Raw genomic sequence first — 115,343 nt, forward strand, 5'->3', positions numbered from 1 at the left:
CATTGCTGAAAATTTATACCAATATTGCTCTCGCCAGCCTCGCGCAGGTCTGCACGAAGCCCTTTTATCAGCTCAATATCGCGTTCTTCACAGTCGGCTAAAAGTCGGAAAATTTCCCACTGAATATCCCATTCTTGCTCAACGGCCGGGTTCTCTTTGAGCTCTTCATCGGTCATTTCACGACCAGCCTGGGTCATTTCCAGCATCGCAACCGTCGTAACCGAAGCCTTACTAACCTCAATTGCATGTTCCAGCGTTTCACCGCTAAGACGCGAATGCATCAGTTCGCTTAATGCCACACAGGCATCAATCGCCGGATAAACGCCGTACAAATCGTAATCGTCTGCTGAAGGAATAGCCTCTTCAAATTTTTCCAACTGGCTATCGAAATTGATTTTCGCGTCTTTAACCGTCAGCGCTTCCCAAATCAAATCCAGAATTCGGCGGTAAATTTGTCCATCGCCAAATTCGGTTTGCTTACAGAACATGGCGTAGTTGGGGTACATGCGTTCGCACAGACAGGCCATAAACGTGACGTGCTGCCAGCTTTCCAGCTTCTCCAGACGCAGATGAATCGGATTTTGTAACATGATGAGTTCTCAAATACGGAAATTAGCGGCAGTTTACCCGATATGGGGCGTTTTTGCTGCAAGCCGCGTAAAAGCAGGGCGTTCAGATGCCACCGCATCTGCCCAGCGTGTTGGTTCCGGCAGACGATAGCCGTTCATACAGCGTTGTACCCACGCTAACGCGCTGTCCTGGTTCACGCGATGACCCGTAGAGATAAACAGCGGGTTACAGCGTGCTTTGCTGCGCCAAACCCATGCCAGCTGTTCGCCTTTATCCAACAACGGCGCTAACGCTCCAGGTTCGGCGGCGAGCGGCTCAAACTTGCCGCACAACCGTTTTTTCGCCACGCCAATCGTCGGGACATCCACCAGCAGGCCAAAATGGCTGGCCACGCCCAGACGGCGAGGGTGAGAGATCCCGTGACCGTCAACGAACAGCAGATCAGGCTTGTGCGAAAGCTGCTGCCAGGCGGCCATCAGCGCGGGTGTTTCGCGAAAGGAGAGAAAGCCAGGAATGTAGGGCATGGTGGTGGCGATTCGCGCCACCGTGTATTCAACCAGTTCCAGCGAGGGGTACTTCAGTAAGACCATCGCGGCTCGCGTCACTTCGCCCCCCTGCTCGAACCCAACGTCCGCCCCGCCGATCAGATCCGGTGGATCGTTCCTCAGGCGATCCTCGCGGATCACTGAAGAGGCCAGTTCAAGCTGCTGCGCGCGTAATGACGCAAGATCCATAATGACTCCTTAGCGGTGGTACTGTTCAGACAACCGATGTACCGCCTCCACAAAGACACCCGCATGCTCTGGCGGGACATCCTGATGAATGCCGTGGCCCAGGTTAAAGACATGGCCTTCACCCTGACCAAAACCGGCCAGAATCGTCGCCACCTCTTCTTCGATGCGGGCTGGCGGCGCATACAGCATGGACGGATCCATATTGCCCTGCAGTGCCACTTTATGACCTACACGACGACGCGCATCGGCAATGTCAGTGGTCCAGTCCAGACCTAACGCATCACAGCCGGTTTCCGCCATCGCTTCCAGCCACTGACCACCGCCTTTAGTGAACAGCGTCACCGGTACGCGACGACCTTCGTTCTCGCGCATCAGGCCGTCGACGATTTTGTGCATGTAATACAGGGAGAACTGCTGATAGTCGCGACCGGTCAGCACACCGCCCCAGGTGTCGAAAATCATTACCGACTGCGCGCCCGCTTTGATCTGCGCGTTCAGGTACAGAGTGACGCTCTTCGCCAGCTTATCAAGCAGCAGATGCAGCGCCTTTGGATCGGCGTACATCATCTTTTTAATCACGGTGAAGGCCTTACTACTGCCGCCTTCGACCATATAGGTCGCCAGTGTCCACGGGCTACCGGAGAAGCCGATCAGCGGCACTTCGCCTTTCAGTTCACGGCGGATAGTGCGCACCGCATTCATCACATACCCCAGCTCATCTTCCGGGTCCGGGATCGGCAGTTTGTCGACGTCAGCCTTGCTGGCGATCGGTGAGGTAAAGCGTGGGCCCTCTCCGGCTTCAAAATACAGCCCAAGTCCCATCGCATCGGGAATCGTCAGGATATCCGAAAAGAGGATCGCCGCATCAAGCTTATAGCGACGCAGCGGCTGCAGCGTGACTTCGCAGGCCAGCTCGGCATTTTTGCACAGCGCCATAAAATCGCCCGCTTCGGCACGCGTGGCTTTATATTCCGGTAGATAGCGGCCCGCCTGGCGCATCATCCATACCGGAGTGACATCAACGGGCTGGCGCAGCAGCGCACGCAGATAACGATCGTTCTTCAGTTCGGTCATTTTTCCATTCCTTGAGCTATTTCACGCCAGTGTAACATGTGTGTCACTCATACTCTGCCCGACAGAGGGCGACAGTATCTTCAATCAATCGACGCGCGACGGTGCCCGGCGGGGGCAGGAGCGGTAAATCGTCGTAGCGATACCAGTTCGCTTCCAGCAGTTCTTTCGGGTCAATAACAATTTCGCCGCTATCATACTCTGCCATAAATGCGGTCATCAAAGACTGTGGGAACGGCCACGGCTGAGAAGTGACGTAGCGCAGGTTTTTCACCTTAATGCCGCTCTCTTCCATGACTTCGCGTGCCACCGCCTGCTCGAGGGTCTCGCCCACTTCGACAAAACCCGCCAGCACGGTATGCACGCCGTTACGATGGCGAACATGTTGAGCAAGCAGAATAGCGTCGTCACGGCGAATAGCGACGATAATGCAGGGGGCAATTTGCGGGTAGTAGCGTTCTCGACAGTGGCTACACAGCATCGCCCATTCCGTTTTACTCGGGTGCATGGGATGACCGCAGTAACCGCAGAATTTATGTGAGCGGTAGAACTCGGCCAGTTGTACGCCGCGTCCGGCCAGTTGAAACAGGCCAACATCCTGGTCAATGACCTGGCGCACAGACCCCATATCGTGCCGACGCTGCTGCTGCACCAGCCAGACCGTCTCCCCTTCCCATTCGCCTATAGGAAGTGCACGCTGCCCGGTCAGATCAAAACTTGCTGCGTCGCCGTAAGGCAGTTCGCCACGAGGTAACCATAACTTTTGCTCATGACTGACAATCCACCAGCCGCTATCTAATTTTTCAATTATACGATCCATATCTCTTGCGCAACCTTTGCTTCACAGGCATGTTGTTTACATTATTTTTACATTTACGGGTGAGCCGTTCCTAAACACCATCTTGCGGAGTCAATCATGCTAAACCAGCTGGAAAGCCTGACGGAGCACGTCGGAGGAAGTAACAAACTGGTTGATCGCTGGCTACATGTACGTAAGCACCTGCTCGTGGCTTACTACAATCTGGTTGGCATTAAGCCTGGCAAAGAATCGTACATGCGGCTCAATGAAAAGGCGCTGGATGATTTTTGCCAGAGCCTGGTCGATTACCTTTCCACCGGACACTTCAGTATTTATGAACGTATTCTCCATAAATTGGAAGGGAACGGGCAGCTTTTAAAAGCCACAAAAATTTGGCCGCTCCTGGAAGCCAATACGCAACTGATCATGGACTACTATGATTCCAGTCTGGAGACCGCCATTGATCACGATAACTTCCTTGAATTTCAACAGGCCTTATCGGATATCGGCGAGGCGCTGGAAGCCCGGTTCGTGCTGGAAGATAAGCTGATCATGCTGGTTTTTGATGCGATGCACGAGAGTGGCATGATCAAACGTCCTGCTTGAGATTTGCGACATTAACGCGTAATTTACATTCATTACCTCTTTTTGAGGTTACTTCTTGTCGGAGTGCTTATTTTCCACAGCAGCATGAGTGGAAAAGGCTGAGACCGTTAATTCGGGATCCGCGGAACCTGATCAGGTTAAAACCTGCGAAGGGAACAAGAGTCAATCTACAACCGTATCGCCCTTTGGCGTTCGTCTCTCTTGCTTCATCCGTCGTCTGACAAGCCATATCCTTACTTTTATTTGGAATGAGCTATGTCTGCCACTACTAAACCATCACGCCGCGAACAGCGCGCCCAAGCCCAACACTTTATCGACACGCTGGAAGGTACCGCCTTTCCTAACTCAAAACGTATCTACATCACCGGTTCGCAGGCGGATATTCGCATCCCGATGCGCGAAATCCAGCTAAGTCCTACGCTGATTGGTGGTACGAAAGACAACCCGCAGTTTGAAGAGAACGAAGCCGTGCCGGTGTACGACACCTCCGGGCCGTACGGCGATCCTGATGTGGCGATTAACGTTCAGCAGGGTCTGGCGAAACTGCGCCAGCCGTGGATTGCGGCGCGTAATGATAGCGAAGAATTAGACGACCGTAGCTCCGCTTATACCAAAGAACGTCTGGCCGACGATGGCCTGGACGAGCTGCGTTTCAGCGGCCTGCTGACGCCAAAACGCGCCAAAGCCGGCAAGCGCGTTACCCAGTTGCACTATGCCCGTCAGGGGATGGTTACCCCGGAGATGGAATTTATCGCCATCCGTGAAAACATGGGCCGCGAGCGCATTCGTAGTGAAGTGCTGCGCCATCAGCATCCAGGGATGAACTTTGGCGCTCGCCTGCCGGAAAACATCACCCCGGAATTCGTGCGTGATGAAGTCGCTGCGGGCCGCGCGATTATTCCTGCCAACATCAACCACCCGGAATCCGAGCCGATGATCATCGGCCGCAACTTCCTGGTGAAGGTGAACGCCAACATCGGTAACTCGGCGGTGACCTCCTCCATTGAAGAAGAGGTGGAGAAGCTGGTGTGGTCGACCCGCTGGGGCGCAGATACGGTGATGGACCTCTCTACCGGCCGCTATATTCACGAAACCCGCGAGTGGATCCTGCGTAACAGCCCGGTGCCGATCGGTACCGTACCGATCTACCAGGCGCTGGAGAAGGTTAACGGGATCGCCGAAGATCTCACCTGGGAAGCCTTCCGCGACACGCTGCTCGAACAAGCCGAACAGGGCGTCGACTACTTCACCATTCACGCGGGCGTACTGCTGCGCTACGTGCCGATGACCGCCAAACGCCTGACAGGTATTGTCTCGCGCGGCGGTTCGATCATGGCGAAATGGTGTCTCTCTCATCACAAAGAGAACTTCCTGTTTGAACATTTCCGCGAGATTTGCGAAATCTGTGCCGCCTATGACGTTTCGCTCTCTCTCGGCGACGGCCTGCGTCCAGGCTCGATTCAGGATGCCAACGACGAGGCGCAGTTCTCCGAGCTGCATACGCTGGGCGAACTGACCAAAATCGCCTGGGAATACGACGTGCAGGTGATGATTGAAGGCCCGGGTCATGTGCCGATGCATATGATCCAGCGCAATATGACCGAAGAGCTGGAGCACTGCCATGAAGCGCCGTTCTACACCTTAGGGCCGTTGACGACAGATATCGCGCCGGGCTATGACCACTTCACCTCCGGCATTGGTGCGGCGATGATCGGTTGGTTTGGCTGTGCGATGCTGTGCTACGTCACGCCAAAAGAGCACCTTGGCCTGCCGAACAAAGAAGACGTGAAGCAAGGGCTGATTACCTACAAGATTGCCGCCCACGCCGCTGATTTAGCCAAAGGCCATCCGGGTGCGCAGATCCGCGATAACGCCATGTCGAAAGCGCGCTTCGAATTCCGCTGGGAAGACCAGTTTAACCTCGCACTCGACCCATTCACCGCCCGCGCCTATCACGATGAAACCCTGCCCCAGGAGTCCGGCAAGGTTGCCCACTTCTGCTCCATGTGCGGGCCGAAGTTCTGCTCGATGAAAATCAGCCAGGAGGTCCGCGACTACGCCGCCGCACAAACCATTGAAATCGGAATGGCGGATATGTCGGAGAACTTCCGCGCCAAAGGCGGCGAAATCTACCTCAAAAAAGAGGAGGCGTGATGTACCAGCCTGATTTCCCGACCGTGCCGTTCCGCCTCGGGCTTTACCCGGTGGTAGACAGCGTTGAATGGATTGAACGCTTGCTGCAGGCAGGTGTGCGCACGATCCAACTGCGCATTAAAGATAAACGTGATGAAGAGGTCGAAGCCGACGTCATTGCCGCCATAGAGTTGGGGCGTCGCTATGACGCTCGCCTGTTTATCAACGATTACTGGAGTCTGGCAATTAAGCACAACGCGTACGGCGTGCATTTGGGCCAGGAAGACCTCGAAACCACCGACCTGAAGGCGATTCAGGCGGCGGGGCTACGCCTGGGTGTTTCCACTCACGATGATATGGAGATAGACGTAGCGCTGGCTGCTAAGCCTTCTTATATCGCGCTGGGTCATGTCTTCCCGACGCAAACCAAGCAGATGCCGTCGGCCCCGCAGGGTCTCACGCAGCTGGCAAGCCATAGTAAACGACTGGCGGATTACCCCACTGTCGCTATCGGCGGCATCAGCCTTGAGCGCGCCCCAGCGGTGCTGGCGACCGGCGTTGGCAGTATTGCCGTGGTCAGCGCCATAACCCACGCCGCAGACTGGCAGGCAGCCACGGCGCAGCTACTGGACATTGCGGGAGCCGGCGATGAATGACCGCGATTTTATGCGCTACAGCCGCCAGATCCTGCTCGGCGACATTGCCATTGAGGGCCAACAAAAGCTGCTCGATAGCCATGTGCTGATCGTCGGCTTAGGTGGGCTCGGCTCGCCTGCGGCACTGTATCTGGCGGGAGCGGGCGTCGGCACGCTGACGTTGGCGGACGATGATGACGTTCATCTGAGCAACCTGCAGCGGCAAATATTGTTCACCACCGATGATATCGCCCGCTCGAAAGCGCAGGCGGCAAAGCGACATCTGGCACGCCTTAATCCGGACAGCGAGCTGGTCGTCCTTGAGCAGCGGCTGACCGGTGAGGCGCTCCGGCATGCGGTAGCGCGTGCCGACGTGGTGCTCGACTGTACCGACAACATGGCGACGCGCCAGGAAATTAACGCCGCCTGCGTGATGCTCAACACTCCGCTCATCACCGCCAGCGCTGTGGGCTTTGGCGGCCAGCTAATGGTACTGACGCCACCGTGGGAACAAGGCTGTTACCGTTGCCTGTGGCCGGATGATGTAGAGCCGGAACGCAACTGCCGCACCGCCGGCATCGTCGGCCCGGTTGTGGGCGTGATGGGCACCTTGCAGGCGCTGGAGGCGATTAAATTACTCAGCGGCATTGAAACTCCCAATGGAGAGCTACGCCTGTTCGACGGTAAAACCAGCCAGTGGCGCAGCCTCGCGCTGCGTCGTGCAAGCGGCTGCCCGGTCTGCGGAGGACAACATGCAGATTCAGTTCAATGATGAGCCGATGCAGTGCGCCGAGGGACAAACCGTCAGCGGGCTGCTCACTGCGCTAAATCAACTTAAACCGGGAGCGGCGCTGGCGCTCAATCAGCAGATCCTGCCGCGCGAGCAGTGGGAGCAGCAAATCGTGCAGGAAGGCGACCAGATCCTGCTTTTTCAGGTTATTGCAGGGGGTTGATATGTTACGTATTGCCGACAAAACGTTTGATTCACATCTGTTCACCGGCACCGGAAAATTTGCTTCGTCGCAGCTGATGGTCGAGGCGATTCGCGCCTCCGGCAGCCAGTTGGTGACGCTGGCGATGAAGCGCGTGGATTTGCGCCAGCACAACGATTCCATTCTGGCCCCACTTATCGACGCGGGGGTGACGCTACTGCCTAACACCTCTGGGGCGAAAACCGCGGAAGAGGCTATTTTCGCCGCCCAGCTGGCGCGTGAAGCGCTGGGCACAAACTGGCTAAAATTAGAAATCCACCCGGACGCCCGCTGGCTATTGCCGGATCCGATTGAAACGTTAAAAGCCGCGGAAGCATTGGTGAAACAGGGCTTTGTGGTGCTGCCCTACTGCGGCGCGGATCCGGTGCTGTGTAAGCGGCTGGAAGAGGTCGGCTGCGCGGCGGTAATGCCGCTCGGCGCGCCCATCGGTTCTAATCAGGGACTGGAAACGAAAGCGATGCTGGAGATTATTATCCAACAGGCAACCGTACCGGTGGTGGTTGATGCGGGTATCGGCGTCCCCAGCCACGCCACACAGGCGCTGGAAATGGGTGCCGACGCAGTGCTGGTCAACACGGCAATCGCCGTGGCCGACTGCCCGGTCACGATGGCTACCGCCTTCCGTCTGGCGGTTGAAGCGGGCCTTCTGGCGCGCCAGGCGGTACCAGGAAGCAAAAGTTCGCAGGCAAGCGCCACCAGCCCGTTAACCGGATTCCTGGAGGCCTTCGTATGAAAACGTTCAGCGACCGCTGGCGCCAGCTTGACTGGGATGACATCCGCCTGCGTATCAACGGTAAAACCGCCGCTGACGTGGAGCACGCCCTCAACGCTTCACAGCTTAGTCGCGACGATCTGATGGCGTTGCTCTCCCCTGCCGCCGCCGACTTTCTGGAGCCGTTGGCACAGCGAGCGCAGCGCCTGACCCGGCAGCGCTTCGGCAACACGGTCAGCTTTTATGTTCCGCTGTATCTCTCGAATCTTTGCGCCAACGACTGCACCTACTGCGGCTTTTCCATGAGCAACCGTATCAAACGCAAAACGCTGGACGAAGATGAGATAAAACGAGAGTGTACCGCTATCCGTGAGCTGGGTTTTGAGCATCTGTTGTTGGTCACCGGTGAACATCAGGCAAAAGTCGGAATGGATTACTTTCGTCGCCATTTGCCTACCATTCGCCGCCAGTTTGCCTCGTTGCAGATGGAAGTTCAGCCGCTGTCAGAGGCTGAATATGCGGAGCTGAAGACGCTGGGACTGGATGGCGTGATGGTGTATCAGGAGAGCTATCATGAGGCGATTTACGCTCGCCACCATCTGAAGGGGAAAAAGCAGGATTTCTTCTGGCGACTGGAAACGCCGGACAGGCTGGGCCGCGCAGGGATCGACAAAATCGGTCTTGGCGCGTTGATTGGTTTGTCCGACAGCTGGCGGGTCGATTGCTATATGGTGGCTGAACATCTGCTGTGGATGCAGCAGCATTACTGGCAGAGCCGCTACTCCATCTCCTTCCCTCGCCTGCGCCCATGCACCGGTGGCGTTGAACCCGCATCGATCATGGACGAGCGACAGTTGGTCCAAACCATTTGCGCGTTTCGTTTACTGGCGCCAGAAATTGAGCTGTCGCTCTCCACCCGCGAATCGCCATGGTTCCGTGATCATGTGATCCCGCTGGCGATCAACAACGTCAGCGCCTTCTCAAAAACACAGCCCGGCGGTTATGCCGATAACCATCCTGAACTGGAACAGTTCTCCCCACACGACGCCCGTCGCCCAGAAGCCGTTGCTGAAGCACTAATGGCGCAGGGGTTACAGCCCGTGTGGAAGGACTGGGACAGCTATCTGGGACGCGCTTCGCAGATGCCGTAAGTCCGGAGCAATCGCATAAAACGAAAAAACCCGCTTTCGCGGGTTTTTTCTTCACTGTCACTTAACTGCTCAGGCTCTGGCCTTCATCGCTATTGTAAGCATTAGTGAAATTATCGGCGATTACAGCGCGACAACGTTAACAGCAGACGGGCCTTTAGCGCCATTCTCCACAGAGAACTCCACTTTTTGACCTTCGTCTAATGTTTTAAAATCGTTACTCTGGATAGCAGAGAAATGCACAAACACGTCCTTGCTACCGTCCTGAGGAGTGATAAAGCCGAAGCCTTTCTCAGAGTTAAACCATTTTACTAAACCAGTCATTTTGTTAGACATAGATACTTCCTTTCATATTTTTGAGCCGCTTAAGCAGCGAAGATGGCCTGTTTTGCAGAAATTAACTTATGGGGCACTTAGGGAGGAGGCTCATGAAGAAGAGTATCTGAGGATAACGCTTGAACTGAGAACTGCTTTACTAAAACTGCTTTCATAAGGTCTGTGTATCAAACCGATGTCGCTATAGTAGACTTACTTCTAATCAATAAGCAAGCATTAATTTATTTAATAATCGATTAGCGCCGAAATGTTACACCATCGCGGTTGAGCATTTCAGGTAACAACTTGATCTAAAATGAACAAAAGCCCTGACCATTGCAGTCAGGGCTTTAAGTTACTACACACTTCAAATTTAACATTAATAAACTTAACGATTTAATACTGCTGATGGTACTACTTTAAAATGTACACGTTTACTACAGATAATATTGGATATTGATACTAACTAAAACCGTCCTCTATTTACCGTTAAACACATTCCACCCGCTTGATAATAGAACTCAAGGCTGGTGACCTAAACAAGTACACTTCCCCTCGCGACATATACTCTTTGATGCGTTGCCTTATTTCCCTTGCGATAACCAGAAAACAGAAACCGCAAACATTTACTATTAAATCATGGCGTTACATCGTCGCGCTTTACTAACTATTTGCGATTAGATATATCAACTACGTGGCCTGAAAACATTGTCGAGGTGAATAAATAGCGTTTTCAGCATCGACTATCCCATACAAAAATACTTCGTGGCCTTTATCGCAACCCCCAATCAAGCTCTACTAACACTTACTACGTTAACAGCAAACTACAATTTCTCCGCTGTTAAGTATTAACATACGGGTTTAAAAAACGCTGTCAATACTGTTTTTTATAACATGTCTTTATTAACAGTGATTATATATTCCTGCATATGATAAATGGGTCAACAATCGCCAAATCAGGGCCAGATCGTAGGGTTGAGCCTCTTTTTGTAACCGGTTTCAGAAAAAGTGACTTTCTTTGTGATGCCTTGCACACAATCGTTGCAAAGCAGTTGTTGCTGCGGCTGGCTCGCGATAATTATCAACCCACACATGTTGATCGAGACTGCTTATGAAAAACATCGTTTTATGCTGTGCCGCCGGAATGTCCACCAGCATGCTGGTGCAAAAGATGAAAGATGCCGCCCAGAAAAAAGGTGTCGACGTCACTATCAAAGCGGTCCCGGTGGCTGAGTTTGAAGAGAATATCGCCACTGCGGATATCGTATTGCTCGGCCCACAGGTTAAGTATGAACAGGCCAAGCTGCAGGCGCTCGCCGACCCGCTAGGAAAAAAAGTCGCCGTTATCGATATGATGGATTACGGCATGATGAAAGGCGATGCGGTACTGGACAAAGCGCTGAAACTACTGGAGTGATGGCATGGATGAGTTAGAAACGATCATCATGGAATTATTGGTAAACGCCGGAGCTGCGCGCAGTCAAGCCCTGACGGCGTTGCAACTGGCGCGTAAAGGTGATTTCGCCGGGGCAGAACACGCGATGATGGAATCTCGCGAGTATGTTAAACAAGCGCATAAAATCCAGACCCAACTGATCGGAATTGACGAAGGTACCGGCAAACTACCGGTTAATCTCATCACCGTCCATTCCCAGGACCACCTGATGAATGCCATGGTGATTCAGGATCTGGCAGGCGATATGATTGAACTGTATCGACGCTTGCCACCAGTAAACTGATCGGATGGCGTAAGCCGTAGGCCTCATAAGCCTGGCGTCATCATGCCGGATGGCAGCTGATGCCTTATCCGGCCAACATAATACATCTTAAATCCATCGACATAAAAAAACCCGCCGAAGCGGGTTTTTTATTAGCGTCAGCAACGATTAATCGTTGTCAGAACCGCCCAGGCCTGCGTTCAGCAGTTCTGCCAGGCTGGCAGACGCATCTTCAGCAGTCACCTGCGGAGCAGCTGGCAGTTCGCCCGCTGCGCGGCGGCGCATACGATCCTGGTGGTACGCATAACCGGTACCCGCCGGGATCAGACGACCCACGATAACGTTCTCTTTCAGACCGCGCAGTTCATCACGTTTACCTGCAACAGCGGCTTCGGTCAGGACACGCGTAGTTTCCTGGAACGATGCTGCAGAGATGAAGGACTCGGTTGCCAGAGACGCTTTGGTGATACCCAGCAGATCGCGGGAGAATGTTGCACCCACTTTGCCGTTCGCTTCCAGATCGCGGTTAGCAATCTTGACGCGAGAGTATTCAACCTGCTCGCCTTCCAGGAAGTCGGAGCTACCAGCGCTTTCGATGGTGGCTTTACGCAGCATCTGACGAACGATAACTTCGATGTGCTTATCGTTAATCTTAACGCCCTGCAGACGGTATACGTCCTGAACTTCGTTAACGATATAACGAGTTACAGCATGCACACCACGCAGACGCAGGATGTCGTGCGGCGCTTCCGGACCGTCGGAAACAACGTCACCACGTTCTACACGTTCACCTTCGAACACGTTGAGCTGACGCCATTTCGGAATCATCTCTTCGTACGGCTCGCTACCGTCTACCGGGGTGATAACCAGACGACGTTTACCTTTGGTTTCTTTACCGAAGGAAATGATGCCGCTGATCTCAGCCAGGATTGCCGGCTCTTTCGGACGACGTGCTTCGAACAGGTCCGCAACGCGCGGCAGACCACCGGTGATATCCTTGGTACCGCCGGATTCCTGCGGAACACGCGCCAGGGTGTCACCAGAACTGATCTGTACGCCATCTTCCAGCTGAACAATCGCTTTACCCGGCAGGAAGTACTGAGCAGGCATATCGGTGCCTGGGATCAGAACGTCGTTGCCCTGAGCATCAACAATTTTCAGTGCCGGACGCAGGTCTTTACCACCCGCAGTACGTTCTGCAGAATCCAGAACCACCAGAGAAGACAGACCGGTCAGCTCGTCGGTCTGACGAGTAATGGTCTGGCCGTCGATCATGTCAGTAAAGCGGACGAAACCACTCACTTCGGTGATAACCGGCATGGTGTGCGGATCCCAGTTCGCTACGGTTTCGCCGCCAGCAACCTGTTCGCCATCACCTTTCGCCATAACGGAGCCGTAAGGCACTTTATAGCTTTCTTTGGTACGGCCGAATTCGTCGATCAGTTTCAGTTCGGTGTTACGTGAGGTGATAACCAGTTTACCGCTGGAGTTAACAACCGACTTCGCATTGCTCAGACGGATGCTACCTTTGTTTTTCACCTGGATGCTGGATTCAGCAGCCGCACGAGATGCCGCACCACCGATGTGGAACGTACGCATCGTCAGCTGTGTACCCGGTTCACCGATGGACTGTGCCGCGATAACGCCGATTGCTTCACCTTTATTGATGATGTGGCCACGCGCCAGGTCACGACCGTAACAGTGCGCACATACACCAAAGTCGGTGTCACAGGATACAACGGAACGGACCTTGACGGAGTCAACGGAGTTCTCTTCCAGCAGGTCACACCACTGTTCGTGCAGCAGCGTGTTGCGTGGAACCAGAATATCCGCCGTGCCCGGCTTCAGAACGTCTTCAGCAGTCACACGACCCAGAACGCGATCGCGCAGCGGTTCTTTAACATCACCACCCTCGATAACCGGGGTCATGGTGATACCTTCCAGCGTGCCGCAATCGTCTTCAGTAACAACCAAGTCCTGCGCAACGTCAACCAGACGACGGGTCAGATAACCGGAGTTCGCTGTTTTCAGTGCGGTATCCGCCAGACCTTTACGAGCACCGTGAGTAGAGATGAAGTACTGGAGTACGTTCAGACCTTCACGGAAGTTCGCGGTGATTGGCGTTTCGATGATGGAGCCATCTGGCTTAGCCATCAGACCACGCATACCAGCCAGCTGACGAATCTGTGCTGCAGAACCACGCGCACCGGAGTCGGCCATCATGTAGATGCTGTTGAAGGAAACCTGCTGCTCTTCTACGCCGTCACGGTTAATCACGGTTTCGGTTTGCAGGTTATCCATCATCGCTTTGGATACACGATCGTTCGCCGCAGCCCAGATATCGATAACTTTGTTATAGCGTTCGCCCGCGGTTACCAGACCAGACTGGAACTGCTCCTGGATCTCAGCAACTTCAGCTTCCGCTTCAGAGATGATCTCGTGTTTCTTCTCTGGGATGACCATGTCATCAATACCAACAGATGCACCTGAACGCGCTGCATAAGCAAAGCCGGTGTACATTGTCTGGTCAGCGAAGATAACGGTCGGTTTCAGGCCCAGAATGCGGTAACAGGTGTTCAGCATTTTGGAGATTGCTTTCTTGCCCAACGCCTGGTTGACGATGGAGAAAGGCAGACCTTTCGGTACGATCATCCACAGAATGGCGCGACCAACGGTCGTGTCTTTCAGGCTGGTGTGCGCAACGAATTCGCCGTTTTCATCTTTTTCGTATTCAGTGATACGCACTTTAACGCGCGCATGCAGAGAGGCCAGACCTGCGCGATAGATACGCTCAGCTTCTTTCGGGCCAGTCAGCACCATGCCTTCGCCTTTGGCGTTAACACAGTCACGGGTCATGTAGTACAGACCCAATACAACGTCCTGAGACGGAACGATGATAGGTTCGCCGTTCGCCGGAGACAGGATGTTGTTGGTAGACATCATCAGCGCACGCGCTTCGAGCTGGGCTTCCAGCGTCAGCGGTACGTGAACAGCCATCTGGTCACCATCGAAGTCGGCGTTATATGCCGCACAAACCAGCGGGTGCAGCTGGATAGCTTTACCTTCGATCAGTACCGGTTCAAATGCCTGGATACCCAGACGGTGCAGGGTTGGTGCACGGTTCAGCAGTACCGGGTGTTCGCGGATAACTTCGTCCAGGATATCCCAAACGACAGCTTCTTCACGCTCAACCATTTTCTTAGCGGCTTTGATGGTGGTGGCCAGGCCACGCAGTTCCAGCTTGCCGTAAATGAACGGTTTGAACAGTTCCAGTGCCATTTTCTTCGGCAGACCGCACTGATGCAGACGCAGGTATGGACCTACGGTGATTACAGAACGACCGGAGTAGTCAACACGCTTACCGAGCAGGTTCTGACGGAAACGACCCTGTTTACCTTTGATCATATCGGCCAAAGATTTCAGAGGACGTTTGTTAGAACCGGTGATCGCACGACCACGACGACCGTTATCCAGCAGGGCGTCAACCGCTTCCTGCAGCATACGTTTTTCGTTACGTACGATAATGTCCGGCGCAGCCAGATCCAGCAGACGTTTCAGACGGTTGTTACGGTTGATCACGCGACGGTACAGATCGTTCAGATCTGATGTTGCGAAACGACCACCATCCAGCGGAACCAGCGGACGCAGATCTGGCGGCAGAACCGGCAGAACGGTCAGGATCATCCACTCTGGCTTGTTGCCAGACTGTACGAATGCTTCCAGCAGTTTGATACGTTTGGTCAGCTTCTTACGCTTGGTTTCGGAGTTGGTTTCGTTCAGCTCTTCGCGCAGAGTTTCGCACTCTTGCTCCAGATCCATGCTCTTCAGCAGGGCCTGGATTGCTTCCGCACCCATCTTCGCGTCGAATTCGTCACCGAACTCTTCCAGCGCGTCCAGATACTGCTCTTCAGTCAGGATCTGTTGACGTTCCAGGTTAGTCATACCGCCTTCGATAACCACATAAGATTCGAAGTACAGTACGCGTTCGATATCGCGCAGCGGCATATCGAGCAGCAGACCGATACGGGACGGCAGAGATTTCAGGAACCAGATGTGAGCGGTCGGAGACGCCAGCTCGATGTGGCCCATACGCTCACGGCGTACTTTAGTCTGGGTCACTTCAACGCCGCACTTCTCACAGATCACACCACGGTGTTTCAGGCGCTTGTACTTACCGCACAGGCACTCATAGTCTTTTACCGGCCCAAAGATACGGGCGCAGAAAAGGCCGTCACGTTCAGGTTTGAACGTACGGTAGTTGATGGTTTCCGGCTTCTTAACTTCACCGAAAGACCATGAACGGATCATGTCTGGCGAGGCCAGAGCAATTTTGATCGCATCAAACTCTTCGGTTTTAGTCTGCGCTTTCAGAAACTTTAATAAATCTTTCACGGATTTGCTCCCGTCGGAGTTAGCACAATCTGGCGCTGGCTGTTACGCCAGCACCAGTGACCTGTTTGATCGAGAGTTACTCGTCTTCCAGCTCGATGTTGATACCCAGCGAACGAATCTCTTTCAACAGTACGTTGAAGGATTCCGGCATGCCTGGTTCCATCTGATGGTTGCCGTCCACGATGTTTTTATACATCTTAGTACGACCGTTCACGTCATCAGACTTAACGGTGAGCATTTCCTGCAGGGTGTATGCCGCGCCGTATGCTTCAAGCGCCCACACTTCCATCTCCCCGAAGCGCTGACCACCGAACTGAGCCTTACCACCCAGCGGCTGCTGAGTAACCAGGCTGTAAGAACCGGTAGAACGCGCATGCATCTTGTCATCAACCAGGTGGTTCAGTTTCAGCATGTACATGTAGCCAACGGTAACCTGGCGCTCGAACTGCTCACCGGTACGACCGTCGAACAGTGTGATCTGACCGGAAGTCGGCAGGCCACCCAGCTGTAACAGTTCCTTGATTTCAGACTCTTTCGCACCGTCGAACACCGGCGTTGCGATCGGCATACCTTTTTTCAGGTTTTCAGCCAGACGCAGAACTTCTTCATCGCTGAAGGTATTCAGGTCAACTTTCTGACGAACATCTGAACCCAGATCGTAAGCACGCTGGATGAATTCGCGCAGTTTCGCGACTTCCTGCTGCTGTTTCAGCATGGCGTTGATCTTATCGCCGATACCTTTCGCAGCCATACCCAGGTGGGTTTCAAGGATCTGACCGATGTTCATACGCGATGGTACGCCCAGCGGGTTCAGCACGATATCTACCGGCGTACCGTTAGCATCGTGTGGCATATCTTCGATCGGGTTGATCTTAGAGATTACACCCTTGTTACCGTGACGACCTGCCATCTTATCACCAGGCTGGATCCGACGTTTAACCGCCAGATAAACCTTAACAATCTTCAGCACGCCCGGTGCCAGATCGTCGCCCTGAGTGATTTTACGGCGTTTCGCTTCGAGTTTTTTCTCGAACTCGTGTTTCAGTTCGTCGTACTGCTCAGCTAGTTGTTCCAGCTGATTTTGTTTCTCTTCGTCGGTCAGGCCGAGTTCTAACCAGCGATCGCGCGGCAGTTTGTCGAGCTTCTCAGCTTCAACACCACCGGAAACCAGCACAGCGTAGATACGGCTGAACAGGCCAGCTTCGAGGATTTGCAGTTCTTCAGACAGGTCTTTTTTCGCCTGCTTCAGCTGCATCTCTTCGATTTCCAGCGCACGTTTGTCTTTTTCTACGCCATCGCGAGTAAAGACCTGAACGTCGATAATTGTACCGGAAACACCGTTTGGCACGCGCAGAGAAGAGTCTTTAACGTCAGACGCTTTCTCACCGAAGATCGCACGCAGCAGCTTCTCTTCTGGCGTCAGCTGGGTTTCACCTTTCGGCGTTACCTTACCAACCAGAATGTCGCCACCGGTTACTTCCGCGCCGATATAAACGATACCGGATTCATCCAGTTTGGAGAGCGCAGCTTCACCCACGTTCGGGATGTCAGCGGTGATCTCTTCCGGCCCCAGCTTGGTGTCACGGGACACACATGCCAGTTCCTGAATGTGGATGGTGGTGAAACGGTCTTCCTGGACAACACGCTCAGATACGAGGATGGAGTCTTCGAAGTTGTAACCATTCCATGGCATGAATGCCACGCGCATGTTCTGACCGAGCGCCAGTTCACCGAGATCGGTGGACGGACCGTCTGCCAGCACATCACCACGTTCAACCGGCTCGCCCAGAGATACGCAAGGCATCTGGTTGATACAGGTGTTCTGGTTAGAACGGGTGTATTTGGTCAGGTTATAAATGTCGATACCTGCTTCGCCCGGGTACATCTCGTCTTCGTTAACTTTGATAACGATACGGGAAGCATCCACGTACTGGACGGTACCGCCACGTTTAGCAACTGCGGTAACACCGGAGTCGACGGCAACAGCACGTTCCATACCGGTACCAACCAGCGGCTTATCAGCACGCAGAGTCGGAACCGCCTGACGTTGCATGTTCGCACCCATCAATGCACGGTTGGCGTCATCGTGTTCCAGGAACGGGATCAGGGACGCACCGACGGATACCACCTGCTGGGTGGATACGTCCATGTAGTCAACCTGGTCACGGCTGAACAAGCTGGATTCGCCTTTGCTACGGCAGGTAACCAGATCTTCTACAAAGTGGCCTTCGTCATCCAGGTTGGAGTTCGCCTGAGCGATAACGTAGTTGCCTTCTTCGATAGCTGACAGGTAATGAATTTCGTCAGTTACAACACCGTCGGTCACTTTACGGTACGGAGTCTCGAGGAAGCCGTATTCGTTAGTCTGTGCGTACACAGACAAGGAGTTGATCAGACCGATGTTCGGACCTTCAGGCGTTTCGATTGGACATACGCGACCGTAGTGAGTCGGGTGTACGTCTCGAACTTCGAAGCCTGCGCGTTCACGGGTCAAACCGCCTGGGCCGAGTGCAGAGATACGACGTTTGTGCGTAATCTCAGACAGCGGGTTGTTCTGGTCCATAAACTGAGACAGCTGGCTGGAACCAAAGAACTCTTTCACTGCTGCAGAAATCGGCTTAGCGTTGATCATATCCTGAGGCATCAGGGTATCCAGATCGCCCAGAGACAGACGCTCTTTCACCGCACGCTCAACACGTACCAGGCCAACGCGGAACTGGTTTTCCGCCATTTCGCCTACGGAACGGATACGACGGTTACCGAGGTGGTCGATATCATCGACTTCGCCTTTACCGTTACGGATATCGATGAGCTTCTTCATCACTTCGATGATGTCATCTTTGCTCAGGATACCGGAACCTTCGATTTCGTCGCGCAGCAGAGAACGGTTGAACTTCATACGACCAACCGCAGACAGGTCATAGCGGTCTTCGGAGAAGAACAGGTTCTCGAACAGGCTTTCAGCAGCTTCACGCGTCGGCGGCTCACCAGGGCGCATCATGCGGTAGATTTCTACCAGCGCGCTCAGACGATCGTTGGTTGGGTCGACACGTACAGTTTCAGAAATGTACGGACCGTGGTCCAGATCGTTGGTGAACAGCGTTTCGATACGCTTGTGGCCAGACTGGCTCAGCTTAGCCAGCAGATCCAGACTCAGCTCCATGTTAGCTGCGCAGATCAGCTCGCCAGTAGATTCGTCAACGTAGTCTTTAGCCGCAACTTTACCAGCAATGTATTCAACCGGAACTTCGATATGTTTGATATCGTCTTTTTCCAGCTGGCGAATGTGGCGCGCAGTGATGCGACGGCCTTTTTCGACGTAGACTTTGCCGTTAGCTTCGATGTCAAAGGAGGCGGTTTCACCACGCAGGCGTTCCGGCACCAGTTCCATCTGCAGCTTGTTGTCACGAATTTCGAAAACAACTTTCTCAAAGAATAGGTCAAGGATCTGCTCAGTGGTGTAGTTCAGTGCACGCAGAATAATGGTCGCAGGCAGTTTACGGCGACGGTCAATACGTACGAACAGGTTGTCCTTCGGATCGAATTCGAAGTCCAGCCAGGAACCACGGTAAGGGATGATACGCGCGTTATACAGCACTTTACCCGAAGAGTGGGTTTTACCTTTGTCGGAGTCAAAGAAGACGCCAGGACTACGGTGCAGCTGAGAAACGATAACACGCTCAGTACCGTTGATAACAAAGGTACCGTTGTCTGTCATGAGCGGAATTTCGCCCATGTAGACTTCTTGTTCTTTAATGTCTTTTACGGTGCCTTCCGGCGCTTCGCGCTCGTAGATCACCAGGCGCAGTTTTACGCGCAACGGTGCGGAATAGGTCACGCCACGGATCTGACATTCCTGAACGTCAAACACCGGTTCGCCAAGGCGGTAGCTGACGTATTGCAGCTCGGAATTACCGCTGTAGCTCTGAATCGGGAAAACGGAACGGAAAGCTGCTTCCAGACCATACTGCCCTTCAGGATCTTGCTCGATGAACTTCTGAAACGAGTCAAGCTGGATAGAAAGGAGATAAGGTATGTCCAACACTTGCGGACGTTTACCAAAATCCTTACGAATACGTTTTTTCTCGGTATAGGAGTAAACCATTAGGGTTCCTCAGCTCGCTGACAAGTCGACCCATCTGTCCGACGAAGGGACAGTTTGTGCAACACTATTTTGTTGACCGGAAAATCGAATACTTTCCGCAATGCCTGTTGCTATCACGCTTAAACCATTTCATTGCGATTTACACAGAACTGACGTTCTGTCGCAGTATATTAAGACGTCGATAGAAACAAGCATTGAAAGGCACAGCAGTAGTCAAACAGTGTGAAATGCTACTGGCGCCTTACAGCGCAAAAAGGCTGGTGACTAAAAAGTCACCAGCCATCAGCCTAATTTCTTAGGCTGCAACCAGAAAAGTTGGCTTATTTAACTTCAACTTCAGCGCCAGCTTCTTCCAGAGATTTTTTCAGTGCTTCTGCGTCGTCTTTGCTCACGCCTTCTTTCAGCGCAGCCGGTGCAGATTCTACCAGGTCTTTAGCTTCTTTCAGACCCAGGCCAGTTGCGCCACGTACTGCTTTGATAACAGCAACTTTGTTAGCGCCAGCAGCTTTCAGAATTACGTCGAATTCAGTTTTTTCTTCAGCAGCTTCAGCCGGGCCAGCAGCTACAGCTACAGCAGCAGCAGCAGAAACACCGAATTTTTCTTCCATTGCAGAAATCAGTTCTACAACGTCCATTACGGACATAGCGGATACTGCTTCAATGATTTGATCTTTAGTGATAGACATTTAAATTGTTCCTGAAAATCAGAATAAGTTTATACGTAAGCAGATGCTTTACAAAGATAACTGCGATTAAGCAGCTTCTTTCGCATCGCGTACAGCAGCCAGAGTACGAACCAGTTTGCCAGCCGAAGCTTCTTTCATGGTTGCCATCAGGCGTGCAATTGCTTCTTCGTAGGTCGGCAGAGTTGCCAGGCGATCGATATTCGATGCCGTAATCAACTCACCTTCAAAGGCTGCGGCTTTGACCTCAAATTTTGCATTCGCTTTCGCGAACTCTTTGAACAGACGAGCAGCAGCGCCCGGGTGTTCCATAGAGTATGCAATCAGGGTCGGACCAACAAACGTGTCTTTCAGGCACTCGAACTGAGTACCTTCAACGACGCGGCGCAGCAGGGTGTTACGAACAACACGCATGTATACGCCAGCTTCACGACCTGCTTTACGCAGTTCAGTCATTTTATCTACAGTTACGCCACGGGAATCCGCAACTACTGCAGACAGCGCGCCTTTGGCTACTTCGCTGACTTCAGCAACAATCGCTTGTTTGTCTTGAAGATTTAAAGCCATTAGCTTTGCTCCTGGATGTTTGCCGGAACTCATGTTCCGGAACTCACTTCACTCCCCCCAACGGAGAGAGCGTCTAAATACGGTGAGCAGAAACAAGCCAGAGTATCAGAAATAATCTTAGCGTTCTGTCACCGTCTACGCAGGGCATTAAGTTTCTTACGAAACACCTGCGGTCTTCGACGGAGGCCTGGATTAGGCCAGGCTCCAACGAACAAATCTTTTCTATCTGTCGCTATTCAATCTGTAGTGGCGTTGACTGCCTTGCCACAGCCTGAATATCTCAGATATACGTCTGCAATTAGCAGAATACGTGGGGGTAAGATTGTAGACAAAATCACCGCCCACGTAAAGGCGAATATTAGTTCGCCACAGTCGCAGTCAGACCGGACTGATCAACGGCAACGCCAGCACCCATGGTGGTGGAGATGCTAACTTTCTTGATGTACACGCCTTTTGCCTGAGTCGGTTTTGCTTTTTTCAGCGCAACCAACAGAGCTTCCAGGTTTTCTTTCAGTTTGTCAGCGTCAAAATCCACTTTACCGATGGTGGTGTGAATGATGCCGTTTTTGTCGTTACGGTAACGAACCTGACCAGCTTTAGCATTCTTAACAGCTTCAGCAACGTTAGGAGTTACAGTACCAACTTTCGGGTTTGGCATCAGGCCGCGCGGACCCAGAACCTGACCCAGTTGGCCAACAACGCGCATTGCATCCGGGGAAGCAATAACAACGTCAAAGTTCATTTCGCCTTTCTTGATCTGTTCAGCCAGATCTTCCATACCTACCAGCTCAGCGCCTGCAGCTTTAGCAGCTTCAGCGTTTGCACCCTGGGTAAATACGGCTACGCGAACGGAACGGCCAGTACCGTGCGGCAGTACAGTTGCACCACGTACGTTCTGGTCAGATTTACGAGCATCGATGCCGAGGTTAACAGCAACGTCCACGCTTTCTACGAATTTAGCAGTGGCCAGCTCTTTCAGCAGAGCGATAGCTTCGTTGATGTCATACTGCTTAGTAGCATCAACTTTGTCACGGATCACGGACATGCGCTTGGTCAGTTTAGCCATTTCTTAGTCCTCCACTACCAGGCCCATGGAACGTGCAGTACCTTCAATGGAGCGAGTCATCGCTTCAATGTCGGAACCAGTCATGTCGGCAGCTTTGGTCTGCGCGATTTCCTGCAGCTGAGCGCGGGAAATTTTACCCACTTTGTCTTTGTTCGGCTTGCCGGAACCAGACTTGATACCAGCCGCTTTCTTCAGCAGAACTGCTGCCGGAGGCGTTTTGGTAACGAAAGTGAAAGAACGGTCAGCGTAAACGGTGATAACAACCGGGATTGGCAGACCTTTTTCCATGGAATCAGTTTTAGCGTTGAACGCTTTGCAGAATTCCATGATGTTCACGCCTTGTTGACCCAGTGCAGGACCTACCGGCGGACTCGGGTTAGCCATACCAGCTGCAACCTGCAGCTTGACATAGGCTTGGACTTTCTTAGCCATTCTAAATTCCTCTAGTTGGGTTATAACGCCTCAAGGAGGCTCCCCGTGATTAAATTCGTTTTACGGATAGGATCCATAAAAACAAAAGGCGCGAAATTGTATTCCAATCTCGCGCCTTGTGCAACGATTAAATCGTCGCTTTTTTGATCGGGGTGTTAGGCTTTTTCAACCTGAGCGAAGTCCAGTTCAACCGGAGTCGCACGACCGAAGATAGATACGGAAACTTTCAGACGAGACTTCTCGTAGTCCACTTCTTCAACCACGCCGTTAAAGTCAGCGAACGGACCGTCGCTAACGCGAACCATTTCACCTGGCTCAAACATCGTTTTCGGACGCGGCTTGTCGCCAACCTGCTGCAGACGGTTCATGATCGCATCAACTTCTTTGTCGCTGATCGGCGCCGGACGGTCAGAAGTACCGCCGATAAAGCCCATCACACGCGGCACGCTGCGCACCAGGTGCCAGCTTGCGTCATTCATCACCATCTGGACCAATACATAGCCCGGGAAGAATTTACGTTCGCTCTTGCGACGCTGGCCGCCACGGATTTCAACCACTTCTTCGGTCGGCACCATGACTTCGCCAAACAGCTCTTCCATATTTTGTAACTTGATATATTCGCGCAGCGATGTAGCTACGCGGCCTTCAAAACCGGAAAACGCCTGAACGACGTACCAGCGCTTTTTAGGGGCTTCAGACATCTTAGAACCTCAGGCCAGTGATAAAGGATACCAGGCGAACCAGAATACCATCCAGTCCCCACAGGATCAGTGACATTACTGCGGTAACCGCAGCCACAATTAATGTGGTGTGCAATGTTTCCTGGCGAGTTGGCCAAATGACCTTACGGACTTCGGTTCTCGCTTCACGGGCAAAAGCAACGGTCGCTTTACCTTTTGTTGTCAACAGCGCGACACCACCCGCTGCGGCAATCAGAATCACTACGGCCAGCGCACGCAGCGGCAGCATCATGTCACGATAGAGGTAGTTGCCAACGATAGCTACAAGCAGCAATACAGCGACAACAACCCACTTCATCGCTTCCAGGCCGCGCCCGCTTCCTTGAGCTTCGGTATTCGCACTCATAAACCAACCTGTCAGAAGTATTCTACAAACATTTTCACCCCGCGTAAGCGAGGCGATCCAAACCGAAATGCTCTGGTGCGTTTCGGACTAAACGCCCTCTTCAGAGCCTGTCTCAGCAATGATTATGACAAATAAAATCACTGATGAGCCAGGTTCTGGTGTGAAAGCGTGCAAAAAGGGCATCAAATGATGCCCTTTTATTGCGCATTGCGTCAAATGTTATTCGGCAATTAGCTCATTACTTTGGCAACAACGCCCGCACCAACAGTACGGCCGCCTTCACGGATTGCGAAACGCAGACCGTCGTCCATCGCGATTGGGTGGATCAGGGTAACAACCATTTTGATGTTGTCGCCCGGCATTACCATCTCAACGCCTTCCGGCAGTTCGATGGTACCAGTCACGTCAGTAGTACGGAAGTAGAACTGCGGACGGTAGCCTTTGAAGAACGGAGTATGACGGCCGCCTTCATCTTTGGACAGAATGTACACTTCAGATTCGAACTTGGTGTGCGGCTTGATAGAGCCCGGCTTAGCCAGTACCTGACCACGTTCGATTTCTTCACGTTTGATACCACGCAGCAGAACACCAACGTTCTCACCAGCACGGCCTTCGTCCAGCAGTTTGCGGAACATTTCAACGCCAGTACAGGTAGACTTAGCAGTCTCTTTGATACCAACGATTTCAACTTCTTCACCAACTTTGATGATACCGCGCTCTACACGACCGGTAACAACGGTACCACGACCGGAGATGGAGAATACGTCTTCGATAGGCAGCAGGAACGGCTTGTCAATCGCACGCTCTGGTTCTGGGATGTAAGAATCCAGGAAGCCAGCCAGTTCGATGATTTTCGCTTCCCACTCTGCTTCGCCTTCCAGCGCTTTCAGAGCAGAACCACGAACGATCGGAGTGTCGTCGCCCGGGAAATCGTACTGAGACAGAAGTTCACGAACTTCCATTTCTACCAGTTCCAGCAGCTCTTCGTCATCAACCATGTCGCATTTGTTCAGGAACACGATGATGTACGGAACGCCTACCTGACGACCCAGCAGGATGTGCTCACGAGTCTGCGGCATCGGGCCGTCAGTCGCAGCAACAACCAGGATCGCGCCGTCCATCTGCGCAGCACCGGTGATCATGTTTTTAACATAGTCGGCGTGGCCCGGGCAGTCTACGTGTGCGTAGTGGCGAGTCGGGGTGTCATATTCAACGTGAGAAGTGTTGATGGTGATACCACGAGCTTTTTCTTCCGGCGCGTTATCGATCTGGTCGAATGCACGAGCAGCACCGCCGTAGGTTTTAGCCAGTACGGTAGTGATTGCAGCGGTCAGCGTTGTTTTACCATGGTCAACGTGGCCGATAGTACCGACGTTAACGTGCGGTTTTGTACGTTCAAATTTTTCTTTAGACATCGATTGTCCCTCTAAGACACGGATAAATCGGTGATATCACCACATCAACCAGGCCATATGCCTGAGCTGTTGAATGCTTTTAAAAGTAAACAGAGAGAAACGGGAAGGAGAAGTGAAGTGGTGCTGATACCCAGAGTCGAACTGGGGACCTCACCCTTACCAAGGGTGCGCTCTACCAACTGAGCCATATCAGCACGTCTGGAGCGGGCAGCGGGAATCGAACCCGCATCATCAGCTTGGAAGGCTGAGGTAATAGCCATTATACGATGCCCGCATCCTGAAACTCGGCTACCCAGTTCTTTCTGTAATAAAAAAGAGATTTCTCTCTTTTTTATTCGAGCTGATTAATTTTTTAACCAACTCAGGCGGCGATAACGCTGCCAGAAAGTGGTGGTGGGGGAAGGATTCGAACCTTCGAAGTCTGTGACGGCAGATTTACAGTCTGCTCCCTTTGGCCGCTCGGGAACCCCACCGGACTTGATGGTGCCGACTACCGGAATCGAACTGGTGACCTACTGATTACAAGTCAGTTGCTCTACCTACTGAGCTAAGTCGGCATCAAGTAGCGCGCATTTTATGGAGACATGCGCACTCATGCAACTAAAAAATTGCATAAAATGTTCTATCGCTCACATTTTGCGCTATACGACCGATAAATAATCTATTTCTTCTTCGAATTGAACAAATTTCCAACGTCAGCCGCGCTCCCAGAAGGCATTTTGCTCCAGCATGCCGTTATCAATAGAGAGAAAGTGCATCTTTATACATCTGGAATAGCCGTCACATTGCGTTTCAGGGGACGATTTTTTCTTATTATTCCCTCCCATCTGGTGTTACCCTCCTGCCCATTGTCCAAATTAACTGAAATGTGCGTGCCATTGCGTACCGGGGATGATTTCGTTTTTTACCGCAGACCTGATATAGCAATGACAGCCAGACCATGCGTATGAGTATAAAAGAGCAAGCGTTAACGTCGCCTTACCTACAGTTTGATCGCAACCAGTGGGCTGCGCTTCGTGATTCCGTGCCGATGACTCTGACCGAGGAAGAGATTGCTCGTCTGAAAGGCATTAACGAAGACTTATCGCTGGAAGAAGTTGCTGAGATTTATTTGCCATTATCGCGTTTGCTAAATTTTTACATCAGTTCGAACCTGCGGCGTCAGGCTGTGCTGGAGCAATTTTTAGGCACCAACGGCGAGCGTATTCCTTATATTATTAGCATTGCTGGCAGCGTCGCCGTCGGCAAAAGTACGACTGCACGTGTGTTGCAAGCGTTGCTGAGTCGCTGGCCCGAGCATCGTAAGGTTGAGCTGATCACTACTGACGGTTTTCTTCATCCTAACCAGGTGTTGAAAGATCGTGGGCTCATGAAGAAGAAAGGCTTTCCTCAGTCCTATGATATGCACCGTCTGGTTAAATTCGTTTCCGATTTAAAGTCTGGCGTCCCCAACGTTACAGCACCGGTCTATTCTCATCTGATCTATGATGTGATCCCTGATGGCGACAAAACCGTTGCCCAGCCCGACATATTAATCCTCGAAGGGCTCAATGTATTACAAAGCGGGATGGACTATCCTCACGATCCACATCATGTATTTGTTTCTGACTTTGTCGACTTTTCTATTTATGTTGATGCGCCAGAAGAATTACTCCAGACGTGGTATATCAACCGCTTCCTGAAATTCCGCGAAGGGGCATTTACCAACCCAGACTCTTATTTCCATAACTATGCGAAATTGTCGGAAGACGAGGCAATCAACACGGCTACATCGCTATGGAAAGAAATCAACTGGTTGAATTTAAAACAGAATATTTTACCAACGCGTGAGCGAGCCAGCTTAATCATGACGAAAAGCGCCAATCATGCCGTTGAGCAAGTCAGATTACGAAAATAAAAAATAAAGGGGAGCCATAGCTCCCCTTCTTATTATTCAGCGCTTCTAAGCGATATTTCCCCACCCATCCAGGCTTTTATCACGCCATTTTGTTCGAGTAGTAATGCACCTTGCGCATCTATTCCACGAGATACGCCAAATATTTCTTTATCACCAATAATGAGTTTAACGGGACGGTCGATAAAGTTATCCAGCGCCCTCCAGCGGGACAAATACGGCGCCAGGCCCTCATGCTCAAACAGTACCAGGGCAGCGCGCAGCTCTCGGATCAGCCGGGCAGCCAGAGTATTGCGGTCAATGGTAATACCCGCTTCCTGCAGATTAATCCAGCCTTGATTAACCACATTCTCCTCAACCCGACGCATAGACATGTTTATACCCGCCCCAATAACAATCTGTGCGGCATCGCCCGTTTTTCCGGTGAGTTCAACCAGGATCCCTGCCAGTTTACGGTCGAGCAAATAGAGGTCGTTCGGCCATTTAACACGTACTTTATCCGCGCCCAGATCGCGTAAAACCTCAGCCATGACAATACCAATCACCAGGCTCAGGCCAATCGCGGCTGCCGGTCCTTGTTCCAGTCGCCAGAACATTGAAAGGTACAGATTGGCGCCAAAGGGAGAGAACCATTTACGTCCACGACGACCACGACCGGCCTGCTGATACTCAGCGACGCAGGCATCCCCTGACTCCAGTTGACCAATTCGATCCATAAGGTACTGATTGGTTGAGTCGATAACCGGCAGGACCGTTATATTCCCGCCATCCAGCTGAGAATAAATAAGTGATGAATCTAATAGCTGGATAGGTTCAGGTAAGCTGTATCCTTTACCAGGGACAGTAAATACATCAACACCCCAGTCACGTAGCGTCTGGACATGTTTATTGATTGCCGCACGGCTCATTCCCAGCTTTTCACCGAGTTGCTCACCAGAGTGAAATTCGCCATCGGCTAATAATGAAATAAGCGTCAGGGGGACGGTATTATCCTTCATGCAACGATCTCCACGGCATTCACTTCACCCAGTGGGCCAATAAACCGGACTTCCGGTTCAAGCCAGACATTGAATTTCTCACCGACTTTTTGGCGTACGTGATGCGCCAGTTGCACCACATCCTGACTCGTAGCATGGCCTGCATTGATCAGCACCAGTGCCTGCTGCTGATGTACCGCTGCGCCACCAATGCGCATGCCTTTTAGCTGACATTGATCGATAAGCCAGCCAGCAGCCAGTTTCACAGAGCCATCAGCCTGCGGGTAATGAGGTGCAGTCGGGAATTTCACCAGGAGCTCCTGCGCAATGTCCGCGGTGACAACCGGGTTTTTAAAGAAACTCCCCGCATTCCCGTTTACTTTTGGATCGGGCAGTTTTGTGGTGCGCATATGGCAAACAGAATCAAAAACCTGCCGAGGCGTTACCGTGGCAGGATCAAGACGCGTCAGGTCACCGTATGTGAGAACGGGTTGCCACTGTTTAGGTAAGCGCAGACCAACAGCTACAATCGCAAAACGATCCTGATACTCATGTTTGAAGATACTGTCACGGTAACCAAATCGGCATTCTGCGGCGCTGACGCGCAGATGTTTGCCGGTCGAAAGCTCTACGCAGTCCACGTATTCGCAGACGCGCCGCAGTTCTACGCCATAGGCACCAATATTCTGGATTGGCGATGAACCCACGCAGCCGGGGATCAGCGCCAGATTTTCCAGCCCGGGCATGCTTTGCTGCAGCGTATGCTCTACCAGATGATGCCAGTTTTCACCCGCGCCTACGTGCAAATGCCACGCATCAGGTTGTTCTGTAATCGCTATTCCCTTGATACGGTTGACGATCACCGTTCCATGGAAGGCATCAAGAAACAGGACGTTACTCCCTTCGCCCAGGATTAGCACTGGATGATGTGATGCATTGGCTGATTGCCAGGCATTTAGTAGTTGTTGCGCATTTTCAGCACAGACAAGCACATTAGCTTGTTGATCGATACCGAAGGTGTTCCAGGCTTTAAGGGAGTGATTCATAGACGCTTTCCTGATGCAAAATCGCGCTTAGTTTACCGTATATGCAGCGGGATGGCTTGTGTTATGGAAGCTTAGGATGTTGCTTTGCAACCGATGAGGCTGCAATCACAGGCAGAATAAGGTTTACAGGCGCTGTATCCGGTAATAACAGACGCTGGCCGGATAAGGCGGCACGCCGCATCCGGCAGTTCTCACTCCCTGCAGACGCAAAGAAGCCCATCCGGCAGGATGGGCTTCTTTACTTATTTGATGCCTGGCAGTTCCCTACTCTCGCATGGGGAGACCCCACACTACCATCGGCGCTACGGCGTTTCACTTCTGAGTTCGGCATGGGGTCAGGTGGGACCACCGCGCTACAGCCGCCAGGCAAATTCTGTCTATCAACACACCTCTCGGGTCTGTCGATGTAATCTGTAATCAAGCTGAATTTCGATGTCTCTTTCGCCAAAACACCTTCGGCGTTGTAAGGTTAAGCCTCACGGTTCATTAGTATCGGTTAGCTCAACGTATCGCTACGCTTACACACCCGACCTATCAACGTCATAGTCTTCAACGTTCCTTCAGGACCCTTAAAGGGTCAGGGAGAACTCATCTCGGGGCAAGTTTCGTGCTTAGATGCTTTCAGCACTTATCTCTTCCGCATTTAGCTACCGGGCAATGCCATTGGCATGACAACCCGAACACCAGTGATGCGTCCACTCCGGTCCTCTCGTACTAGGAGCAGCCCCCCTCAATTCTCCAGCGCCCACGGCAGATAGGGACCGAACTGTCTCACGACGTTCTAAACCCAGCTCGCGTACCACTTTAAATGGCGAACAGCCATACCCTTGGGACCTACTTCAGCCCCAGGATGTGATGAGCCGACATCGAGGTGCCAAACACCGCCGTCGATATGAACTCTTGGGCGGTATCAGCCTGTTATCCCCGGAGTACCTTTTATCCGTTGAGCGATGGCCCTTCCATTCAGAACCACCGGATCACTAAGACCTGCTTTCGCACCTGCTCGAGCCGTCACTCTCGCAGTCAAGCTAGCTTATGCCTTTGCACTAACCTCCTGATGTCCGACCAGGATTAGCTAACCTTCGTGCTCCTCCGTTACTCTTTAGGAGGAGACCGCCCCAGTCAAACTACCCACCAGACACTGTCCGCAACCCGGATTACGGGTCTACGTTAGAACACCAGCCATTAAAGGGTGGTATTTCAAGGTTGGCTCCATGCAGACTGGCGTCCACACTTCAAAGCCTCCCACCTATCCTACACATCAAGGACCAGTGTTCAGTGTCAAGCTATAGTAAAGGTTCACGGGGTCTTTCCGTCTTGCCGCGGGTACACTGCATCTTCACAGCGAGTTCAATTTCACTGAGTCTCGGGTGGAGACAGCCTGGCCATCATTACGCCATTCGTGCAGGTCGGAACTTACCCGACAAGGAATTTCGCTACCTTAGGACCGTTATAGTTACGGCCGCCGTTTACCGGGGCTTCGATCAAGAGCTTCTCCTTACGGATAACCCCATCAATTAACCTTCCGGCACCGGGCAGGCGTCACACCGTATACGTCCACTTTCGTGTTTGCACAGTGCTGTGTTTTTAATAAACAGTTGCAGCCAGCTGGTATCTTCGACTGATTTCAGCTCCATGAGTAAATCACTTCACCTACATATCAGCGTGCCTTCTCCCGAAGTTACGGCACCATTTTGCCTAGTTCCTTCACCCGAGTTCTCTCAAGCGCCTTGGTATTCTCTACCTGACCACCTGTGTCGGTTTGGGGTACGATTTTGTGTTACCTGATGCTTAGAGGCTTTTCCTGGAAGCAGGGCATTTGTTACTTCAGCACCGTAGTGCCTCGTCATCACACCTCAGCGTTAACAAGACTCCGGATTTACCTGGAATCTCCGCCTACATGCTTAAACCGGGACAACCGTCGCCCGGCTAACATAGCCTTCTCCGTCCCCCCTTCGCAGTAACACCAAGTACAGGAATATTAACCTGTTTCCCATCGACTACGCCTTTCGGCCTCGCCTTAGGGGTCGACTCACCCTGCCCCGATTAACGTTGGACAGGAACCCTTGGTCTTCCGGCGTGCGGGTTTTTCACCCGCATTATCGTTACTTATGTCAGCATTCGCACTTCTGATACCTCCAGCAACCCTCACAGGCCACCTTCAACGGCTTACAGAACGCTCCCCTACCCAACAACACATAGTGTCGCTGCCGCAGCTTCGGTGCATGGTTTAGCCCCGTTACATCTTCCGCGCAGGCCGACTCGACCAGTGAGCTATTACGCTTTCTTTAAATGATGGCTGCTTCTAAGCCAACATCCTGGCTGTCTGTGCCTTCCCACATCGTTTCCCACTTAACCATGACTTTGGGACCTTAGCTGGCGGTCTGGGTTGTTTCCCTCTTCACGACGGACGTTAGCACCCGCCGTGTGTCTCCCGTGATAACATTCTTCGGTATTCGCAGTTTGCATCGGGTTGGTAAGTCGGGATGACCCCCTAGCCGAAACAGTGCTCTACCCCCGAAGATGAATTCACGAGGCGCTACCTAAATAGCTTTCGGGGAGAACCAGCTATCTCCCGGTTTGATTGGCCTTTCACCCCCAGCCACAAGTCATCCGCTAATTTTTCAACATTAGTCGGTTCGGTCCTCCAGTTAGTGTTACCCAACCTTCAACCTGCCCATGGCTAGATCACCGGGTTTCGGGTCTATACCCTGCAACTTAACGCCCAGTTAAGACTCGGTTTCCCTTCGGCTCCCCTATTCGGTTAACCTTGCTACAGAATATAAGTCGCTGACCCATTATACAAAAGGTACGCAGTCACCCCATAAAGAGGCTCCCACTGCTTGTACGTACACGGTTTCAGGTTCTTTTTCACTCCCCTCGCCGGGGTTCTTTTCGCCTTTCCCTCACGGTACTGGTTCACTATCGGTCAGTCAGGAGTATTTAGCCTTGGAGGATGGTCCCCCCATATTCAGACAGGATACCACGTGTCCCGCCCTACTCTTCGAGTTCACAACACATGCACTTTTGTGTACGGGACTATCACCCTGTACCGTCGGACTTTCCAGACCGTTCCACTACCACACATGCTGATTCAGACTCTGGGCTGCTCCCCGTTCGCTCGCCGCTACTGGGGGAATCTCGGTTGATTTCTTTTCCTCGGGGTACTTAGATGTTTCAGTTCCCCCGGTTCGCTTCATTACGCTATGTATTCACGTAATGATAGTGTGACGAATCACACTGGGTTTCCCCATTCGGAAATCGCCGGTTATAACGGTTCATATCACCTTACCGACGCTTATCGCAGATTAGCACGTCCTTCATCGCCTCTGACTGCCAGGGCATCCACCGTGTACGCTTAGTCGCTTAACCTCACAACCCGAAGATGTTTCGTAAAACACTTCAGTGTTGCGAAAATTTGAGAGACTCGGACACACCGCTTTTCATTTCTTGTTTACGGAGAAATGAAACAGTGTGTCGTTTCAATTTTCAGCTTGATCCAGATTTTTAAAGAGCAAAACTTCGCAGTGAACCTTTTCAGGTACACTCTGAAGTTTTCTTGTGTTTTTGCAGTAAGGGATGGTGGAGCTATGCGGGATCGAACCGCAGACCTCCTGCGTGCAAGGCAGGCGCTCTCCCAGCTGAGCTATAACCCCATCGTAAATGCTAATCTCTGTACCCTAATTCGTTTCCGGGCAAGGCGCGGTGGTGCGAAGCATACTGAAGTATGCGAGCATCGCCGTAACACAGCACGGAGGCGAATTTGGTAGGCCTGAGTGGACTTGAACCACCGACCTCACCCTTATCAGGGGTGCGCTCTAACCACCTGAGCTACAAGCCTGCAGAGATTTTCTTACTGCTAATTTTCATCAGACAATCTGTGTGAGCACTACAAAGAACGTTTCTTTAAGGTAAGGAGGTGATCCAACCGCAGGTTCCCCTACGGTTACCTTGTTACGACTTCACCCCAGTCATGAATCACAAAGTGGTAAGCGCCCTCCCGAAGGTTAAGCTACCTACTTCTTTTGCAACCCACTCCCATGGTGTGACGGGCGGTGTGTACAAGGCCCGGGAACGTATTCACCGTGGCATTCTGATCCACGATTACTAGCGATTCCGACTTCATGGAGTCGAGTTGCAGACTCCAATCCGGACTACGACATACTTTATGAGGTCCGCTTGCTCTCGCGAGGTCGCTTCTCTTTGTATATGCCATTGTAGCACGTGTGTAGCCCTACTCGTAAGGGCCATGATGACTTGACGTCATCCCCACCTTCCTCCAGTTTATCACTGGCAGTCTCCTTTGAGTTCCCGACCGAATCGCTGGCAACAAAGGATAAGGGTTGCGCTCGTTGCGGGACTTAACCCAACATTTCACAACACGAGCTGACGACAGCCATGCAGCACCTGTCTCACGGTTCCCGAAGGCACCAAGGCATCTCTGCCAAGTTCCGTGGATGTCAAGAGTAGGTAAGGTTCTTCGCGTTGCATCGAATTAAACCACATGCTCCACCGCTTGTGCGGGCCCCCGTCAATTCATTTGAGTTTTAACCTTGCGGCCGTACTCCCCAGGCGGTCGACTTAACGCGTTAGCTCCGGAAGCCACGCCTCAAGGGCACAACCTCCAAGTCGACATCGTTTACGGCGTGGACTACCAGGGTATCTAATCCTGTTTGCTCCCCACGCTTTCGCACCTGAGCGTCAGTCTTTGTCCAGGGGGCCGCCTTCGCCACCGGTATTCCTCCAGATCTCTACGCATTTCACCGCTACACCTGGAATTCTACCCCCCTCTACAAGACTCTAGCCTGCCAGTTTCGGATGCAGTTCCCAGGTTGAGCCCGGGGATTTCACATCCGACTTGACAGACCGCCTGCGTGCGCTTTACGCCCAGTAATTCCGATTAACGCTTGCACCCTCCGTATTACCGCGGCTGCTGGCACGGAGTTAGCCGGTGCTTCTTCTGCGAGTAACGTCAATTGCTGCGGTTATTAACCACAACACCTTCCTCCTCGCTGAAAGTACTTTACAACCCGAAGGCCTTCTTCATACACGCGGCATGGCTGCATCAGGCTTGCGCCCATTGTGCAATATTCCCCACTGCTGCCTCCCGTAGGAGTCTGGACCGTGTCTCAGTTCCAGTGTGGCTGGTCATCCTCTCAGACCAGCTAGGGATCGTCGCCTAGGTGAGCCGTTACCCCACCTACTAGCTAATCCCATCTGGGCACATCCGATGGCAAGAGGCCCGAAGGTCCCCCTCTTTGGTCTTGCGACATTATGCGGTATTAGCTACCGTTTCCAGTAGTTATCCCCCTCCATCGGGCAGTTTCCCAGACATTACTCACCCGTCCGCCACTCGTCACCCAAGGAGCAAGCTCCTCTGTGCTACCGTTCGACTTGCATGTGTTAGGCCTGCCGCCAGCGTTCAATCTGAGCCATGATCAAACTCTTCAATTTAAGTTTGATGCTCGTGAATTAAACTTCGTAATGAATTACGTGTTCACTCAGAGACTTGGTATTCATTTTTCGTCTTGCGACGTTAAGAATCCGTATCTTCGAGTGCCCACACAGATTGTCTGATAAATTGTTAAAGAGCAGTTGCGACGCGCTTTAGCGCTCTGTCGCGAGGTCCCGTATATTACGTTTTCCTCATTCAGAGTCAAGCATTTATTTTTGCTTTTCTCTGCGAGATTCTCAGTGGAACCCCGCTGACCCGGCGGTTTGTAATCCGTTGTTCCGTGTCAGTGGAGGCGCATTATAGGGAGTTATTTCAGGCTGACAAGGGGAAATTTAAAATAATCTTCCGAGTGCCTACTTTTCCACCAAAACAGTCTAAACAGCCAGTTTTTCGAGCGTCTTAAAGCCATAACGCTGCAGCACGGGCAATAATTGTTCGGCTTCTGCCGTCATTGCCATGCAGAATGCGACATTCTCATCAGTTGATTTCGCGTCTGGCGCTTCATGTTCTAATAACCAGGCCGTACGACGCGCAATCGCGGCACCAGAATCTACTAGCCGCGTCCCCTCAGGCAGGACCTGTAAAAGTTCTTCCCGTAATAGAGGGAAATGGGTGCATCCGAGCACCACCGTGTCAGGTGGTTCCGACATCCGCAGCCAAGGGCGCAGGACACGACGCAGTTCTTCCAGAGAAACGGTTTCACCGTGCAGCTTCGCTTCCGCCAGTTCCACCAGTTCAGCGGAACCCAGCATCGCTATCTGACATTCGTTAGCAAACCGTGCAATCAACTCATGGGTATATGAACGCTTCACCGTTGCACGCGTAGCCAGCAGTCCCACCACACCATTCGCCGTGAGTCGCGCCGCCGGTTTAATAGCAGGCACCACGCCCACAACCGGAAAGGCAAATTTCTCACGTAATGCAGGGAGCGATACCGTGCTGGCTGTATTACACGCGATGACCGCAAGAGAGAGGGGATAGCGCTGCTGGACCGCAGTCACAATCTCAACAACACGTTCGACGATAAACTCCTCGCTCTTCTCTCCATAAGGAAAGGCGACGTTGTCGAAAGCGTATATATAGTGGAGATCCGGCAGAAGACGCCGGATCTCGTCATAGACCGACAACCCACCGACGCCGGAATCAAACACCAGCACAGTGGGGCGCGGATCAGAAAGTGTAGCTGCCAGACAAGGTGTATTCCCGTCCTGCAGTTGCGTAGCCATAAACTGTCTCGTAATCTTTATCGAACAGGTTGGCGATTTTACCACGAACTGTCAGCTGTGAGGTGATTGGATATGACACACCAAGATCCCACAGGCTAACCCCACCCATTTTTACATCTCTCTTATTGTCGTAGTCGTTATCGTAACGCTCGCCGAGGTACTGATACATTACATTCCAGCCGAGTTCAAAGATTTGCCCGGTCAGCTCATACTTTACCTGCTGCTTAGCACGGCGATAGAGAACCTTATTAGTTTCATCATCACGCGGATCGACATATTGCAGCGTCAGGTGGTGATCTACCGGACCAGTGGTGATATTTCCAGTCCACTCCAGACCTTTAATGGTGGCTGACTTCAGATTGACGTACTGGTTATCTTTATAATCGATCAGGTTTTGAACTTTATAATGATATGCAGAAAGACGCCAATCCAGCGGCCCGGTCAGTCCATCAATACCGGCCTCCCACTGCCTGGATTCTTCCGGCTTCAGATTTGGGTTGGCGGCAATGCCAGGCCCATAAGACGATGCAAAACGCGTCGCGCCATATTGCTGCCCAAGGGACGGCGCCAGGAAACCCGTGCCATAGGAGAGAGTCGCCCGATAGCCATCAACAAACTCCCAGCCCGCAGCGGTCTGCCATGTCCCATGCCAGCCGAACTGCTCATCATGATCTTCACGGCCAGAAGCTTCCAGCGTGACGCTATCGATTTGCTGCTGCCCGGTCAGGTAGAGTCCGGTGGTATCACGTTTGTAAGTATCGGCCTTCGTTGTACTGCTGGAGGTCAGCTTTTCCTGTTTCCAGTCAACCCCGCCGTTAACCGCCCCGTGCCCAACTTCAACACTATTACCCCACTGAATATAACGTTGCTCCATGTTATCCAGCGAGGCATCCCCCGCATACCGACCGAGCTCGTTGCTGTAGTTGTAATCTTTCAGGTGCTGATAATTGGCGATCAGCTGAGAAGAATAGATGCCAGAACTGTATTGCAGGCCAGTATCCCAGGATTGAGTGTAATTCTGAGCTTCATCATTGCCGCCAACATAGCCATATGAACCCTGATCGTAATCGCTATTCGCCGTATAGCCATAGCCGCGAAAGAACCCAGAGACGTTATCGTTAAACTTATGCTGTACGCCTCCCCAGAACAGCTTGTTGCGGTAGCCGTCCCGGTCACTGTCACCGCGATAGGGAGAGTCAGGCTGAATGTTAAAGCCCCTGGTCGTCTCATATGCCCCGGCAGCCGTTACGATCGTATCGCCAAACCTTTTATTTATGATGCCATCATAGGTCTGGTAACCATCCGTTCCCATACCGGCATTGATCTGCGATTTATCGTCATTGCTCATCGTAATGATATTGACGACGCCGCCAATCGCGCCGGAGCCGTACACCGCTGAACGCGGTCCGCGAATGTATTCAATGCGCTGCACCAACGATACCGGGAGCTGGCCAATATCAATAGCGTTACTAATGCCCGCCCGCGCCATCGGCACACCATCAATCAGTACCAGGACATGCCGCGCTTCGGTGCCGCGAACATACAGAGAGGAACTTTTTCCCATTCCGCCGCTCTGTGAGATATCTACCCCAGGAAGACGGCGCATCACGTCATTAAGATCTTTTGACTGCCAGCGCTGAATATCTTCGCGGGTAACAATATCCGTTGGCGCAAGCACGGTATTTACCGGTTGTTGAAAACGGTTAGCTGTAACGACAAGGGTATCCGGGCCTGAATCCTGCGCCCAACCAGAAAATGCCGTGACGGAGAGCGCCGTCAGCAGCGAAGCTTTTTTAATCATTGTAAAGCATCCACAATATAAGAAGGATGCCGCAGGTCCCACCGATAGTACGCGATGATGAAAGCCAGATGCGACGTTAGCCGGCAGGTCTTCGGGCTTGGAGGCAACTTAAAGAGATGATGACTTCCCACGGCAAGCCGCAGTGTCTGCACCAAGTGCGCTCATCTCCTACCTTCCTTACCGCTGCGCGTCAGCTCCAGATTCACACTGGATTCCCTTTTAACTCACAGGACCGGAAAACGGATGCTACAGTTTGTTACAACCTGGTGTCCAGACCGCGCATCACAATATCGGAAATCATCAATGACTGGACATCTGTTGAGCAATCCCTACAATCCCCGCGTACTTTTATTTTTCAGGACGCATCATGACCCCCGAACACCTTCCGACAGAACAGTACGACGCCCAGTTAGCTGAAAAAGTAGTGCGTCTGCAGAGCTTAATGACGCCATTTTATGCACAGGCTCCGGAAGTGTTTCGCTCGCCGGTCAGCCACTACCGTATGCGCGCGGAATTTCGTCTGTGGCATGACGGGGATGATCTGTACCACATCATGTTCGACAGCCAGACCAAAAGCCGTATCCGCGTCGACAGTTTCCCGGCGGCCAGCGAGCTTATCAACACGCTGATGACGGCAATGATCGACGGTGTTCGCAACAACCACGTCCTGCGCTACAAACTGTTCCAGATTGATTACCTCACTACCCTGAGCGATCAGGCGGTGGTATCGATGCTGTACCATAAAAAGCTGGATGATGAATGGCGTCAGGAAGCTGAAGCGCTGCGGGATGCGTTACGGGCGCAAAACCTGAACGTGCATCTGATTGGCCGGGCAACCAAAACCAAAATCGAGCTGGACCAGGATTACATTGACGAACGCTTGCCGGTTGCGGGTAAAGAGATTATCTACCGCCAGGTTGAGAACAGCTTCACCCAGCCGAATGCCGCCATGAATATTCAGATGCTGGAATGGGCGATTGATGTCACCAGGGGATCAAAAGGCGACCTGCTTGAGCTGTACTGCGGCAATGGCAATTTCTCGTTAGCCCTCGCACAAAACTTCAACCGCGTGCTGGCCACTGAAATCGCTAAACCGTCCGTGGCTGCTGCGCAATACAACATTGCGGCTAACCATATTGATAACGTACAAATTATCCGCATGGCGGCCGAAGAGTTTACTCAGGCGATGAACGGGGTTCGTGAGTTCAACCGTTTGCAGGGAATCGATCTGAAGAGTTACCAGTGTGAAACCATTTTCGTTGACCCACCGCGCAGCGGTCTGGACAGCGAAACAGAGAAAATGGTGCAGGCGTACCCGCGAATTCTGTACATCTCCTGTAACCCGGAGACATTGTGTAAGAACCTGGAAACGTTAAGCCAGACGCACAATGTTTCACGCCTGGCTCTGTTCGATCAGTTCCCGTATACGCACCATATGGAGTGCGGAGTATTACTGACCGCCAGGTAAATGATGTCCTGGCCGGGGGCGCTTCGCTTGCCCGGCCTACAAATATTACTCCACGATTTCCTGTCTACGGTTACGCACTTTAAAGCCGATCCAGAACACCAGAATCACAGACAGAACCGCTGGGAAGAAGTTTGAGCCAATATCCGGATATTCAGCGCGCACCACAGTGCTGTACAACAGAACGCCGAGAATAAAACAGGCGGCGGCCAGGCCCGGTAACCCCACAGGCATCGTACGATTTTGATAGCGTTGATGCAGACAATAAACCGTCAGCACCAGCGAAATAATTGGGAATACTGAGAATGGCACAATGGAGCTAAACAGCGCCGCAAATGTGCCATTGATCGATAAGCCAGCAACCAGCGCCAGCAGCAGCGTACCTTTATCTTGACCTGACTGTTTCATTGCTCGTCCTTCTCGTTACTCGGAGTGATGCGTCATCTTCTCTTGTTCACGGCGGTACCAATAAAATGCGCCCTTCGCGATCATGCGCAGTTGCAATACCAGCCGTTCTTCCAGCTGTCGACGCTGCTCGGCGCCAACATCCAGTGCTTCTGCCCCGGCGCTGAACACAATGGTGACCATGGCTTCGGCCTGCGCTTCAGTAAACGCACGAGGCATATGGTTTTCGAGTTCGAGATAGTCCGCAAGTTCCGCAATGAAGTGCTGAATTTCACGAGCGACCGCTGCGCGAAACGCTGCGGAGGTTCCCGAACGCTCGCGCAATAATAAACGGAAGGCGTTGGGATTGTTGCCGATGAACTCCATAAATGTTGAGACCGAGGTGCGGATCACACTCCCGCCCTTCGCGATACGCTGACGCGCCTGACGCATCAACTGACGCAGCATCAAACCACTCTCATCCACCATCGTCAGGCCGAGTTCATCCACATCGCGGAAATGGCGATAAAACGAGGTTGGCGCAATGCCCGCTTCACGAGCGACTTCGCGTAAACTGAGGCTGGCAAAACTACGCTCAGCGCTGAGTTGACTAAATGCGGCTTCTACCAGCGAACGCCGGGTTTTTTCTTTTTGTTGCGCTCTAACGCCCATCACGATGTCTGAATCCTTCCACATACCTTGCTGGCACTATACCAGAGATTAGGCGGTTGGCATGGCTTTGTGAATGATTGTTTACGCGCAGTTTGTGCTTCGAGTTCGCAAAAAAGCACAACGATAATTGGGTTATCCCGACAACGATGTTACTATTCTGTTGCTTTTATGTATAAGAACAGGTAAGCCTGACCATGTCACATTCCTACGATTACGATGCAATAGTAATAGGTTCCGGTCCCGGCGGCGAAGGCGCTGCAATGGGTCTGGTTAAGCAAGGAGCGCGCGTCGCGGTGATTGAGCGCTATCATAACGTCGGCGGAGGCTGTACCCACTGGGGGACCATCCCGTCGAAAGCCCTCCGCCACGCCGTCAGCCGTATTATTGAATTCAATCAGAACCCACTTTACAGCGACCACTCCCGACTCCTTCGTTCTTCTTTCGCCGATATTCTCAACCACGCTGATAACGTTATTAATCAGCAAACGCGTATGCGGCAAGGGTTTTACGAGCGCAACCACTGTGAAATTTTGCAGGGAAATGCCCGTTTTGTTGATGAACACACACTCGCCCTTGAATGCCACGACGGCACGGTGGAAACGCTGACCGCGGATAAGTTCATCATCGCCTGTGGTTCACGCCCCTATCATCCGGTAGATGTCGACTTTTCCCATCCCCGGGTTTATGACAGCGACTCTATCCTGAGCCTGCACCATGAACCCCGCCATGTTTTGATTTATGGCGCGGGAGTAATTGGCTGCGAATATGCGTCGATCTTCCGTGGAATGGACGTCAAAGTCGATTTAATCAACACTCGCGATCGCCTGCTTGCGTTCCTCGATCAAGAGATGTCCGACTCGCTCTCTTACCACTTCTGGAACAGCGGTGTGGTCATTCGCCACAACGAAGAGTACGAGAAGATTGAAGGTTGCGATGACGGCGTCATCATGCATCTGAAATCCGGTAAGAAACTGAAAGCCGACTGCCTGTTGTACGCCAATGGCCGTACCGGGAATACCGATTCGCTGGCGCTGGAAAATATTGGGCTGAAAACCGACAGCCGCGGACAGTTGAAGGTCAACAGCATGTACCAGACGGCGCTGCCGCACGTGTATGCCGTAGGAGATGTGATCGGCTATCCGAGTCTGGCATCGGCGGCCTACGATCAGGGACGCATTGCCGCCCAGGCATTGGTAAAAGGCGAAGCTACCGCGCATCTGATCGAAGATATCCCGACCGGAATTTATACCATTCCGGAAATCAGCTCCGTCGGGAAAAACGAGCAGCAGCTCACGGCCATGAAAGTTCCATACGAGGTTGGCCGCGCCCAGTTTAAACATCTGGCACGTGCGCAAATCGTGGGTATGAGTGTCGGAACGCTGAAGATCCTGTTCCATCGCGAAACGAAAGAGATTCTGGGGATCCACTGCTTTGGGGAACGCGCGGCCGAAATTATTCACATCGGTCAGGCGATAATGGAGCAAAAAGGTGGTGGTAACACCATCGAATACTTCGTTAACACCACCTTTAACTACCCAACCATGGCGGAAGCCTATCGGGTAGCAGCGCTAAATGGCTTAAACCGCCTGTTTTAACGCACTGTCGAAATGGCCATCCATTGACCCACGGATGGCCTCTGCCAGCTGTTCATAACGGCTGCGCAGCGGCGAACCTGGACGATACACCAGGCCAATCGTACGGCGCGGTTCAGGCTTGATGCAGGGCAGATAGACAACGCCATCACGCTTACGCTCCGGCGGCACGGCCAGCGCAGGCAGTAAGGTAATACCGCTGCCTGCCGCCACCATGTTACGCAGCGTTTCCAGACTGGTCGCCCGGAAATGGGTATCCTCATCAGCACCCGCTTCAAAGCAGAAGCCCATCGCCTGATCGCGCAGGCAGTGGCCATCCTCTAGCATCAGCAGTTTCTCACCCGCCAGATCGGACATCGGCACACAGTCGCGGTTTGCCCATGGGTGATCTTCATAGATCGCCAGCAGCATAGGCTCATCAAATAACGGTACTTCGATGAACGCCTCACTCTCTTTCACCAGCGCCAGAATGACGCAGTCGAGCTTACCGCTATCCAGTTGCGCCAACAGCTGATGCGTCTGCGCCTCATGGAGATACATTTCCAGTTTTGGGAAGGTCTGGTGCAACATAGGAATAATATGCGGCAGCAGGTATGGCCCCACCGTTGGGATCAAACCAATATGCAGCGGTCCAGACATTGTCTCGCCTTGTTGGCTTGCCATCTCCTTGAGCACTTTGACCTCGCGCAGCACGGTGCGCGCCTGATCCACCAGCAGTAAACCTGCCTGAGTGAACAGCACTTTGCGACTCGTACGCTCCAGCAGCATGACGCCAAGCTCATCTTCCAGCTTGCGGATCTGTCCGCTCAGCGTTGGCTGACTAACGTGACAGGAGTCTGCCGCTCGTCGGAAGTGACGATGTTCGGCTAGCGCCACCAGGTATTCAAGATCACGAATATTCATTATTCATCCTCCATCGCCACGATAGTTCGTAGCGATAGGTAGAATAGCAACGAACGATTATCCCTATCAAGCTTTCTGTTTAATAATGCACCACAGAAACGGAACGGTACCCCTTTAACCCTTGAAGCTACTGTCCGTTTTGAGAGTTTCTCTCATACTCGAAATAACTAAAGCCAACGTGAACTTTTGCGGACCTTGAGTCCGCATTTTTTTTGCGCCCGCGCGAATACATTCAAAAAAATATATACAAAATATAAATTAGATATTTCCATTCGATTATTTAAATTAAAATCATATTAAATTAAAATAATCAAAAACATTTTGTATCATTTATATATTTGACGCCCTATCAGGTTCATAAATAATAACCGCGCGATATTCAATATATACCGAATCAACTTGAAGATGCAGGCTTGAGAACCTGAAAATTATCATTAATTCGAGATGCCAAAGAGCCTGCGATCTCTGGAAGAGTCACAGTAAAAAATTGGTCTATTGCCGCCTTGAAGTCCCGTTTACTTTTGAAGTAAACGTTGTTCCTCGACTTCTCATTCATTACTTTCCAAAGCCGCTCTATTGGATTGAGGTTTGGGCTGTAAGGTGGAAGATAATGCAGCTCGATATTAAGGACAAATGCCGCATCTCTGACTAAGTCACTACGGTGATATCCCGCACCATCTAAAATGATATGAAGCTTATGAGCTAACGGATAACTCTCTCTTAACTTACAGAAAAAGCGAACTATCGTTTCACTGTTAATGCTCTCATAATCATCAATAATAGTAGCTCCGATATCTGACAGGTTCAGTGCGCCAAGAATGTTCAATCGACTGCGATTTCCCGTTGTTTCAATCACTTTATCTTGACCAGTTCGTATCCAGCCATGAGATATTTTTGTTGATAGGGTTGGGTGAACAGCATCGATAAAGACTATCGATTCATCCTCGTCACAACTTGCCTTTAGCGCTTCGTAAGCATCTATGAAAGCTTGTTGTTTTGCTTCATCAAACTTATGTGGAACGCCTTTCGGTTGCTTGTAGCTAAAACCGTTATGGTGAAGCCATTTGTTCATACCAGAGACAGTGTAATCAAGTCCAAAAGTCTCTTTAACGTAGGCGACAATTTGATGAGTATGAGGATAGGTTCTCTCAGTCAAATGCTCGATTAGGTGCATGGTTTGAGTTGCAGAAAGCTTGCTTTGACTTCCGCCATTTTCAGGCTTAAGTTTTTCAGAAAGAACGTAGTCGCTAAGGTGACGTGCAACGGTGGATTCATGAATCCGAAGAGCTTGTGAAATCATGGTCTGACTCCAGCCTTCAGAAGCCAGCAAAACAGCCTTAATACGGTCGCAAACTCGACTATCACGTTCAATATCGTGCATTTGTTCGAGTTGCAGTTTCTGTTGAGGAGTCAGTGTAATTTTCATGGTTCGTAGCATGATCCTGATTCTAAAAAAAATCAAGCATCTTCAATGATCACGGGTATATGGCAAATCGCAAGAACACTCGTTTCTTCGCCACTCTAATTATTTAGAGTACATTCACCCATATTTTTCTAATATTTATCGAATGGAATCTTTTATGAAACTCAATACTATTTCGCGATATTTTCTCGCGGCAGGTCTGATGTCGTGCGCCGCAAACGCATTCGCTCTGGAAGCCTGGAGCGGTCAGGCAGGTGGAAACACCATTGAAGTTATTTTTGACAGTAAAGTTTATAGTAACCGCTGGTATGTAAATGCCGATAATTGCCCACAGGGCGCGTCAGCTGAAAACTGGGATAATCCGTGGAGTTATGTGCGCGATGCCACAAAAGCGGAAATCGATCAATATGGCAACCCAACCACTTGTGAATCCGGGAGCGCCACGCCTGTTGCCCACGACGCATTCAGCGCAGAAAAAGATTATGCCAAAGATGATATTGTCGCTTATAAGGATGTGACATATGAAGCGTCCAGGCCCATTCCGGCTTATTCCTTCACCCCAGGTGCCGACAATCCGTGGAAACTCTATACGCCAGTATCCGACTGGCGTTCCAGCCAGGTTTACAACAAAGGGGATGAGGTCAAAGTTGACGGACAGTCTTATGAAGCACTGTACTATACCGTTGGCGATAACCCTTCTATTGCAGGTAACCAGAATCCGACCGGCACCAATGGCCGTCCGTGGAAACCATTAGGTCCAACGGTCGAATTCACCCAGGAACAATTTAATAATGCCCCACAGATCAACTCCATTGCGCTTTACGAACCTGGCAAACTGGCGGTGTATAAAGGAACGCCTTATGTCGCCCAGACGAAAGTCAAAGGCGTTATGCCGTATGATAAAAACCCATGGGCGATTTATACCAACTGGGCTGGCACCAAAGAACGCGTAGGGACGCCGAAGAATCCATGGCCTGCCCACGTTTATGCACCATACGTCGACTTTAGCCTGAACAGCATTCCGGATCTGGCGAAACTGGCGAAAGAGCAAAACATTACCCACTTCACCATGGCGTTTGTCGTCGCGAAAAGTGGCGAGCAGTGCATCCCAACCTGGGGTACGGCCTATAATCTGCAGGATTACTCACAGTACAGCAAAATAAAAGCGCTGCGTGAAGCCGGTGGCGATGTGATGGTTTCCATTGGCGGAGCGAATAACTCCCCGCTGGCGGCTGCCTGTAAGAATGTGAAAGATCTGCAAAAACTCTACTACGACATTGTTGATAACCTGAACCTGAACGTGCTGGATTTTGACATCGAAGGCACATGGGTGGCCGATCAGGATTCCATCGATCGCCGCAACCAGGCAGTAAAAGAGGTTCAGGCTCAGTGGAAAGAGGAAGGTCGCAAAGTCGGGATCTGGTACACCCTGCCAATTCTGCCGACCGGTCTGACGGCTGAAGGTCTGTATGTGCTGGAAAATGCGCGCCATGTCGGCGTTGAGCTGGCTGGTATTAACGTAATGACCATGGACTACGGTAATGCCATCTGCCAGTCAGACGGTACCGAAGGGCAGAACATCCACGGTAAATGCGCCACGTCCGCCATCGACAACATGTTCACCCAGTTGAAAAAAATCTGGCCAGAGAAATCTGACAAAGAGATCAACGCCATGATGGGCACCACCACGATGATCGGTTACAACGATGTACAGGGCGAAGTGTTCTATCTGTCCGATGCGAAACTGGTGATGGACGACGCGAAAAAACGCAACCTCGGCATGATTGGCGCGTGGTCAATTGCACGCGATCAGCCGGGCGTGGCGAAGCAGGTCAGCCCGGAGCACAGCGGTATGACCGCACAGCAGGCACCGATGTACGCATACAGCCAGGTATTTGCGCCGTTTACTCACGCAGATGAAAAAGAGGTCGTCACCGGTGTTTATAAATCACGGAAAAACAACCTCTGCCTGGATGTCAAAAACGGTCAAATCCGGAATGGCGATCGTTTGTTCACCTATGCTTGCTCCGGCTCCAACAACCAGACCTTTAAATTTGATGCCCGTGAACGTCTGGTAATTGGCAATAGCCAGAGCTGCCTGGATATTCAAAACGGTTATAATGTTGAAGGCAGAAATATTATTTCTTACACCTGCCACACCCCGACTGATACCAACAAAAATCAGACATGGACCTGGCAAAACAACAAGTTCGTCTCACAGAAGGAAGGCACGCAACGTTGTATGACGGTGGGTAACGACGGTTATGTCACCTTAAGTACCTGCACCGACAATAACGTCGCCCAGGAATTTGAGATTTATCGTCCGTAAACTGCTATCCAGGATAGAAACATAACAAGGCCATCCTTCGGGATGGCCTCTTTTATTACCGACGTTAAATCAGACGCGCCTTCGCGTAGTCGATCGCCTGCGCCACCTGCTGTGGCGACACGCCGCCTTTCGCCGCACGTTTATCCAGGCACGATTGCAACGAGAGGATCGGATAAACGTCATCGCCAATCACCTGACTGAACTTTTGTAAGTCAGCAAGCGACAGCGCTTCCAGCGGTTTGCCCTGACGAATCGCCTCGACCACCGTCTCACCCACAATATGGTGTGCTTCGCGGAACGGGACGCCTTTTGCTACCAGATAATCCGCCAACTCGGTGGCGTTAGCATAACCCTGCTGCGCCGCTTCCTGACAACGCGGACGTTTCACCTGAATGCCATCCAGCACCAGCGCAGCCATATGCAGACAGTCCAGCCAGGTGTCGAGCGCATCGAACAGCCCTTCTTTGTCTTCCTGCATATCTTTATTGTATGCCAACGGGAGACCTTTTAAGGTCATCATCATGCCGGTCAGCGCACCCTGCACGCGACCGCATTTGCCACGGATCAGCTCCAGCGCATCCGGGTTTTTCTTCTGCGGCATCAGAGATGAACCCGAAGTTACACGATCGGACAGCTCGACAAAGCCCGCTTCGCCGGTATTAAAGAAAATCAGGTCTTCAGCAAAACGCGACAGGTGCACCATGCCGATAGAAGCGTTGGAGAGTAACTCCAGCACGTGGTCACGGTCAGAAACACTGTCCAGACTGTTACGCGTCGCCGAGGCAAAGCCCAGCCAACCGGCCAGCTGCTCGCGATCGATTTCATACGCCGTACCCGCCAGCGCGCCGCAGCCCAGTGGACTGACGTCCAGACGCTTGAGCGAATCCTGCAGACGGCTCTCGTCACGCGCCAACATTTCGACATAGGCCAGACACCAATGAGCAAACGTCACCGGCTGCGCACGTTGCAGGTGGGTGTAACCCGGCATGACGGCGTCCTGGTTATTCTCTGCCGTCACCACCAGCGCACTTTGCAGCTGACGGTTGGCCGACAGTAATTCAATAACCGTGTCTTTACACCACAGTTTAAGATCGGTCGCGACCTGGTCATTACGGCTACGTCCGGTATGCAGTTTTTTACCAAGCTGGCCGACTTTATCAATCAGCTTACCTTCCACCCAGCTATGAATATCTTCGGCATCGCTTTGCAGGATCTGCTGCGGATTAACGCGAACCTCTTCCAGCAGAGTGTTCAGCGCCTCTTCCAATTGCAGTTGTTCATCGGCAGTCAGTACGCCGACCGTTACCAGCGCTTTAGACCAGGCCACAGAGCCGACAATATCCTGTTCTGCCAGGCGGTAGTCAAAACGCAACGAGTCGTTGAACTGTTTGAACCGCTGATCTGCTGCCTGTGTAAAACGCCCACCCCAAAGTGCCATAACTTGCTTCCTTAATATCTTGAATTTCAACGCCGGATGGCGCTTAGCTTATCCGGCGTACAGGTTCGGTTCACGTAGGCCCGATAAGGCATAACCGCCATCGGGTACAAAATAGTTTACGCTAAAATCCGCGTGCCAATTGGCATGCCGTTAAACAGCGCCGGCAGTTGCTCGGCATGACGCCAGGAGGCAATATCCACAGGGCGGCCCAGCGTGCGCGCGGCATCCAGCGCCGCATTGACCTTCACGATCATGCCGTCAGTAATAATACCTTGTTCAATCAGTTGTTCCGCTTTCGCGGCGGTCATTTCGGCAATACGCTGGCCTTTACCATCCAGAATACCGCTTACGTCAGAGAGCAGGATCAAATCCGCACCCAGCGTTGCCGCCAGCGCCGTTGCCGCCTGATCGGCATTAACGTTCATCAGCAGTCCGTCTTCAGTAACGCCAATGGAGCTAACTACCGGCAGAAAACCGCCTTCCAGCAGTGTGTTAATCAGCTTAGGCGAACCCGGCTGCGCCAGTCCAACATGACCCAGCGCTTTATCGAGCGGCGTCACTTTTACGCTATCGCCATCACCAAGATACAGACCCACGGATGCGATGTGGTGCTTTTTCGCCCAGGCCAGTAAGGTTTTATTCGCTGTTCCCGCCAGGGCGCCGGTAATAATGTCAATTTGATCGGCTGGCGTGACGCGCAGACCATTTTTCTTTTTCACCGGCAGGTTCAGCTGCTTCATAAGATCGTCAACCACGCAGCCGCCACCGTGCACAATGACCAGCGGTCGCTGATGTGACTCACGATAATTCACCAGTGCGGTAAACAGACGCTCCAGCGCCTCTTCGCTATCCAGTAAAACGCCGCCCAGCTTGATAATTAATGGATTCATCGTTGCACCCTTAAATAAGAGACTGCGTTTCAGCAAAGCCAAAACGAATATTTGCGCACTGCATCGCCTGTGCCGCCGCGCCTTTCAATAAGTTGTCTTCAGTTGCCACCACGATCAGGTGCTCACCCTGTACGGCAAACCCGATATCACAGAACGGTAAGCCAACCACGTTCTTCAGCGCCGGAACGCCTTTGTCATACAGACGCACCAGTGGCTTATCGCCATACGCCTGTTGCAACGTTTGAGCCACCTGCGCATGGGTTACGCCCGCTTGCAAACGGCAGGTGATGGTTTCCAGAATTCCGCGCGGGAAGTTGCCCAGATGCGGGGTGAAGATCACCTCCGCACCAAGGTGAGTAGCGATTTCCGGCTGATGGCGATGGGTAAACACGCCATACGGCTGCAGGCTCACCTCACAAAAGCTGTTGGAAATAGCCGCCTTACGTCCCGCGCCGCTCACGCCGCTGGTGGCGTTAATTACGGGCCACTGGCTGAGATCCAGCAGCCCGGCATCAATCAGTGGTTTCAGCGACAGCTGTGCCGCCGTCGGGTAGCAACCCGGCACGGCAATCAGATTCGCGTCTTTCAGTTGGTCTGCGCTCCACTCCGCCAGTCCATAAACCGCCTGCTCCAGCAGGTCGGGATGCTGATGGGTAAAGCCGTAATATTTTTCATAGAACGCGCCGTCGTTTACGCGAAACGCGCCCGAGAGGTCAAACACCACGCATCCTGCCTGCAAAAACTGCGGGGCCAGGTCATGGCTCACCTCATGCGCCGTTGCGAGGAACACAACGTCCACCCCTGCGCTAAACTCGCTGATATCTGACATTGGCTGTAACGGTAAATCGACAATGCCTTTCAACTGCGGATGCAAATCGGAGATTAATTTTCCTGCATCATTGCTTTGCGCTGAGACGGTCAAAGCGGTTATGGTCATATCAGGATGGCGATTTACATAGGTCACAAGCTCTGCGCCGGCATAGCCACTGGCGCCCACAATCAGCGTATTCAACATCGGGGCTGCTCACCTTCTTAGATTCTGTTGCCAGATATAAGCCTTTATCACCTCACCTTACACTTGGTGGGTTTTATTACGCTCAACGTTAATGTATTTTTATTCATAAATACTGCATGAATATTGATACTATCATGACCCGAGGTGTGTCAACAATGAAAAACAATTTACCGCCATTTATCGAGATATACCGCGCTCTGATTGCCATGCCGTCGATTAGCGCCACCGAAGAAGCGCTCGACCAAAGTAATGCAGGTTTAATCACTCTGCTGGCGGGCTGGTTCAAAGATTTAGGCTTTAATGTGGAGGTCCAGCCGGTTCCCGACACGCGCAATAAATTCAATATGCTGGCAAGCATTGGACAGGGAGCCGGTGGTTTGTTGTTGGCGGGCCATACCGATACCGTCCCCTTTGACGACGGACGCTGGACGCGCGATCCGTTCACCCTGACCGAGCATGACAATAAGCTCTACGGTTTGGGTACGGCAGATATGAAAGGCTTCTTCGCCTTTATCCTCGACGCGCTGCGTGACGTCGACGTCACTCAACTGAAAAAGCCCCTGTACATTCTGGCCACTGCCGATGAAGAGACCAGCATGGCGGGAGCGCGTTATTTCTCTGAAACCACCGCTTTACGCCCGGACTGCGCGATCATTGGCGAACCCACTTCTCTACAACCGGTCCGCGCGCACAAAGGTCATATCTCTAATGCGATTCGCATTTTGGGACAATCGGGTCACTCGAGCGATCCGGCTCGTGGCGTGAATGCCATTGAACTGATGCATGATGCCATCGGCCATATCATGAATCTGCGCGATGACCTGAAAGAGCGCTATCACCATGATGCTTTTACCGTCCCGTATCCGACATTAAATTTGGGTCACATCCACGGCGGCGACGCCGCCAACCGAATCTGCGCCTGTTGCGAGCTGCATATGGATATTCGCCCACTGCCCGGCATGACGCTTAACGATCTCAATGGCTTACTTAACGACGCGCTGACCCCGGTCAGCGAGCGCTGGCCGGGCCGCCTGACGGTGTCGGAGCTGCATCCGCCAATTCCAGGCTATGAGTGCCCACCGGATCATCAACTGGTACAAGTGGTTGAGAAACTGCTGGGCGCACAGACAGAAGTGGTGAACTACTGCACCGAAGCGCCGTTTATCCAGACGCTTTGCCCGACGCTGGTGTTAGGGCCTGGCTCCATTAACCAGGCGCATCAGCCGGATGAGTATCTGGAAACTCGTTTTATTAAGCCAACCCGCGAATTGATCACCCAGGTTGTGCATCATTTCTGCTGGCATTAACCGCTTATCGCCTCGCTAACCCTTTAGTGGTAAGCGAGGTAATTTATTAACATTTCCATAAGCAAAGCTTATTTGATTCGATGTGAATTAAATAACGTAAATTCCCGTCATTTTTTCGTTTGCTGAACCGATTTCGCAGCAATTGACGTCACGACTTTTACGTGGCTTTATAAAAGACGGCTAACATACAAAGTCCGATAGATTTCGTGTCACAGCAAGGCGGCAAGCGAGCTCATACAAGGAGCTTACATAAGTAAGTGACCAGATGGGCAAGCGCAGCCAACGCCGATGTCGCGCGAAAGATACAGGACGCATAAATTAAAGATGGGGTGTCTGGGTTAATATGAACGAACAATATTCCGCGTTGCGTAGTAATGTCAGTATGCTCGGCAAAGTGCTGGGGGAGACCATCAAGGATGCGCTGGGAGAGAACATTCTTGACCGCGTAGAAACAATCCGTAAGTTGTCCAAATCATCCCGCGCCGGCAATGAAGTCAATCGCCAGGAGCTGCTCACTACGCTGCAAAACCTGTCTAACGACGAGCTGCTGCCGGTTGCCCGCGCGTTTAGCCAGTTTCTGAACCTGGCCAACACCGCCGAGCAGTACCACAGCATTTCGCCAAAAGGCGAAGCAGCCAGCAACCCGGAAGTGATTGCTCGCACTCTGCGTAAACTGAAAGAACAGCCCAACCTCGATGAAGCCACCATCAAAAAAGCCGTCGAATCTCTCTCCCTGGAGCTGGTTCTCACTGCCCACCCGACCGAGATCACCCGCCGTACGCTGATCCATAAAATGGGTGAAGTGAACGCCTGTCTCAAGCAACTTGATAACAAAGACCTCGTCGATTACGAGCGCCATCAGCTGATGCGCCGTCTGCGCCAGTTGATTGCCCAGTCCTGGCATACGGATGAAATCCGCAAGCTGCGCCCAAGCCCGGTTGATGAAGCCAAATGGGGCTTCGCGGTGGTTGAAAATAGCCTGTGGGAAGGCGTACCAAATTATCTGCGCGAGCTGAACGAACAACTGGAAGAGCATCTGGGCTATAAGCTGCCCGTTGATTTTGTCCCGGTTCGCTTTACCTCCTGGATGGGCGGCGACCGCGATGGCAACCCGAACGTAACGGCGGATATCACCCGTCACGTGCTGCTACTCAGCCGCTGGAAAGCGACCGATCTATTCCTGAAAGACATTCAGTTTCTGATTTCTGAGCTGTCGATGGTGGATGCCACACCGGAACTGTTGGCGCTGGTGGGCGAAGAAGGCGCAGCAGAACCTTATCGTTATCTGATGAAAACCCTGCGTTCACGTCTGATGGCAACCCAGGCCTGGCTGGAAGCCCGTCTGAAAGGCGAGAAATTACCGAAACCTGCGGGACTTCTCACCCAAAACGAACAGCTCTGGGACCCGCTATATGCGTGCTATCAGTCTCTGCAGGCCTGTGGCATGGGCATTATCGCCAATGGCGAACTGCTCGACACCCTACGCCGCGTGAAATGTTTCGGCGTACCGCTGGTACGTATTGATATTCGTCAGGAAAGCACCCGTCACACTGAAGCCCTTGGCGAACTGACCCGTTATCTGGGCATTGGCGACTACGAAAACTGGTCGGAAGCGGATAAACAGGCTTTCCTGATCCGCGAGCTGAACTCCAAGCGTCCGCTGCTCCCACGTAACTGGGAGCCGAGCAACGACACCCGCGAAGTGCTCGACACCTGCCGGGTCATTGCTGAAGCCCCGTATGGCTCTATTGCCGCCTATGTTATCTCAATGGCGAAAACGCCATCGGATGTACTGGCCGTACATCTGCTGCTGAAAGAGGCCGGTATCGGTTTTGCTATGCCGGTTGCCCCGTTGTTTGAAACGCTGGACGACCTCAACAACGCCGATGACGTCATGTCCCAGCTCCTGAACATTGACTGGTACCGTGGCTTTATTCAGGGCAAACAGATGGTCATGATTGGCTACTCTGACTCCGCAAAAGATGCAGGCGTGATGGCGGCCTCCTGGGCGCAATATCAGGCGCAGGACGCGTTGATCAAAACCTGCGAAAAAGCCGGTATCGAACTGACGCTGTTCCACGGTCGCGGTGGCTCCATTGGTCGCGGCGGCGCGCCTGCGCATGCGGCGCTGCTTTCTCAACCACCAGGCAGCCTGAAAGGCGGTCTGCGCGTGACAGAACAAGGGGAGATGATCCGCTTTAAGTACGGCCTGCCGGAAGTGACCATCAGCAGCCTGTCGCTGTATACCGCAGCAATTCTGGAGGCCAACCTGTTACCGCCGCCAGAGCCGAAAGATAACTGGCGTCATATCATGGATGAGCTTTCCGATATTTCCTGTGAGCTCTATCGTGGATATGTACGTGAAAACAAAGACTTCGTCCCTTACTTCCGCTCCGCAACGCCAGAGCAGGAACTGGGTAAATTACCGCTCGGCTCACGTCCGGCAAAACGTCGCCCAACCGGCGGGGTAGAGTCTCTGCGCGCCATTCCGTGGATTTTTGCCTGGACGCAGAACCGCCTGATGCTCCCAGCATGGCTGGGTGCAGGCACCGCACTGCAAAAAGTGGTTGAAGACGGTAAGCAAAGCGAACTCGAAGCAATGTGCCGCGACTGGCCATTCTTCTCCACACGTCTTGGCATGCTGGAAATGGTTTTCGCCAAAGCAGACCTGTGGCTGGCAGAATACTACGATCAGCGCCTGGTCAAAAAAGAGCTGTGGCCGCTGGGTGAAGAGCTGCGTCAGCGCCTGGAAGCCGATATCGATGTCGTGCTGGCGATTGCCAACGACTCACATTTGATGGCCGACCTGCCGTGGATTGCCGAGTCCATTCAGTTAAGAAATATTTATACTGACCCGCTGAATGTCTTACAGGCTGAGCTGTTACACCGCTCACGCCTGGCGGAAGAGCAAGGCAATGCACCGGATCCGCGCGTTGAACAAGCGCTGATGGTGACAATCGCTGGTGTCGCAGCCGGCATGCGTAATACAGGCTAACGTCCCCCCTCGTCGCCTTCGTGCTATTGTACGAAGGCGACAACAAAAACTGCTGTCATAACCGCTTCTTTTTCAATATATTCCCGCCTGAATATATTCACATTGTGAATATATCAACAGCAAAACACGATCCTAAGATCTTGATGCTTAAGTTCCTCTTAATATTAAGTCGCTACTCTTGGCGCTACGATTAAAGACAGGCTCACATTATGCAATCCTTACAACTCCAGTCTAAACCTAAATTTAGCTGGAAAGCCCTGGGTTGGGCGCTCCTCTATTTTTGGTTTTTTTCCTCATTACTGCAGGGCGTTATCTATTTTAGCGGCTACAGCGGTTCTACAGGTTTACGCGACTCCTTACTATTCAGTTCGCTGTGGTTAATCCCGGTATTTTTATTTCCAAACCGTATCCGTAATATTGCTGCCGTCATTGGCGTGGTGCTATGGGCAGCCTCGCTGGCTGCTCTGAGCTATTACGTCATCTACGGACAAGAGTTCTCGCAAAGCGTTCTGTACGTGATGTTTGAAACCAATGCGAACGAAGCCAGCGAATATCTCAGCCAGTATTTCAGCCTAAAAATTGTTCTTATCGCCCTGACCTATACGGCTATCGCTATTCTGCTGTGGACGCGTCTGCGCCCTGTTCATATTCCATCGCCCTGGCGCTATCTGGTGTCGTTTGCGTTGTTGTACGGTTTGATTCTGCATCCGATAGCCGTTAACACTTTCATCAAACACAAGCCGTTTGAAAAAACGTTGGATGGTCTCGCCTCACGTATGGAGCCCGCCGCACCGTGGCAATTCATCTCCGGGTATTATCAGTACCGTCAGCAGTTGACCTCACTCAATAGCCTGCTGAATGAGAACAATGCCCTGCCGCCACTGGCTAACTTCAAAGATAACTCCGGCGATGCCCCACGTACGCTGGTGCTGGTCATTGGCGAGTCAACGCAGCGTGGTCGCATGAGCCTGTATGGTTATCCGCGCGAAACGACGCCAGAACTGGATGCCTTGCATAAATCCGATCCTAACTTCACCGTATTCAATAATGTCGTGACGTCACGTCCGTACACCATTGAAATCCTGCAGCAGGCGCTGACCTTCGCCAACGAGAAGAATCCGGACCTGTACCTGACTCAACCGTCTCTGATGAATATGATGAAACAGGCAGGTTATAAAACCTTCTGGATCACCAATCAGCAGACGATGACGGCTCGCAACACCATGCTGACCGTGTTCTCTAAGCAGACGGATAAGCAGTTCTATATGAATCAGCAGCGTACGCAAAGTGCGCGCGAATATGACAGCAATGTGCTGGCGCCATTTAAAGAAGTACTGGCCGACCCGGCACCGAAAAAGTTCATCATCGTGCACCTGCTGGGTACGCATATTAAGTACAAATTCCGCTATCCGGATGGTCAGGGTAAATTCGATAACAATGTCGACAACGTTCCCCCCGGCCTGGATGATGATCAGCTGGAAGCATACAACGATTACGACAGCGCGAATGTCTACAATGACCATATCATTGCCACTCTGATCAAAGACTATAAAGCGACCGATCCGAACGGCTTCCTGCTCTACTTCTCCGATCACGGGGAGGAGGTATACGATACGCCACCGCATAAAACGCAGGGTCGTAATGAAGACAACCCGACGCGCCATATGTATACGGTACCGTTCCTGCTGTGGACCTCTGAAAAATGGCAGGCTGCACACCCGCGTGACTTCTCACAGGATGTGAATCGTAAATACAGCAGTTCAGAGCTTATCCACACCTGGTCTGATTTAGCGGGATTCACCTACGACGGTTTCGATCCGACCCGATCCATTACCAGCCCGCAGTTCAAAGAGACGACCCGCTGGATTGGCAATCCGTACAAAAAGAATGCCCTGATTGATTACGATAGCCTGCCGTACGGCGATCAAATCGGTAATCAGTAATACTCGTATCGGCCACTCTTAAAGAGTGGCCTTTTTTTATGATGGCGGTTACTGTTTCCCCTGTCTGCTGCCTGCAAGGGATTAACATGTATCACGACGTCAGCCATCTTCTCTCCCGCCTGATTAACGGCCCCACGCCGCTGCGCCAGGTTTATTTTGCCAGCGCCAGTAGCTCAACGCCGGAGCTGGCGTATCAGGTCGATTTTCCCCGGCTGGAAATTGTGCTGGAAGGTGAGTTCATCGATAACGGAGTTACTGGCGCATCCGCGACGTTACTGCCTTGCGATGTGCTATTCGTTCCGGCTGGCAGCTGGAACTTTCCGCAGTGGCTCACACCGGTCACCACGCTCAGCATTCTGTTCGGCAAACAGCAACTTGGTTTCAGCATCGTCCAGTGGGACGGCAAGCAATATCATAATCTTACCCGCCAGCACGTCGCGCGGCGTGGGCCACGAATTGGCTCTTTCCTGCTGCAAACGCTCAATGAAATGCAGATGCAACCGCAGGAGCAACAAACCGCCAGGCTAATCGTTGCGAGCTTACTGAGCCACTGCCGCGATCTGCTGGGCAGCCAGATCCAGACCGCATCACGTAGTCAGGCGCTTTTCGAAGCCATTCGCGACTATATTGATGAACGCTACGCTTCGCCGCTCACCCGAGAATCCGTCGCGCAGGCGTTTTACATCTCACCTAATTACCTCTCCCACCTGTTTCAAAAAACGGGCTCTATCGGGTTTAACGAATACCTGAATCACACGCGACTGGAACACGCGAAAACGCTGCTGAAGGGTTATGAGCTGAAGATCAAAGAAGTGGCGCACACCTGTGGGTTTGTTGACAGCAACTATTTCTGCCGCCTGTTTCGCAAAAATACCGAACGTTCGCCGTCAGAATATCGTCGGCAATACCACAGCCAGCTGACGGAGATAAAAGCTAATCCAAAGTAAGATGTGTGTGCTGTGGTGCAGAAAGCAGCTTTCGCACGGCACTCATCACCCGCTGCGGCTCACGCAGAAATGCGCTAATGCCCGACTGGACGTATCGGCTCTGCGTAAATCGCTCTGCTCCTGCCAGTTCAATATCGGTAATGAGCAACACCGCATCAGCGCGGTTAATATCTTCTTCCGTCAGGCGATTTTCGGTACCCAACGCGCCCTGAGTTTCAATCTTGATGCTCCATTTCTCCTGCTGGCAGAGTTTCTCCAGCCGTTCAGCGGCCATATAAGTATGGGCCACGCCGCTTACGCACGCGGTGACAGCAACCAGATATCGTACAGGTGCGATGGCCATACTATCCTCCTACTGTTACCTGAAATCCGGCGCATTCTGCCATCTTACGTATAAAATCTATCTCTTGCGCCGACGGGACGGGCACTTCTTTCATCGACCAGGGTAATCCGAGCAGGTTGTATTTCGGTTCGCCATATTGATGAAACGGTAGCAGGTGTACCTGCTTTATGCCTAATGATGACAACAGCGTCAACGCCTGCTGCGTGTTCTCTACATTCATCGTAAAGCCCGGAATCAGCGGCAGGCGAGGAATGACATTAACCCCTTCAGCGACCATTAGTCGTAAATTCGCCAGCACGCGCGGCAGGTTCATATTAATGGTCTCACGCGCCAAATGGACATCCATAATTTTGAGGTCAAACAGCACCTCATCGCACTCTCTTGCCAGCGATAACAAACGACTGGCTGGCGCATCGCCAGCCGTTTCAATCGCGCAGCGAACATCCCAGCGCCGCAGACGTTGCAGGAATCGTACGGCAAAGGGCGCTTGCATCAGCACTTCACCACCGGAAAGCGTCACTCCCCCGCCAGAGGTGCGAAAGAAAATATCATCTTTCATCACTTCACGTTCCAGCTCATCCAGTGAGATATCACGACCAATACGTTCAAACGCACCGGAGGGACACTCATCAGCATCACGTAGACAGGGTGTACAGTGCAGGCATTTACTCTCCCGCCGTACTGTTTCAATACGTGGGGAGAGAGATTCAGGGTTGGCGCACCACGGGCAGGTATGCGGACAACCTTTAAAAAAGACTACCGTACGAATACCCTGTCCATCATTCAGTGAGTAACGCTGAATATTGAATATACGCGCGACGTCCTCGCCACATGGGTCAATAACCTCACAGCTGATGCGCGGTGCGGCGAATGATGTCATCCTGGATCTCCTTCGACAGCTCGACAAAGAAGGCGCTGTAACCCGCCACGCGCACCACCAGCCCGGCGAAATCTTGTGGGCGCAGCTGCGCTTCTCGCAATGTGTCGGCATTCACCACGTTAAACTGGATGTGCTGGAGCTTGAGCTGGGTAAATGCCCGCAGAAAATCCGCCAGCTTGCGTAAACCAGCCTCACCTTCCAGTGTGGATGGCGTAAACTTCACGTTCAGCAAAGTCCCATTGGAAAGCAACGTGTTATCCAGCTTGCTGACCGATTTCAATACCGCCGTCGGCCCTTGCATATCCTGCCCCAGCATCGGCGACAGCCCTCCGTCCGCCAACTGTTCCCCGGCGAAGCGACCATCTGGTGTCGCTCCGACGACCGAACCCAGCGGCACGTGCGCAGAGACAGTATATGAACCCGGCGTAAATTGCCCGCCGCGTGGATTCTGGTATTTCTCTACCTCTTTGCAGTAATGACGCAGCAGCTCGGCGCTGATGTTATCTACATCATCAATATCGTTGCCGTATTTTTCGAAGCGGTTAATCAGCCTGGCGCGAATTTTCTCGCCTTCCGGGGTAGCAAAGTTGTCTTTTAGCACCGACAAAAGTTCGTCAAAAGTTAAGCGCTGTTGTTCAAATACCAGTCCATTGAGCGCATGCAGCGAATCGCTCAGGTTCGCAATGCCGATCCCCTGTACGCCTGAGAAGTTATAACGCGCGCCGCCGTCGGTAATATCACACCCTTTATCCAGGCAATCGCTAATAAACGAGGAGAGCAGCGGCACCGGCGCCCAGTCGCGATGACCGATATCGCAGATATTACTGCCTTCGACCATCAACGTAATGTAGTGGCTGATTTTGGCACGAATATGCTTCAACAGGTCTTCGTACGTCAGCGCGCGATTGCCTTCGTTCTCATGCAGGCAGATTTCCATTACTTTCAGCAGATTAAACATGGCGATGTCGTGCAAACCGTATGTTCTGCCTGGAATAGACAGCTCGACACAGCCGACTACCGCGTAATCTCGCGCATCTTCCAGCGAGACGCCACGGTTAAGAAATGCGGGCACCACCACTTCATCATTAAAGATTTGCGGGATGCCGGTCCCGAGGCGAATGGTCTGTGCCGTTTTCATCAGGAACGGCGTATCGATCAACGCGTTCGTGCGCACACCGAGATTTGGTTGCGGCAGTTGTACGCTCTGATAAGCATCAAGACAGAGAAACGACAGTACGTTTACCGCACTACGACCATTCTCCGTTAATCCCCCAAGCAGTGCGGTGTAACCCGTTGGGAAGCCAGCGAAATAGCGCGCGCTGCTGGTGGATCGCAGCAGTACAATGTCATTGCATTTCACCCATAGCGATTCGAGGATTTCTTTTAAGAATGCAGGATCTTCCCCCTGCGTCAGCGAGGTCTGATAAAACGGCAGCATATACTGGTCGAAGCGTCCGAGTGAGAGCGAACTGGCGTTGGACTCATATTGCAAAATAATGTTCATGTACCAGAACAGCTGACATGCTTGCCAGAAGGTTTGCGGCTTATGCTGGGCGTTATGCCGGGAGTTTTCCGCAATCGTCAGCAATTCCTGACGTCGCTGCGCATCCGGGCAGTTTTCCGCCATTTGTTCTGCCAGCAGGGCGTAACGCAGAATGTGGCTTTGCGAAGCCTCAAGCAGCAGCAGCGCAGCCTGATAAAAGTGGTTATCCGGCTGCTGCAGACAATGCGCCCGCATCTGCGCTACCAGTTCGCCAAGCCCGAGATTCAACAGGCGTGGGTAATCAATAATGATATGCCCCTGACCTTTATCCGTCTGGTTAACGCTAAAAATCTGCGTACGGACAGCGGCTTTTACCTCATCGGTCATCTGACCGTTGATGAAATCTTTCATCGACCGCTTTTCCCAGTACGGATACAGCACATCGCGATAAAGATGTTTATCCTCTTCGCTGATGTCAAAACGGTCCTGCGGACGGGTTGGAAACTGCTCCAGCTCGTTGAGCAGCCAGTAAGGATCCATTTCCGGTGACATTATGCCCGCCCGCGGTTTAACGGTACGGTTCCCGGCTATCAGTTCCTCATCACGAATCGATATTTCAACGTGCTCAAGAATATATGCGGTGGCTTTCGCCCGCCGCAGAATAACCGGCTCTCCCTCCGTCTGCTGGTGGCTGGCGGTATATAGCAGCGCACGCTCAAGCGAAATTTCGCGGTTATTCTGAAACAGAGCGTTTTTTAAACGTTGGATACGGTTAGTCATGAGGAACTCCTGTAGAAAAACTGATGCCAGATGGCGCTGTGCTTATCTGGCCTACGTATCAGTAGGCCGGATAAGTCGAAACCACCCTCCGGCAAACAAACCGTTATGCGGTTTGCGCAAGGTGTGCGCCAATCTTGTTCATGATGGCGTCGGCACGTTTCACTGCATCGCTGATGTTGACACGAACGATAGTTTTGCCCGCAAAACGCTCTTCAAACTTAATACCAATGTCTTTGGTCAGAATCACCATGTCGGCTTCTGCCACATCCGCCGCGGTCAGTTCGTTTTCCAGACCGATCGACCCCTGAGTCTCAACCTTTACTTCCCACCCCTTGGCTTTAGCGGCGCTTTCCAGCGCTTCGGCGGCCATATAGGTGTGGGCAACGCCAGAAGGACATGCAGTTACTGCGATAATCTTGGTCATGACTCATTCCTCGCTTAATTCATTTCAAAATCTAAATCCAGGTCGTCTTCTTTCTGGTCGACCTGAGACACTTTTTTCCGCGCCAGACTTTTCAGTACGTTAACGCACACAGCGGTCACTACAGCCCCCACGGCAACCGCCGCGATATAACCCAATTTTCCTTCAACGACCGGCAGAACAATCAACCCGCCCCAGCCGGCATAACACTGCGCACCAAACAGCGCGGCGGTTACCGTGCCGCAGGCGGAACCCACCATAATGGATGGGATAACGCGCAGCGGATCGGCGGCAGCAAAAGGAATTGCGCCTTCCGTTACGCCAACGCAGCCCATCACCAGCGCGGCTTTACCGGCTTCACGTTCTTCAGAAGAGAAATTCTTACGACCAATCAGCGTCGCCAAACCTAAGCCCAGCGGCGGCACGCAGATCCCTACCGCGGCGATTGCCACCACGGTATAAACACCCTGCGCCACGCAAATCAGCATGAAGGCGTAGGCAACTTTGTTAATCGGCCCACCCATATCGAAGGCCAACATCAGTCCCATAATTACCGCCAGCAGCACGATGCTGCCCTGCTGCATACCCTGCAGCCACTCGGTCAGGCTAGTGGTTAACGCGCCAACGGGTTCTCCCAGGCCCCACATCATGATGCCTGCGGTGATAAAGGTGCCGACAATAGGAATAACGAAGATAGGCATTACCGATCGCAACACCTTATGTACGGGGATCTTCTTCAGATAATGGACGACGATACCGCCAATAATCCCGGCAATTAGCGCGCCGAAAAAACCTGCGCCGAAGCTGTTTCCCACCCATGCGCCAATCGCACAAGGGGCGAGGGCAGAACGTTCAGCAATGGAATAACCAATGTAAGCGGCAAGGAATGGCACCATCAACGTCAGCCCTGCGACGCCAATATCAAACAGTTTCTTGAGATTAGGATCGGTCGCTGCATCCGGTACCGCGCCCTTGCCATACAACATGACGGAGACCGCCAGCAAAATTCCACCCGCGACTACGAAGGGGATCATATGCGAAACACCCGTCATCAGATGCTGACGGGTATTTTTCAGGATTTGTACCAACTCTTTCATAAGTCGCTCCCAGGCTGCTAAAGCCCATATCCATAAACTTGTTGCGGAAAACAATAGGCAATCCGACGCGGCGCAAACAGTGGATAAAAAGGCCATTTGCTGGACTTTTGTAATGTCAGCGCAAAAATGCGATCCGCCTCATAACTTGTAGTTTCTCGGAATTTATAGAGGACATGCTGACTTGTGAGGGATATCTCACTTTGATGGTTACATTACATTTATCCAGTTTTTGGCAGATTTGTCAGATGGCAGGCTCAGGCGTTGCCCTTTTATCCTGTAGCGAGAAATCGTTATGGGAGATGAGGCTATGGCCCTGATTGTGGAATTTACCTGTGAGCTGCCCAATGGCGTACATGCGCGCCCGGCAAGTCACATAGAAACGCAGTGCAACACCTTTACTTCGCACATTGAGTGGCACAACCTGCGTACCGAACGTAGGGGTAACGCCAAGAGCGCATTGGCGCTGATTGGCACCGATACTCTGGCAGGTGATAGCTGCCAGTTGCTGATTTCCGGTGCTGATGAACAGGCAGCCCACCAGCATTTAACCCAATGGTTACGTAATGAATTTCCACACTGCGATGCACCGCTAGCGGAAGCCAAAAGCAACGAGCTGGAGCCACTTCCTGCATCCCTCACCAATCTAAACCCACAGCTTTTTCGCGCTCGCACCGTCTGCAGCGGCAGTGCGGGAGGCATTCTGAGTCTGCTCTCTTCGCTGGATCTCAACGCCCTTAACAATCTCCCATCCGCTAAAGATATTGAAACCGAGCAGGCGGCACTGGATAACGGCTTAACGCTGCTGATGAAGAATATTGCGTTTCGGTTACTCGACAGCGACGGCGCAACCAGTGCGATTCTGGAAGCACACCGCTCGCTGGCAAGCGACCTCTCACTGCGTCAGCACCTGCTCGCTGGAGTATCTCGCGGGTTAAGCTGCGCCCAGGCGATTGTCGAAAGTGCCGGACATTTTTGTGATGAATTCGCCAGCTCCAGCAGCAGTTATTTACAGGAACGTGCGCTGGATGTGCGCGATGTCTGCTTCCAGCTTCTGCAGCAAATTTATGGAGAGCAGCGTTTCCCTGCGCCGGGAAAACTAACCCAGCCTACGGTCTGTATGGCGGACGAGCTCACACCGAGCCAGTTCCTCGAACTGGACAAAACATTGCTGAAAGGCTTGCTGTTAAAAAGCGGCGGTACCACTTCACACACGGTGATTCTCGCCCGGTCATTCAACATTCCTACGCTGGTTGGCGTGGATATTGAATCCTTGATGCCATGGCTGCAGCAAACGGTTTATATCGATGGTAACGCAGGAGCGGTCATTGTTGCCCCTGATGAATCCGTCGTACGTTACTACCAGCAGGAAGCCCGTATCCAGGATGCCATTCGAGAACAACAACGTATCTGGCTGACCCAAGAGGCGCGCACGGGGGATGGCATCCGCATGGAGGTCGCCGCCAACATCGCCCATTCCGTGGAAGCGCAAGCAGCCTTTGGCAACGGTGCGGAAGCGGTTGGCCTGTTTCGCACGGAAATGCTGTATATGGACCGTACCTGCGCCCCGGATGAGAACGAGCTATACAACATTTTCTGCCAGGCGCTGGAGCCCGCGCAGGGACGCAGCATCATTGTGCGCACCATGGATATCGGCGGTGATAAACCCGTTGATTACCTGAATATTCCTGCCGAAGCCAACCCGTTCCTCGGTTATCGCGCGGTGCGTATCTATGAAGAATACGCCGCTTTGTTTTCCACACAACTGCGATCGATCCTGCGCGCATCAGCGCACGGTAGCCTGAAAATCATGATCCCAATGATCTCCTCTATGGAAGAGATCCTGTGGGTCAAAGAGAAGCTGGCCGAAGCTAAACAGCAACTGCGTACTGAACACATCCCGTTTGATGAGAAGATCCCGCTCGGTATCATGCTGGAGGTTCCGTCGGTGATGTTCATCATCGATCAATGCTGCGAAGAAATTGATTTCTTTAGTATTGGCAGTAATGACCTGACGCAATACCTGCTGGCGGTCGACCGCGACAACGCCAAAGTTACCCGCCATTACAACAGCCTGAATCCAGCCTTCTTGCGTGCACTGGATTACGCCGTACAGGCGGTACATCGTCAGGGGAAATGGATTGGCCTGTGCGGCGAACTTGGCGCTAAAGGTTCAGTGCTACCGCTGCTTGTGGGACTGGGTCTGGACGAGATCAGCATGAGCGCTCCCTCCATTCCCGCCGCCAAAGCGCGGATGGCGCAACTTGACAGCCGCGCCTGCCGTCAGTTGCTGAATCAAGCAATGGCGTGTCGAACGTCGCTGGAGGTCGAACATCTGCTGGCTCAGTTCCGCATGACTCAACAGGATACCCCTCTGGTTACCGCCGAGTGCATCACGCTGGATAGCGACTGGCGTAGTAAAGAGGAGGTCATCAAAGGGATGACCGACAACCTCCTGCTGGCAGGTCGTTGCCGCTATCCGCGTAAACTGGAAGCCGATCTGTGGGCGCGCGAAGCGGTCTTCTCTACCGGATTAGGTTTTAGCTTCGCCATTCCACACAGCAAATCAGAACATATTGAGCAGTCCACTATCAGCGTAGCGCGCCTGCAAGCGCCGGTACGTTGGGGTGATGATGATGCGCAGTTCATTATTATGCTGACGCTCAACAAACACGCCGCGGGCGACCAGCATATGCGTATTTTCTCGCGTCTGGCACGGCGCATTATGCATGAAGAATTCCGTAACGCGCTGGTTAACGCCGCCTCTGCCGACGCTATCGCCAGCCTGCTGCAACATGAACTTGAACTTTAAAGAGGGTGTTTTTGTATGGAACTTTACCTTGATACCGCCAACGTCGCGGAAGTCGAACGTCTGGCACGCATCTTCCCAATCGCGGGTGTCACCACCAACCCAAGCATTGTGGCAGCAAACAAAGAATCCATCTGGGATGTGCTGCCGCGCCTGCAAAACGCCATTGGCGAAGAGGGCATTCTGTTTGCCCAAACCATGAGCCGCGACGCACAAGGCATGGTGGAGGAAGCCAAACGTCTGAGCAACGCGGTCCCCGGTCTGGTGGTAAAAATCCCGGTGACATCCGAAGGTCTGGCCGCGATCAAGATGCTGAAAAAAGAGGGTATCACCACGCTGGGAACCGCCGTGTACAGTGCCTCTCAGGGGCTGCTGGCAGCGCTAGCGGGGGCGAAATATATCGCGCCTTACATTAACCGTATTGACGCGCAGGGCGGCGACGGAATTCGCACGGTACAAGAACTGCAAACGTTACTGGAACTGCATGCGCCCAAAAGCATGGTACTGGCAGCCAGCTTTAAAACCCCTCGTCAGGCGCTGGATTGCTTACTGGCAGGATGCGAAGCAATCACCCTGCCATTAGACGTAGCGCAACAAATGCTCAATACCCCTGCGGTAGAGTCAGCAATAGAGAAGTTTGAACATGACTGGAACAATACATTTGGTCACATCAACCTGTGAGGGAAATAAAGTATGGATCGCATTATTCAATCACCTGGTAAGTACATCCAGGGTGCCGATGTTATTACCCGTCTTGGCAACTACCTCAAACCACTGGCAGAGCACTGGCTGGTCGTTGGGGACAAGTTTGTCTTAGGCTTTGCCCAGGGCGCACTGGAAAAAAGCTTCCAGGATGCCGGACTGGCGCTGGAGATTGCACCGTTTGGCGGCGAGTGTTCACAAAACGAAATCGACCGTCTGCGCGGCGTGGCAGAAAAAGCGCAATGTGGCGCAGTACTTGGTATTGGCGGCGGTAAAACGCTGGATACTGCCAAAGCGCTAGCGCACTTTATGGGCGTGCCTGTCGCCATTGCGCCAACCATCGCCTCTACCGATGCACCGTGCAGCGCGCTGTCCGTTATTTACACCGATGCCGGTGAATTCGATCGCTATTTGCTGCTGCCCAATAACCCGGACAGGGTGATTGTTGATACCAAAATTGTCGCGGGCGCACCGGCGCGTCTGTTAGCCGCGGGCATCGGCGATGCGTTGGCGACCTGGTTCGAAGCGCGCGCCTGTTCACGCAGCGGCGCAACCACCATGGCGGGCGGTCAGTGCACTCAGGCGGCGCTGGCGCTGGCTGAGCTGTGCTTTAATACGCTGATAGAAGAAGGTGAAAAAGCGATGCTGGCTGCCGAGCAGCACGTGGTAACGCCTGCGCTGGAGCGCGTTATTGAAGCCAACACCTATCTGAGCGGCGTCGGTTTTGAAAGCGGCGGTCTGGCGGCGGCGCACGCCATCCATAACGGCCTGACGGCAATCCCGGATGCGCATCACTATTACCACGGCGAGAAAGTGGCTTTCGGCACGCTGACGCAACTGGTACTGGAAAACGCGCCGGTCGATGAAATTGAAACCGTTGCGGCGCTGTGTCATTCCGTTGGCCTGCCGATTACCCTGGCGCAACTGGACATCAAACAGGATATTCCGGCGAAAATGCGCATTGTGGCTGAAGCTGCCTGTGCCGAAGGCGAAACCATCCACAACATGCCTGGCGGCGCAACGCCGGACCAGGTGTATGCCGCCCTGCTGGTGGCTGACCAGTACGGTCAACGTTACCTGCAAGAGTGGGAATAACCGACCAATAAAAATCCCCGCAATTGCGGGGATTTTTTTGTTCATACTATGCCGGACCCGCGCAAGCGACATCCGGCATCCGGCATCCGGCATCCGGCATGGTCTATTACAGCAGATCGAAACGATCCAGGTTCATCACTTTCACCCATGCGGCAACGAAATCTCTCACGAACTTCTCGTGAGCATCGCTGCAGGCATAAACTTCAGCCACTGCGCGCAGTACAGAGTTAGAACCAAACACCAGATCGGCGCGAGTTGCGGTGTATTTTACTTCGCCGCTCGAACGGTCACGACCTTCAAACAGCTCTTGTGACTCATCAACCGCCTTCCACTCATGACGCATATCCAGCAGATTGACGAAGAAGTCAGTGCTGAGTACGCCAGGGCGATCGGTAAAGACGCCGTGCTGGCTGCCATCAAAGTTGGTGCCCAGTACGCGCATACCGCCCACCAGCACGGTCATTTCCGGTGCGGTTAGCGTCAACTGCTGCGCTTTGTCGATCAGCAACGACTCGGTGGTCGACACGTCAGGACGAGCGCGGTAGTTACGGAAACCATCGGCAATCGGCTCAAGCAGTTCAAACATCTCAATATCCGTTTGATCCTGACGCGCATCCACACGACCCGGCGCAAAAGGTACCTTGATGCTGACACCCGCAGCGCTAGCCGCCTGCTCGATACCGACAACACCGGCCAGCACGATAATATCGGCCAACGAGGCAGTATGGGCAGACTTATAAATACCTTCCAGCACAGGCAGAACGCGTGCCGCAGTGGCATTCACATCCCAGCCACGTTGTGGGTCCAGCGCCAGACGCGCACCGTTAGCGCCGCCACGTTTATCCCCGCCACGGAAAGTCGATGCCGAAGCCCACGCTACCGATACCAGTTCGCCCACGGACAGTCCGGAAGCAGCGATGGTCGCCTTCAGCTTCAGGATATCTTCTTCGCTTGGGTTGAAGAACGCATGCGGCAGCGGGTCTTGCCAGATCAGATCTTCTTTTGGCACTTCCGGGCCAATGTAACGCGATTTTGGCCCCATATCGCGGTGCGTCAGTTTAAACCACGCACGGGCAAACGCTTCGTTGAATGCTTGCGGATCGTTCAGGAAACGGCGAGAGATCTTCTCGAACTCAGGATCGAAACGCAGCGTCAGGTCGGTAACCAGCATCGTCGGCTTGCGTTTTTTCGACGGATCAAACGGATCGGGAATAATTTCTGGCGCGTCAACCGCTTCAAACTGAATCGCGCCTGCCGGACTGCGAGTCTGCACCCACTCATATTTGAACAGGTTCTCGAAGAAATAGTTGCTCCATTGGGTAGGCGTCTGCGTCCACACCACTTCCAGACCGGAAGTAATTGCATCCGCGCCCGCGCCACTACCGTAGCTGCTGGCCCAACCCAGGCCCTGCGCTTCAATCGGTGCGGATTCTGGATCGGCGCCAACGTGCGATGCCGCTGCTGCGCCGTGGGTTTTGCCCAACGTATGACCGCCGCCAATCAGCGCCACGGTTTCTTCGTCGTTCATCCCCATGTTACCGAAGGTCGCGCGAATAGCCGCTGCCGCAGAAAGCGGTTCGCCGCTATGGTCCGGCCCTTCCGGGTTCACATAAATAAGGCCCATTTCGGTGGCGCCCAGCGGCGCTTTTGCCAGCTCTTCCGGGTGACGGTGAGTCAGCCAGGCTTTTTCATCACCCCAGTTTACGTCGAGATCCGGTTCCCAGACATCTTCACGACCGGCGCCAAAGCCAAAGGTACGGAAACCTGAGTTTTCCAGCGCCACGTTACCCGCGAGGATAAACAGGTCGGCCCAGGAAATTTTCTGACCATATTTCTGCTTGATTGGCCACAGCAGACGACGCGCTTTATCAAGGCTGACGTTGTCCGGCCAGGAGTTCAGTGGTGCAAAACGCTGCTGTCCGCGACCCGCTCCACCGCGTCCATCGATAGAGCGATAGGTTCCCGCGCCGTGCCATGCCATGCGGATAAACAATCCGGCATAGGTTCCCCAGTCAGCGGGCCACCACGGTTGAGATTCGGACAGAAGGGCTCTGAGATCCCCTTTCAGGGCAGAATAGTCGAGTTTGCTAAACTCTTTGCGGTAGTCGAAGTCCTCACCCAGCGGGTTCGAACGGTTGGAATGTTGGTTTAAAAGATCAACGCGGAGTTGATTTGGCCACCAGTCGCGGTTGTTCGTTCCTGCTCCCGCGCTCTGATCGTGACCGCCTTGATGAAAAGGACACTTACCGGCAGTTGATGCGTTTTGGCTATCGTCGGACATGCTCATCTATATGCTCCCTTTACAGTGTTCTGACTACGATATACACCACCAGAGATAAGATATAGTCGAAATAACCCACAGATTCGATAGCTAATTCCTTTTATATTTTAAGTTACAGAGATGTAGATCAAAATGATCAACAAAAAGCCCTCCGTAGAGGGCTGGGGCATCTGTTTAGTTAGGTCTTACACCCAGTGTGTGACAAATAGCGTAGCTCATCTCGGCACGGTTGAGGGTATAGAAGTGAAAATCTTTCACCCCTTCGCGACTGAGAATTTTTACCATATCCATGGCGATATTCGCGCCTACCAGCTTGCGGGTTTCCGCGTCATCATCAAGACCATCAAACATGGTCGACATCCACGCAGGAATGCGGACGTTGGTCATGTCAGCAAATTTTTTCGCCTGCTTAAAGTTAGATACCGGCAGGATGCCCGGAATAATTTCCACATCGATTCCCGCAGACACACAGCGATCGCGAAAGCGCAGATAGCTTTCTACATCGAAGAAAAACTGGGTGATCGCGCGGTTTGCACCGGCATCAACCTTACGCTTCAGGTTCAGCAAATCCGCCTGAGCGCTTTTCGCTTCCGGGTGCACTTCCGGGTAAGCCGCAACGGAGATATCGAAGTCTGCAACGTCTTTCAGCAGAGTCACCAGGTCGGAAGCATACATATCCGGTTTACCGCTTCCCGGCGGCAGATCACCGCGCAGGGCAACAATATGACGAATACCGTTATGCCAGTAGTCCTGAGCAATGGTACGCAGCTCATCGCGGGTCGCATCAATGCATGTCAGGTGCGGGACCGCTTCAAGACCAGTGCGATCCTTAATGCCTTTAATAATGCTGTGCGTACGGTCGCGCTCACCAGAGTTTGCACCGTAAGTGACTGATACAAACTTCGGCTTCAGGCTGCTCAGGCGATCGATGGAGTTCCACAGGGTTTGCTCCATTTCACTGGTGCGCGGCGGGAAAAACTCAAACGAAACGTTAATCTGACCCTGCACTTCTGCCAGGCTCTGATTCAGGGCTTCCCGCTGGTTGGCGTGAAAAAAGCTCATACCTTACCTCATCAATCTTTTGTCGTTATATGTTGTGTTGTGAACTGCTATACGTTTAGACGTCTAGATGTAAAAATGACGGAAAAGCATGCTGGCGTCAACACAAAAATCATCGTTAAAGGTGAGGAATACTCAGCCAACGTGAAAAAAATTCACATCAGCTTGAAATGGTGAGGGATTGCGTCACGACCGTCTGTAGCCACTCTACTTTTGTTACGTTCTCAGGCAGCGTCGCTAACCCCATGCTAAGAAACAATTCTGTATCAGTAAGCGGAAGGAAGATCACGCCCTGACGCTGGATAGCGGAAAAGGAGGCCGGAACCAGGCTCAGACCGTCACCCTGAGCGATCCGTGCCAGCAACACGTCATGTTCCATCGGCTCCTCAATAAGGGCAGGAGAGTAACCGGCACGACGAAAAATGTGTCGAGTGTAATCAAAAAAAGCAGGGTTACGTTCACGTTTGAACCAGAACAGCGGTCGGTGGTTCAGCGACGTTAACGAGAGCGCAGGCAGAGCCGCCTCTGGCCAGAGCGCGGGTAAGGCGGCGATCATCGATTCTTGCCAGCCGAGCGGCGTGACGCTAAGACCCAAATTCTCAAGCGGTAGCGCCACCAGCGCTGCATCCAGTTTTCCTCGACGCACCTGACGCGCCAGTTCAGGCGAACCATGACGGACAATATGTAGCTTCTGTACACGCGTAGCAAGCTGCGACTCAAGCGCCGCAAAAACGCCCTGCTCAAACGCTGTACTTAGCCCTAAGCGCAGAGATTGCTCTCCCGTTTTCGCTATCTGACTCAACGCCGCCCAGGTTTTATCCTGTAGCGCCAATAGCGGGCGCACGATTTCAAGTACGCGTTGGCCGTCCTCCGTCAGCGTAAGTCCACGGGTATGACGGACAAAAAGCGTCACCGCCAGGCGCTCTTCAAGCTGGCGAATGTGGCGACTCAGCGGCGGCTGCGACATAAATAAACGCAGCGCCGCTCGACTCATGTTGTTCTCTTCCGCCACCACGGAAAAATAGCGTAGGAGGCGGATATCCAGAGAATGCAAAGGCGAAGTTGTCATACCGAAAAGGTATCACGGAAACGGTATTACCCCAATCATTCCGCACGCTCTATCCTCATGCCATACACTAACTCACGAGGTGATTATCATGGATTCAGAACGCTATTTAACCGGTCAGAGAATGCTGCAACAGGTTGATGGAAAAGGCGGAGATGCGGTAGTCGAAAGTCTGCAGGATATTGCGCCAGACTTCGCCCAATACCTGATTGAATTTCCTTTTGGCGACATCTATTCAAGGCCGGGGCTGGATTTACGCAGTAGAGAAATTGCCACCGTCGCCGCGCTCACCGCCATGGGTAACGCCGCACCGCAGCTTAAGGTACACATCGCCGCCGCGCTGCACGTTGGCTTAACGCAGGAAGAGATTATTGAAGTGATGATGCAGATGGCTGTTTATGCGGGATTCCCGGCAGCACTCAACGGCCTGTTCGCTGCAAAAGAGGTGTTTGCCTCCCACAGAGGTTAAAACAAAGGCCAGCGGAATATCTGCTGGCCTGACCTCACTACGGTTTCACATCTTCCACACGCATGCCTTTGAGTTGTTCATCCGTCAGCGTATTTCCCGCTTTGAAATAATCCACGACCGCATTAGAGACATAGTAACCGCCGGATGTGTTACGCGCTTTACCTTCAGTAAATGTCGTGAAACCATCACCGCCGTCAGCCAGGAAGCTATTGGTGGCAATGTGATAAACCGTGGCATCCTCAATGGGTTTGCCGTTTAACGTCAATACGCTAACCCGCAGACCAACCGGTTTACTGCTGTCATACTTCATCTCCAGTCCTTTGGACACCTGCAATACACCGTTGCTTAAACCCGCGCCGTGCTCCATCAGGCTACGTAACTGCTTCCCGGTGAGATCCATGGTTGCCAGCTCATTCGGGAACGGGAAGGTGCTAATGACTGCGCCCATGGTGATGACTCCAGCAGGGATTTCATTCCGGATGCCGCCCGAGTTAGTGAGCGCTAACTGGGTATCTTTACCCGCCGCAACCAGCAACGCATCTGCCGCCAGATTTCCCAGCGAAGAAGATTCACCGTAAGCACGCGTCAGCTCAACCGGCGCGTTGGCAACCGTCTGCTGCACCACTTTATCGAGCTTTTTATTCCAGCCATCAATGACCTGTTTCGTCTGCGGGTCTGGCTGCCACTCATCAGCAAAAATGGTTTTCAGCTCGAAGTTCTTCACGGTAAATTGATGCGGTTTTTGCTGGTAATCCAGCACCAGTTTACCCACATCAATGCCGCCGCTGTCGGTAGACAGAATCAGGGTGTTACCTACTTTAATCGGCTCCGGCGTGCCCACATGCGCATGACCGGTGATCAGGATGTCCAACCCCTGCACCTGGCCTGCGGTCTGGATGTCTTTATCCAGCGCACGGCGTACATCGGTGCCCCCCAGACTGGACTGACGCGCTGGCGTGCCTTCATGGATCAGCGCCACGGTGAGATCGACTTTGCCTTTCAGCTCATCGATATAGCGTTGCAACCACTTCACTTCATCCCGCGCCTCGATCCCGACACGTGTCGCAGCGGAAACCGTATCATCAAAAGCAAACACGCCGTGCAGGCCAATCACGCCTATCTTTACGCCATCTTTTTCAATAATGGTGTAAGGCTTATCCCAGAACATTTTGCTGCTGTTTTGGTAAAAGATGTTGCCCTGCACGATCGGAAACTTTGCCTGGCTCAGCTGCAGCAGCGTATTGTCCCAACCGTGATCGAATTCATGATTACCCATGGTGACAGCGTCAAAATTCATGGTGTTCATGATATCGATAATCGCCTTCCCCTTGGTCAGGCTGCTGATATATGGCCCGGTGAAATAGTCGCCAGCATCCAAAAACCAGGTGGCGCTATTTTTCGCTTTCTCCTGCTTCACCATCGCCGAGATATTGGCCCAACCGCCAATATCTCGTGTGCCATTGGCAATCCATGGCACTTTATAAGGTTCGACATGGGCATGGAGATCGTTGGTATAAATAATCGTGACATCTTTGGCACTCGCCCAGAGCGGTAAAGATACCAGAACACCGACAGCAAGCATTTTTAGCTTCATAACCAATCCCTTTCAGTCATATAAAGATTCGCTACGTTACGTTCTGAAAGGTTTTTTTATGTGAGAAAACTCACATCCATCGGTGATAGTTGCAGGCCAAAATCAACGACCATTAAAAATCGTTGGTAACAGGATGACGTCACTGTTCACTATCAATTGCTGCAAATCCTTTGGCTGCAAAAATCTGGGGCTGGCGAGTTCAGCTGATTACAGCTGGCCAGAATATCGGCTGGGTTATGCCGCACTGCATTGTCGGGCATGCGGCAGCCTTCCACCGCTGTTTGATGAGGAACAGTTCCGTTGCTGGTTGTCGGCATATTTAGCGGATTTTGCCGCTAATCGTGGTCAGTTTTGCCCATGTTGCTACCAACGAGAAATCATCCGCTATGGGCATAATCCCCAGGGCAGCCAGCGCGTCCAGTGCCGAAACTGCAAAAAAGTGTGGACACCAAAGCAGGCGCCTCCCACCGGCATCGTTTTGCCAGAACAAATAGCGACGATTCCCTTGCTCGTCCCTTTTCAGGGCGTTAGTGCAGGCCAGCAACTCTATGTATTACTCTCTTTTGACGCTATTCGCGGCAATGTTCTGCATATTTCCAGCAACTTCACGCCGCACACTGCCGGCATATCATTGCTTTACCGCTGGCGTGGCACTGCTGAGCCAACAGTCATTCACGACGATATCATTGAGCGAGTGAGTCAGCGGGAAACCCAGTTTTTACGCCGCAGCCAGTTTGATGAAATCCAGTACGGCAGCGCCATACTCAAACAGAACGCCAGCGGCGCGATTTTACGCCCGGTCATTACTGCCCATGGGCATTTCCGCCTGCTGAGCCATCTGTGGCCAGAGGTAAAAACCCATATTATTGCCCACGAATGCTTCCTGCGCGGCGCAGCGATTACCGCATGGGCGGAACAGTTTCGCCATCATCGCGCCTCGCTGTGGTTTATTGATGAAGAAATGAATAGCGATCAGCGCACGCTGCCCTGGCAATTGCTGGGTAAAACGTATCAGGGATGGTGGCGAAATCAGTGGCAAATCTGGCAACGAGGCGATATGCGTAAAATGGTGTGTTTGTTAACGCAGGGGCGGGTTGAAGAAAGCGCGTCAATAACCCTGGCGGCAAGCCATCGTTTTCTCGCCTGGTTGCGGCAACAGACAGAATTTCAGCAAAGTACCCGTTACTCTGCCCATTCGGTGTTTCAGGCGATAAGGTCGCTGGCAGATAAATACAACGCCCTCATTGAGGGCGATGTTTACACATGTTATCCGGCAACAAAAACTACAGCAGTTGCGCCAGGCGGTTGATGTCTGACTGAATCGCCCCGGCGGTCACATCGCGGCCCGCCCCCGGTCCGCGAATGACCAGCGGGTTATCACGATACCAACGGCTTTCAATGGCGAAGACGTTATCGCACGGCAGTAGTGCCGCCAGCGGGTGCTCAGGGCGTACCGCTTCAACGCCAACGCGTGCCTTACCGTTAGCGTCAAAACGCGCCACATAGCGTAGCACCAGTCCCATTTCACGTGCCGCTTCCAGGCGTTGCACCATCTGCTCGTTCAGCTCATCGCCATTTTCAAAGAAATGGTCAATAGAACCTGCTTCACAGTGCGCAGGCACCAGAGATTCTACGCGTACCTGGTCCGGTTCGATGTCGTAACCCGCTTCACGCGCCAGAATCACCAGCTTGCGCATCACATCTTTGCCGGAAAGATCCACGCGCGGATCAGGTTCAGTCAGACCCTGCTGCCACGCCTGATCCACCAGATCGGTGAACGGGACCGTGCCATCAAATTGCAGGAACAACCACGACAACGTGCCGGAGAAGATCCCGCTGATCGACAGAATAGTATCTCCGCTATCAATCAGATCGCGCACGGTATGGTTGATCGGCAAACCTGCGCCGACGGTGGCGTTATACAGCCAGTGGCGACCGGTTTTTTCAAAGGCGTCATGAATCTGGCGGTAATTATTACTGCTGCTCGCCCCCGCCAGCTTGTTGGCGCTGATAACATGGAAGCCATGACTGGCGAAATCCAGATACTGCTCCGCCAACTGCTCGCTGGCAGTGACGTCCAGCACCACTAAATCATCATACGGGTGAGCGCGCATCCACAGGAACAATGACTCTTCATCCTGTTCTACCGCCTCGTCATCGAAGAAGGCCAATGCGCGGCTGGCATCCAGCCCTTCGTAATTCAGCAGGCTACGGCGGCTATCAACCACTCCTGCCAGCACGAACTCTAATCCGGTACGCGCCGAGAGCGTGCTCTGCTCGCGGGCAAACAACTCCAGCCAGCGCGACCCAATGTTACCTTTGCCGAACAGCACCAAACCAATGCGTTTTTCCGCGCGGAAGATTGACTGGTGCAGACCCTGAATCAGACTCTCCGTTGGCCCGGTACGCAATACGGCGACCAGGCTGATGCCCTCTTCCGACTGCCAGGTGAATTCGACCGGCTGACCTTTCAGCTGTTGCCAAAAGCGATGGCAGTGCAGCGGGTTACGGGTGACGCCCGCCCCAACCATCGCCACCAGCGCCAGCCCCTGGCGCAGACGCAGCTCGCCCGGCAGGCCAGCTTCATCCAGAATTTTCAGTGCGCCATCAGCGACTTCGGAGGTATAGCAAAATTGCAGCAACTGGCGGTCAGGATGCACACCCACTGCCAGCGGACGCACCTGGGTGCGTTTTAAAATCTGATCAATCTCTTTATAGGCCAGTTTAAAGTCCTGGCCAGTGGGAACCTGAAACTCAATCAGGCAAACGTCGTCATGGCTGGTCACAATACGTGCCCCGGTACCGGAAGCCAGCACGCGTTCAATACGCGTCGATCCCTGCTCCGGCGTATAGCTACAACGCAACTGGAGATCGATATCGCTGCCGGAAACCGGCTGGAGGGTGCGGGCATGGAGAACCGGAGCCGCCAGACGCGCCAGTTCGCTGGCTTCATCCAGACGCAGCAGCGGCAGCAGACAGGCATCTTTTACTTTACGCGGATCCGCGCTGTAAACCCCGGCCACATCGCTCCAGATGGTTACGCGGGAAACCCCCGCCAACGCGCCAACCTGCGTCGCCGAGTAGTCGGAGCCGTTACGCCCCAGCAGTACCGTCTCACCGGCGTTGCTGCGGCTAATGAAACCGGTAACGACCAGGCGTTTGCCCGGATGCTGCGCCAGCAGTTGTTGCAGCAATGGGTAAGAAAGACCTTCATCCACCTGCGGCTGAGCGCCGCGCTCGGCACGTAAAAAATCGCGCGCATCCAGCCAGGCTGACTCCAGCCCCTGTTGGTTAAGGACGGCAGACATCAAACGCGCCGACCACACCTCGCCATGCCCGACGACTTCAGCATAGACGGCATCATTCACGCCGCTGTCGAGTAATCCGGCCAGGCGCTCCAGATCGTGAATAAACGCGCCGATCAGCCCATCCGCCACCTCAGGAGGTAACAAACCGCTGATAAGCTCACTCTGATAGCGACGTAACGCCTGTTGAACCTGATGCGCAGACAGACGATCGGTCTGGCTTAATTTTAGCCAGCTAATCAACTGGTTAGTGGTACTGCCTGCGGCTGAAACAACCATCATGTCATCAGGCTGCGAGTACTCCGCCATAATGCCTGCGACACGCAGATAACATTTCACATCAGCCAGACTACTACCACCAAATTTGTGCAGTTGACGACCCTTCGTCCCTGCCTGCGCAATCACACTCATGTTTACCCCTTGTTTGCAGCCCGGAAGCCATTTTCCAGGTCGGCAATTAAATCTTCGCCATCTTCAATACCGGTGGAGATACGCAACAGCGTTTCCGAAATTCCGGCAGCAGCACGCGCTTCTGGCGCCATTCCCGCGTGTGTCATGGTTGCGGCATGGGAGATCAGACTTTCAACGCCCCCTAACGATTCCGCCAGCGTAAACAATGACAACCCGCCGAGGAAGCGACGCAGCGTTTGCTCATCGCCATCCAGCTCAAAACTCAACATCGCGCCAAACCCTTTTTGCTGACGCGCGGCAATCTCATGGCCCTGATTTTCCGGCAATGACGGGTGATACAATTTTTTCACCAGCGGCTGAGTTTGCAGATAATCCACAATCGCCTGAGCATTACGTTGCGCCACCTCCATACGAGGTGACAGAGTACGCAGGCCGCGCAACAGCAGATAACTATCAAACGCGCCGCCGGTCACACCAATATTATTCGCCCACCATGCCAGTTCAGTGACCATTTCCGGATCTTTTGCTATCACCACACCAGCCACTACGTCGGAGTGACCGTTTAAATATTTCGTGCATGAATGCAACACCAGATCGGCGCCTAATGCCAGTGGATTTTGCAGTGCCGGGCTTAAAAAAGTGTTGTCCACCACGCTGACCGCACCAGCCTCGCGCGCCAGCTGGCAGATTTTCGCGATATCCACCACGCGCAGCAGCGGGTTGCTTGGGCTTTCTACCAGCACCAGCTTCGGTTTTTCCGCCAGTGCCGCCTGCAACGCCTGCTCATCTCCTTGATCGACAAACAGTACGCGATAACAGCCACGCTTTGCCAGGCTGTCAAACAGACGATAGCTCCCGCCGTAGCAGTCGTGTGGTGCGACCAGCAGATCGCCAGGCTTGAGGAATACCGTAGTCACCAGATGAATCGCCGACATGCCGGTATTGGTCAGTACTGCCCCCGCCCCACCTTCCAGTTCCGCCAGCGCACGCTGAACGACATCACGCGTTGGGTTACCGCGACGCGAATAGTCATGGGCGCGAGGCTCATTAAAACCGGTAAAGTTATAGGTGCTGGAGAGGTGGATCGGCGGGACAACGCAACCGTACTGTTCGTCGTCATTTAACCCGCTACGCACTGCGATGGTGGCCTGTTTACGCGTCATATTGAGGAGATCCTGGCTGAGTCGGTGAAAAGTCAGACACCAGAGTAATCATAGTTACGATAGCCGTCAATACATCTGGACATCTAAACTTCTTTGCGTATAGATTGAGCAAACCGGAAATAGCCGTTAAAATTATATGCATTAGCGTACATCTGCGTCGGCTTACTTCGTGTCAGGGCCACGCCACTACGATAAACTACGCGCAATTATGGTCCGGGCTCAGGTTCTGGCCTCAATATTAATGACAAAGAGGATTAGGTATCTCATGGCTGAATGGAGCGGCGAATATATCAGCCCATACGCTGAGCACGGTAAGAAGAGTGAGCAAGTCAAAAAAATTACGGTTTCCATTCCTCTGAAGGTGTTAAAAATCCTTACCGATGAACGCACGCGTCGTCAGGTTAACAACCTGCGTCACGCCACCAACAGCGAACTGCTGTGTGAAGCGTTTCTGCATGCTTTTACCGGGCAACCATTACCCAACGATGACGACCTGCGTAAAGAGCGCAGCGATGAAATCCCGGAAGAAGCAAAGGTAATTATGCGTGAACTGGGTATCAACCCGGAAACGTGGGAATACTGATTTTTCAAGACAGATGAGAAAAGGCGGGATTACTCCCGCCGCTTCTCACTACGTTACTTACTGATACCATTAATCTTATTCAATGTTTCTTCCATTTTGAGCGTCTCTTTACGGTTCAATGGATAGAAATAAATCAGAATGACCGCTGCCAAAAACAGGCATAAAGCCGGTAACAGATTTGCCATCGTATAGATGTTTTCCTGCACAATGCTGGTTTGCACAGCGCCGCCCGTTGACGAAGATTGATAACCAATGATGGCCAGCATAAAGCCGCCAATAGCCCCAGCGCACGCCTGGCCAACCTTGCGGGCGAAGAAGTTCACGCCATAGACGGTCCCATCTTCACGATCGCCGGTGACATACTGGTGATAATCACACACATCGGTCATAAACGCCCAAATCATCAGGTTGAATAACCCGGCACCCAGCGTCGCCAGGAACAGGAAAACCAAATAAACCTTCGCGTCGGTAATGTGAGTGAAGTACATAATCACATACATGGCTACCGCAAAGAGCAGCGCGCCTACGCTGGCTTCTTTCTTACCAAAGCGCTTCGTGAGCCAGGATGCCGAGGGTGCCAGCAAAACCAGAGAGCCAAAGGTGAATAGCAATGCAACGGACATGGCCTCTTTGTTATGGAAATAGTCATTAAACAGGTAAGTCATGTTGGTACCAGACAACCCCTGATTAATCACAATCAGCAGATCCACAACCACTAAAACAATTAGCGCTTTATTGCGTATCAGCCCCTTCAGCAGCACAGAAACCGGCATGCTCTCTTTTCTTTCCACCCGCACGCGTTCCGTCGTTAACTGACAGGTCAACGTTAAAAAGATAAACCCCAGCACAGAACAACCAATGGCAATCCAGAAGAAATGCTGTCCAGAGATCACCTGGCTTCCGTCCACCAGAGTGGTGTACATCAGGATCGGAATAAAAAAGCCGGTTGTCCCGCCGCCGATGGCGGACCCAACGCTGCGCCAGGTTGACAGCGATACGCGATCTTCCGGATTCGAGCTAATCGCCGCAGACATGGCACCATACGGAATACTCACTGTCGATAACAGCGAACCGTAAATAAAATAGGAACAGCAGATGTAGATAATTTTCGCCGTATAAGAAAAATCATGCACAAACGGCAGGAACAGGACGACCGCAATGATGCAAAACGGGTACTTCATGCGGCGCACCCAGGGGTTAAATCGCCCATGTACCGTCAGTTTAGAGGTATCACATAAGCGCCCTACGCCAACGTCGACAAACGCATCAAAGAGTTTGGTCACAAAATAGAGTGAACCAACAATAACACCGGAAATACCGAGTACGTTGGTGTAATAAATCATTAAAAAACTATTTACCAGCCCAAGAATAAAACAGGTTCCGAGGTCACCACATAAATAACCAAATTTATCTCTTAATCCGAAAGGCCTGACGGCAATATTTTGATTGCTTCCGATCATTGTTCCATCATTAGACATGATGTTAACTCCTTAGACACATTATTCACGCAAACTATGCGTATACCGATGCTCAGCGTAATAAATCGATACGAAGTGTATTAACGGTCAGAAGTTATAACCGAGACCAACGCGATAGCGGGTCTGACGATCGTCTGTGGTTGTGGTGTTATACCCCGAGGAAACGTTACCCACCTCAACAAATGGAACCCATGAGCCTATTTTATACGCCACACGGAAGTTATATTCGTAATCGTCTTTTCGGTTGTTATATAAATCTTCGCTATCGGCAATTTTATAAATGCCATTTAGCTCAAACATCCAGTCATTGATGTTATAACCGAGCCATGCTTCCGGACGATAGACCATGCGGTCATCCTTGCCGTCAGTGTTTCTGCGCATATACTCCTGACGATAGCGGAACGCGGTCCACCAGTGGTCATTGATGTTATACTGCACGCGAATATAAGGCTTATAAATCGCGATGTTATCGCCCGTTTCGATCGCAATACCCGGCTGCCAGACAAGGTCCTTCCAGGTGAATTGGTAGCTCGCCGTATACTCGTTGCCATTACTTTCCATATTATTCCACGCATCATTAGATTGCGTATTTTCGGAACGTGAAATGGCCTCGACTGCGACACCAAAACCAGTAGCAAAACGATGCGACATATAAACACGGTCGTAATTACGACCATCATCATAATATTCATGTCGATAATCAACATAACCCGCTTGCGCGGCCGCAGAGAATAATGAAATCAGTAATAACGCGGATTTAAATTTCATGACCATCCCTCTTCACACTAAATCTAGGAAATTGCCCATCTCGCTCCGTCCATAAATGAAGAAACGATGAAGGAATAAGAATAATTTTATATTTCCACGAAAGTGTATTTTAGAAAGAAGGAAGAAACCTTTGGTATTTTGCCAAAGATTGGCATATGTGGCAAAAACAAGAAGATAAAAAGGACGCAGATCACCAGTTGAAACATTTTATCGTAAAAATAAAAACGCTGTTTTATTTATTAAATAAAAGACATTATTCAATACATCAATACGAATTTCAGTCTGCAGGCGCAGATACAAAAAAAGCGCCATAAGGCGCTTTTTTCTGACAGCTGAAACTTACTTGCTGCCTGGGATGCTGAAACGCTTGTTGAAGCGATCAACACGGCCACCGGTAGCAACATCACGCTGCTTGCCAGTATAGAACGGGTGGCACTGACCGCACACGTCCAGGTTCAGATCGTGACCGACGGTAGAGCGGATTTTCATGACGTTACCGCAAGAGCAGTTTGCAGTAATTTCTTCGTATTTCGGGTGAATATCTTTTTTCATGGGAAAACCTCGGTTTAAGGCCGCGTCGCTCTTCCAGCCCTAACGCCAGACACCACGCGATGTTAATTATTCCCCGTCACCTTTCACGCTGCATCAACAGCCTGAAACTCTCGGGTAATGGTCATTGTTTGACGCAATCAATTTGCATCAAAGGCGGCGAATCATACAGAAATTAACCTGCTCATGCAAACTGATCCGCATTCTACCCTTCACTAATGTGTATACTAACCCGCCAGATTTCAAGTCAGGATGATTCAATGCCCGTTGCGCACGTTGCCTTACCCGTTCCGCTACCTCGCACCTTTGACTACCTGCTGCCGGAAGGCATGAGCGCCAAAGCTGGGTGTCGTGTACGCGTGCCCTTTGGCAAGCAACAGGAGCGCGTGGGCATCGTTCTATCCGTCAGCGAGCACAGCGAACTGCCGCTGAGCGAATTGAAAGCCGTTCTCGAAGTGCTGGACAGCGAGCCGGTTTTTTCGACCTCCGTCTGGCGTCTGCTGTTGTGGGCGGCTGACTATTACCATCACCCTATCGGCGACGTACTGTTTCATGCCCTGCCGATCCTGCTGCGCCAGGGACGCCCGGCGACAAACGCGCCCATATGGTACTGGTTTGCCACTGAAGAAGGTCAGGTTATTGATCTCAACAGCCTCAAGCGCTCTCCCAAGCAACAGCAGGCGCTGGCTGCGCTACGCCAGGGAAAAATCTGGCGCGACCAGGTGGCTGAGCTCGAATTTAATGACGCCGCATTACAGGCGCTGCGGAAAAAAGGGCTGTGCGATCTGGCGAGCGAAACGCCTGGTTTTAGCGACTGGCGTACCCACTACGCGGTTTCCGGTGAGCGTCTTCGACTGAACACCGAGCAAGCCACCGCCGTCGGGGCGATTCACAGCGCCGCGGACAGTTTTAGCGCCTGGCTATTAGCGGGCGTGACGGGCTCAGGCAAAACAGAGGTCTATCTAAGCGTACTGGAAAATGTCCTGGCCCAGGGCAAACAGGCGCTGGTGATGGTGCCGGAGATTGGCCTGACGCCGCAAACTATTGCCCGTTTTCGCGAACGCTTCAATGCGCCAGTCGAAGTCCTGCACTCCGGTTTGAACGACAGCGAACGTCTTTCGGCCTGGCTGAAAGCAAAAAATGGCGAAGCGGCGATTGTTATCGGCACGCGCTCGTCGCTGTTTACACCGTTTAAAAATCTCGGCGTGATTGTCATCGACGAAGAGCATGACAGCTCTTATAAACAGCAGGAAGGCTGGCGCTATCATGCGCGCGATCTCGCGGTTTATCGCGCCCACAGCGAGCAGATCCCGATTATTCTCGGCTCAGCCACTCCGGCTCTGGAAACGCTGTGCAACGTGCGACAGAAAAAATATCGCATGCTACGCCTGACGCGACGTGCCGGAAATGCGCGCCCCGCCACTCAGCACGTGCTGGATCTCAAAGGTCAGCAGGTGCAGGCCGGACTCGCCCCTGCGCTTATCACCCGTATGCGTCAGCACCTGCAGGCGGATAACCAGGTGATTCTGTTTTTGAACCGCCGGGGCTTTGCTCCTGCACTGCTGTGCCATGACTGCGGCTGGATTGCCGAATGTCCGCGCTGCGATCACTACTACACGCTGCATCAGGCACAGCACCATTTACGCTGCCACCACTGCGACAGCCAGCGCCCAATACCACGTCAGTGCCCTTCCTGCGGCTCAACGCATATGGTTCCGGTTGGACTCGGCACCGAACAGCTTGAGCAGGCTCTGGCCCCTTTTTTCCCCGGCGTGCCAATCTCACGCATCGATCGCGACACCACCAGCCGTAAAGGGTCGCTGGAGCAGCATCTGGCGGAAGTACATCGCGGCGGCGCACGAATTCTGATCGGCACGCAAATGCTGGCCAAAGGCCACCACTTCCCGGACGTCACCCTGGTGGCGCTTCTGGACGTTGACGGCGCGCTGTTCTCTGCAGATTTCCGGTCGGCAGAACGCTTCGCCCAGCTTTACACGCAGGTCTCCGGGCGAGCAGGACGCGCCGGGAAACAGGGCGAAGTGGTGCTACAAACGCACCATCCTGAGCATCCGCTGCTGCAAACTTTGCTGTACAAAGGTTATGACGCGTTTGCCGAGCAGGCGCTGGCCGAGCGACAAACGCTCCAGCTTCCACCGTGGACCAGCCATGTGATCGTGCGGGCAGAAGATCATAACAACCAGCATGCGCCAATGTTCTTACAACAGTTGCGAAATCTGATCCAGGCCAGTCCGCTTGCCGATGACAAACTGTGGGTGCTCGGCCCGGTTCCCGCCCTGGCCCCCAAGCGCGGCGGTCGCTATCGCTGGCAAATTTTGTTGCAACATCCGTCGCGAATTCGCCTGCAGCATATCGTCAGCGGTACGCTGGCGCTGATCAATACGTTACCCGATGCACGTAAGGTTAAATGGGTGCTGGATGTCGATCCCATCGAGGGATAATCCCTCACGATGCGAGGCGGATCGTAAAATTAAAGATCCATCACACTTTTTATGAAAATTCTGTAACCGCTTCCATTAACTATCTGATAAAAATGTTTCAGATGAAGGCTATTCAAGGACGAGTCTGTGCCAGCAGCTCTCTGGCGAGGAGAAAGAGTGAAACCGAATAAGCAGGTTGCCGCCGCTACGATGAAAGATGTTGCTCTGAAGGCGAAAGTCTCAACGGCAACCGTATCCCGCGCATTAATGAACCCGGACAAAGTCTCGCAGTCAACCCGTAACAAGGTTGAACAGGCTGCGCTGGAAGTGGGATATTTACCCCAATCAATGGGACGCAACGTTAAGCGTAATGAATCACGTACCATTCTGGTGATTGTGCCGGATATCTGCGATCCGTTTTTTAGCGAAGTGATTCGCGGCATAGAAGTGACCGCCGCTGAGCAGGGATATCTGGTGCTTATCGGCGACTGCGCCCACCAGAATCAGCAGGAAAAGACCTTCCTCAACCTCATTATCACCAAGCAGATCGATGGCATGGTGCTGCTCAGTTCGCGACTGCCGTTTGATGCCAGCGTGGAAGAGCAGCGCAACTTGCCGCCGATGGTCATGTCCAACGAGTTCGCGCCAGAGCTGGAACTCCCCACCGTGCACATTGATAATCTCACCGCCGCCTTCAACGCGATGAACTATCTGCTGGAACTGGGGCATAAACGCATTGGCTGTATCGCCGGACCAGAGGATATGCCGCTGTGCCATTACCGTCTGCAAGGTTACGTTCAGGCATTGCGCCGCAGTGGAATTACGGTCGATCCGCATTTCATCGCGCGTGGTGACTTTACCTATGAAGCGGGAGCCAATGCGCTTAAGCAACTCCTTGAGCTTCCACAGCCACCTACTGCGGTCTTTTGCCACAGCGATGTCATGGCGCTGGGGGCACTCTCTTACGCCAAACGTCAGGGTCTGAAGGTACCTGACGATTTATCCATCATTGGCTTTGATAATATTTCGCTCACGGAATTTTGTGATCCACCCCTGACAACCGTCGCACAGCCGCGTTTCGATATCGGACGTGAAGCTATGCTGTTACTGCTCGATCAACTACAAGGTCAGAACGTCAGCAGTGGCTCACGTTTACTGGACTGCGAGCTTATTATTCGGGGCACTACCCGGGCACTGACGTAAAGTAAAGTGCTTTCGGACTCCCCTGTCTGGTCAAAGGCCCGCCGCTTAAGTAACATGGCGGGCTGACGAACGAATAAATACAGCGAAACGATAGTGGCACAACGAGATTATGTACGTCGCGGCCAACCGGCACCTTCGCGGCGCAAGAAGAGCACATCACGGAAAAAACAACGCAATACGCCTGCGGTATCGCCCGCTATGGTTGCTATTGCTGCAGCCGTACTCGTGACCTTTATCGGTGGTCTGTACTTCATTACGCATCACAAGAAAGAAGAGTCCGAAACGCTGCAAAACCAGAAAGTCACCGGTAATGGCATCCCGCCAAAACCGGAAGAGCGCTGGCGATACATCAAAGAGCTGGAAAGCCGTCAGCCTGGCGTACGTGCGCCTACCGAACCGTCTGCAGGCGGCGAGGTACTGAACGCCGATCAGCTTACCAATGAGCAGCGCCAGTTGTTGGCGCAAATGCAGGCCGATATGCGCCAACAGCCAACGCAGCTCAACGAAGTACCGTGGAACGAACAAACTGCGGAACAACGCCAGCAAACGCTGCAGCGTCAACGTCAGGTGCAACAGCAGCAGTGGAATAACACCCAACAGCAGGCTCAACAGCCGCGCCAACGGGTAACAGAACAGCCGTACCAGCAGCAGCAAACGCGTACTGCGCAAGCCGCACCGGTACAGCAGCCGAAGGCGCAGCCAAAACCGGCGGCCCAACAGCCGTATCAGGATCTACTGCAAACACCTGCGCATACCACCGCCGCTCAGCCGAAAACGCAGCCGGCCGCGCCGATAACAAATGAAACGCAGCCGCCAAAACAGACGGCGGAGAAAAAAGATGAACGCCGCTGGATGGTACAGTGCGGCTCATTTAAAGGCGCTGAGCAGGCAGAAACCGTGCGCGCGCAGTTGGCTTTTGAAGGCTTCAACTCACGTATTACCACCAATAACGGCTGGAATCGCGTGGTCATTGGTCCGGTCAAAGGCAAAGAGAATGCCGACAACACCATCAGCCGCCTGAAAGTTGCTGGTCACACAAACTGCATTCGACTCGCCACTGGGGGTTGAAACCCCCAAAATCCCCCCCATCTATACTTGCATTACGCCCCGCATACTGCGCGGGGCCTGTGTTTTGCATTTGTAACCAAGGGGTCTGCTCGTGACAACAATAGTAAGCGTACGCCGTAACGGCCATGTGGTAATCGCCGGTGATGGTCAGGCCACACTGGGTAACACCGTAATGAAAGGCAACGTGAAGAAAGTCCGCCGTCTGTACAACGACAAAGTCATCGCGGGCTTTGCGGGCGGTACTGCGGATGCATTCACGCTGTTTGAACTGTTTGAACGCAAGCTGGAAATGCACCAGGGTCACCTGGTGAAAGCTGCCGTTGAACTGGCAAAAGACTGGCGTACCGACCGTATGCTGCGCAAACTCGAAGCGCTGCTGGCCGTTGCGGATGAAACTGCATCACTCATCATCACCGGTAACGGCGACGTCATCCAGCCAGAAAACGATCTGATTGCCATCGGCTCCGGCGGTCCCTACGCCCAGGCTGCTGCACGCGCTCTGCTGGAAAACACCGAGCTTGGCGCACGCGAGATTGCTGAGAAAGCGTTGGATATTGCAGGGGATATCTGCATTTATACCAACCACTTCCATACCATCGAAGAATTGAACTCCAAAGCGTAAGGATCCCCCATGTCTGAAATGACCCCACGCGAAATTGTCAGCGAACTGAACAAACACATCATCGGCCAGGATAACGCTAAGCGTTCCGTGGCGATTGCCCTGCGTAACCGCTGGCGCCGCATGCAGCTCAACGAAGAGCTGCGCCATGAAGTTACGCCGAAAAACATTCTGATGATTGGCCCAACCGGCGTCGGTAAAACCGAAATCGCCCGTCGTCTGGCAAAACTGGCCAACGCGCCGTTCATCAAAGTTGAAGCAACGAAATTCACCGAAGTCGGCTATGTTGGTAAAGAAGTTGACTCTATCATCCGCGATCTGACCGATGCTGCCATCAAAATGGTCCGCGTTCAGGCCATCGAGAAAAACCGCTTCCGTGCCGAAGAGATGGCGGAAGAGCGCATTCTCGACGTGCTGATCCCACCGGCTAAAAATAACTGGGGACAGTCAGAGCAGCCGCAGGAACCTTCAGCAGCGCGTCAGGCGTTCCGTAAAAAACTGCGTGAAGGCCAGTTGGATGATAAAGAGATCGAAATCGATCTCGCGGCCGCACCGATGGGCGTTGAAATCATGGCGCCTCCGGGAATGGAAGAGATGACCAGCCAGCTACAGTCCATGTTCCAGAACCTGGGCGGTCAGAAGCAAAAACCGCGTAAGCTGAAAATCAAAGACGCGATGAAGCTGCTGATTGAAGAAGAAGCGGCCAAACTGGTGAATCCGGAAGAGCTGAAACAGGAAGCTATCGACGCCGTTGAGCAACACGGAATCGTGTTTATCGACGAAATCGACAAAATCTGTAAGCGCGGCGAATCCTCCGGCCCGGACGTGTCCCGTGAAGGCGTACAGCGCGACCTGCTGCCGCTGGTTGAAGGCTGCACGGTCTCCACTAAACACGGTATGGTGAAAACAGACCACATTCTGTTTATTGCCTCTGGCGCATTCCAGGTAGCGAAACCGTCTGACCTGATCCCGGAACTGCAGGGTCGTCTGCCGATTCGTGTCGAGCTGCAGGCGCTGACCACCAGCGATTTTGAGCGTATCCTTACCGAACCGAATGCCTCCATCACCGTCCAGTACAAAGCGCTGATGGCGACCGAAGGTGTGGACATCAACTTCACCGAATCGGGCATTAAACGCATTGCCGAAGCGGCCTGGCAGGTCAATGAAACCACCGAAAACATCGGTGCACGTCGTCTGCATACCGTTCTCGAGCGTCTGATGGAAGATATTTCCTATGATGCGAGCGATTTAAACGGCCAAAGCATCACAATTGATGCCGAATATGTGAGCAAACATCTGGATGCGCTGGTCGCAGATGAAGATCTGAGCCGTTTTATCCTATAATCGCGTTCAATGCATTTTCATCACTGTTGATGGGGCTGATAAAGCCCCATTTTTATTGGCGCTAAATATGACTGAACAACAAAAAATTAGCCGCTCACAAGCCTGGCTGGAAAGTTTACGACCTAAGACCTTACCGCTCGCCTTCGCGGCGATCATCGTCGGTACGGCATTAGCATGGTGGCAAGGATACTTCGATCCGCTGGTTGCTCTGTTGGCATTGATTACGGCAGGACTGCTGCAAATTCTGTCCAACCTCGCTAACGACTATGGCGATGCCGTCAAAGGCAGCGACAAGCCCGACCGCATTGGACCACTGCGCGGTATGCAAAAAGGGGTTATCACCCAACAGCAGATGAAGCGTGCGCTGATCGTTACCGTGGTGTTGATCTGTCTGTCGGGTCTGGCCCTGGTTGCTGTGGCCTGTCACACGCTGGCGGATTTTGTCGGTTTCCTGGTACTTGGTGGCCTGTCGATTATCGCGGCGATCACCTACACCGTGGGTAATCGCCCTTACGGATATATCGGTCTGGGCGATATTTCCGTGCTGGTATTCTTTGGCTGGCTTAGCGTGATGGGAAGCTGGTATCTGCAGGCGCATACGCTGATTCCGGCGCTGATTCTGCCTGCCACCGCCTGTGGCCTGCTGGCAACTGCCGTGCTCAACGTTAACAACCTGCGCGATATCAACAGCGACAGAGAGAACGGCAAGAACACGCTGGTAGTACGTTTAGGTGCCGTCAATGCCCGCCGCTACCATGCCTGCCTGCTGATGGGGACGCTGGTTTGTCTGGCGCTGTTTAACCTGTTTTCGCTACAAAGTCTGTGGGGATGGCTGTTTATCCTTGCCGCTCCGCTGCTTTTCAAACAGGCGCGTTACGTGATGCGCGAAATGGATCCTGCGGCAATGCGTCCGATGCTGGAACGCACCGTAAAAGCGGCGCTATTAACTAACTTGCTGTTTGTCGTTGGAATTTTCTTAAGTCAGTGGTCTCTTTAACTGACAAATATCAATTAACAATTGATGATTTTGCCAACAGTACACATAGCGCGATATACTAAAAATTCTCGCAGCAACTGAACGTTAAGCCTATGAAATACGATACATCCGAGCTTTGTGACATCTATCAGGAAGATGTCAACGTCGTGGAACCGCTGTTCTCTAACTTTGGAGGACGGTCGTCGTTTGGCGGACAAATCATCACGGTAAAATGTTTCGAGGACAACGGGTTGCTGTACGATCTGCTCGAACAAAATGGCCGTGGTCGCATTCTGCTGGTCGATGGCGGCGGTTCTGTCCGTCGTGCGCTGGTCGATGCCGAACTGGCACGACTGGCCGTACAGAATGAATGGGAAGGTCTGGTCATCTACGGCTCAGTCCGCCAGGTAGACGATCTGGAAGAACTGGATATCGGCATTCAGGCGATTGCCGCAATTCCGGTAGGTGCTTCAGGAGAAGGTATTGGGGAAAGCGATGTGCGCGTCAACTTTGGCGGCGTGACATTCTTCTCCGGCGACCACCTGTACGCCGACAACACCGGGATAATCCTCTCCGAAGACCCGCTCGATATCGAGTAAGTGAAAAAGGCACCGCAAGGTGCCTTTTTTATGCGTTGTCACTGATTGCCGGTTGGCGGCTTACGCCTTATCCGGCCTACAGGCACTCGCAGTCTACATCCTCTATAGATTTCGCGTCAGGGCAAGGCGGCAAGTAAGTGAATCCCCAGGAGCATAGGCCACTATGTGACTGGGGTGAATGTACGCAGCCAACGCCGCCATAACGTGAAATATGACGAGGATTAGACTTCTTCCATACGCCCCAACAGGGCATGCAGACGATCCTGCCAGCCGTTCTGCTGTTCTTTCAGGTTGTTGTTCTCACGCTCCAGCTCTTCACGCTGCTGCTGTGCAGACTGAACTTCCTGCGACAGTGAGTTGTTCTTTTCTTTCAGCTCTTCGATTTCCATCTGCAACAGCGTGATGGTATCAATCGCCTGCTGTACTTTTGCTTCCAGTTTCTCAAACACTTCTAATGACATCGTCATACCTCTCCTGAATTGCAAGGCGTTGATGGATAAAAATCCTCGTCCCGATAACCGGCGACGCCTTAATAAAAACGAGCGCACTCTACTTAACACCGATTGTATGAAGCCGCGTCATCCCTGTCCAGCGGCATCCCGCGCAGATTGCGGTTTGCAACACTTTTCGTCTTTCTCCTGGTGACATTACTATCATAACTCTTAAGTGTTAACGAATTGATCATTGAAATGATTCAGCTCACATTATTTTTGTATAACAAATACCGCGAAATGGCGCGATAACGCTCATTTTGTTGATGGAGTACACACATTTCAATTTCGATATTTCTCGTTTTTGAGCGTTAACGATAAATTAACAGTGTGCCTACCGGCTCCGGGGATGTCAGTGACCTTCTCGCATACAATAAACATTAAACTCTCTTCAGGATCCGATTATGAGTCAAACATCAACCTTAAAAGGCCAGTGCATTGCTGAATTCCTCGGTACCGGGTTGTTGATTTTCTTCGGTGTGGGATGTGTCGCTGCACTCAAAGTTGCTGGGGCTACTTTTGGTCAGTGGGAAATCAGTATCATCTGGGGTCTGGGGGTAGCGATGGCTATCTATCTGACCGCAGGCGTTTCTGGTGCACACCTGAATCCAGCGGTAACCATCGCACTCTGGCTGTTCGCCTGTTTTGATAAACGCAAAGTTGCTCCTTTTATTATTTCGCAAATTGCCGGCGCCTTTTGCGCAGCGGCACTGGTTTACGGGCTTTATTACAATCTTTTCATCGATTTCGAACAAACTAACCATATCGTGCGCGGCAGTACCGAGAGCCTGGGTCTGGCAGGTACTTTCTCGACCTATCCGAACCCGCATATCAATTTTGTGCAGGCCTTCGCGGTTGAAATGGTCATTACCGCTATTCTAATGGGGCTGATTCTGGCTCTGACCGACGATGGTAACGGTGTACCTCGTGGTCCGCTGGCACCACTGCTGATCGGCTTGTTGATCGCCGTTATTGGTGCTTCCATGGGTCCGCTAACAGGTTTTGCGATGAACCCGGCACGTGACTTCGGACCGAAACTCTTCGCCTGGATGGCCGGATGGGGTGAGATTGCCTTCACGGGTGGTCGTGATATCCCTTACTTCCTGGTCCCGGTGTTTGGCCCGATTACCGGCGCGATTTTAGGCGCATGGGCATATCGCAAACTGATTGGTCGCCATTTACCGTGCGATGTCTGCGCGATTGAAGAGAAAGACGTTGCGACCAACACTCAACAAAAAGCTTCGCAGTAATGTGACTACGGGACAAATAATCATGACTGAAAAAAAATATATCGTTGCGCTCGACCAGGGCACCACCAGCTCCCGCGCGGTCGTAATGGACCACGATGCGAATATCGTTAGCGTTTCACAGCGCGAATTCGAGCAAATCTACCCGAAAGCAGGTTGGGTAGAACATGACCCAATGGAAATTTGGGCGACCCAAAGCTCCACGCTGGTAGAAGTTCTGGCGAAAGCCGATATCAGTTCCGATGAAATTGCAGCGATCGGTATTACCAACCAGCGTGAAACCACCATCGTCTGGGAGCGTGAGACCGGTAAGCCTATCTATAACGCAATTGTGTGGCAGTGTCGTCGTACCGCGGATATCTGCGAAAAGCTCAAGCGCGACGGAATGGAAGAGTACATCCGTAATAACACGGGTCTGGTAATTGACCCGTACTTTTCCGGCACTAAAGTGAAGTGGATCCTCGACCACGTAGAAGGCTCACGTGAGCGCGCTCGCCGCGGCGAACTGCTGTTCGGTACGGTAGACACCTGGCTTATCTGGAAAATGACGCAGGGACGCGTACACGTAACGGATTACACCAACGCCTCTCGTACCATGCTGTTCAACATCCACTCCCTGGATTGGGATGACACGATGCTGGATGCGCTGGATATTCCGCGTGCAATGCTGCCAGAAGTGCGTCGTTCTTCTGAAGTGTACGGCCAGACCAACATCGGTGGTAAAGGCGGCATTCGTATTCCTATCTCCGGTATTGCCGGTGACCAGCAGGCCGCTCTGTTTGGCCAGCTGTGCGTGAAGGAAGGGATGGCGAAAAACACTTACGGTACCGGCTGCTTCATGCTGATGAACACTGGCGAGAAAGCCGTTAAGTCCGAAAATGGACTACTGACCACCATCGCCTGTGGACCGACCGGGGAAGTGAACTACGCGCTGGAAGGTGCGGTATTTATGGCTGGCGCATCCATCCAGTGGCTGCGCGATGAAATGAAACTCATCAGCGATGCATTCGACTCTGAATATTTCGCCACCAAAGTGAAAGATACCAACGGCGTGTACGTCGTTCCGGCATTCACAGGCCTTGGCGCACCGTACTGGGACCCGTATGCACGCGGAGCCATCTTCGGCCTGACTCGTGGCGTAAACTCCAACCACATCATCCGCGCAACGCTTGAGTCTATCGCTTACCAGACCCGTGACGTACTGGAAGCGATGCAGGCTGACTCCGGTATTCGCCTGCACGCCCTGCGCGTCGATGGCGGTGCGGTCGCCAACAACTTCCTGATGCAGTTCCAGTCCGATATTCTCGGCACGCGCGTTGAGCGCCCGGAAGTCCGCGAAGTCACCGCATTGGGTGCTGCGTACCTTGCCGGTCTGGCAGTAGGTTTCTGGCAGAATCTGGATGAACTGCAGGAGAAAGCGGTCATCGAGCGTGAATTCCGCCCTGGCATCGAAACCACCGAGCGTAATTTCCGTTACAGCGGCTGGAAAAAAGCGGTCAAACGCGCCATGGCGTGGGAAGATCACGACGAGTAATTCGTCATTGCCGGATGGCGACCTTACCTTGTCCGGCAATATCTTCGTGCGGGGGCAACCCCGCACACACATCAATAATCTAGTCCCCTCCCCTGTGCTACACTTCGCGCCATTCCTTTCAGCTACGAGTTTGCAATGAGACGAGAACTTGCCATTGAATTTTCACGCGTGACCGAAGCGGCCGCGCTGGCTGGCTATAAATGGCTGGGCCGCGGCGATAAAAATACCGCTGATGGCGCGGCGGTGAACGCCATGCGTATTATGCTCAACCAGGTCAACATCGACGGCACCATCGTGATTGGCGAGGGTGAGATTGATGAAGCGCCGATGCTGTTTATCGGCGAGAAAGTCGGAACCGGCCACGGTGATGCGGTCGACATCGCCGTCGATCCTATCGAAGGCACGCGTATGACGGCAATGGGCCAGGCGAATGCGCTGGCGGTGCTGGCTGTAGGCGATAAAGGCTGTTTCCTGAACGCGCCAGACATGTACATGGAAAAGCTGATTGTCGGTCCTGGCGCAAAAGGGTCCATCGACCTGAACCTGTCGCTGGAAACCAACCTGCGAAACATTGCAGCCGCGCTGAACAAACCACTGAGTGACCTGACCGTCACCATCCTGGCAAAACCACGCCATGACGAGGTTATTGCAGAGATGGCGAAACTGGGCGTACGCGTCTTCGCCATTCCTGACGGCGACGTTGCGGCCTCGATTCTGACCTGTATGCCAGACAGCGAAGTGGACGTGCTGTACGGTATTGGCGGCGCTCCGGAAGGCGTGGTTTCCGCGGCCGTCATCCGCGCGCTGGACGGCGACATGCAGGGCCGCCTGCTGGCGCGCCATGACGTCAAAGGCGACAGCGAAGAGAACCGTCGTATTGGCGAACAGGAACTGGCCCGCTGCACCGCGATGGGCATTGAAGCGGGCAAAGCGCTGCGTCTGGATGAAATGGCGCGCAGCGACAACGTCATTTTCTCCGCTACCGGCATCACCAAAGGCGATCTGCTGGAAGGGATCAGCCGTAAAGGCAATATCGCAACCACCGAAACGCTGTTGATCCGCGGCAAATCACGCACGATCCGCCGCATTCAGTCGATTCACTACCTCGATCGCAAAGATCCCGATGTGCAGGCGCACATCCTGTAATTGATTTGATCAATAGAGCCTTCCAGCCCATCCGGGCTGGAAATCTTTCGTCCAACGAACGAAGATAAGGCAATCAAAGCAGACAGGAGAAAACCATGGCAGATTGGGTAACAGGCAAAGTCACAAAGGTGCAGAACTGGACCGATGCCCTGTTTAGTTTGACCGTGCGAGCTCCGGTTCTTCCTTTCACTGCAGGTCAGTTCACCAAGCTTGGCCTTGAGATCGACGGTGAGCGCGTACAGCGCGCCTATTCCTACGTGAATGCGCCCGATAACCCCGACTTAGAATTTTATCTGGTGACGGTTCCCGACGGCAAACTCAGCCCTCAACTGGCGGCGCTAAAGCCTGGCGATGAAGTTCAGGTGGTGAGTGAGGCCGCTGGATTCTTCGTGCTGGATGAAGTCCCTGATTGCGAAACGCTATGGATGCTGGCAACCGGCACGGCTATCGGCCCGTATTTGTCGATTCTGCAACTAGGCAAAGATCTGGGTCGCTTTAAAAATCTGGTGCTGGTCCACGCCGCACGTTATGCCGCCGATTTGAGCTACCTGCCATTGATGCAGGCGCTGGAAAAGCGCTACGAAGGTAAATTACGCATCCAGACGGTTGTTAGCCGTGAGACAGCCGTAGATTCGCTGACCGGGCGTGTACCGGCGCTGATTGAAAGCGGTGAACTGGAAAAGGCGGTAGGGCTGCCAATGGATAAAGAAACCAGCCATGTGATGCTATGCGGAAATCCACAAATGGTACGCGACACGCAGCAACTGCTGAAAGAGACCCGGCAGATGACCAAACACCTGCGCCGTCGACCGGGCCATATGACTGCTGAACACTACTGGTGAGGGTTGCCGGGCGGCGCTTGCGCTTCTCCGGTCGACAACTACTGGCGCTCGGCTTTGTACTTTACGTCCTGCGTATCCTTACCATATTTATTTTCGTCCTGGGTGCCAATGAACGCGCCCAGATCGATGAGCATGCCGACCAGAATGAGCGTCGGAACAAAGCGACCAACCGCCCATTGCCAGACGCCGGGTAACATCGTCCAATTTCCGGCCAGCAGCATCCACGCCAAAATCATCAGCAGCGCCCACACTCCAGAACGTCCCCGATCGTGCAGGCGTTTTACCGTCACTGCCGCCGTCGGCCATAGCAGACAAACCAGACAAAATGCCGCAGTCTGAATATCGAGTAATTGCTTGCTCGCCAGCGAGAACAAAACCAGCATTCCGACGATCCACAGACCTATCCAAATCCAGAAATCACGGCGCCCGATGCGCCCTTTAAATGAGAATAACCACTGCTGTATGGTCATGTAAGTTCCTTTATTATTACCTTCCAGAACAGTTTACCCTTTTGACAAGCCCGACAGTTACCGTTTTAATCGTGAGCAGTCATAACGAAAGGTACGATTGATGAAGCAAGGATTTACACTGTTTTTATTATTGTTTTCAGCCTTCACCGCGAGCGTTGCGGCACGGGCGGAAGAGCCATCGACGGCAACCACAGCCCCCTATTTACTGGCGGGTGCGCCGACCTTTGACCTGTCGATTAGCCAGTTTCGCGAAAACTTTAATACGCAGAATCCGAAGCTTATCCTGAATGAGTTCCGCGCCATCGACAGCAGCCGCGATCGGGCAAACCTCACCCGCGCGGCCAGTAAAATCAATGAAAACCTGTATGCGTCCTCCGCCCTTGAGCGCGGCACGCTAAAAATCAAAAGTATGCAGATAACCTGGTTGCCGATTCAGGGACCAGAACAAAAGGCGGCCAAAGCGAAAGCGCTGGAATACATGACCGCCGTCATTCGTACCGTCGCCCCGCTACTCACGAAAGAGCAGAGCCAGAAAAAGCTGCAAAAACTGCTCGCTGCCGGCAAAGGTAAACACTATTACGCCGAAACAGAAGGCGCCATTCGCTATGTTGTGGCAGATAACGGTGAAAAAGGGCTGACCTTCGCTGTTGAACCGATTAAGCTGGCACTATCAGAAAGTCTTGAGAAGGCGAATTGATGACAAAAAGCAAAGCCTTTCCGCAGACGAATCTCTATACTGTTTCACAGACCATGCTGCCCTGACGGGCGGCCATATTCCTTAATTCGCTGACAAGCGTGGAGAAATGAAATGCGACATCCTTTAGTGATGGGTAACTGGAAACTGAACGGCAGCCGCCACATGGTAAACGAACTGGTTGCTAATCTGCGTAAAGAACTGGCTGGCGTTGCTGGCTGTGCAGTAGCAATCGCTCCGCCGGAAATGTATATCGACCTGGCGAAACACGCCGCTGCCGGTAGCCACATTATCCTGGGCGCGCAGAACGTTGACCTGAACCTGTCTGGCGCATTTACCGGTGAAACAAGTGCTGAAATGCTGAAAGATATCGGCGCGCAGTACATCATTATCGGTCACTCTGAGCGTCGTACTTACCACAAAGAGTCTGACGAGCTGATCGCTAAAAAATTCGCCGTGCTGAAAGAACAAGGTCTGACTCCGGTTCTGTGCATCGGTGAAACCGAAGCAGAAAACGAAGCGGGCAAAACTGAAGAAGTCTGTGCACGTCAGATCGACGCCGTTCTGAAAACTCAGGGCGCGGCAGCATTCGAAGGCGTCGTTATCGCTTACGAACCAGTATGGGCTATCGGTACCGGTAAATCTGCAACTCCTGCTCAGGCTCAGGCTGTTCACAAATTCATTCGTGACCACATTGCTAAAGCTGACGCGAAAATCGCTGAACAAGTTATCATCCAGTACGGCGGTTCCGTAAACGCAGCTAATGCAGCAGAACTGTTCGCTCAGCCGGATATCGATGGCGCGCTGGTTGGCGGTGCTTCTCTGAAAGCAGATGCCTTCGCGGTCATCGTTAAAGCAGCAGAAGCGGCTAAACAGGCGTAATGCTGTTGAGGCGGGTAGCGCTTCGCTGACCCGCCCTCCAAGACTGTAGGCCCGGTAAGCGTTAGCGCTACCGGGCTTTTTTTTACAACTTACCCAACACGCTAAACCACAGATAATCCAGCGGCAGAAGAAGCAGATATGTTGCCGTCGCCAGCGCGATACACAGCAGCATCCCCGCCCTCGCAGGCACTTTCCCAAGCGCCATCGCCACCACAATCGGCGAAGCCTGATACGGCAGTAGCGGTGTGGAATACCCCAATACCTGAATCATAATTACCGACAGCAGCGGGAACCCAGTCGCATCGGCAAAACTTTGCGCCAGAGTGGTATACAGCGCCGGAACGCCGTTCGCCGTCATAATAAAATTGAGTGCGGTGGTAATGCCGGTCAGCGCGAGAAAGCTGGTAAATGGTTTTTCCGCATCCAGCGGCATCACCTGTAACAGCGCCTCGCCCACTGCATTGCCAATGCCGGTCTGGGTAACGGTAATTGCCAACCCCAGAATCCCCGCCACGTAAATGCAGGTCCTGATATTTACCCCGGAGGAAAACTCGTCGCCATTGATAAAACCAACCCGTGGTAGCAGCGTGATAACCGCCGCCGCCAGCCCGGTCCACGCAGGCCCTATACCGTGCCAGCTTTCACTTACCCACAGCAGCAGCACCACTGCTAGCATCCAGGCCAGGCGTTTTTCATCCCGGCTCATTGGTTCCGCTGGCGTGAGATCGCGCGGTGCGTGGGGCTTGCCAGGGAACAGCCAGCAGATAAGCATGATGAGCACCGCGCCTTTAAGCCAGCCCAGAACCGGCGTATGCAGCAGCAAATAGGGAAGATAATTGAGGTGGATGCCGTAAGAGCCTTCCGCCGCGCCGCTCATTACCAGATTGGGCACGTTAGCGGGTAAAATGGTCGCGGAAAGCTGGAACGTCCCAAACCCGACGGCCAGCGCCAGACCATACCAGGCGCGCGTACCCTCGTTAATTCCGGCACGCTTCGCCATTGCGGCAACAATCGGCATCAGCAGCGCAATACGCCCCATATTGGACGGCATCACAAACGCCAGCGCGTAACTGAGCAGCACCACGCTCGCCACCATTAACGGCCAGGAATCGGTCAATCGCGATGACAGCGCTCTCGCCGCCCTGTCCGCCAGCCCCGTTTTGCGAATCGCGATACCCAGCACAAAACCACTAAAGACCAGCCAGAATGCCGAAGACGCAAATCCGCCAAAGATCACATCCGCAGGTGCGATTTTGGCGACCATTGCTACGGCAAAGAACAGCAGCGCCGTTATAAACTCCGGCAGTAGCGACGTCGCCCAGAGCAGGATGGTAATGCCAATCACCAGAGAGGGGATAAACAGAGGGTATGTAAGCCAGAGCGACATGCCTGTCTCCTGTTGTTTTTTTCAACAAGAATACGGGGACAGACATGCGGAGTAAATGCCAGATTAGGTGGGGTTAACGCAGAATATCACATTGATGATCCTGAATTTCCTCAGCGGAGGCGAGATTGAGCGACAACAGATTGCGCTGGGTCGCCAGCAGGACAAAGGACTCATCGCTCTGACGCACCATCGCCAGCGCATAGCTGCCCATGTGCTCACGCGCATCCGGCACCTCTTCTGCCAGCATCATAAACGGGCTGCGTTGCGCCAGTTCATTTTCCGTGACGCGACGCGCCAGATATTCATGACCGCGCAGCCCACCCGGTAATGGCAGCCAACGAGTGCTGATTTTCGCCAGATTGTCATCCAGCTGTTTTCTGACATCGGTTCGCAGGCAGGAGATATGAATATGCAGATGATTTTGCGTACGCCCGCTACGCGAGTTAATAGTCAGCGATACCGCTTTGTCAGGGATTTCCTGACCGTATTTTTGGCTCATAAAGCTGCGCGCCTGCCAGGCCAGCCAGAAAAAGTTCGGCGTACCTGATTTCAGCAGCAGCGGGCTTTCCGTTCCGTTGATGCGCCAGGTCGGCATCAACAGGTATTGCAGTGGGCCGTTACGATCTTTGAACACCACATATCCGGCATCCGGTTTCACTTCGGCGCACGGCGCGGGATCCTGCTGCTGCAACTGGTGCGGCAGGCATTGCTGAAGAACAATCTGGCGTAATGCGTCCGGGTTACCGGTGAATTTCCAGTACCCGATACCTGCAGCAGCGGCGACTACAATCACCGCCAGTAAAAGATAGCCTGCTTTTTTCATTACGCGTTCCCTGTATCTCATTGAAGGGCAAGGGTAACGCAAAACCATGACAAATAAAAAACCCGGTCGCGTTATGCCACCGGGTCGGTAAATCACAGACTTATTTAGCGCTTGCTGATCTGGTCAAACGTACCACCGTTAGAGAAGTGCTCTTTCTGCGCTTTCGTCCAGCCGCCAAACTCTTCGTCGATGGTGAACAGTTTCAGCTTCGGAAATGCATTTTCGTATTTCTTCGCAACGTCTGCATCACGCGGACGATAGTAGTTTTTCGCTGCAATTTCCTGACCTTCCGGAGAATAGAGATATTTCAGGTAGGCTTCCGCCACCGTTTTGGTGTCTTTCTTTTCCACGACTTTGTCGACCACGGAAACGGTCGGTTCCGCGAGGATAGATTCACTCGGCGTCACTATCTCGAATTTGTCTTTGCCTAGCTCGTTTGTCGCCAGCAGGGCCTCGTTTTCCCAGGCGATCAGCACATCACCGATACCGCGTTCAACGAAGGTATTGGTTGAGCCACGCGCACCGGAGTCCAGCACTTCAACATTCTTATACAGGGCCTTCACGAAGTCTTGTGCCTTGGCCTGATCGTTGTTGTTGTGGTGCAAGGCGTAGCCCCATGCCGCCAGATAGTTCCAGCGTGCGCCGCCTGAGCTTTTCGGGTTTGGTGTAATGACCGACACGCCTGGTTTGATCAGATCGTTCCAGTCATGAATTTGTTTGGGGTTGCCTTTGCGGACCAGGAAAACGATGGTGGAGGTGTATGGCGCGGAGTTATCCGGCAGACGCTTAATCCAGTTTTTATCGATACGACCACGTTCAGCAATGGCATCCACATCGTAAGCCAGCGCCAGCGTCACGACATCGGCTTCAATACCGTTAATGACGGAGGTCGCTTGTTTACCCGAACCGCCGTGCGACTGGCGGATCACGACGTTGTCGCCCGTTTCCTGCTTCCAGTGCGCGCTGAAGGCCTTATTGTACTGCTCGTACAGTTCACGCGTTGGATCGTACGATACGTTAAGTAACTGAATATCCTTTGCCATAACGCTGGTCGATGCCAGCAATAATGTTAACCCTACGCCCCATTTGTTCATCGCCCAGCTCTCTTATGTGGTGTTGTGATGAGCAAAGCGTGCCAGAAAGGTATCCAAACATTAAAGAATAAAAAAAGATTTGCTATAACTTGGGGGAATAAATGCGGGGAATGGTGCCGAATGGTGGTTAGCGGCTCATCAGGCCTACAAGTCTTTACAACCTGTAGGCCTGATGCGCTTAGCGCCATCAGGCGCGGAAAAAACAATCAGTACAGTTTTTTCGCGCAGTCCAGCCAGTCACCTTTGAACGGACGCTTCATGTTTTCAATCGCGTCGATGATGTCGTGGTGAACCAGTTGCTCGTTCTGAATACCTACACAGCGACCGCCGTGACCTGCCAACAGCAGTTCAATGGCATATGCGCCCATACGGGACGCCAGGATACGGTCGTAAGGCACCGGAGAACCACCACGCTGGATGTGACCCAGTACGGTTGAGCGCGTTTCACGACCCGTTTCTTTCTCGATGTAATGCGCCAGTTCGTCAACGTCACACATGTGCTCAGTGATCGCCACAATCGCGTGTTTTTTACCTTTCGCGATGCCTGCTTTGATTTCAGCAACCAGATCGTCACGGCTGAATTCCACTTCCGGAACCACCACGAACTCACAGCCACCAGCAATGGCAGCCGCCAGAGTCAGATCGCCACAGTAGCGGCCCATCACTTCAACGATGGAAATACGCTGGTGAGAAGAAGAGGTATCACGCAGACGGTCAATCGCTTCGACTACGGTACCCAGAGCGGTGAAATAACCGATGGTGTAGTCGGTGCCTTTGATATCGTTGTCGATAGTGCCAGGCAGACCGATGCATGGGAAGCCCATTTCAGTCAGGCGTTTTGCCCCCATGTAAGAACCGTCACCACCGATAACAACCAGCGCGTCAATGCCACGCTTTTTCAGGTTTTCGATAGCCACGGCACGCACGTTTTCGTCGCGGAATTCCGGGAAGCGGGCAGAACCGAGGAATGTACCGCCACGGTTGATCATGTCGGACACGCTGTAGCGGTCAAGTTGAACCATACGGTCTTCATACAAACCCAGGTAGCCATCATGGATCCCCATGACTTCCAGCCCTTCCGTCAACGCTGCACGTACAACACCACGGATTGCTGCGTTCATGCCCGGCGCATCACCGCCGCTTGTCAACACACCGATTTTCTTAATCATGACTACCTCTGAACTTTGGAATGCAAAATGAAATCTGCTGCCGGAAGTCGATTCCGCATATCGAAACGATCCAACGAATATGCAGATAGTATAACAATCACTTCCTGCTGAATTGATTCAGGTCAGGCCAAATGGTGGTAATTTATACACAAAATGCTGGCCCGGTTCACTTTTTTTACAACGAATTATAAAAGCTCAAACATCTTGCCTTCCTTGGGTACGACCGAACAGGGATCCTGATGAATGATGACATCCGATCCCGGGAAACGCCGTAAAATTGCCTGCTCTACCTGTTCAGCCACTAAATGCGCCTGAACGAGCGGCAGATTATCTTCCATTTCCAAATGAATCTGAATAAAGCGGGTCGGCCCTGACTGCCGCGTGCGAAGATCGTGAGCGCCGCTGACTCCAGGCCATGACGTCACAATATCAATAATTTCCTGACGTTCTTCATCGGGTAAAGCGCGATCCAGCAAAGACTGTACCGCCTCATAACCCATGCGTAATGCACTATATAAAATATAGATGCCAATCCCGAGCGCAAACAAGGCATCTGCGCGATGCCAGCCGTACCATGCCAGCCCAAGCGCCACGAGAATTGCACCGTTCATCATAACATCAGACTGATAATGAAGCATATCCGCCCTAACGGCCTGACTTTGCGTGCGCTTCACCACCCAGCGCTGAAACGAGACCAGAATGATTGTACACACTAACGCAATGATGGTGACAACCACCCCGACGCCAGGATCTTTCATTGGCGTGGGTTGGATGAGATGCTGAATCCCGGTCAGGAATAAAAACAGCGCCGAACCGGAAATAAACATGCTTTGCGCCAGCGCCGCCAGCGATTCCGCTTTTCCGTGTCCGAACGTATGTTCATCATCGGCCGGTTGCAAAGAATAGCGCACCACCAACAGGTTGGTTAACGACGCGGCGATGTCCACCAAAGAATCCACCAGCGCTGCCAGAATACTGACCGATCCGGTGTACCACCACGCAAAAATCTTGATCAAAAGTAACAGCGATGCCATCACGGTCGCCGCGATAGCCGCCCGGCTAACCAGCCGCCCATAGGTTTGATTCATAAACACTCCTGCCAGGATATGCCGCTAGTATAACGGATGAAGTAAAACAGTCAGGCAATAACCGAGTGACAAATTTTGGGCAAAAAAAACCCCCACATCATGTGGGGGAAGACAGGGATGGTGTCTATGGCAAGGAAAACAGGGGTACTACTGGGAACGTGAGTTGCTACTACTCAATAAATTCAACGATGAGCTTTTTTTCCAGTGCGCTACGTCGCGCAGTTGCTCCATTCGTTGTTCATGTCTCTCATTTAAAACCGCTTGCTGCTCGGGCGTTAACAGGCGATACATCTGGTTGCGAACCTTGGCTATTTCAACCTGGCGGGCAACCTGTTCTTGCGCCATTCTTTCTGCCTGAGCGCGCACAGCGCGTTCATCAAATTTCTCTGCGGTGACAAGGCGATGCATTGTCTCCATTTCGCTAACATTAACAGGAGGCTGTTCGTGTCTTGCCTGCTGCATTAAATCTCGCATCTGTTGACGTTGATGTTCGGTTAAACTGATACCGTCGAACATGTGGCTCTGAACGCTGCGTTGCGCGGAGCCTTCACCCAGGTGCCAGTGATCGCCTGTGACGACTTCAGCTGCATGGCTTAAAGTACTCAGTGCCAGCGTTGAGGCCATGACGGCAGCGGTAACTTTGCCCATCACTTGCTCCCAAAATCTTTTCTGTCGCGATTCAACGAGAGACAGTTTACGATTCGGGCTGCAAACATGCGTCAGGGGGTGTAAAACAACGTAAAGTCATAGATTAGCGACGCCTGATGACGTAATTTCTGCCTCGGAGGTACGTAAACAATGAATAAAATCCTGTTAGTTGATGATGACCGAGAGCTGACTTCCCTGTTAAAGGAGTTGCTCGAAATGGAAGGTTTCGATGTGCTGGTTGCCTATGATGGGGAACAGGCGCTTGAGCTTCTGGATGACAGCATCGATTTACTTTTGCTCGACGTCATGATGCCGAAGAAAAATGGCATTGATACGCTGAAAGCACTTCGTCAGACACACCAGACACCCGTAATCATGCTGACCGCTCGCGGCAGCGAATTGGATCGCGTACTTGGCCTTGAGCTGGGCGCGGACGACTATTTACCCAAACCGTTTAACGACCGTGAACTGGTCGCGCGCATCCGCGCTATTTTGCGTCGCTCACACTGGAGCGAACAGCAGCAGAACAGCGACAACGGTTCGCCGACTCTGGAAGTGGATGCGTTAAGCCTTAATCCGGGTCGCCAGGAAGCCAGCTTTGACGGGCAAACCCTGGAATTAACCGGCACCGAATTCACCCTGCTCTATTTGCTGGCACAGCATCTCGGTCAGGTGGTTTCGCGTGAACACCTGAGCCAGGAAGTGCTGGGCAAACGCCTGACACCTTTCGATCGCGCGATCGACATGCATATCTCGAACCTGCGTCGTAAGCTGCCAGAACGTAAAGACGGACACCCGTGGTTTAAAACCCTGCGCGGTCGCGGCTACCTGATGGTCTCCGCTTCATGATAGGGAGCTTAACCGCGCGCATCTTTGCCATCTTCTGGTTGACGCTGGCACTGGTGTTGATGTTGGTACTGATGTTACCCAAGCTTGATTCACGCCAGATGACCGAGCTACTGGACAGCGAGCAGCGCCAGGGGTTGATGATTGAGCAACACGTTGAAGCTGAACTGGCGAACGATCCACCCAATGATTTAATGTGGTGGCGTCGCTTGTTTCGGGCGATAGACAAGTGGGCGCCCCCAGGACAGCGGTTATTGCTTGTTACGACGGAAGGACGTGTGATCGGCGCAGAACGCAACGAAATGCAGATCATTCGTAACTTTATTGGTCAGGCCGATAACGCCGACCATCCGCAAAAGAAAAAATACGGTCGCGTTGAGATGGTCGGGCCTTTCTCCGTCAGAGACGGCGAAGATAACTACCAGCTGTATCTCATTCGACCTGCCAGCAGCTCACAATCTGACTTTATCAATCTGTTGTTCGACCGACCGCTGTTGTTGCTGATTGTCACCATGTTAGTCAGCTCTCCGCTATTGCTCTGGCTTGCCTGGAGTCTGGCGAAACCGGCGCGTAAGTTGAAAAACGCGGCGGATGAAGTGGCCCAGGGCAACCTGCGTCAGCATCCGGAACTGGAAGCCGGTCCGCAGGAGTTTCTGGCGGCAGGCGCCAGCTTTAACCAGATGGTGACGGCGCTGGAGCGAATGATGACCTCGCAGCAACGCCTGCTGTCGGACATCTCCCACGAGTTGAGAACGCCGTTGACGCGTCTGCAGTTGGGCACCGCGCTGCTGCGCCGTCGTAGCGGTGAAAGCAAAGAGCTGGAGCGTATTGAAACAGAAGCACATCGGCTGGACAGCATGATCAACGACCTGCTGGTGATGTCACGCAATCAGCAGAAAAACGCGCTGGTCAGTGAAACGGTGAAAGCCAATCAGCTGTGGGGCGAAGTGCTGGATAACGCCGCCTTTGAAGCCGAGCAGATGGGTAAATCACTCACGGTGAATTTCCCGCCGGGTCCGTGGCCACTGTACGGCAACCCAAATGCGCTGGAAAGCGCGCTGGAAAACATTGTGCGCAATGCCCTGCGTTATTCACACACGCAGATTGAAGTTGGCTTCGCGGTGGATATCGATGGGATTACCATCACCGTCGACGACGATGGCCCGGGCGTTAGCCCTGAAGACCGAGAACAGATTTTCCGTCCGTTCTATCGTACCGATGAGGCGCGCGATCGCGAGTCTGGCGGAACAGGTCTGGGTCTGGCGATTGTTGAAACCGCAATCCAACAGCATCGTGGCTGGGTGAAAGCCGAAGACAGCCCGCTGGGTGGTTTACGGCTGGTAATTTGGTTGCCGCTGTATAAACGCGCTTAACAGGCTTCCCCGGTAACGTCGTACCGGGGAAGTTCTCACATTATGCTGCCACAGTCGCAGCCGCTAGCTTTTGCTTTTTAATCCGCTTCACCAGAATGGTCGAACAGATAAAGCCCATTAAGCTGAACGCAATCATCACGCTAAAGACATAGTTATAGCCCGTGATGCCGCTATTGGTATCCAGTAAATAGCCGTATAACGTATACGCAAACATGGCGGGCATATAACCGATGATACAGCCAAATGCCATCGCCGAACCGGCATATTCACGCGGGGTACCAATCTCATCCATTGGTGCAAAGAAAATGGCGCGCTGTGAGAAAATAATCGCCCCAAATCCAAGCGTCGCCGCCATACCGATATACACATTCATCGTTTGATGTGGCAACAGCATAAAAACAACCATAGCAGCAGCAGAGATCAGAAACGTCCACTTCAGGTAAACCGTAGGTGATTTAGCAACCTTATCCGCCAGCAGCCCACCAATCGGCCCTCCCACCATTTTCAATGCATACTGGTTGATGATGCCGTACGCGCCGACGAGCGCTACCGGCAGCATGTAGATATCTTTTAAGAATGGGATGAAGTAAGTCAGGCCACAGTACGCGGCGTAAACGAAGAAAATCCCTAAAGAAGCCAGCCAGACGTTAGGGCAGGACAACACATGTTTGATACCCTTTAAGACTTCCATGTTGGCACTGGTTTTCTCGCCGCCTTTCACTTTGTCATCATCGACAATAAAGTAAGTGAGAACGCCCGCAGCCAGCGTAATTAGCGTATAAAACAGCAGTCCAGCCTGCATCCCCGCTTTACCTTCACCAAACTGGACGAAAACAAACAGAGCGCCAGAAGCGACGATAACATCCACCACGCCACGTCCGGCTTCTAAAAAGCCAAACATACGCCCTTGTTCTTCTTGCGTACCTAGCAGACGCACAGCTTTCAATAACACCGGCCAATAAACCACATCGGCAAAGAACGCCATTGCGGCAAAGCAAATAAGATAACCGGTAAATGACGGTAGCGTCGCCAAATATAAACCGCATAGCCCAACGCCGATCAGACCAAATGGTAATAATATTTTCTTGGAGTAACGGTCTGCGATATAGAGCGACAGAAAAAGCCCGGTTGTCTGAACAATCGTATAAACAGTAAAACTTAAACCAATTTGCGTATTGGTTAAACCCCAGTCACTTTGCATTGGCACATAGAAAACGTCTTTCATACTTGAAAGTTTGAATATTGTGCCGCCGCCTAAAATTAAAAAACAGAGCCTTGCCCATTTGTTCATGAACATAATTAAACCCTCATTGCTTGTTGAGAGAAATATTTAAATTAAATCATGCAGTTAATAAATTAAGAGAGTTATTTTCATAACCCTTTTCGCATTTAATAATATTTAAAGAAGTTTATTTATTACTTGTAAACTTGTCGCATAAATCACGGATATACTTTATTTGAGCAAGAGCATGTTCTTTTTCCTGCGCCAGTCGCGCATCAATCATGTTACTGTCGGGCAGCGGCGTATAGCTTGCATCGCGCCATGGGACCCAGGGATTATCACCTTCATCATCAAAACGAAATGCCGGAGCATAATATTCAACTTCCTCTTCCAGACCAAAAGCATTTACTTGCGGTTTATCCTCACCTAAAAGTAATAATGCCTTAAGCATCTCTTCCATTGGTAAGTCACCGTATCCTGAACGACAAGCCTCATGCCCCCAGCCTTTACCTTCTTTAATAATTTTTGCGTCTTTGATATGTACCTGAGTGATTAGAGGGGACATGACCTCTAACGCAGAAAGCGGCTGCTCATTGGCGTTAATCATGTTGCCAAAATCAAATAGAATAGAGAGATTCTTCATTCCACTATTATTAACCAGCGTCACCAGTTCATGGCCTTGCAGATCTTCATGCTGTTCGATAGTAAAGCTTAGTCCGCAATCGTCATACTGAGACAACCACGCAATATCATTGGCAATCTTTGCCATGACATCGTTGAGATGTCCTTCATAGCGCGGGTAGAAACGTACTGAAGTTGCGCCAGTTGCCACAGCAATACGGATCGCATCCGTCAATGTCACCTTGTCCGATGCGCTCGTTTCAATATGTACATCGAGGTTATATTTTTTGGCCTTTTCTTTAAAATCGTGCAACTGCCGATCGTTTAGTTTCTGCAGCGATTGGGACTCACCATCCTCAACATGTATTTTCACTCCCTTTAATTGTTGCTGATGCGCAATATCCAGAAGATCGCCCGGAAGGACTCTCTCATAGCGCATATTCAGATGAAAGGCATAAGCATGTAGGTACAGTGGTATATTTCTCGCACGTTCAGCGAGAAGTTCTTGGTTGCATTTTCCCATTATTTTTCTCATTCATCACGAATAACAAGTTCCACAGATTCAAGTCGCCAGTATTCAAAATCAACCTGAACCACTTTTTTATCTCGGGTAGCCCGATGTTTTTCTACTAAAATTCCATAAGTATTAGGCGCAACGCCCAACTCTTTGCAGGCCACTTCTGGCATATTGACCGGTTTAAAAATCATTTCTTTGATATTTAAAGCATGACCAAACGCATCTTCCCAGACGCTGGCAAAAGACTGATTGCCCAATTTGTTAATGAATCCTGGCGCAACATCAGCATCAATATAGGACTCATGGTAAAACACTTTATGCGAATCAAGACCACACCAACCGGTAACTAAATAGCGATCACCGGAGGAGAGAAAAACATCATCAACATGGTGCGGAACCGTCGCAATCGTTTCTTTGGTTAAATAACCCCAAAAAGGCTTGCGCCCCTGAGCACAGGCTTCAGCATTAAAGCTGGAAAGTGATTTGGGATTATAAATAAATCGCTTCGATGAAATAAACCAACCACTGCGGTTCTTTCGGAAGATACGCGCATCGATCTCAAGCTCAATCAGAACCTGACGTAAAGTCATGCGCTTCGCATCCAGCAACTCACATAACTCTCTCTCCGAAGGCAATTTAGAGCCCGCTGGCAAATTATTCTCGTTTAACCAGCTTTCAAAGCGCTCTCTAAGCACATCAACATTGTTTTTCTTTTTCATCTTGCCCATCTGGTTTAAACCAATTTAAAGCTAAGATATTTGAGTGCAGGAAATACTCAAGTTTTTTTTCAACGCAGAGTTTCTTTTTGTGGGCCAGGTATCAAGAATGGACTGAAAACATGGCGTGACGGGCAGGTTTTTTTACCCGCCTTAGTATGCAGAGATAAGAACCACGAGAGAGGCAAATCAGGTGTTACCACCTGATTTAATTGCATGGTCAGAATGGCTTTATTTTCCCCACAAACGGCGGGAATTGTCTTCGATCTTGCCGCTTAAACGACGCTTTTGCATCGTTCGGGTCCAGCTTTTCGATAACCCGGCAGCCGAGAGTAAACGGTGATATTGTGAGTCATCAAACGGCATATGCCAGGCAATGGCAATCGCCTCCCGCACGCTGACGTCGCTGACGCGTGAAGCCAGGATCAACGGCGCGTCCGCCGACACCTGGCCTGGAGCGATGACGCTGCACAACCAGCCCGTCTTGCCTGCATCCTGCATCTGGCTAGCCATATCGCTGATGCCAAAATGGAAATTCAGCTTAAAGCACGGCGAGCGCGGCTGCGTGACCTGAATCAGCGCATCTCCCCACTGGAAAATGTCGCCAATGAATACATTCTCTTCCGTTAGCCCCTGAGTAGAGAGATTCTCGCCAAACGCGGGCGCGACAAAGCGCTCTGCCTGCTCCGGAAACTCTTGTCTCCAGTGCTGATAGTGTTCACGCGGATAGTGGCACAGCGCGCGATCCGGCCCACCGTGAATTTTCGTTTCCGCCTGTTCATCACCCGTCAGCCCCAGTTCGGTCAGCGTCAGCTCGCCGTCAACCTGGACCTTAGCAATCGCGCTGGGACGGCTTCCCGTGTAGTCCCGAACCTTGCCTGTAAAAACATCGACCGGATATCGCATCTGTTCCCTCTCCCGATAAATTTCCCCCATTACACCACATTTATTTTACCCCAGTCGCTCAAAATGAGAGCACGGTTCACATGAAACTTAGGGACACATGCTATCAATGTAATCTGGTTTTGAAACATCATTTCAAATAAGGAGTCAACAACGTGACTGGTCAATCGCAATTTGCTGGCGTCTGGTGTCCTTCCATTACGCCAATGGATAATGACGGCAAGATCGATCTTAACGGTCTGAGCCAGCATCTCAAACGCCTTACCGAGGCCAAAATCGACGTGATTTTGCTGATGGGTAGCATCGGGGAATTTGCCTCCTTTACGCTCGAAGAAAAGCTGCTACTGATCCGCGAGGCCCGCGCCATGAGCTCGCTGAAGATGGTCGCCAACGTCTCATCCACCTGCCAGAATGATGTGCTGTTGATGGCGCAGGAAGCGTATCGCGCCGATTACGATGCCGTGATGATCCTGCCGCCTTACTACTACGGGCAAACGGCAAAACAGCTGCTGAGCTACTTCCGTCAGTTGGGGCAGAAGCTCAGCGGTAAATGGTTTGCCTATAACTTTCCGGCGCGCACTGGCTGCGATTTAACGCCTGAACTGGTTGCCACCCTCGCCGCCGAGTTCCCCAACTTCGCAGGCATTAAAGATACCGTCGACTGCCAGTCCCATACTCGCAGTATGATCCAGACCACCCGCGCCGTACGGGAGGATTTTGCCGTGTTGTCCGGCTATGACGAATACTACATTCCTAACCTGCTGGCAGGCGGCGCGGGGGTGATTTCAGGATTAAACAACGTCATGCCTGAACTGTTTGTCAGAGCACGGGAAGCATTTAAACAGGGCGACCTGACAGCACTTCGCGACATTCAGGACCAGATTGGCACCTACATGTCCATCTACGCCATCGGCGAAGATTTCGTCACCACCATCAAAACCGTGGTATCGCGTAAGTTTGGCTATTGCACCGGCGTGTCACGAAATGCCGGCGGAGAGCTGAACGAGGGTGAGTGTCGGACCATCGATGAGGTATTTGTCGTCAAAGCGTAAATCGTTAAGCCGGATGGAACAGACCATCCGGCAAAAGAGGCTTACTTCACGGCGCTACGAATATCAATTTCCGCCGCCCTGGCTTTAACTCTTTTCGACCAGATGGAAGTGATAATCGGCACCAGAATGGAGGTCACAATCACCGACGTGGCGACAAGGGAAGTTGCTGCCGGTGCCATCGGTTTAAATGCCGGAACCATTTCAGCAATCAGCACTGGCGTAGCGACCGCCGCACCAGCTGAGCTGGAGGCCGCAATCCCCGCTGTGCCATCGCCGCCGCCAATCAGTTTATCGGCGATAATCAATGGAATACCGGTAATGATAATTACCGCCACGCCCAGCAAAATACCCAGTACACCGGTCTGCGCAATCACGCTCAAATCAATGGTGTTACCAAGCGCGAAGGCAAAGAAAGGAATCAATGTCTGCACCGCTTTGCTGAAGAACTCCCGCAGCTCAGGGTCCAGATTTCCCAGCGCAAAGCCAATCAGGAACGGTAATACGGCCCCCACAAACACGTGTGGTTCAAACGAAGCGATCCCGGCGGTTCCCAGAATCACCATAGTCATCAGCGGGCCAGACTCCAGCGACATCAGGACAAACGCCCCGGCCTCTTCTTTGGTGCCGTACTGCTGCATAATCGAGGCATACAGCCCGCCGTTGGTCATATCCATGGCGGCCACCAGCGCCAGCGTAGACAAGCCGGCGAAGAAACCAACTTCTACACCATGTTCCGGCAGAATACGTGAAGCAATCGCCGCGACCACCCACGCTACCAGGATCTTGGTTATGACCAGCGTGCCTGATTTACGCAGCACGGTACCGGTGGCGCTTAGCTTGATCGACGCCCCCATACAAAAGAACCAGACCGCCAGAATAGGCACCGTACCGGTGATCATACCGTTGGTAAAGGAGCCGAAGTATTTCCCGGCGCCGGGGGAAAAGGTGTGACACAACGCGCCCAAAAAAAGCGGCACCAGCATCATGCCGCCTGGGATTTTCTCTATCGTTCGTTTGATCTGCATTTCCATCACCTGTAGACATAAAAATGGGGCAATTTTTATGGGCGATTGCATCTTGCTTATGAGATGCGCCCGTCTTGATGAAACGAAGATAGACATTCATAGAGACTATAAAAGTGATCCCACTCGCATAATAAAACCTTGTTTCAATTTAAGTGGATCATTGTTTTTATATTGATTTTGATCACAAAAAAACCCCCACAAGCATCGCTTGCAGGGGCTTACTAAAGCGTAGAACTTATTTTTTCGCTGCGAAACGCGCGGCAGCTTCGTCCCAGTTCACCACGTTCCAGAACTCTTTGATATAGTCCGGGCGACGGTTCTGGAATTTCAGGTAGTAAGCGTGTTCCCAAACGTCCAGGCCCACGATCGGGAAGCCGGAAGCGCCAGAGATAGCTTCACCCATCAGCGGGGAATCCTGGTTAGCAGTGGAAACAACAGCCAGTTTGTCACCTTTCAGAACCAGCCACGCCCAGCCGGAACCAAAACGGGTTGCCGCAGCTTTTTCAAATTCAGCTTTGAAGTTGTCCACGGAGCCGAAGTCACGTTCGATAGCCGCTTTCAGGTCGCCCTGCAGCGTAGTACCGGTTTTCAGACCTTTCCAGAACAGGCTGTGGTTAGCGTGGCCGCCCGCGTTGTTACGCAGTACGGTTTTCTTGTCTGCTGGCAGTTGATCCAGTTTGGTGATCAGCTCTTCAACAGGCAGGCTCGCGAATTCAGGTAAGCTTTCCAGCGCAGCGTTAGCGTTGTTTACGTAAGCCTGGTGGTGTTTGGTATGGTGGATTTCCATCGTCTGCTTATCGAAGTGCGGTTCAAGGGCATCATAAGCGTACGGCAGGGATGGCAGTGTATAACTCATAATCATCTCCAGTATTGTCGGGCGGCCAGTGTTAACGCCGCGTAAGCAGTTGGGTCATTATAGTTAATTAAATGATATTGAAAATGATTATCAATGCCGTACTTTTTACAAGGTTTTGATGACTCAAGTCCATTGCTAAAGATGTGAGCCGAATCACCCACTTAACGTGATGATTGCCAACATGCGCCAAATGGCGGCAATCGTTAAAAGGTTAACTACCTGCATAATTTTTAAACTCGTTTGGTCGGAGGGGTAATTACCGACGATAAAAAATAACGAGGATTAAGTCATGAGTAACGCGATTACGATGGGTATCTTTTGGCATTTGATAGGCGCAGCCAGTGCCGCCTGTTTCTATGCCCCGTTCAAGCAAGTCAAACATTGGTCATGGGAAACGATGTGGTCGGTTGGCGGGATCGTCTCCTGGCTTATCCTCCCATGGACCATCAGCGCCATGTTACTTCCCGATTTCTGGGCCTACTTCAGCTCCTTTAGCCTCTCCACGCTGGCGCCGGTGTTTCTGTTCGGTGCGATGTGGGGGATTGGTAATATCAACTATGGCCTGACCATGCGCTATCTCGGTATGTCGATGGGCATCGGCATTGCGATTGGTATTACGCTGATTGTCGGCACGCTGATGACCCCGATTATTAACGGCAACTTTGATGTACTGATCAACACCTCTGGCGGACGCATGACGCTGCTTGGCGTGCTGGTCGCGCTGATTGGCGTGGGCATTGTTACCCGTGCGGGTCAGTTAAAAGAACGCAAAATGGGCATCAAAGCGGAAGAGTTCAATCTGAAAAAAGGGCTGGTTCTGGCGGTCATGTGCGGCATTTTCTCTGCCGGGATGTCATTTGCGATGAACGCTGCTAAACCAATGCACGATGCCGCCGCCGCGTTGGGCGTTGATCCGCTGTATGTCGCCCTGCCAAGCTATGTGGTTATCATGGGCGGTGGCGCGCTAGTCAACCTGGGTTTCTGCTTCATTCGTCTGGCAAAAGTGAAAAACTTGTCGATAAAAGCTGACTTCTCGTTAGCCAAACAGCTAATTATCACCAACGTGCTGCTCTCCGCACTTGGTGGCTTGATGTGGTATCTGCAATTCTTCTTCTACGCCTGGGGCCACGCTCGTATTCCGGCACAGTATGACTATGTAAGCTGGATGCTGCACATGAGCTTCTATGTTCTGTGCGGCGGAATTGTCGGACTGGTATTGAAAGAGTGGAAAAACGCGGGTCGCCGTCCGGTCAGCGTGCTAAGTCTTGGCTGCGTAGTGATCATTGTCGCGGCAAACATTGTTGGTCTGGGAATGGCCAGCTAATCATGTTGGGTACTGAGATGACGCCACTGGCTCGGCGTCATCTATCCACCAGTTCCCATAATTAGTAAATAATCCCTCACACCCATTTTCACGTTGCCCAACCCCTGACTTAATAGGTTGTACGTTGATTCCATTCATCGGTATAAATGATATTACCGTCACAATGTTTCCAGGTAATTTTCTCGTAGCGCAGCAGAACAGTCTCAAGATGTGTGCCTGTTGTTGCGCCAGGATATAAATCAGGCGTGATTGAAGTGAGCTTCACGTTGTGAAGGATTATGTTGAAATACTCCTTTTCCATCCCTGCTTCATTAATTGAGTACATTTTAATCATCGCGGATTTAAGCGTAGCTCCGGTACTTAAGGCCCTGTACAAAAAGGGTGTAACTCGGTCGAATTCTTTTTGGAACATGATGGGTGCATGAATTCGCGTACCGGTCAGGCGCCCTGTATTACTATCAACCGGAATATTGACGTTATGAGTTAGTGACTTTATTTCAATAGCTCCAACGCGACCTACGGCCTGACATGAGCCGGGCATAGGAGAGCCATTCTCATCGGTTAGCCACAAATAAGCTGGATTAGACATGAAATACTCCTTTTATTTAAACCTAGTGAATAGTGAAGTCAACCGGGGGAATAACCACATCAAAACAACAAGCGTTATTAATGTTAGTAAAAGACAATATTCAGGAAATAGATGAAGCCATAACAGACCAAAGCCTATTACCAGCGCTGGAAACACTACACTTTCTAATAAAAGTGTGATCAAACTATTAAACACCAAAATCCCTCTGCAAAAAATCCGCTAAATTATCAAGATTTGAGAAGCGCTTTGACTTTACTCTACTAATCATATTGGAAATAGCTGGCTCAACAAAATAATAGAGCATTTCAAGCTTTGCCTGATATAAAGCCCAATAATAATCTGGATCAATTCCTTTTAGCTGCCGCGCAGCAAGAGCGCACTTTTGTTGAACTCCGAAAAATTGCAGCAAAAATACCGCTTGCGGCAGTTTTGCAGATAAACGCTCAACGATGATTTTCGACATGAAGCCAGACTGAGACAACGCAATAGAAGCCGCAGAAGCAAAAGCATACCGAGTCCCTCCCGCAATATTCATATGAGTAGCCAGTGCGGACATTTTTCTGATAAATTGACGAGCAGAGCCTTCGGGATTACCTTCATCAACATCATCACTTATCGTTATGAAGTACAAATAAAGCATATATACCCGTGATCATTGAAGATGCTTGATTTTTTTTAGAATCAGGATCATGCTACGAACCATGAAAATTACACTGACTCCTCAACAGAAACTGCAACTCGAACAAATGCACGATATTGAACGTGATAGTCGAGTTTGCGACCGTATTAAGGCTGTTTTGCTGGCTTCTGAAGGCTGGAGTCAGACCATGATTTCACAAGCTCTTCGGATTCATGAATCCACCGTTGCACGTCACCTTAGCGACTACGTTCTTTCTGAAAAACTTAAGCCTGAAAATGGCGGAAGTCAAAGCAAGCTTTCTGCAACTCAAACCATGCACCTAATCGAGCATTTGACTGAGAGAACCTATCCTCATACTCATCAAATTGTCGCCTACGTTAAAGAGACTTTTGGACTTGATTACACTGTCTCTGGTATGAACAAATGGCTTCACCATAACGGTTTTAGCTACAAGCAACCGAAAGGCGTTCCACATAAGTTTGATGAAGCAAAACAACAAGCTTTCATAGATGCTTACGAAGCGCTAAAGGCAAGTTGTGACGAGGATGAATCGATAGTCTTTATCGATGCTGTTCACCCAACCCTATCAACAAAAATATCTCATGGCTGGATACGAACTGGTCAAGATAAAGTGATTGAAACAACGGGAAATCGCAGTCGATTGAACATTCTTGGCGCACTGA

The 115,343-nt window shown here is 52.3% G+C and carries 96 protein-coding genes, 6 tRNA genes, 3 rRNA genes, 1 pseudogene and 2 riboswitches (2 of these 108 cut by a window edge); of the genes and pseudogenes, 42 read left to right on the forward strand and 64 right to left on the reverse strand.

The window, feature by feature from the left end; genetic code table 11:
• The 4 genes in view from HV237_RS22665 to nudC are tightly spaced (at most 43 nt apart) and all read right to left on the reverse strand, a layout consistent with a single transcriptional unit that may run on beyond the window.
• Window positions 1-590, reverse strand: partial view of a YjaG family protein gene (locus tag HV237_RS22665; protein ID WP_047359001.1) — the 5' portion only. The gene continues 1 nt to the left of window position 1, outside the view; the window shows 590 of its 591 coding nt (coding positions 1-590); its start codon is at window positions 588-590; the stop codon is cut by the window's left edge — 2 of its three bases fall inside, at window positions 1-2.
• 33 nt (window positions 591-623) lie between these two features.
• Window positions 624-1,304 (reverse strand): deoxyribonuclease V, encoded by a 681-nt coding sequence (nfi, locus tag HV237_RS22670; RefSeq protein ID WP_047359002.1) that lies wholly within the window; start codon window positions 1,302-1,304, stop codon window positions 624-626.
• 9 nt (window positions 1,305-1,313) lie between these two features.
• The gene (gene hemE / locus HV237_RS22675; protein WP_046276272.1) at window positions 1,314-2,378 is read right to left on the reverse strand and encodes a uroporphyrinogen decarboxylase; all 1,065 of its coding nucleotides are present in this window, start codon (window positions 2,376-2,378) and stop codon (window positions 1,314-1,316) included.
• A gap of 43 nt (window positions 2,379-2,421) precedes the next feature.
• Window positions 2,422-3,195 carry an NAD(+) diphosphatase gene (gene nudC, locus HV237_RS22680; RefSeq protein ID WP_047359003.1) on the reverse strand — a complete coding sequence of 258 codons (774 nt, stop codon included), beginning with the start codon at window positions 3,193-3,195 and terminating at the stop codon, window positions 2,422-2,424.
• A gap of 96 nt (window positions 3,196-3,291) precedes the next feature.
• Here nudC and HV237_RS22685 point away from each other — a divergent pair, with 96 nt between their 5' ends.
• The 7 genes from HV237_RS22685 (at window position 3,292) to thiH (ending at window position 9,403) form a co-directional block, all read left to right on the forward strand.
• Window positions 3,292-3,780, forward strand: coding sequence for an Rsd/AlgQ family anti-sigma factor (locus tag HV237_RS22685; protein ID WP_016155311.1), 489 nt, complete (start codon window positions 3,292-3,294; stop codon window positions 3,778-3,780).
• Between the two features lie 49 nt (window positions 3,781-3,829).
• Window positions 3,830-3,952: riboswitch (TPP riboswitch) on the forward strand.
• An 83-nt stretch (window positions 3,953-4,035) separates the two neighbouring features.
• Window positions 4,036-5,934: a phosphomethylpyrimidine synthase ThiC gene (thiC, locus tag HV237_RS22690; RefSeq protein ID WP_016155310.1), complete on the forward strand. Its 1,899-nt coding sequence runs from the start codon at window positions 4,036-4,038 to the stop codon at window positions 5,932-5,934.
• A complete protein-coding gene (thiE, locus tag HV237_RS22695; RefSeq protein ID WP_016157945.1) occupies window positions 5,934-6,569 on the forward strand; it encodes a thiamine phosphate synthase in 636 nt (211 codons plus the stop codon). The genes thiC and thiE overlap by 1 nt, the downstream gene beginning before the upstream one ends.
• Window positions 6,562-7,320: a HesA/MoeB/ThiF family protein gene (locus HV237_RS22700; protein ID WP_047359004.1), complete on the forward strand. Its 759-nt coding sequence runs from the start codon at window positions 6,562-6,564 to the stop codon at window positions 7,318-7,320. Before thiE ends, HV237_RS22700 begins: the two co-directional genes overlap by 8 nt.
• Entirely contained in the window at window positions 7,301-7,501 is a 201-nt protein-coding gene (thiS, locus tag HV237_RS22705; RefSeq protein ID WP_016155307.1) for a sulfur carrier protein ThiS, read from the forward strand. The genes HV237_RS22700 and thiS overlap by 20 nt, the downstream gene beginning before the upstream one ends.
• Window position 7,502: 1 nt before the next feature.
• Complete coding sequence (gene thiG, locus HV237_RS22710; protein WP_047359005.1) at window positions 7,503-8,273, forward strand: thiazole synthase; 771 nt, start codon at window positions 7,503-7,505, stop codon at window positions 8,271-8,273.
• The gene (gene thiH, locus HV237_RS22715) at window positions 8,270-9,403 is read left to right on the forward strand and encodes a 2-iminoacetate synthase ThiH (protein ID WP_016157943.1); all 1,134 of its coding nucleotides are present in this window, start codon (window positions 8,270-8,272) and stop codon (window positions 9,401-9,403) included. The genes thiG and thiH overlap by 4 nt, the downstream gene beginning before the upstream one ends.
• Before the next feature lie 120 nt (window positions 9,404-9,523).
• On the opposite strand, the gene HV237_RS22720 is transcribed toward thiH, so the two are convergent.
• Window positions 9,524-9,736: an RNA chaperone/antiterminator CspA gene (locus tag HV237_RS22720; RefSeq protein ID WP_016155304.1), complete on the reverse strand. Its 213-nt coding sequence runs from the start codon at window positions 9,734-9,736 to the stop codon at window positions 9,524-9,526.
• Window positions 9,737-10,826: 1,090 nt separating this feature from the next.
• On the opposite strand from HV237_RS22720, the gene HV237_RS22725 reads away from it, so the two are divergent.
• Together HV237_RS22725 and HV237_RS22730 are read left to right on the forward strand one after the other, a co-directional pair.
• Window positions 10,827-11,132: a PTS sugar transporter subunit IIB gene (locus tag HV237_RS22725; RefSeq protein WP_016155303.1), complete on the forward strand. Its 306-nt coding sequence runs from the start codon at window positions 10,827-10,829 to the stop codon at window positions 11,130-11,132.
• 4 nt (window positions 11,133-11,136) lie between these two features.
• Entirely contained in the window at window positions 11,137-11,454 is a 318-nt protein-coding gene (locus HV237_RS22730; protein ID WP_047359006.1) for a PTS lactose/cellobiose transporter subunit IIA, read from the forward strand.
• Between the two features lie 147 nt (window positions 11,455-11,601).
• Here HV237_RS22730 and rpoC read toward each other — a convergent pair whose 3' ends face one another.
• The 13 genes from rpoC to HV237_RS22795 form a co-directional block, all read right to left on the reverse strand.
• Window positions 11,602-15,825: a DNA-directed RNA polymerase subunit beta' gene (gene rpoC / locus HV237_RS22735; RefSeq protein ID WP_016155301.1), complete on the reverse strand. Its 4,224-nt coding sequence runs from the start codon at window positions 15,823-15,825 to the stop codon at window positions 11,602-11,604.
• A gap of 76 nt (window positions 15,826-15,901) precedes the next feature.
• Window positions 15,902-19,930, reverse strand: a complete 4,029-nt coding sequence (gene rpoB / locus HV237_RS22740) for a DNA-directed RNA polymerase subunit beta (RefSeq protein ID WP_003033111.1) — start codon at window positions 19,928-19,930, stop codon at window positions 15,902-15,904.
• 320 nt (window positions 19,931-20,250) lie between these two features.
• The gene (gene rplL, locus HV237_RS22745; protein ID WP_000028882.1) at window positions 20,251-20,616 is read right to left on the reverse strand and encodes a 50S ribosomal protein L7/L12; all 366 of its coding nucleotides are present in this window, start codon (window positions 20,614-20,616) and stop codon (window positions 20,251-20,253) included.
• A gap of 66 nt (window positions 20,617-20,682) precedes the next feature.
• Window positions 20,683-21,180: a 50S ribosomal protein L10 gene (gene rplJ, locus HV237_RS22750; protein ID WP_005132895.1), complete on the reverse strand. Its 498-nt coding sequence runs from the start codon at window positions 21,178-21,180 to the stop codon at window positions 20,683-20,685.
• A 358-nt stretch (window positions 21,181-21,538) separates the two neighbouring features.
• Entirely contained in the window at window positions 21,539-22,246 is a 708-nt protein-coding gene (gene rplA, locus HV237_RS22755) for a 50S ribosomal protein L1 (RefSeq protein ID WP_016155300.1), read from the reverse strand.
• 3 nt (window positions 22,247-22,249) lie between these two features.
• Entirely contained in the window at window positions 22,250-22,678 is a 429-nt protein-coding gene (rplK, locus tag HV237_RS22760) for a 50S ribosomal protein L11 (protein WP_003033122.1), read from the reverse strand.
• A gap of 155 nt (window positions 22,679-22,833) precedes the next feature.
• Entirely contained in the window at window positions 22,834-23,379 is a 546-nt protein-coding gene (gene nusG, locus HV237_RS22765) for a transcription termination/antitermination protein NusG (protein WP_003033125.1), read from the reverse strand.
• 1 nt (window position 23,380) lies between these two features.
• On the reverse strand, window positions 23,381-23,764 hold the full coding sequence (gene secE, locus HV237_RS22770; RefSeq protein ID WP_003033128.1) for a preprotein translocase subunit SecE: 384 nt from the start codon (window positions 23,762-23,764) through the stop codon (window positions 23,381-23,383).
• A 230-nt stretch (window positions 23,765-23,994) separates the two neighbouring features.
• A complete protein-coding gene (gene tuf / locus HV237_RS22775) occupies window positions 23,995-25,179 on the reverse strand; it encodes an elongation factor Tu (RefSeq protein WP_003031109.1) in 1,185 nt (394 codons plus the stop codon).
• Window positions 25,180-25,297: 118 nt separating this feature from the next.
• Window positions 25,298-25,373: transfer RNA gene (locus HV237_RS22780), tRNA-Thr, on the reverse strand.
• 5 nt (window positions 25,374-25,378) lie between these two features.
• A tRNA-Gly gene (locus tag HV237_RS22785) sits at window positions 25,379-25,453 on the reverse strand.
• A gap of 114 nt (window positions 25,454-25,567) precedes the next feature.
• Window positions 25,568-25,652, reverse strand: a tRNA-Tyr gene (locus tag HV237_RS22790).
• Window positions 25,653-25,660: 8 nt separating this feature from the next.
• Window positions 25,661-25,736 (reverse strand) — tRNA-Thr (locus HV237_RS22795).
• A 19-nt stretch (window positions 25,737-25,755) separates the two neighbouring features.
• On the opposite strand from HV237_RS22795, the pseudogene HV237_RS26255 reads away from it, so the two are divergent.
• A pseudogene (locus HV237_RS26255) lies at window positions 25,756-25,824 on the forward strand (hypothetical protein); the annotation flags it as partial.
• Window positions 25,825-26,125: 301 nt separating this feature from the next.
• Window positions 26,126-27,076: a type I pantothenate kinase gene (coaA, locus tag HV237_RS22800; protein WP_003031107.1), complete on the forward strand. Its 951-nt coding sequence runs from the start codon at window positions 26,126-26,128 to the stop codon at window positions 27,074-27,076.
• A gap of 32 nt (window positions 27,077-27,108) precedes the next feature.
• Here the strand turns inward: coaA and birA are convergent, their stop codons facing one another.
• From birA to btuB, 9 genes are all read right to left on the reverse strand, one after another.
• A complete protein-coding gene (birA, locus tag HV237_RS22805; protein ID WP_047359269.1) occupies window positions 27,109-28,071 on the reverse strand; it encodes a bifunctional biotin--[acetyl-CoA-carboxylase] ligase/biotin operon repressor BirA in 963 nt (320 codons plus the stop codon).
• A complete protein-coding gene (gene murB, locus HV237_RS22810; RefSeq protein ID WP_047359268.1) occupies window positions 28,068-29,096 on the reverse strand; it encodes a UDP-N-acetylmuramate dehydrogenase in 1,029 nt (342 codons plus the stop codon). The genes birA and murB overlap by 4 nt, the downstream gene beginning before the upstream one ends.
• 251 nt (window positions 29,097-29,347) lie before the next feature.
• Window positions 29,348-29,463 (reverse strand): 5S ribosomal RNA (gene rrf / locus HV237_RS22815).
• Between the two features lie 98 nt (window positions 29,464-29,561).
• Window positions 29,562-32,468: ribosomal RNA gene (locus HV237_RS22820) — 23S ribosomal RNA — on the reverse strand.
• Between the two features lie 208 nt (window positions 32,469-32,676).
• Window positions 32,677-32,752: transfer RNA gene (locus HV237_RS22825), tRNA-Ala, on the reverse strand.
• Between the two features lie 108 nt (window positions 32,753-32,860).
• A tRNA-Ile gene (locus tag HV237_RS22830) sits at window positions 32,861-32,937 on the reverse strand.
• A gap of 71 nt (window positions 32,938-33,008) precedes the next feature.
• Window positions 33,009-34,550 (reverse strand): 16S ribosomal RNA (locus HV237_RS22835).
• Together the 16S, 23S and 5S rRNA genes with 2 tRNA genes alongside form the textbook arrangement of a ribosomal RNA operon.
• 375 nt (window positions 34,551-34,925) lie before the next feature.
• A complete protein-coding gene (murI, locus tag HV237_RS22840; protein ID WP_016157938.1) occupies window positions 34,926-35,777 on the reverse strand; it encodes a glutamate racemase in 852 nt (283 codons plus the stop codon).
• A complete protein-coding gene (btuB, locus tag HV237_RS22845; protein ID WP_046276417.1) occupies window positions 35,722-37,578 on the reverse strand; it encodes a TonB-dependent vitamin B12 receptor BtuB in 1,857 nt (618 codons plus the stop codon). The genes murI and btuB overlap by 56 nt, the downstream gene beginning before the upstream one ends.
• A 64-nt stretch (window positions 37,579-37,642) precedes the next feature.
• Window positions 37,643-37,830: riboswitch (cobalamin riboswitch) on the reverse strand.
• Between the two features lie 115 nt (window positions 37,831-37,945).
• Between btuB and trmA the strand changes: the two genes are divergently transcribed.
• Window positions 37,946-39,046 (forward strand): tRNA (uridine(54)-C5)-methyltransferase TrmA, encoded by a 1,101-nt coding sequence (gene trmA / locus HV237_RS22850; protein WP_181541636.1) that lies wholly within the window; start codon window positions 37,946-37,948, stop codon window positions 39,044-39,046.
• Window positions 39,047-39,091: 45 nt separating this feature from the next.
• Here trmA and HV237_RS22855 read toward each other — a convergent pair whose 3' ends face one another.
• Together HV237_RS22855 and fabR are read right to left on the reverse strand one after the other, a co-directional pair.
• The gene (locus tag HV237_RS22855) at window positions 39,092-39,451 is read right to left on the reverse strand and encodes a YijD family membrane protein (protein ID WP_016155292.1); all 360 of its coding nucleotides are present in this window, start codon (window positions 39,449-39,451) and stop codon (window positions 39,092-39,094) included.
• A gap of 15 nt (window positions 39,452-39,466) precedes the next feature.
• On the reverse strand, window positions 39,467-40,102 hold the full coding sequence (gene fabR, locus HV237_RS22860) for an HTH-type transcriptional repressor FabR (protein ID WP_003028862.1): 636 nt from the start codon (window positions 40,100-40,102) through the stop codon (window positions 39,467-39,469).
• Window positions 40,103-40,293: 191 nt separating this feature from the next.
• Here fabR and sthA point away from each other — a divergent pair, with 191 nt between their 5' ends.
• Window positions 40,294-41,694 (forward strand): Si-specific NAD(P)(+) transhydrogenase, encoded by a 1,401-nt coding sequence (sthA, locus tag HV237_RS22865; RefSeq protein ID WP_047357752.1) that lies wholly within the window; start codon window positions 40,294-40,296, stop codon window positions 41,692-41,694.
• Here the strand turns inward: sthA and oxyR are convergent.
• Window positions 41,677-42,594: a DNA-binding transcriptional regulator OxyR gene (gene oxyR, locus HV237_RS22870; RefSeq protein ID WP_003028858.1), complete on the reverse strand. Its 918-nt coding sequence runs from the start codon at window positions 42,592-42,594 to the stop codon at window positions 41,677-41,679. The genes sthA and oxyR overlap by 18 nt on opposite strands.
• Window positions 42,595-42,988: 394 nt before the next feature.
• Complete coding sequence (locus tag HV237_RS22875; protein WP_102595949.1) at window positions 42,989-44,020, reverse strand: IS630 family transposase; 1,032 nt, start codon at window positions 44,018-44,020, stop codon at window positions 42,989-42,991.
• A 154-nt stretch (window positions 44,021-44,174) separates the two neighbouring features.
• Between HV237_RS22875 and HV237_RS22880 the strand changes: the two genes are divergently transcribed.
• A complete protein-coding gene (locus HV237_RS22880) occupies window positions 44,175-46,346 on the forward strand; it encodes a ricin-type beta-trefoil lectin domain protein (protein WP_167593137.1) in 2,172 nt (723 codons plus the stop codon).
• 64 nt (window positions 46,347-46,410) lie between these two features.
• On the opposite strand, the gene argH is transcribed toward HV237_RS22880, so the two are convergent.
• The 3 genes from argH to argC form a co-directional block, all read right to left on the reverse strand.
• A complete protein-coding gene (gene argH / locus HV237_RS22885; protein ID WP_046276416.1) occupies window positions 46,411-47,784 on the reverse strand; it encodes an argininosuccinate lyase in 1,374 nt (457 codons plus the stop codon).
• A 116-nt stretch (window positions 47,785-47,900) separates the two neighbouring features.
• Window positions 47,901-48,674 carry an acetylglutamate kinase gene (gene argB / locus HV237_RS22890; protein ID WP_016155288.1) on the reverse strand — a complete coding sequence of 258 codons (774 nt, stop codon included), beginning with the start codon at window positions 48,672-48,674 and terminating at the stop codon, window positions 47,901-47,903.
• Window positions 48,675-48,684: 10 nt separating this feature from the next.
• Window positions 48,685-49,689, reverse strand: coding sequence for an N-acetyl-gamma-glutamyl-phosphate reductase (gene argC / locus HV237_RS22895; protein ID WP_016155287.1), 1,005 nt, complete (start codon window positions 49,687-49,689; stop codon window positions 48,685-48,687).
• Window positions 49,690-49,844: 155 nt separating this feature from the next.
• On the opposite strand from argC, the gene argE reads away from it, so the two are divergent.
• From argE to HV237_RS22915, 4 genes are all read left to right on the forward strand, one after another.
• Window positions 49,845-50,996 carry an acetylornithine deacetylase gene (argE, locus tag HV237_RS22900; protein WP_019077897.1) on the forward strand — a complete coding sequence of 384 codons (1,152 nt, stop codon included), beginning with the start codon at window positions 49,845-49,847 and terminating at the stop codon, window positions 50,994-50,996.
• 343 nt (window positions 50,997-51,339) lie between these two features.
• Window positions 51,340-53,991 (forward strand): phosphoenolpyruvate carboxylase, encoded by a 2,652-nt coding sequence (gene ppc, locus HV237_RS22905; protein WP_016157932.1) that lies wholly within the window; start codon window positions 51,340-51,342, stop codon window positions 53,989-53,991.
• Between the two features lie 209 nt (window positions 53,992-54,200).
• On the forward strand, window positions 54,201-55,934 hold the full coding sequence (locus HV237_RS22910) for a phosphoethanolamine transferase CptA (RefSeq protein WP_181541638.1): 1,734 nt from the start codon (window positions 54,201-54,203) through the stop codon (window positions 55,932-55,934).
• Window positions 55,935-56,020: 86 nt separating this feature from the next.
• Window positions 56,021-56,881, forward strand: a complete 861-nt coding sequence (locus HV237_RS22915) for an AraC family transcriptional regulator (RefSeq protein ID WP_047357754.1) — start codon at window positions 56,021-56,023, stop codon at window positions 56,879-56,881.
• Here HV237_RS22915 and HV237_RS22920 read toward each other — a convergent pair.
• The 5 genes from HV237_RS22920 to HV237_RS22940 all read right to left on the reverse strand — a co-directional run bounded on the left by HV237_RS22920 (window position 56,868) and on the right by HV237_RS22940 (window position 61,885).
• Complete coding sequence (locus tag HV237_RS22920; RefSeq protein ID WP_016155282.1) at window positions 56,868-57,224, reverse strand: PTS fructose-like transporter subunit IIB; 357 nt, start codon at window positions 57,222-57,224, stop codon at window positions 56,868-56,870. The two genes, HV237_RS22915 and HV237_RS22920, sit on opposite strands and share 14 nt — an antisense overlap.
• A gap of 1 nt (window position 57,225) precedes the next feature.
• Window positions 57,226-58,104: a [formate-C-acetyltransferase]-activating enzyme gene (locus HV237_RS22925; protein WP_047357755.1), complete on the reverse strand. Its 879-nt coding sequence runs from the start codon at window positions 58,102-58,104 to the stop codon at window positions 57,226-57,228.
• Complete coding sequence (locus HV237_RS22930; protein ID WP_047357756.1) at window positions 58,070-60,367, reverse strand: formate C-acetyltransferase; 2,298 nt, start codon at window positions 60,365-60,367, stop codon at window positions 58,070-58,072. Before HV237_RS22930 ends, HV237_RS22925 begins: the two co-directional genes overlap by 35 nt.
• 103 nt (window positions 60,368-60,470) lie before the next feature.
• Window positions 60,471-60,791 carry a PTS fructose-like transporter subunit IIB gene (locus HV237_RS22935; protein WP_016155279.1) on the reverse strand — a complete coding sequence of 107 codons (321 nt, stop codon included), beginning with the start codon at window positions 60,789-60,791 and terminating at the stop codon, window positions 60,471-60,473.
• Window positions 60,792-60,805: 14 nt separating this feature from the next.
• Window positions 60,806-61,885, reverse strand: a complete 1,080-nt coding sequence (locus tag HV237_RS22940; RefSeq protein ID WP_003825153.1) for a PTS fructose transporter subunit EIIC — start codon at window positions 61,883-61,885, stop codon at window positions 60,806-60,808.
• 307 nt (window positions 61,886-62,192) lie between these two features.
• Between HV237_RS22940 and ptsP the strand changes: the two genes are divergently transcribed.
• From ptsP to HV237_RS22955, 3 genes are read left to right on the forward strand one after another with little or no spacing between them, the layout of a single operon-like run.
• Window positions 62,193-64,694, forward strand: a complete 2,502-nt coding sequence (gene ptsP, locus HV237_RS22945; protein WP_047357801.1) for a phosphoenolpyruvate--protein phosphotransferase — start codon at window positions 62,193-62,195, stop codon at window positions 64,692-64,694.
• 15 nt (window positions 64,695-64,709) lie between these two features.
• Entirely contained in the window at window positions 64,710-65,372 is a 663-nt protein-coding gene (gene fsa / locus HV237_RS22950; RefSeq protein WP_047357757.1) for a fructose-6-phosphate aldolase, read from the forward strand.
• Window positions 65,373-65,384: 12 nt separating this feature from the next.
• Window positions 65,385-66,488 carry a glycerol dehydrogenase gene (locus HV237_RS22955; protein WP_047357758.1) on the forward strand — a complete coding sequence of 368 codons (1,104 nt, stop codon included), beginning with the start codon at window positions 65,385-65,387 and terminating at the stop codon, window positions 66,486-66,488.
• A gap of 106 nt (window positions 66,489-66,594) precedes the next feature.
• On the opposite strand, the gene katG is transcribed toward HV237_RS22955, so the two are convergent.
• The 3 genes from katG to HV237_RS22970 form a co-directional block, all read right to left on the reverse strand.
• A complete protein-coding gene (gene katG, locus HV237_RS22960; protein WP_016155274.1) occupies window positions 66,595-68,775 on the reverse strand; it encodes a catalase/peroxidase HPI in 2,181 nt (726 codons plus the stop codon).
• Window positions 68,776-68,943: 168 nt separating this feature from the next.
• The gene (metF, locus tag HV237_RS22965; protein WP_016155273.1) at window positions 68,944-69,831 is read right to left on the reverse strand and encodes a methylenetetrahydrofolate reductase; all 888 of its coding nucleotides are present in this window, start codon (window positions 69,829-69,831) and stop codon (window positions 68,944-68,946) included.
• Between the two features lie 157 nt (window positions 69,832-69,988).
• A complete protein-coding gene (locus HV237_RS22970; protein WP_047357759.1) occupies window positions 69,989-70,897 on the reverse strand; it encodes a LysR family transcriptional regulator in 909 nt (302 codons plus the stop codon).
• Window positions 70,898-70,985: 88 nt separating this feature from the next.
• Here HV237_RS22970 and HV237_RS22975 point away from each other — a divergent pair, with 88 nt between their 5' ends.
• Entirely contained in the window at window positions 70,986-71,363 is a 378-nt protein-coding gene (locus HV237_RS22975) for a carboxymuconolactone decarboxylase family protein (protein WP_016157923.1), read from the forward strand.
• A 37-nt stretch (window positions 71,364-71,400) separates the two neighbouring features.
• Here the strand turns inward: HV237_RS22975 and HV237_RS22980 are convergent, their stop codons facing one another.
• A complete protein-coding gene (locus tag HV237_RS22980) occupies window positions 71,401-72,957 on the reverse strand; it encodes a bifunctional UDP-sugar hydrolase/5'-nucleotidase (protein ID WP_019077905.1) in 1,557 nt (518 codons plus the stop codon).
• A gap of 133 nt (window positions 72,958-73,090) precedes the next feature.
• Here HV237_RS22980 and HV237_RS22985 point away from each other — a divergent pair, with 133 nt between their 5' ends.
• Window positions 73,091-74,266, forward strand: coding sequence for a hypothetical protein (locus HV237_RS22985; RefSeq protein WP_047357760.1), 1,176 nt, complete (start codon window positions 73,091-73,093; stop codon window positions 74,264-74,266).
• On the opposite strand, the gene metL is transcribed toward HV237_RS22985, so the two are convergent.
• Both metL and metB read right to left on the reverse strand, forming a co-directional pair.
• Window positions 74,241-76,673: a bifunctional aspartate kinase/homoserine dehydrogenase II gene (gene metL, locus HV237_RS22990; RefSeq protein WP_016155268.1), complete on the reverse strand. Its 2,433-nt coding sequence runs from the start codon at window positions 76,671-76,673 to the stop codon at window positions 74,241-74,243. The genes HV237_RS22985 and metL overlap by 26 nt on opposite strands.
• A gap of 2 nt (window positions 76,674-76,675) precedes the next feature.
• On the reverse strand, window positions 76,676-77,836 hold the full coding sequence (gene metB / locus HV237_RS22995; protein ID WP_047357761.1) for a cystathionine gamma-synthase: 1,161 nt from the start codon (window positions 77,834-77,836) through the stop codon (window positions 76,676-76,678).
• A 265-nt stretch (window positions 77,837-78,101) separates the two neighbouring features.
• Here metB and metJ point away from each other — a divergent pair, with 265 nt between their 5' ends.
• Complete coding sequence (gene metJ, locus HV237_RS23000) at window positions 78,102-78,419, forward strand: met regulon transcriptional regulator MetJ (RefSeq protein WP_003825168.1); 318 nt, start codon at window positions 78,102-78,104, stop codon at window positions 78,417-78,419.
• A 53-nt stretch (window positions 78,420-78,472) separates the two neighbouring features.
• On the opposite strand, the gene HV237_RS23005 is transcribed toward metJ, so the two are convergent.
• From HV237_RS23005 to rpmE, 3 genes are all read right to left on the reverse strand, one after another.
• A complete protein-coding gene (locus tag HV237_RS23005) occupies window positions 78,473-79,897 on the reverse strand; it encodes a glycoside-pentoside-hexuronide (GPH):cation symporter (protein WP_016155266.1) in 1,425 nt (474 codons plus the stop codon).
• 87 nt (window positions 79,898-79,984) lie between these two features.
• Window positions 79,985-80,665, reverse strand: a complete 681-nt coding sequence (locus HV237_RS23010; protein WP_016157918.1) for an oligogalacturonate-specific porin KdgM family protein — start codon at window positions 80,663-80,665, stop codon at window positions 79,985-79,987.
• Between the two features lie 339 nt (window positions 80,666-81,004).
• On the reverse strand, window positions 81,005-81,217 hold the full coding sequence (gene rpmE / locus HV237_RS23015; protein WP_008787040.1) for a 50S ribosomal protein L31: 213 nt from the start codon (window positions 81,215-81,217) through the stop codon (window positions 81,005-81,007).
• Window positions 81,218-81,474: 257 nt separating this feature from the next.
• Between rpmE and priA the strand changes: the two genes are divergently transcribed.
• The 7 genes from priA to rraA all read left to right on the forward strand — a co-directional run bounded on the left by priA (window position 81,475) and on the right by rraA (window position 89,461).
• On the forward strand, window positions 81,475-83,673 hold the full coding sequence (gene priA / locus HV237_RS23020; protein ID WP_047357762.1) for a primosomal protein N': 2,199 nt from the start codon (window positions 81,475-81,477) through the stop codon (window positions 83,671-83,673).
• A gap of 156 nt (window positions 83,674-83,829) precedes the next feature.
• Entirely contained in the window at window positions 83,830-84,855 is a 1,026-nt protein-coding gene (cytR, locus tag HV237_RS23025) for a DNA-binding transcriptional regulator CytR (protein WP_016157916.1), read from the forward strand.
• A 93-nt stretch (window positions 84,856-84,948) separates the two neighbouring features.
• Window positions 84,949-85,923, forward strand: coding sequence for a cell division protein FtsN (gene ftsN / locus HV237_RS23030; RefSeq protein ID WP_072034356.1), 975 nt, complete (start codon window positions 84,949-84,951; stop codon window positions 85,921-85,923).
• Window positions 85,924-86,014: 91 nt separating this feature from the next.
• A complete protein-coding gene (gene hslV, locus HV237_RS23035) occupies window positions 86,015-86,545 on the forward strand; it encodes an ATP-dependent protease subunit HslV (RefSeq protein WP_003028805.1) in 531 nt (176 codons plus the stop codon).
• A gap of 9 nt (window positions 86,546-86,554) precedes the next feature.
• Entirely contained in the window at window positions 86,555-87,886 is a 1,332-nt protein-coding gene (hslU, locus tag HV237_RS23040; protein WP_003028803.1) for an HslU--HslV peptidase ATPase subunit, read from the forward strand.
• A 67-nt stretch (window positions 87,887-87,953) separates the two neighbouring features.
• Window positions 87,954-88,883 (forward strand): 1,4-dihydroxy-2-naphthoate polyprenyltransferase, encoded by a 930-nt coding sequence (menA, locus tag HV237_RS23045; protein WP_016157915.1) that lies wholly within the window; start codon window positions 87,954-87,956, stop codon window positions 88,881-88,883.
• A 92-nt stretch (window positions 88,884-88,975) separates the two neighbouring features.
• Window positions 88,976-89,461, forward strand: coding sequence for a ribonuclease E activity regulator RraA (gene rraA / locus HV237_RS23050; protein WP_008787034.1), 486 nt, complete (start codon window positions 88,976-88,978; stop codon window positions 89,459-89,461).
• A gap of 221 nt (window positions 89,462-89,682) precedes the next feature.
• Here the strand turns inward: rraA and zapB are convergent, their stop codons facing one another.
• Window positions 89,683-89,928 (reverse strand): septal ring assembly protein ZapB, encoded by a 246-nt coding sequence (zapB, locus tag HV237_RS23055; RefSeq protein WP_019077914.1) that lies wholly within the window; start codon window positions 89,926-89,928, stop codon window positions 89,683-89,685.
• 428 nt (window positions 89,929-90,356) lie between these two features.
• On the opposite strand from zapB, the gene HV237_RS23060 reads away from it, so the two are divergent.
• From HV237_RS23060 to fpr, 4 genes are all read left to right on the forward strand, one after another.
• Window positions 90,357-91,202 (forward strand): MIP/aquaporin family protein, encoded by an 846-nt coding sequence (locus HV237_RS23060; RefSeq protein WP_016155255.1) that lies wholly within the window; start codon window positions 90,357-90,359, stop codon window positions 91,200-91,202.
• Between the two features lie 22 nt (window positions 91,203-91,224).
• Window positions 91,225-92,733: a glycerol kinase GlpK gene (gene glpK / locus HV237_RS23065; protein ID WP_016155254.1), complete on the forward strand. Its 1,509-nt coding sequence runs from the start codon at window positions 91,225-91,227 to the stop codon at window positions 92,731-92,733.
• 135 nt (window positions 92,734-92,868) lie between these two features.
• Complete coding sequence (glpX, locus tag HV237_RS23070) at window positions 92,869-93,879, forward strand: class II fructose-bisphosphatase (RefSeq protein ID WP_016155253.1); 1,011 nt, start codon at window positions 92,869-92,871, stop codon at window positions 93,877-93,879.
• Window positions 93,880-93,974: 95 nt separating this feature from the next.
• On the forward strand, window positions 93,975-94,721 hold the full coding sequence (fpr, locus tag HV237_RS23075; protein WP_016157907.1) for a ferredoxin--NADP(+) reductase: 747 nt from the start codon (window positions 93,975-93,977) through the stop codon (window positions 94,719-94,721).
• A gap of 38 nt (window positions 94,722-94,759) precedes the next feature.
• On the opposite strand, the gene HV237_RS23080 is transcribed toward fpr, so the two are convergent.
• On the reverse strand, window positions 94,760-95,191 hold the full coding sequence (locus tag HV237_RS23080) for a DUF805 domain-containing protein (protein WP_047357763.1): 432 nt from the start codon (window positions 95,189-95,191) through the stop codon (window positions 94,760-94,762).
• A 100-nt stretch (window positions 95,192-95,291) separates the two neighbouring features.
• Here HV237_RS23080 and HV237_RS23085 point away from each other — a divergent pair, with 100 nt between their 5' ends.
• Both HV237_RS23085 and tpiA read left to right on the forward strand, forming a co-directional pair.
• Window positions 95,292-95,888 (forward strand): YiiQ family protein, encoded by a 597-nt coding sequence (locus tag HV237_RS23085; RefSeq protein ID WP_016155250.1) that lies wholly within the window; start codon window positions 95,292-95,294, stop codon window positions 95,886-95,888.
• A 111-nt stretch (window positions 95,889-95,999) separates the two neighbouring features.
• Entirely contained in the window at window positions 96,000-96,767 is a 768-nt protein-coding gene (tpiA, locus tag HV237_RS23090) for a triose-phosphate isomerase (RefSeq protein ID WP_003028783.1), read from the forward strand.
• 82 nt (window positions 96,768-96,849) lie between these two features.
• On the opposite strand, the gene HV237_RS23095 is transcribed toward tpiA, so the two are convergent.
• The 6 genes from HV237_RS23095 to cpxP all read right to left on the reverse strand — a co-directional run bounded on the left by HV237_RS23095 (window position 96,850) and on the right by cpxP (window position 102,976).
• Window positions 96,850-98,154, reverse strand: coding sequence for an SLC13 family permease (locus HV237_RS23095; RefSeq protein ID WP_181541639.1), 1,305 nt, complete (start codon window positions 98,152-98,154; stop codon window positions 96,850-96,852).
• 73 nt (window positions 98,155-98,227) lie between these two features.
• The gene (locus HV237_RS23100) at window positions 98,228-98,977 is read right to left on the reverse strand and encodes a CDP-diacylglycerol diphosphatase (RefSeq protein ID WP_016155248.1); all 750 of its coding nucleotides are present in this window, start codon (window positions 98,975-98,977) and stop codon (window positions 98,228-98,230) included.
• A gap of 104 nt (window positions 98,978-99,081) precedes the next feature.
• Entirely contained in the window at window positions 99,082-100,071 is a 990-nt protein-coding gene (gene sbp, locus HV237_RS23105; protein WP_047357764.1) for a sulfate/thiosulfate ABC transporter substrate-binding protein Sbp, read from the reverse strand.
• A gap of 206 nt (window positions 100,072-100,277) precedes the next feature.
• Window positions 100,278-101,240, reverse strand: a complete 963-nt coding sequence (pfkA, locus tag HV237_RS23110) for a 6-phosphofructokinase (protein WP_003028778.1) — start codon at window positions 101,238-101,240, stop codon at window positions 100,278-100,280.
• 185 nt (window positions 101,241-101,425) lie between these two features.
• Window positions 101,426-102,328, reverse strand: a complete 903-nt coding sequence (fieF, locus tag HV237_RS23115; protein ID WP_016155246.1) for a CDF family cation-efflux transporter FieF — start codon at window positions 102,326-102,328, stop codon at window positions 101,426-101,428.
• 147 nt (window positions 102,329-102,475) lie between these two features.
• Window positions 102,476-102,976 carry a cell-envelope stress modulator CpxP gene (cpxP, locus tag HV237_RS23120; protein WP_016155211.1) on the reverse strand — a complete coding sequence of 167 codons (501 nt, stop codon included), beginning with the start codon at window positions 102,974-102,976 and terminating at the stop codon, window positions 102,476-102,478.
• Between the two features lie 150 nt (window positions 102,977-103,126).
• Between cpxP and cpxR the strand changes: the two genes are divergently transcribed.
• A complete protein-coding gene (cpxR, locus tag HV237_RS23125) occupies window positions 103,127-103,825 on the forward strand; it encodes an envelope stress response regulator transcription factor CpxR (RefSeq protein ID WP_006686193.1) in 699 nt (232 codons plus the stop codon).
• Entirely contained in the window at window positions 103,822-105,195 is a 1,374-nt protein-coding gene (cpxA, locus tag HV237_RS23130) for an envelope stress sensor histidine kinase CpxA (protein ID WP_016155210.1), read from the forward strand. The genes cpxR and cpxA overlap by 4 nt, the downstream gene beginning before the upstream one ends.
• A 40-nt stretch (window positions 105,196-105,235) precedes the next feature.
• On the opposite strand, the gene HV237_RS23135 is transcribed toward cpxA, so the two are convergent.
• From HV237_RS23135 to yiiM, 4 genes are all read right to left on the reverse strand, one after another.
• Entirely contained in the window at window positions 105,236-106,486 is a 1,251-nt protein-coding gene (locus HV237_RS23135; protein WP_029139693.1) for an MFS transporter, read from the reverse strand.
• A gap of 118 nt (window positions 106,487-106,604) precedes the next feature.
• A complete protein-coding gene (locus HV237_RS23140; protein WP_047357765.1) occupies window positions 106,605-107,561 on the reverse strand; it encodes a TIM barrel protein in 957 nt (318 codons plus the stop codon).
• Between the two features lie 8 nt (window positions 107,562-107,569).
• Window positions 107,570-108,274 (reverse strand): GntR family transcriptional regulator, encoded by a 705-nt coding sequence (locus HV237_RS23145; protein ID WP_019077919.1) that lies wholly within the window; start codon window positions 108,272-108,274, stop codon window positions 107,570-107,572.
• Window positions 108,275-108,502: 228 nt separating this feature from the next.
• A complete protein-coding gene (yiiM, locus tag HV237_RS23150) occupies window positions 108,503-109,177 on the reverse strand; it encodes a 6-hydroxyaminopurine reductase (RefSeq protein WP_046276211.1) in 675 nt (224 codons plus the stop codon).
• Window positions 109,178-109,329: 152 nt separating this feature from the next.
• Here yiiM and HV237_RS23155 point away from each other — a divergent pair, with 152 nt between their 5' ends.
• Window positions 109,330-110,226 carry a dihydrodipicolinate synthase family protein gene (locus HV237_RS23155; protein WP_046276210.1) on the forward strand — a complete coding sequence of 299 codons (897 nt, stop codon included), beginning with the start codon at window positions 109,330-109,332 and terminating at the stop codon, window positions 110,224-110,226.
• 41 nt (window positions 110,227-110,267) lie between these two features.
• On the opposite strand, the gene kdgT is transcribed toward HV237_RS23155, so the two are convergent.
• Together kdgT and sodA are read right to left on the reverse strand one after the other, a co-directional pair.
• A complete protein-coding gene (gene kdgT, locus HV237_RS23160; protein ID WP_016155204.1) occupies window positions 110,268-111,251 on the reverse strand; it encodes a 2-keto-3-deoxygluconate transporter in 984 nt (327 codons plus the stop codon).
• A 235-nt stretch (window positions 111,252-111,486) separates the two neighbouring features.
• The gene (gene sodA / locus HV237_RS23165) at window positions 111,487-112,107 is read right to left on the reverse strand and encodes a superoxide dismutase [Mn] (protein ID WP_016155203.1); all 621 of its coding nucleotides are present in this window, start codon (window positions 112,105-112,107) and stop codon (window positions 111,487-111,489) included.
• 289 nt (window positions 112,108-112,396) lie between these two features.
• On the opposite strand from sodA, the gene rhaT reads away from it, so the two are divergent.
• Window positions 112,397-113,431: an L-rhamnose/proton symporter RhaT gene (gene rhaT / locus HV237_RS23170; RefSeq protein WP_046276208.1), complete on the forward strand. Its 1,035-nt coding sequence runs from the start codon at window positions 112,397-112,399 to the stop codon at window positions 113,429-113,431.
• 109 nt (window positions 113,432-113,540) lie between these two features.
• Here the strand turns inward: rhaT and tssD are convergent, their stop codons facing one another.
• Both tssD and HV237_RS23180 read right to left on the reverse strand, forming a co-directional pair.
• Window positions 113,541-114,020, reverse strand: a complete 480-nt coding sequence (tssD, locus tag HV237_RS23175) for a type VI secretion system tube protein TssD (protein WP_047357767.1) — start codon at window positions 114,018-114,020, stop codon at window positions 113,541-113,543.
• A 187-nt stretch (window positions 114,021-114,207) separates the two neighbouring features.
• Window positions 114,208-114,660: a hypothetical protein gene (locus HV237_RS23180; RefSeq protein ID WP_181541641.1), complete on the reverse strand. Its 453-nt coding sequence runs from the start codon at window positions 114,658-114,660 to the stop codon at window positions 114,208-114,210.
• Window positions 114,661-114,721: 61 nt separating this feature from the next.
• On the opposite strand from HV237_RS23180, the gene HV237_RS23185 reads away from it, so the two are divergent.
• Window positions 114,722-115,343, forward strand: partial view of an IS630 family transposase gene (locus tag HV237_RS23185; RefSeq protein WP_102595949.1) — the 5' portion only. 410 nt of this gene lie beyond the right edge of the window; only the first 622 of its 1,032 coding nucleotides appear in the window; it begins with the start codon at window positions 114,722-114,724; its stop codon lies off the right edge, out of view.

The organism is Citrobacter sp. RHBSTW-00570 (assembly GCF_013739755.1).
Classification (GTDB): Bacteria; Pseudomonadota; Gammaproteobacteria; order Enterobacterales; family Enterobacteriaceae; genus Citrobacter; species Citrobacter braakii.

What these genes read in the sequence shown, in the direction of transcription:
- nfi (WP_047359002.1), bottom strand. Translation starts at nt 1,304, where the DNA reads ATGGATCTTGCGTCATTACGCGCGCAGCAGCTTGAACTGGCCTCTTCA.
- hemE (WP_046276272.1), bottom strand. Translation starts at nt 2,378, where the DNA reads ATGACCGAACTGAAGAACGATCGTTATCTGCGTGCGCTGCTGCGCCAG.
- nudC (WP_047359003.1), bottom strand. Translation starts at nt 3,195, where the DNA reads ATGGATCGTATAATTGAAAAATTAGATAGCGGCTGGTGGATTGTCAGT.
- HV237_RS22685 (WP_016155311.1), top strand. Translation starts at nt 3,292, where the DNA reads ATGCTAAACCAGCTGGAAAGCCTGACGGAGCACGTCGGAGGAAGTAAC.
- thiC (WP_016155310.1), top strand. Translation starts at nt 4,036, where the DNA reads ATGTCTGCCACTACTAAACCATCACGCCGCGAACAGCGCGCCCAAGCC.
- thiE (WP_016157945.1), top strand. Translation starts at nt 5,934, where the DNA reads ATGTACCAGCCTGATTTCCCGACCGTGCCGTTCCGCCTCGGGCTTTAC.
- HV237_RS22700 (WP_047359004.1), top strand. Translation starts at nt 6,562, where the DNA reads ATGAATGACCGCGATTTTATGCGCTACAGCCGCCAGATCCTGCTCGGC.
- thiS (WP_016155307.1), top strand. Translation starts at nt 7,301, where the DNA reads ATGCAGATTCAGTTCAATGATGAGCCGATGCAGTGCGCCGAGGGACAA.
- thiG (WP_047359005.1), top strand. Translation starts at nt 7,503, where the DNA reads ATGTTACGTATTGCCGACAAAACGTTTGATTCACATCTGTTCACCGGC.
- thiH (WP_016157943.1), top strand. Translation starts at nt 8,270, where the DNA reads ATGAAAACGTTCAGCGACCGCTGGCGCCAGCTTGACTGGGATGACATC.
- HV237_RS22720 (WP_016155304.1), bottom strand. Translation starts at nt 9,736, where the DNA reads ATGTCTAACAAAATGACTGGTTTAGTAAAATGGTTTAACTCTGAGAAA.
- HV237_RS22725 (WP_016155303.1), top strand. Translation starts at nt 10,827, where the DNA reads ATGAAAAACATCGTTTTATGCTGTGCCGCCGGAATGTCCACCAGCATG.
- HV237_RS22730 (WP_047359006.1), top strand. Translation starts at nt 11,137, where the DNA reads ATGGATGAGTTAGAAACGATCATCATGGAATTATTGGTAAACGCCGGA.
- rpoB (WP_003033111.1), bottom strand. Translation starts at nt 19,930, where the DNA reads ATGGTTTACTCCTATACCGAGAAAAAACGTATTCGTAAGGATTTTGGT.
- rplL (WP_000028882.1), bottom strand. Translation starts at nt 20,616, where the DNA reads ATGTCTATCACTAAAGATCAAATCATTGAAGCAGTATCCGCTATGTCC.
- rplJ (WP_005132895.1), bottom strand. Translation starts at nt 21,180, where the DNA reads ATGGCTTTAAATCTTCAAGACAAACAAGCGATTGTTGCTGAAGTCAGC.
- rplA (WP_016155300.1), bottom strand. Translation starts at nt 22,246, where the DNA reads ATGGCTAAACTGACCAAGCGCATGTCCGTGATCCGTGACAAAGTTGAT.
- rplK (WP_003033122.1), bottom strand. Translation starts at nt 22,678, where the DNA reads ATGGCTAAGAAAGTCCAAGCCTATGTCAAGCTGCAGGTTGCAGCTGGT.
- nusG (WP_003033125.1), bottom strand. Translation starts at nt 23,379, where the DNA reads ATGTCTGAAGCCCCTAAAAAGCGCTGGTACGTCGTTCAGGCGTTTTCC.
- secE (WP_003033128.1), bottom strand. Translation starts at nt 23,764, where the DNA reads ATGAGTGCGAATACCGAAGCTCAAGGAAGCGGGCGCGGCCTGGAAGCG.
- tuf (WP_003031109.1), bottom strand. Translation starts at nt 25,179, where the DNA reads ATGTCTAAAGAAAAATTTGAACGTACAAAACCGCACGTTAACGTCGGT.
- coaA (WP_003031107.1), top strand. Translation starts at nt 26,126, where the DNA reads ATGAGTATAAAAGAGCAAGCGTTAACGTCGCCTTACCTACAGTTTGAT.
- birA (WP_047359269.1), bottom strand. Translation starts at nt 28,071, where the DNA reads ATGAAGGATAATACCGTCCCCCTGACGCTTATTTCATTATTAGCCGAT.
- murB (WP_047359268.1), bottom strand. Translation starts at nt 29,096, where the DNA reads ATGAATCACTCCCTTAAAGCCTGGAACACCTTCGGTATCGATCAACAA.
- murI (WP_016157938.1), bottom strand. Translation starts at nt 35,777, where the DNA reads ATGGCTACGCAACTGCAGGACGGGAATACACCTTGTCTGGCAGCTACA.
- btuB (WP_046276417.1), bottom strand. Translation starts at nt 37,578, where the DNA reads ATGATTAAAAAAGCTTCGCTGCTGACGGCGCTCTCCGTCACGGCATTT.
- trmA (WP_181541636.1), top strand. Translation starts at nt 37,946, where the DNA reads ATGACCCCCGAACACCTTCCGACAGAACAGTACGACGCCCAGTTAGCT.
- HV237_RS22855 (WP_016155292.1), bottom strand. Translation starts at nt 39,451, where the DNA reads ATGAAACAGTCAGGTCAAGATAAAGGTACGCTGCTGCTGGCGCTGGTT.
- sthA (WP_047357752.1), top strand. Translation starts at nt 40,294, where the DNA reads ATGTCACATTCCTACGATTACGATGCAATAGTAATAGGTTCCGGTCCC.
- oxyR (WP_003028858.1), bottom strand. Translation starts at nt 42,594, where the DNA reads ATGAATATTCGTGATCTTGAATACCTGGTGGCGCTAGCCGAACATCGT.
- HV237_RS22875 (WP_102595949.1), bottom strand. Translation starts at nt 44,020, where the DNA reads ATGAAAATTACACTGACTCCTCAACAGAAACTGCAACTCGAACAAATG.
- HV237_RS22880 (WP_167593137.1), top strand. Translation starts at nt 44,175, where the DNA reads ATGAAACTCAATACTATTTCGCGATATTTTCTCGCGGCAGGTCTGATG.
- argH (WP_046276416.1), bottom strand. Translation starts at nt 47,784, where the DNA reads ATGGCACTTTGGGGTGGGCGTTTTACACAGGCAGCAGATCAGCGGTTC.
- argB (WP_016155288.1), bottom strand. Translation starts at nt 48,674, where the DNA reads ATGAATCCATTAATTATCAAGCTGGGCGGCGTTTTACTGGATAGCGAA.
- argC (WP_016155287.1), bottom strand. Translation starts at nt 49,689, where the DNA reads ATGTTGAATACGCTGATTGTGGGCGCCAGTGGCTATGCCGGCGCAGAG.
- argE (WP_019077897.1), top strand. Translation starts at nt 49,845, where the DNA reads ATGAAAAACAATTTACCGCCATTTATCGAGATATACCGCGCTCTGATT.
- ppc (WP_016157932.1), top strand. Translation starts at nt 51,340, where the DNA reads ATGAACGAACAATATTCCGCGTTGCGTAGTAATGTCAGTATGCTCGGC.
- HV237_RS22910 (WP_181541638.1), top strand. Translation starts at nt 54,201, where the DNA reads ATGCAATCCTTACAACTCCAGTCTAAACCTAAATTTAGCTGGAAAGCC.
- HV237_RS22915 (WP_047357754.1), top strand. Translation starts at nt 56,021, where the DNA reads ATGTATCACGACGTCAGCCATCTTCTCTCCCGCCTGATTAACGGCCCC.
- HV237_RS22920 (WP_016155282.1), bottom strand. Translation starts at nt 57,224, where the DNA reads ATGGCCATCGCACCTGTACGATATCTGGTTGCTGTCACCGCGTGCGTA.
- HV237_RS22925 (WP_047357755.1), bottom strand. Translation starts at nt 58,104, where the DNA reads ATGACATCATTCGCCGCACCGCGCATCAGCTGTGAGGTTATTGACCCA.
- HV237_RS22930 (WP_047357756.1), bottom strand. Translation starts at nt 60,367, where the DNA reads ATGACTAACCGTATCCAACGTTTAAAAAACGCTCTGTTTCAGAATAAC.
- HV237_RS22935 (WP_016155279.1), bottom strand. Translation starts at nt 60,791, where the DNA reads ATGACCAAGATTATCGCAGTAACTGCATGTCCTTCTGGCGTTGCCCAC.
- HV237_RS22940 (WP_003825153.1), bottom strand. Translation starts at nt 61,885, where the DNA reads ATGAAAGAGTTGGTACAAATCCTGAAAAATACCCGTCAGCATCTGATG.
- ptsP (WP_047357801.1), top strand. Translation starts at nt 62,193, where the DNA reads ATGGCCCTGATTGTGGAATTTACCTGTGAGCTGCCCAATGGCGTACAT.
- fsa (WP_047357757.1), top strand. Translation starts at nt 64,710, where the DNA reads ATGGAACTTTACCTTGATACCGCCAACGTCGCGGAAGTCGAACGTCTG.
- HV237_RS22955 (WP_047357758.1), top strand. Translation starts at nt 65,385, where the DNA reads ATGGATCGCATTATTCAATCACCTGGTAAGTACATCCAGGGTGCCGAT.
- katG (WP_016155274.1), bottom strand. Translation starts at nt 68,775, where the DNA reads ATGAGCATGTCCGACGATAGCCAAAACGCATCAACTGCCGGTAAGTGT.
- metF (WP_016155273.1), bottom strand. Translation starts at nt 69,831, where the DNA reads ATGAGCTTTTTTCACGCCAACCAGCGGGAAGCCCTGAATCAGAGCCTG.
- HV237_RS22970 (WP_047357759.1), bottom strand. Translation starts at nt 70,897, where the DNA reads ATGACAACTTCGCCTTTGCATTCTCTGGATATCCGCCTCCTACGCTAT.
- HV237_RS22975 (WP_016157923.1), top strand. Translation starts at nt 70,986, where the DNA reads ATGGATTCAGAACGCTATTTAACCGGTCAGAGAATGCTGCAACAGGTT.
- HV237_RS22980 (WP_019077905.1), bottom strand. Translation starts at nt 72,957, where the DNA reads ATGAAGCTAAAAATGCTTGCTGTCGGTGTTCTGGTATCTTTACCGCTC.
- HV237_RS22985 (WP_047357760.1), top strand. Translation starts at nt 73,091, where the DNA reads ATGACGTCACTGTTCACTATCAATTGCTGCAAATCCTTTGGCTGCAAA.
- metL (WP_016155268.1), bottom strand. Translation starts at nt 76,673, where the DNA reads ATGAGTGTGATTGCGCAGGCAGGGACGAAGGGTCGTCAACTGCACAAA.
- metB (WP_047357761.1), bottom strand. Translation starts at nt 77,836, where the DNA reads ATGACGCGTAAACAGGCCACCATCGCAGTGCGTAGCGGGTTAAATGAC.
- metJ (WP_003825168.1), top strand. Translation starts at nt 78,102, where the DNA reads ATGGCTGAATGGAGCGGCGAATATATCAGCCCATACGCTGAGCACGGT.
- HV237_RS23005 (WP_016155266.1), bottom strand. Translation starts at nt 79,897, where the DNA reads ATGTCTAATGATGGAACAATGATCGGAAGCAATCAAAATATTGCCGTC.
- HV237_RS23010 (WP_016157918.1), bottom strand. Translation starts at nt 80,665, where the DNA reads ATGAAATTTAAATCCGCGTTATTACTGATTTCATTATTCTCTGCGGCC.
- rpmE (WP_008787040.1), bottom strand. Translation starts at nt 81,217, where the DNA reads ATGAAAAAAGATATTCACCCGAAATACGAAGAAATTACTGCAAACTGC.
- priA (WP_047357762.1), top strand. Translation starts at nt 81,475, where the DNA reads ATGCCCGTTGCGCACGTTGCCTTACCCGTTCCGCTACCTCGCACCTTT.
- hslU (WP_003028803.1), top strand. Translation starts at nt 86,555, where the DNA reads ATGTCTGAAATGACCCCACGCGAAATTGTCAGCGAACTGAACAAACAC.
- menA (WP_016157915.1), top strand. Translation starts at nt 87,954, where the DNA reads ATGACTGAACAACAAAAAATTAGCCGCTCACAAGCCTGGCTGGAAAGT.
- rraA (WP_008787034.1), top strand. Translation starts at nt 88,976, where the DNA reads ATGAAATACGATACATCCGAGCTTTGTGACATCTATCAGGAAGATGTC.
- zapB (WP_019077914.1), bottom strand. Translation starts at nt 89,928, where the DNA reads ATGACGATGTCATTAGAAGTGTTTGAGAAACTGGAAGCAAAAGTACAG.
- HV237_RS23060 (WP_016155255.1), top strand. Translation starts at nt 90,357, where the DNA reads ATGAGTCAAACATCAACCTTAAAAGGCCAGTGCATTGCTGAATTCCTC.
- glpK (WP_016155254.1), top strand. Translation starts at nt 91,225, where the DNA reads ATGACTGAAAAAAAATATATCGTTGCGCTCGACCAGGGCACCACCAGC.
- glpX (WP_016155253.1), top strand. Translation starts at nt 92,869, where the DNA reads ATGAGACGAGAACTTGCCATTGAATTTTCACGCGTGACCGAAGCGGCC.
- fpr (WP_016157907.1), top strand. Translation starts at nt 93,975, where the DNA reads ATGGCAGATTGGGTAACAGGCAAAGTCACAAAGGTGCAGAACTGGACC.
- HV237_RS23080 (WP_047357763.1), bottom strand. Translation starts at nt 95,191, where the DNA reads ATGACCATACAGCAGTGGTTATTCTCATTTAAAGGGCGCATCGGGCGC.
- HV237_RS23085 (WP_016155250.1), top strand. Translation starts at nt 95,292, where the DNA reads ATGAAGCAAGGATTTACACTGTTTTTATTATTGTTTTCAGCCTTCACC.
- tpiA (WP_003028783.1), top strand. Translation starts at nt 96,000, where the DNA reads ATGCGACATCCTTTAGTGATGGGTAACTGGAAACTGAACGGCAGCCGC.
- HV237_RS23095 (WP_181541639.1), bottom strand. Translation starts at nt 98,154, where the DNA reads ATGTCGCTCTGGCTTACATACCCTCTGTTTATCCCCTCTCTGGTGATT.
- HV237_RS23100 (WP_016155248.1), bottom strand. Translation starts at nt 98,977, where the DNA reads ATGAAAAAAGCAGGCTATCTTTTACTGGCGGTGATTGTAGTCGCCGCT.
- sbp (WP_047357764.1), bottom strand. Translation starts at nt 100,071, where the DNA reads ATGAACAAATGGGGCGTAGGGTTAACATTATTGCTGGCATCGACCAGC.
- pfkA (WP_003028778.1), bottom strand. Translation starts at nt 101,240, where the DNA reads ATGATTAAGAAAATCGGTGTGTTGACAAGCGGCGGTGATGCGCCGGGC.
- fieF (WP_016155246.1), bottom strand. Translation starts at nt 102,328, where the DNA reads ATGAATCAAACCTATGGGCGGCTGGTTAGCCGGGCGGCTATCGCGGCG.
- cpxP (WP_016155211.1), bottom strand. Translation starts at nt 102,976, where the DNA reads ATGGGCAAAGTTACCGCTGCCGTCATGGCCTCAACGCTGGCACTGAGT.
- cpxR (WP_006686193.1), top strand. Translation starts at nt 103,127, where the DNA reads ATGAATAAAATCCTGTTAGTTGATGATGACCGAGAGCTGACTTCCCTG.
- cpxA (WP_016155210.1), top strand. Translation starts at nt 103,822, where the DNA reads ATGATAGGGAGCTTAACCGCGCGCATCTTTGCCATCTTCTGGTTGACG.
- HV237_RS23135 (WP_029139693.1), bottom strand. Translation starts at nt 106,486, where the DNA reads ATGAACAAATGGGCAAGGCTCTGTTTTTTAATTTTAGGCGGCGGCACA.
- HV237_RS23140 (WP_047357765.1), bottom strand. Translation starts at nt 107,561, where the DNA reads ATGGGAAAATGCAACCAAGAACTTCTCGCTGAACGTGCGAGAAATATA.
- HV237_RS23145 (WP_019077919.1), bottom strand. Translation starts at nt 108,274, where the DNA reads ATGAAAAAGAAAAACAATGTTGATGTGCTTAGAGAGCGCTTTGAAAGC.
- yiiM (WP_046276211.1), bottom strand. Translation starts at nt 109,177, where the DNA reads ATGCGATATCCGGTCGATGTTTTTACAGGCAAGGTTCGGGACTACACG.
- kdgT (WP_016155204.1), bottom strand. Translation starts at nt 111,251, where the DNA reads ATGCAGATCAAACGAACGATAGAGAAAATCCCAGGCGGCATGATGCTG.
- sodA (WP_016155203.1), bottom strand. Translation starts at nt 112,107, where the DNA reads ATGAGTTATACACTGCCATCCCTGCCGTACGCTTATGATGCCCTTGAA.
- rhaT (WP_046276208.1), top strand. Translation starts at nt 112,397, where the DNA reads ATGAGTAACGCGATTACGATGGGTATCTTTTGGCATTTGATAGGCGCA.
- tssD (WP_047357767.1), bottom strand. Translation starts at nt 114,020, where the DNA reads ATGTCTAATCCAGCTTATTTGTGGCTAACCGATGAGAATGGCTCTCCT.
- HV237_RS23180 (WP_181541641.1), bottom strand. Translation starts at nt 114,660, where the DNA reads ATGCTTTATTTGTACTTCATAACGATAAGTGATGATGTTGATGAAGGT.